Annotated in this window: 115 protein-coding genes (2 of these 115 only partly in view); 31 read left to right on the top strand and 84 right to left on the bottom strand. The window is 65.0% G+C overall.

Going from position 1 to position 111,743, the window contains the following annotated elements; all coding sequences use genetic code 11:
* Positions 1-385, bottom strand: partial view of a translation initiation factor IF-3 gene (gene infC, locus A3E1_RS39300; protein WP_020520025.1) — the 5' portion only. It extends 197 nt beyond the left edge of the window; only the first 385 of its 582 coding nucleotides appear in the window; its start codon is at positions 383-385; the stop codon falls past the left edge of the window.
* 315 nt (positions 386-700) lie between these two features.
* On the opposite strand from infC, the gene A3E1_RS0106905 reads away from it, so the two are divergent.
* Complete coding sequence (locus tag A3E1_RS0106905; protein WP_026208169.1) at positions 701-1,045, top strand: cupin domain-containing protein; 345 nt, start codon at positions 701-703, stop codon at positions 1,043-1,045.
* Here A3E1_RS0106905 and A3E1_RS0106900 read toward each other — a convergent pair.
* The 26 genes from A3E1_RS0106900 to pyrR all read right to left on the bottom strand — a co-directional run bounded on the left by A3E1_RS0106900 (position 1,003) and on the right by pyrR (position 26,659).
* Positions 1,003-1,464 (bottom strand): PH domain-containing protein, encoded by a 462-nt coding sequence (locus A3E1_RS0106900; protein ID WP_020520023.1) that lies wholly within the window; start codon positions 1,462-1,464, stop codon positions 1,003-1,005. The genes A3E1_RS0106905 and A3E1_RS0106900 overlap by 43 nt on opposite strands.
* Positions 1,464-2,294, bottom strand: a complete 831-nt coding sequence (hisG, locus tag A3E1_RS0106895) for an ATP phosphoribosyltransferase (RefSeq protein ID WP_020520022.1) — start codon at positions 2,292-2,294, stop codon at positions 1,464-1,466. The genes A3E1_RS0106900 and hisG overlap by 1 nt, the downstream gene beginning before the upstream one ends.
* Positions 2,295-2,304: 10 nt before the next feature.
* Positions 2,305-2,568 carry a phosphoribosyl-ATP diphosphatase gene (locus A3E1_RS0106890; protein WP_020520021.1) on the bottom strand — a complete coding sequence of 88 codons (264 nt, stop codon included), beginning with the start codon at positions 2,566-2,568 and terminating at the stop codon, positions 2,305-2,307.
* Between the two features lie 24 nt (positions 2,569-2,592).
* Positions 2,593-3,111 (bottom strand): 6,7-dimethyl-8-ribityllumazine synthase, encoded by a 519-nt coding sequence (gene ribH / locus A3E1_RS0106885; protein ID WP_020520020.1) that lies wholly within the window; start codon positions 3,109-3,111, stop codon positions 2,593-2,595.
* Positions 3,111-4,346, bottom strand: a complete 1,236-nt coding sequence (locus A3E1_RS39295) for a bifunctional 3,4-dihydroxy-2-butanone-4-phosphate synthase/GTP cyclohydrolase II (RefSeq protein WP_020520019.1) — start codon at positions 4,344-4,346, stop codon at positions 3,111-3,113. The genes ribH and A3E1_RS39295 overlap by 1 nt, the downstream gene beginning before the upstream one ends.
* A complete protein-coding gene (locus tag A3E1_RS0106875) occupies positions 4,343-4,921 on the bottom strand; it encodes a riboflavin synthase (protein ID WP_020520018.1) in 579 nt (192 codons plus the stop codon). The genes A3E1_RS39295 and A3E1_RS0106875 overlap by 4 nt, the downstream gene beginning before the upstream one ends.
* Before the next feature lie 11 nt (positions 4,922-4,932).
* On the bottom strand, positions 4,933-6,024 hold the full coding sequence (gene ribD, locus A3E1_RS0106870) for a bifunctional diaminohydroxyphosphoribosylaminopyrimidine deaminase/5-amino-6-(5-phosphoribosylamino)uracil reductase RibD (protein ID WP_020520017.1): 1,092 nt from the start codon (positions 6,022-6,024) through the stop codon (positions 4,933-4,935).
* A gap of 13 nt (positions 6,025-6,037) precedes the next feature.
* Positions 6,038-7,042, bottom strand: a complete 1,005-nt coding sequence (locus A3E1_RS0106865) for a GGDEF domain-containing response regulator (RefSeq protein WP_020520016.1) — start codon at positions 7,040-7,042, stop codon at positions 6,038-6,040.
* A gap of 8 nt (positions 7,043-7,050) precedes the next feature.
* The gene (rpe, locus tag A3E1_RS0106860; protein WP_020520015.1) at positions 7,051-7,728 is read right to left on the bottom strand and encodes a ribulose-phosphate 3-epimerase; all 678 of its coding nucleotides are present in this window, start codon (positions 7,726-7,728) and stop codon (positions 7,051-7,053) included.
* Complete coding sequence (locus A3E1_RS0106855) at positions 7,725-9,155, bottom strand: RsmB/NOP family class I SAM-dependent RNA methyltransferase (RefSeq protein ID WP_245571093.1); 1,431 nt, start codon at positions 9,153-9,155, stop codon at positions 7,725-7,727. The genes rpe and A3E1_RS0106855 overlap by 4 nt, the downstream gene beginning before the upstream one ends.
* On the bottom strand, positions 9,152-10,078 hold the full coding sequence (fmt, locus tag A3E1_RS0106850; RefSeq protein WP_020520013.1) for a methionyl-tRNA formyltransferase: 927 nt from the start codon (positions 10,076-10,078) through the stop codon (positions 9,152-9,154). The genes A3E1_RS0106855 and fmt overlap by 4 nt, the downstream gene beginning before the upstream one ends.
* Position 10,079: 1 nt before the next feature.
* Positions 10,080-10,634: a peptide deformylase gene (def, locus tag A3E1_RS0106845; protein WP_020520012.1), complete on the bottom strand. Its 555-nt coding sequence runs from the start codon at positions 10,632-10,634 to the stop codon at positions 10,080-10,082.
* Positions 10,635-10,697: 63 nt separating this feature from the next.
* Positions 10,698-12,617, bottom strand: a complete 1,920-nt coding sequence (locus tag A3E1_RS0106840) for a primosomal protein N' (protein WP_169454381.1) — start codon at positions 12,615-12,617, stop codon at positions 10,698-10,700.
* A 70-nt stretch (positions 12,618-12,687) separates the two neighbouring features.
* The gene (gene metK / locus A3E1_RS0106835) at positions 12,688-13,878 is read right to left on the bottom strand and encodes a methionine adenosyltransferase (RefSeq protein ID WP_020520010.1); all 1,191 of its coding nucleotides are present in this window, start codon (positions 13,876-13,878) and stop codon (positions 12,688-12,690) included.
* Positions 13,879-13,916: 38 nt separating this feature from the next.
* Positions 13,917-15,125, bottom strand: coding sequence for a bifunctional phosphopantothenoylcysteine decarboxylase/phosphopantothenate--cysteine ligase CoaBC (coaBC, locus tag A3E1_RS0106830; RefSeq protein WP_020520009.1), 1,209 nt, complete (start codon positions 15,123-15,125; stop codon positions 13,917-13,919).
* A gap of 7 nt (positions 15,126-15,132) precedes the next feature.
* Complete coding sequence (gene rpoZ / locus A3E1_RS0106825; RefSeq protein WP_020520008.1) at positions 15,133-15,396, bottom strand: DNA-directed RNA polymerase subunit omega; 264 nt, start codon at positions 15,394-15,396, stop codon at positions 15,133-15,135.
* Between the two features lie 12 nt (positions 15,397-15,408).
* Entirely contained in the window at positions 15,409-15,990 is a 582-nt protein-coding gene (gene gmk, locus A3E1_RS0106820; RefSeq protein WP_020520007.1) for a guanylate kinase, read from the bottom strand.
* Positions 15,991-16,107: 117 nt separating this feature from the next.
* Positions 16,108-16,422 carry an integration host factor, actinobacterial type gene (gene mihF / locus A3E1_RS0106815; RefSeq protein WP_020520006.1) on the bottom strand — a complete coding sequence of 105 codons (315 nt, stop codon included), beginning with the start codon at positions 16,420-16,422 and terminating at the stop codon, positions 16,108-16,110.
* 124 nt (positions 16,423-16,546) lie between these two features.
* A complete protein-coding gene (gene pyrF, locus A3E1_RS0106810; protein WP_020520005.1) occupies positions 16,547-17,386 on the bottom strand; it encodes an orotidine-5'-phosphate decarboxylase in 840 nt (279 codons plus the stop codon).
* Positions 17,383-18,636, bottom strand: a complete 1,254-nt coding sequence (locus A3E1_RS0106805; RefSeq protein WP_020520004.1) for an adenosylmethionine--8-amino-7-oxononanoate transaminase — start codon at positions 18,634-18,636, stop codon at positions 17,383-17,385. The genes pyrF and A3E1_RS0106805 overlap by 4 nt, the downstream gene beginning before the upstream one ends.
* Positions 18,623-19,588 carry a quinone-dependent dihydroorotate dehydrogenase gene (locus tag A3E1_RS0106800; RefSeq protein WP_020520003.1) on the bottom strand — a complete coding sequence of 322 codons (966 nt, stop codon included), beginning with the start codon at positions 19,586-19,588 and terminating at the stop codon, positions 18,623-18,625. The genes A3E1_RS0106805 and A3E1_RS0106800 overlap by 14 nt, the downstream gene beginning before the upstream one ends.
* Positions 19,585-22,926 carry a carbamoyl-phosphate synthase large subunit gene (gene carB / locus A3E1_RS0106795; protein WP_020520002.1) on the bottom strand — a complete coding sequence of 1,114 codons (3,342 nt, stop codon included), beginning with the start codon at positions 22,924-22,926 and terminating at the stop codon, positions 19,585-19,587. The genes A3E1_RS0106800 and carB overlap by 4 nt, the downstream gene beginning before the upstream one ends.
* Positions 22,919-24,016: a glutamine-hydrolyzing carbamoyl-phosphate synthase small subunit gene (carA, locus tag A3E1_RS0106790; protein ID WP_020520001.1), complete on the bottom strand. Its 1,098-nt coding sequence runs from the start codon at positions 24,014-24,016 to the stop codon at positions 22,919-22,921. Before carA ends, carB begins: the two co-directional genes overlap by 8 nt.
* Positions 24,013-25,227, bottom strand: coding sequence for a dihydroorotase (locus A3E1_RS0106785; protein WP_020520000.1), 1,215 nt, complete (start codon positions 25,225-25,227; stop codon positions 24,013-24,015). The genes carA and A3E1_RS0106785 overlap by 4 nt, the downstream gene beginning before the upstream one ends.
* 2 nt (positions 25,228-25,229) lie before the next feature.
* Positions 25,230-26,126, bottom strand: a complete 897-nt coding sequence (locus tag A3E1_RS0106780) for an aspartate carbamoyltransferase catalytic subunit (RefSeq protein WP_020519999.1) — start codon at positions 26,124-26,126, stop codon at positions 25,230-25,232.
* Positions 26,123-26,659 carry a bifunctional pyr operon transcriptional regulator/uracil phosphoribosyltransferase PyrR gene (pyrR, locus tag A3E1_RS0106775; protein WP_020519998.1) on the bottom strand — a complete coding sequence of 179 codons (537 nt, stop codon included), beginning with the start codon at positions 26,657-26,659 and terminating at the stop codon, positions 26,123-26,125. The genes A3E1_RS0106780 and pyrR overlap by 4 nt, the downstream gene beginning before the upstream one ends.
* A 194-nt stretch (positions 26,660-26,853) precedes the next feature.
* Here pyrR and bldD point away from each other — a divergent pair, with 194 nt between their 5' ends.
* Positions 26,854-27,342: a transcriptional regulator BldD gene (bldD, locus tag A3E1_RS0106770; protein WP_020519997.1), complete on the top strand. Its 489-nt coding sequence runs from the start codon at positions 26,854-26,856 to the stop codon at positions 27,340-27,342.
* Between the two features lie 38 nt (positions 27,343-27,380).
* On the opposite strand, the gene A3E1_RS44515 is transcribed toward bldD, so the two are convergent.
* The 7 genes from A3E1_RS44515 to aroC form a co-directional block, all read right to left on the bottom strand.
* Positions 27,381-28,157, bottom strand: a complete 777-nt coding sequence (locus A3E1_RS44515; RefSeq protein WP_020519996.1) for an LppU/SCO3897 family protein — start codon at positions 28,155-28,157, stop codon at positions 27,381-27,383.
* Positions 28,158-28,216: 59 nt separating this feature from the next.
* Positions 28,217-28,630: a transcription antitermination factor NusB gene (gene nusB / locus A3E1_RS0106760; protein WP_020519995.1), complete on the bottom strand. Its 414-nt coding sequence runs from the start codon at positions 28,628-28,630 to the stop codon at positions 28,217-28,219.
* A gap of 84 nt (positions 28,631-28,714) precedes the next feature.
* Positions 28,715-29,272, bottom strand: a complete 558-nt coding sequence (gene efp / locus A3E1_RS0106755) for an elongation factor P (RefSeq protein ID WP_020519994.1) — start codon at positions 29,270-29,272, stop codon at positions 28,715-28,717.
* Between the two features lie 46 nt (positions 29,273-29,318).
* Entirely contained in the window at positions 29,319-29,744 is a 426-nt protein-coding gene (aroQ, locus tag A3E1_RS0106750) for a type II 3-dehydroquinate dehydratase (protein ID WP_026208164.1), read from the bottom strand.
* Positions 29,725-31,122 (bottom strand): 3-dehydroquinate synthase, encoded by a 1,398-nt coding sequence (aroB, locus tag A3E1_RS0106745; protein WP_020519992.1) that lies wholly within the window; start codon positions 31,120-31,122, stop codon positions 29,725-29,727. The genes aroQ and aroB overlap by 20 nt, the downstream gene beginning before the upstream one ends.
* Entirely contained in the window at positions 31,119-31,619 is a 501-nt protein-coding gene (locus tag A3E1_RS0106740; RefSeq protein ID WP_020519991.1) for a shikimate kinase, read from the bottom strand. Before A3E1_RS0106740 ends, aroB begins: the two co-directional genes overlap by 4 nt.
* The gene (aroC, locus tag A3E1_RS0106735) at positions 31,616-32,794 is read right to left on the bottom strand and encodes a chorismate synthase (RefSeq protein WP_026208162.1); all 1,179 of its coding nucleotides are present in this window, start codon (positions 32,792-32,794) and stop codon (positions 31,616-31,618) included. Before aroC ends, A3E1_RS0106740 begins: the two co-directional genes overlap by 4 nt.
* Before the next feature lie 80 nt (positions 32,795-32,874).
* Here aroC and A3E1_RS39285 point away from each other — a divergent pair, with 80 nt between their 5' ends.
* Positions 32,875-33,717 (top strand): polysaccharide deacetylase family protein, encoded by an 843-nt coding sequence (locus tag A3E1_RS39285; RefSeq protein ID WP_245571092.1) that lies wholly within the window; start codon positions 32,875-32,877, stop codon positions 33,715-33,717.
* On the opposite strand, the gene A3E1_RS0106725 is transcribed toward A3E1_RS39285, so the two are convergent.
* Genes A3E1_RS0106725 through A3E1_RS39275 form a run of 8 tightly spaced genes read right to left on the bottom strand, consistent with a single transcriptional unit; the run spans position 33,714 to position 42,709 of the window.
* Positions 33,714-34,532 carry a shikimate dehydrogenase gene (locus A3E1_RS0106725; RefSeq protein ID WP_020519988.1) on the bottom strand — a complete coding sequence of 273 codons (819 nt, stop codon included), beginning with the start codon at positions 34,530-34,532 and terminating at the stop codon, positions 33,714-33,716. The two genes, A3E1_RS39285 and A3E1_RS0106725, sit on opposite strands and share 4 nt — an antisense overlap.
* Complete coding sequence (gene mltG, locus A3E1_RS0106720; RefSeq protein WP_245571091.1) at positions 34,532-35,758, bottom strand: endolytic transglycosylase MltG; 1,227 nt, start codon at positions 35,756-35,758, stop codon at positions 34,532-34,534. Before mltG ends, A3E1_RS0106725 begins: the two co-directional genes overlap by 1 nt.
* Positions 35,755-36,198: a Holliday junction resolvase RuvX gene (ruvX, locus tag A3E1_RS0106715; protein ID WP_020519986.1), complete on the bottom strand. Its 444-nt coding sequence runs from the start codon at positions 36,196-36,198 to the stop codon at positions 35,755-35,757. Before ruvX ends, mltG begins: the two co-directional genes overlap by 4 nt.
* Positions 36,198-38,870 (bottom strand): alanine--tRNA ligase, encoded by a 2,673-nt coding sequence (gene alaS, locus A3E1_RS0106710; RefSeq protein ID WP_020519985.1) that lies wholly within the window; start codon positions 38,868-38,870, stop codon positions 36,198-36,200. Before alaS ends, ruvX begins: the two co-directional genes overlap by 1 nt.
* A gap of 6 nt (positions 38,871-38,876) precedes the next feature.
* The gene (locus A3E1_RS39280) at positions 38,877-39,176 is read right to left on the bottom strand and encodes a hypothetical protein (protein WP_020519984.1); all 300 of its coding nucleotides are present in this window, start codon (positions 39,174-39,176) and stop codon (positions 38,877-38,879) included.
* Between the two features lie 3 nt (positions 39,177-39,179).
* The gene (locus A3E1_RS0106700) at positions 39,180-39,632 is read right to left on the bottom strand and encodes a DUF948 domain-containing protein (RefSeq protein WP_026208161.1); all 453 of its coding nucleotides are present in this window, start codon (positions 39,630-39,632) and stop codon (positions 39,180-39,182) included.
* Positions 39,633-39,668: 36 nt separating this feature from the next.
* Positions 39,669-41,345, bottom strand: a complete 1,677-nt coding sequence (locus A3E1_RS48320) for a hypothetical protein (RefSeq protein ID WP_051104805.1) — start codon at positions 41,343-41,345, stop codon at positions 39,669-39,671.
* Positions 41,342-42,709: a replication-associated recombination protein A gene (locus A3E1_RS39275; protein WP_083929398.1), complete on the bottom strand. Its 1,368-nt coding sequence runs from the start codon at positions 42,707-42,709 to the stop codon at positions 41,342-41,344. Before A3E1_RS39275 ends, A3E1_RS48320 begins: the two co-directional genes overlap by 4 nt.
* 23 nt (positions 42,710-42,732) lie before the next feature.
* Here A3E1_RS39275 and A3E1_RS39270 point away from each other — a divergent pair, with 23 nt between their 5' ends.
* Positions 42,733-43,449, top strand: coding sequence for a GNAT family N-acetyltransferase (locus A3E1_RS39270; protein WP_157631340.1), 717 nt, complete (start codon positions 42,733-42,735; stop codon positions 43,447-43,449).
* 6 nt (positions 43,450-43,455) lie between these two features.
* Here A3E1_RS39270 and A3E1_RS0106680 read toward each other — a convergent pair whose 3' ends face one another.
* Positions 43,456-44,664: a low temperature requirement protein A gene (locus A3E1_RS0106680; protein ID WP_026208159.1), complete on the bottom strand. Its 1,209-nt coding sequence runs from the start codon at positions 44,662-44,664 to the stop codon at positions 43,456-43,458.
* A 133-nt stretch (positions 44,665-44,797) separates the two neighbouring features.
* Positions 44,798-45,103, bottom strand: a complete 306-nt coding sequence (locus tag A3E1_RS44505; protein WP_020519979.1) for a hypothetical protein — start codon at positions 45,101-45,103, stop codon at positions 44,798-44,800.
* 272 nt (positions 45,104-45,375) lie between these two features.
* Between A3E1_RS44505 and A3E1_RS44500 the strand changes: the two genes are divergently transcribed.
* Positions 45,376-46,383, top strand: coding sequence for a hypothetical protein (locus A3E1_RS44500; protein WP_020519978.1), 1,008 nt, complete (start codon positions 45,376-45,378; stop codon positions 46,381-46,383).
* Here A3E1_RS44500 and aspS read toward each other — a convergent pair.
* Positions 46,350-48,143 carry an aspartate--tRNA ligase gene (gene aspS, locus A3E1_RS0106665; RefSeq protein WP_020519977.1) on the bottom strand — a complete coding sequence of 598 codons (1,794 nt, stop codon included), beginning with the start codon at positions 48,141-48,143 and terminating at the stop codon, positions 46,350-46,352. The genes A3E1_RS44500 and aspS overlap by 34 nt on opposite strands.
* A gap of 99 nt (positions 48,144-48,242) precedes the next feature.
* On the opposite strand from aspS, the gene A3E1_RS48800 reads away from it, so the two are divergent.
* Positions 48,243-49,238, top strand: coding sequence for a lytic polysaccharide monooxygenase auxiliary activity family 9 protein (locus A3E1_RS48800; protein WP_157631339.1), 996 nt, complete (start codon positions 48,243-48,245; stop codon positions 49,236-49,238).
* On the opposite strand, the gene A3E1_RS44490 is transcribed toward A3E1_RS48800, so the two are convergent.
* Positions 49,231-49,740, bottom strand: coding sequence for a hypothetical protein (locus tag A3E1_RS44490; RefSeq protein WP_157631338.1), 510 nt, complete (start codon positions 49,738-49,740; stop codon positions 49,231-49,233). The genes A3E1_RS48800 and A3E1_RS44490 overlap by 8 nt on opposite strands.
* 35 nt (positions 49,741-49,775) lie before the next feature.
* Between A3E1_RS44490 and A3E1_RS0106650 the strand changes: the two genes are divergently transcribed.
* Together A3E1_RS0106650 and A3E1_RS39245 are read left to right on the top strand one after the other, a co-directional pair.
* Positions 49,776-50,462, top strand: a complete 687-nt coding sequence (locus A3E1_RS0106650; protein ID WP_020519974.1) for a response regulator transcription factor — start codon at positions 49,776-49,778, stop codon at positions 50,460-50,462.
* Positions 50,463-50,473: 11 nt separating this feature from the next.
* Positions 50,474-51,346, top strand: coding sequence for a sensor histidine kinase (locus tag A3E1_RS39245; protein WP_020519973.1), 873 nt, complete (start codon positions 50,474-50,476; stop codon positions 51,344-51,346).
* Here A3E1_RS39245 and A3E1_RS0106640 read toward each other — a convergent pair.
* The 3 genes from A3E1_RS0106640 to A3E1_RS0106630 all read right to left on the bottom strand — a co-directional run bounded on the left by A3E1_RS0106640 (position 51,343) and on the right by A3E1_RS0106630 (position 54,950).
* On the bottom strand, positions 51,343-52,836 hold the full coding sequence (locus tag A3E1_RS0106640; RefSeq protein ID WP_020519972.1) for a glycoside hydrolase family 3 protein: 1,494 nt from the start codon (positions 52,834-52,836) through the stop codon (positions 51,343-51,345). The two genes, A3E1_RS39245 and A3E1_RS0106640, sit on opposite strands and share 4 nt — an antisense overlap.
* A 71-nt stretch (positions 52,837-52,907) precedes the next feature.
* Complete coding sequence (hisS, locus tag A3E1_RS0106635) at positions 52,908-54,227, bottom strand: histidine--tRNA ligase (protein WP_020519971.1); 1,320 nt, start codon at positions 54,225-54,227, stop codon at positions 52,908-52,910.
* A gap of 30 nt (positions 54,228-54,257) precedes the next feature.
* Positions 54,258-54,950 (bottom strand): MBL fold metallo-hydrolase, encoded by a 693-nt coding sequence (locus tag A3E1_RS0106630; protein ID WP_020519970.1) that lies wholly within the window; start codon positions 54,948-54,950, stop codon positions 54,258-54,260.
* A 210-nt stretch (positions 54,951-55,160) separates the two neighbouring features.
* Between A3E1_RS0106630 and A3E1_RS0106625 the strand changes: the two genes are divergently transcribed.
* Both A3E1_RS0106625 and A3E1_RS0106620 read left to right on the top strand, forming a co-directional pair.
* Complete coding sequence (locus A3E1_RS0106625) at positions 55,161-56,042, top strand: peptidylprolyl isomerase (RefSeq protein WP_026208158.1); 882 nt, start codon at positions 55,161-55,163, stop codon at positions 56,040-56,042.
* A 27-nt stretch (positions 56,043-56,069) separates the two neighbouring features.
* Positions 56,070-56,873 (top strand): peptidylprolyl isomerase, encoded by an 804-nt coding sequence (locus A3E1_RS0106620; RefSeq protein ID WP_020519968.1) that lies wholly within the window; start codon positions 56,070-56,072, stop codon positions 56,871-56,873.
* 46 nt (positions 56,874-56,919) lie between these two features.
* Here the strand turns inward: A3E1_RS0106620 and A3E1_RS0106615 are convergent, their stop codons facing one another.
* The 10 genes from A3E1_RS0106615 to A3E1_RS0106570 all read right to left on the bottom strand — a co-directional run bounded on the left by A3E1_RS0106615 (position 56,920) and on the right by A3E1_RS0106570 (position 67,942).
* Positions 56,920-59,328: a RelA/SpoT family protein gene (locus tag A3E1_RS0106615; RefSeq protein ID WP_020519967.1), complete on the bottom strand. Its 2,409-nt coding sequence runs from the start codon at positions 59,326-59,328 to the stop codon at positions 56,920-56,922.
* 75 nt (positions 59,329-59,403) lie between these two features.
* On the bottom strand, positions 59,404-59,931 hold the full coding sequence (locus A3E1_RS0106610; RefSeq protein ID WP_020519966.1) for an adenine phosphoribosyltransferase: 528 nt from the start codon (positions 59,929-59,931) through the stop codon (positions 59,404-59,406).
* A gap of 60 nt (positions 59,932-59,991) precedes the next feature.
* Positions 59,992-61,146, bottom strand: coding sequence for a protein translocase subunit SecF (gene secF / locus A3E1_RS0106605; protein WP_020519965.1), 1,155 nt, complete (start codon positions 61,144-61,146; stop codon positions 59,992-59,994).
* Positions 61,146-62,942 (bottom strand): protein translocase subunit SecD, encoded by a 1,797-nt coding sequence (gene secD, locus A3E1_RS0106600; protein ID WP_020519964.1) that lies wholly within the window; start codon positions 62,940-62,942, stop codon positions 61,146-61,148. The genes secF and secD overlap by 1 nt, the downstream gene beginning before the upstream one ends.
* Positions 62,943-63,036: 94 nt before the next feature.
* Entirely contained in the window at positions 63,037-63,408 is a 372-nt protein-coding gene (gene yajC / locus A3E1_RS0106595) for a preprotein translocase subunit YajC (RefSeq protein WP_026208156.1), read from the bottom strand.
* Between the two features lie 134 nt (positions 63,409-63,542).
* A complete protein-coding gene (ruvB, locus tag A3E1_RS0106590; protein WP_020519962.1) occupies positions 63,543-64,586 on the bottom strand; it encodes a Holliday junction branch migration DNA helicase RuvB in 1,044 nt (347 codons plus the stop codon).
* Positions 64,583-65,179, bottom strand: a complete 597-nt coding sequence (gene ruvA, locus A3E1_RS0106585; RefSeq protein WP_020519961.1) for a Holliday junction branch migration protein RuvA — start codon at positions 65,177-65,179, stop codon at positions 64,583-64,585. The genes ruvB and ruvA overlap by 4 nt, the downstream gene beginning before the upstream one ends.
* Complete coding sequence (gene ruvC / locus A3E1_RS0106580) at positions 65,176-65,691, bottom strand: crossover junction endodeoxyribonuclease RuvC (RefSeq protein ID WP_026208155.1); 516 nt, start codon at positions 65,689-65,691, stop codon at positions 65,176-65,178. Before ruvC ends, ruvA begins: the two co-directional genes overlap by 4 nt.
* A gap of 89 nt (positions 65,692-65,780) precedes the next feature.
* Positions 65,781-66,383, bottom strand: coding sequence for a TetR/AcrR family transcriptional regulator (locus tag A3E1_RS0106575; protein ID WP_020519959.1), 603 nt, complete (start codon positions 66,381-66,383; stop codon positions 65,781-65,783).
* Positions 66,380-67,942, bottom strand: a complete 1,563-nt coding sequence (locus tag A3E1_RS0106570) for an MFS transporter (RefSeq protein WP_026208154.1) — start codon at positions 67,940-67,942, stop codon at positions 66,380-66,382. The genes A3E1_RS0106575 and A3E1_RS0106570 overlap by 4 nt, the downstream gene beginning before the upstream one ends.
* 52 nt (positions 67,943-67,994) lie before the next feature.
* Between A3E1_RS0106570 and A3E1_RS39240 the strand changes: the two genes are divergently transcribed.
* The gene (locus tag A3E1_RS39240; protein ID WP_020519957.1) at positions 67,995-68,513 is read left to right on the top strand and encodes a VOC family protein; all 519 of its coding nucleotides are present in this window, start codon (positions 67,995-67,997) and stop codon (positions 68,511-68,513) included.
* Between the two features lie 17 nt (positions 68,514-68,530).
* Positions 68,531-68,734, top strand: coding sequence for a VOC family protein (locus A3E1_RS46620; RefSeq protein ID WP_157631337.1), 204 nt, complete (start codon positions 68,531-68,533; stop codon positions 68,732-68,734).
* 53 nt (positions 68,735-68,787) lie between these two features.
* On the opposite strand, the gene A3E1_RS39235 is transcribed toward A3E1_RS46620, so the two are convergent.
* Both A3E1_RS39235 and A3E1_RS0106555 read right to left on the bottom strand, forming a co-directional pair.
* On the bottom strand, positions 68,788-70,200 hold the full coding sequence (locus A3E1_RS39235) for a trypsin-like serine protease (RefSeq protein WP_322786251.1): 1,413 nt from the start codon (positions 70,198-70,200) through the stop codon (positions 68,788-68,790).
* Positions 70,201-70,298: 98 nt separating this feature from the next.
* Entirely contained in the window at positions 70,299-71,045 is a 747-nt protein-coding gene (locus A3E1_RS0106555) for a maleylpyruvate isomerase family mycothiol-dependent enzyme (protein ID WP_020519954.1), read from the bottom strand.
* A 12-nt stretch (positions 71,046-71,057) separates the two neighbouring features.
* Between A3E1_RS0106555 and A3E1_RS0106550 the strand changes: the two genes are divergently transcribed.
* Both A3E1_RS0106550 and A3E1_RS0106545 read left to right on the top strand, forming a co-directional pair.
* Positions 71,058-71,681 (top strand): pyridoxamine 5'-phosphate oxidase family protein, encoded by a 624-nt coding sequence (locus A3E1_RS0106550; RefSeq protein ID WP_026208153.1) that lies wholly within the window; start codon positions 71,058-71,060, stop codon positions 71,679-71,681.
* Positions 71,682-71,688: 7 nt separating this feature from the next.
* On the top strand, positions 71,689-72,126 hold the full coding sequence (locus A3E1_RS0106545; protein WP_020519952.1) for a hypothetical protein: 438 nt from the start codon (positions 71,689-71,691) through the stop codon (positions 72,124-72,126).
* Here the strand turns inward: A3E1_RS0106545 and A3E1_RS0106540 are convergent.
* Positions 72,104-72,976, bottom strand: coding sequence for a DUF72 domain-containing protein (locus A3E1_RS0106540; RefSeq protein WP_020519951.1), 873 nt, complete (start codon positions 72,974-72,976; stop codon positions 72,104-72,106). The two genes, A3E1_RS0106545 and A3E1_RS0106540, sit on opposite strands and share 23 nt — an antisense overlap.
* A 29-nt stretch (positions 72,977-73,005) precedes the next feature.
* Here A3E1_RS0106540 and polX point away from each other — a divergent pair, with 29 nt between their 5' ends.
* Genes polX through A3E1_RS0106525 form a run of 3 tightly spaced genes read left to right on the top strand, consistent with a single transcriptional unit; the run spans position 73,006 to position 76,537 of the window.
* A complete protein-coding gene (gene polX / locus A3E1_RS0106535) occupies positions 73,006-74,715 on the top strand; it encodes a DNA polymerase/3'-5' exonuclease PolX (RefSeq protein WP_020519950.1) in 1,710 nt (569 codons plus the stop codon).
* A gap of 4 nt (positions 74,716-74,719) precedes the next feature.
* Positions 74,720-75,349 carry a DUF2461 domain-containing protein gene (locus A3E1_RS0106530; RefSeq protein ID WP_020519949.1) on the top strand — a complete coding sequence of 210 codons (630 nt, stop codon included), beginning with the start codon at positions 74,720-74,722 and terminating at the stop codon, positions 75,347-75,349.
* A 42-nt stretch (positions 75,350-75,391) separates the two neighbouring features.
* Complete coding sequence (locus A3E1_RS0106525) at positions 75,392-76,537, top strand: hypothetical protein (protein WP_157631336.1); 1,146 nt, start codon at positions 75,392-75,394, stop codon at positions 76,535-76,537.
* Here the strand turns inward: A3E1_RS0106525 and A3E1_RS44485 are convergent.
* Complete coding sequence (locus A3E1_RS44485; protein ID WP_157631335.1) at positions 76,530-78,119, bottom strand: RyR domain-containing protein; 1,590 nt, start codon at positions 78,117-78,119, stop codon at positions 76,530-76,532. The two genes, A3E1_RS0106525 and A3E1_RS44485, sit on opposite strands and share 8 nt — an antisense overlap.
* A 101-nt stretch (positions 78,120-78,220) precedes the next feature.
* Here A3E1_RS44485 and A3E1_RS0106515 point away from each other — a divergent pair, with 101 nt between their 5' ends.
* A complete protein-coding gene (locus A3E1_RS0106515; protein WP_020519946.1) occupies positions 78,221-78,745 on the top strand; it encodes a septum formation family protein in 525 nt (174 codons plus the stop codon).
* Here the strand turns inward: A3E1_RS0106515 and A3E1_RS0106510 are convergent, their stop codons facing one another.
* The 7 genes from A3E1_RS0106510 to pgsA form a co-directional block, all read right to left on the bottom strand.
* A complete protein-coding gene (locus A3E1_RS0106510; RefSeq protein ID WP_020519945.1) occupies positions 78,746-79,495 on the bottom strand; it encodes a YebC/PmpR family DNA-binding transcriptional regulator in 750 nt (249 codons plus the stop codon). It abuts the gene before it with no gap.
* A 14-nt stretch (positions 79,496-79,509) separates the two neighbouring features.
* Complete coding sequence (gene pdxT, locus A3E1_RS0106505; RefSeq protein ID WP_026208151.1) at positions 79,510-80,097, bottom strand: pyridoxal 5'-phosphate synthase glutaminase subunit PdxT; 588 nt, start codon at positions 80,095-80,097, stop codon at positions 79,510-79,512.
* Positions 80,098-80,159: 62 nt separating this feature from the next.
* Positions 80,160-81,044 carry a pyridoxal 5'-phosphate synthase lyase subunit PdxS gene (gene pdxS, locus A3E1_RS0106500; protein ID WP_211215861.1) on the bottom strand — a complete coding sequence of 295 codons (885 nt, stop codon included), beginning with the start codon at positions 81,042-81,044 and terminating at the stop codon, positions 80,160-80,162.
* Between the two features lie 106 nt (positions 81,045-81,150).
* Positions 81,151-81,633, bottom strand: coding sequence for a hypothetical protein (locus A3E1_RS0106495; RefSeq protein ID WP_020519942.1), 483 nt, complete (start codon positions 81,631-81,633; stop codon positions 81,151-81,153).
* A gap of 17 nt (positions 81,634-81,650) precedes the next feature.
* Entirely contained in the window at positions 81,651-82,772 is a 1,122-nt protein-coding gene (locus A3E1_RS0106490) for a glycosyltransferase family 4 protein (protein ID WP_020519941.1), read from the bottom strand.
* Between the two features lies 1 nt (position 82,773).
* On the bottom strand, positions 82,774-83,661 hold the full coding sequence (locus A3E1_RS0106485) for a phosphatidylinositol mannoside acyltransferase (protein ID WP_020519940.1): 888 nt from the start codon (positions 83,659-83,661) through the stop codon (positions 82,774-82,776).
* Positions 83,658-84,263: a phosphatidylinositol phosphate synthase gene (pgsA, locus tag A3E1_RS0106480; protein WP_020519939.1), complete on the bottom strand. Its 606-nt coding sequence runs from the start codon at positions 84,261-84,263 to the stop codon at positions 83,658-83,660. The genes A3E1_RS0106485 and pgsA overlap by 4 nt, the downstream gene beginning before the upstream one ends.
* Before the next feature lie 142 nt (positions 84,264-84,405).
* Here pgsA and A3E1_RS0106475 point away from each other — a divergent pair, with 142 nt between their 5' ends.
* On the top strand, positions 84,406-86,568 hold the full coding sequence (locus A3E1_RS0106475) for an elongation factor G-like protein EF-G2 (RefSeq protein WP_026208149.1): 2,163 nt from the start codon (positions 84,406-84,408) through the stop codon (positions 86,566-86,568).
* Between the two features lie 52 nt (positions 86,569-86,620).
* On the opposite strand, the gene A3E1_RS0106470 is transcribed toward A3E1_RS0106475, so the two are convergent.
* From A3E1_RS0106470 to thrS, 5 genes are read right to left on the bottom strand one after another with little or no spacing between them, the layout of a single operon-like run.
* Positions 86,621-86,980: a thiol-disulfide oxidoreductase DCC family protein gene (locus tag A3E1_RS0106470; protein WP_020519937.1), complete on the bottom strand. Its 360-nt coding sequence runs from the start codon at positions 86,978-86,980 to the stop codon at positions 86,621-86,623.
* A 45-nt stretch (positions 86,981-87,025) separates the two neighbouring features.
* Positions 87,026-87,748, bottom strand: a complete 723-nt coding sequence (locus tag A3E1_RS0106465; protein ID WP_020519936.1) for a VOC family protein — start codon at positions 87,746-87,748, stop codon at positions 87,026-87,028.
* A gap of 30 nt (positions 87,749-87,778) precedes the next feature.
* Entirely contained in the window at positions 87,779-88,213 is a 435-nt protein-coding gene (locus A3E1_RS0106460) for an HIT family protein (RefSeq protein ID WP_020519935.1), read from the bottom strand.
* A gap of 31 nt (positions 88,214-88,244) precedes the next feature.
* Positions 88,245-88,676 (bottom strand): GNAT family N-acetyltransferase, encoded by a 432-nt coding sequence (locus tag A3E1_RS0106455; RefSeq protein WP_020519934.1) that lies wholly within the window; start codon positions 88,674-88,676, stop codon positions 88,245-88,247.
* Complete coding sequence (gene thrS, locus A3E1_RS0106450; RefSeq protein ID WP_020519933.1) at positions 88,657-90,651, bottom strand: threonine--tRNA ligase; 1,995 nt, start codon at positions 90,649-90,651, stop codon at positions 88,657-88,659. Before thrS ends, A3E1_RS0106455 begins: the two co-directional genes overlap by 20 nt.
* A 97-nt stretch (positions 90,652-90,748) precedes the next feature.
* Between thrS and A3E1_RS0106445 the strand changes: the two genes are divergently transcribed.
* Positions 90,749-91,846, top strand: coding sequence for a magnesium and cobalt transport protein CorA (locus A3E1_RS0106445; protein ID WP_020519932.1), 1,098 nt, complete (start codon positions 90,749-90,751; stop codon positions 91,844-91,846).
* Here the strand turns inward: A3E1_RS0106445 and A3E1_RS0106440 are convergent.
* Together A3E1_RS0106440 and A3E1_RS0106435 are read right to left on the bottom strand one after the other, a co-directional pair.
* Positions 91,843-92,850 carry a helix-turn-helix transcriptional regulator gene (locus A3E1_RS0106440; protein ID WP_020519931.1) on the bottom strand — a complete coding sequence of 336 codons (1,008 nt, stop codon included), beginning with the start codon at positions 92,848-92,850 and terminating at the stop codon, positions 91,843-91,845. The genes A3E1_RS0106445 and A3E1_RS0106440 overlap by 4 nt on opposite strands.
* The gene (locus A3E1_RS0106435) at positions 92,832-94,499 is read right to left on the bottom strand and encodes a S8 family serine peptidase (protein WP_020519930.1); all 1,668 of its coding nucleotides are present in this window, start codon (positions 94,497-94,499) and stop codon (positions 92,832-92,834) included. The genes A3E1_RS0106440 and A3E1_RS0106435 overlap by 19 nt, the downstream gene beginning before the upstream one ends.
* Positions 94,500-94,642: 143 nt before the next feature.
* Between A3E1_RS0106435 and A3E1_RS0106430 the strand changes: the two genes are divergently transcribed.
* Complete coding sequence (locus A3E1_RS0106430; protein ID WP_020519929.1) at positions 94,643-95,752, top strand: class I SAM-dependent methyltransferase; 1,110 nt, start codon at positions 94,643-94,645, stop codon at positions 95,750-95,752.
* Here A3E1_RS0106430 and A3E1_RS45570 read toward each other — a convergent pair.
* Positions 95,749-96,798: a SigE family RNA polymerase sigma factor gene (locus tag A3E1_RS45570; RefSeq protein WP_020519928.1), complete on the bottom strand. Its 1,050-nt coding sequence runs from the start codon at positions 96,796-96,798 to the stop codon at positions 95,749-95,751. The two genes, A3E1_RS0106430 and A3E1_RS45570, sit on opposite strands and share 4 nt — an antisense overlap.
* A 22-nt stretch (positions 96,799-96,820) precedes the next feature.
* Positions 96,821-97,687, bottom strand: coding sequence for a bile acid:sodium symporter family protein (locus A3E1_RS0106420; protein ID WP_020519927.1), 867 nt, complete (start codon positions 97,685-97,687; stop codon positions 96,821-96,823).
* A 95-nt stretch (positions 97,688-97,782) separates the two neighbouring features.
* Here A3E1_RS0106420 and A3E1_RS39220 point away from each other — a divergent pair, with 95 nt between their 5' ends.
* Positions 97,783-98,124, top strand: coding sequence for a type II toxin-antitoxin system PemK/MazF family toxin (locus tag A3E1_RS39220; RefSeq protein ID WP_020519926.1), 342 nt, complete (start codon positions 97,783-97,785; stop codon positions 98,122-98,124).
* Here A3E1_RS39220 and A3E1_RS0106410 read toward each other — a convergent pair.
* Genes A3E1_RS0106410 through A3E1_RS0106395 form a run of 4 tightly spaced genes read right to left on the bottom strand, consistent with a single transcriptional unit; the run spans position 98,110 to position 101,099 of the window.
* Positions 98,110-99,126: an adenosine deaminase gene (locus A3E1_RS0106410; RefSeq protein WP_020519925.1), complete on the bottom strand. Its 1,017-nt coding sequence runs from the start codon at positions 99,124-99,126 to the stop codon at positions 98,110-98,112. The two genes, A3E1_RS39220 and A3E1_RS0106410, sit on opposite strands and share 15 nt — an antisense overlap.
* 12 nt (positions 99,127-99,138) lie before the next feature.
* Positions 99,139-99,339, bottom strand: coding sequence for a hypothetical protein (locus tag A3E1_RS0106405; RefSeq protein ID WP_020519924.1), 201 nt, complete (start codon positions 99,337-99,339; stop codon positions 99,139-99,141).
* Positions 99,332-100,309: a hypothetical protein gene (locus A3E1_RS0106400; protein ID WP_020519923.1), complete on the bottom strand. Its 978-nt coding sequence runs from the start codon at positions 100,307-100,309 to the stop codon at positions 99,332-99,334. Before A3E1_RS0106400 ends, A3E1_RS0106405 begins: the two co-directional genes overlap by 8 nt.
* Before the next feature lie 22 nt (positions 100,310-100,331).
* Positions 100,332-101,099, bottom strand: a complete 768-nt coding sequence (locus A3E1_RS0106395) for a methyltransferase domain-containing protein (RefSeq protein WP_020519922.1) — start codon at positions 101,097-101,099, stop codon at positions 100,332-100,334.
* Between the two features lie 174 nt (positions 101,100-101,273).
* On the opposite strand from A3E1_RS0106395, the gene A3E1_RS0106390 reads away from it, so the two are divergent.
* The 7 genes from A3E1_RS0106390 to A3E1_RS0106360 all read left to right on the top strand — a co-directional run bounded on the left by A3E1_RS0106390 (position 101,274) and on the right by A3E1_RS0106360 (position 108,918).
* Positions 101,274-102,626: an ABC transporter substrate-binding protein gene (locus A3E1_RS0106390; RefSeq protein WP_026208143.1), complete on the top strand. Its 1,353-nt coding sequence runs from the start codon at positions 101,274-101,276 to the stop codon at positions 102,624-102,626.
* A 9-nt stretch (positions 102,627-102,635) separates the two neighbouring features.
* Entirely contained in the window at positions 102,636-103,616 is a 981-nt protein-coding gene (locus A3E1_RS0106385; protein ID WP_020519920.1) for a carbohydrate ABC transporter permease, read from the top strand.
* Positions 103,613-104,479, top strand: a complete 867-nt coding sequence (locus tag A3E1_RS0106380) for a carbohydrate ABC transporter permease (protein WP_020519919.1) — start codon at positions 103,613-103,615, stop codon at positions 104,477-104,479. Before A3E1_RS0106385 ends, A3E1_RS0106380 begins: the two co-directional genes overlap by 4 nt.
* A gap of 24 nt (positions 104,480-104,503) precedes the next feature.
* Positions 104,504-105,832 carry a TrkH family potassium uptake protein gene (locus A3E1_RS0106375; protein WP_020519918.1) on the top strand — a complete coding sequence of 443 codons (1,329 nt, stop codon included), beginning with the start codon at positions 104,504-104,506 and terminating at the stop codon, positions 105,830-105,832.
* The gene (locus A3E1_RS0106370; protein ID WP_020519917.1) at positions 105,825-106,493 is read left to right on the top strand and encodes a potassium channel family protein; all 669 of its coding nucleotides are present in this window, start codon (positions 105,825-105,827) and stop codon (positions 106,491-106,493) included. Before A3E1_RS0106375 ends, A3E1_RS0106370 begins: the two co-directional genes overlap by 8 nt.
* Positions 106,494-106,504: 11 nt before the next feature.
* Positions 106,505-107,068 (top strand): GNAT family N-acetyltransferase, encoded by a 564-nt coding sequence (locus A3E1_RS0106365; RefSeq protein ID WP_020519916.1) that lies wholly within the window; start codon positions 106,505-106,507, stop codon positions 107,066-107,068.
* A gap of 515 nt (positions 107,069-107,583) precedes the next feature.
* Entirely contained in the window at positions 107,584-108,918 is a 1,335-nt protein-coding gene (locus tag A3E1_RS0106360; RefSeq protein WP_020519915.1) for a GH1 family beta-glucosidase, read from the top strand.
* A gap of 58 nt (positions 108,919-108,976) precedes the next feature.
* On the opposite strand, the gene A3E1_RS39215 is transcribed toward A3E1_RS0106360, so the two are convergent.
* A complete protein-coding gene (locus A3E1_RS39215) occupies positions 108,977-110,281 on the bottom strand; it encodes a serine/threonine-protein kinase (protein ID WP_020519914.1) in 1,305 nt (434 codons plus the stop codon).
* A 119-nt stretch (positions 110,282-110,400) separates the two neighbouring features.
* On the opposite strand from A3E1_RS39215, the gene A3E1_RS0106350 reads away from it, so the two are divergent.
* Together A3E1_RS0106350 and A3E1_RS0106345 are read left to right on the top strand one after the other, a co-directional pair.
* Positions 110,401-110,943 (top strand): C2 domain-containing protein, encoded by a 543-nt coding sequence (locus A3E1_RS0106350; protein ID WP_020519913.1) that lies wholly within the window; start codon positions 110,401-110,403, stop codon positions 110,941-110,943.
* A gap of 109 nt (positions 110,944-111,052) precedes the next feature.
* Positions 111,053-111,743, top strand: partial view of a lytic polysaccharide monooxygenase gene (locus tag A3E1_RS0106345; RefSeq protein WP_020519912.1) — the 5' portion only. The gene runs 407 nt beyond the window's last position; only the first 691 of its 1,098 coding nucleotides appear in the window; its start codon is at positions 111,053-111,055; the stop codon falls past the right edge of the window.

Below are 111,743 nucleotides of genomic sequence, written 5' to 3'. Positions count from 1 at the left end.
GGAAACCCAGCTCAGGGCGGTGCTGTTCGCGGCCGCGGAACATGATCGTGACCTTGACCTTGTCTCCTGCCTTGAGGAACCGCATGACGTGACCCTTCTTGGTCTCGTAGTCATGCGAGTCGATCTTTGGCCGGAGTTTCATCTCCTTGATGACCGTCTGCTGCTGGTTTCGCCGGGCTTCCCTTGCCTTTAGCGCGCTCTCGTACTTGAACTTTCCGTAGTCCATGAGCTTGCAGACGGGCGGGCGTGCCATAGGCGCAACCTCGACCAGATCCAGATCGACATCTGCGGCCAGCTGAAGGGCTCGGTCAAGTGGGACAACGCCCACCTGCTCACCCTCAGGACCGATCAGAAGGACCTCTCGTGCCCGGATCTGTTCGTTCACGCGTGGCTCGACGCTGATGTGGCCTCCTCGATAGTGCTTCCTGACATACGACCGTGGTCAAAGCCGGCGACTCGCGTCGCTAACCCTGACAAGCAGAAGGCCCAGGCATATAGCCCAGGCCCGCTCGACCGGTCGTGGCACACGTCAGTGCACCCAGCCAGGCACAATGTCCTGGTGACCGGACCTCATCCGGCTGAACCGGATGGGTGGGAGCAGGCGCTCCGCTTGAATGACAGCACAGAGTGCCGTCAGGTCGACTCGGCAAGACTAACACATGCCCTATTTGCCCACCAAAAAGAGCCGTACCGTGAGGTCATGAGCCCTCAGGACCCTGCCGTGACCGACCCGGATCACTACAAAGTCATCTTCGAAAACGACCGGGTACGCGTGCTTGAGTACCGTGACCAGCCCGGCGACAAGACCCACGCGCATCAGCATCCGGACAGCGTGATGGTGACGCTCAGCGCCTTCAAGCGGCGCATCTCCTCAGGTGGCAAGCAGGCCGACGTCGAACTGGCCGAACATCAGGTCCGCTGGCTCGGGGCGCAGGAGCACACCGGCGAGAACACCGGTGACACTCCCACGCACTCGATCTTCGTTGAGCTGAAAGAACCGGGTCAGTCAACCGGCGAAAGCGTGCTGGGGCCTTCGGCGGGCTGACGTGCCTGAGCGTGCAGGGAGCGCAGCGTCTGCACCGCCTGCACGGCATGTTCCTTGTCCACGGCCTGCACGGCCAGCACCGACACCACGTCGTCGTTTTCCAGCTCCAGGTAGAGCCACGGCTGGCCCCGGTCGAAGCTCACCTTGGTGATCACGTTCCACGGCAGCGCGTACCCACCGATGATGTTGCGGACCTTGATCCCCTCGGCGTCGGCGGCGACGCGCGGCCTGGCGATGAGCATGATTCCCCCGGCGAACAGCGCCCCGAGCAGAACCATCGCGTATTGATCGCCCGGCTTGAAGACGCCTTCGCCGACCGTGGTCAGTGCGGTGCCGATGATCGTGAACAGGACGAAAATGGCCGCGGCCGCCGCTATGCAGACGACGCGAACGCGTTTGGGCCGGTACTGGAAAGTCATCACAACCTGCAAGCGTGGATATCGGTGACCAGGATGGCGCGGGCGCCAATGTCGTAAAGCTCGTCCATGATCCGGTGCACCGAAGAGCGCAAAACCATTGCCTGCACGGCGACCCAGCCTTCACGGTGCAAGGGCGAGATCGTTGGGCCCTCAATGCCCGGCGTCACCGCACACGCGGCGTCCAGCTGATCGGCACGCACGTCATAGGCCAGCATGACGTAACGGCGAGCGACAAGGACGCCCTGCAGGCGGCGAACGAGCTGGCTTACCCCGTTGTGATCGGGTGAATCGCGCGAGATGAGCACCGCCTGCGACTCCAGGATCGGGTCACCCATGGGGGTCAGGCCGGCCTGGCGCAATGTGGCTCCGGTCGCGACAACGTCGGCGATCACGTCAGCGACTCCAAGGCGGATCGCGTTCTCGACGGCACCGTCCAGCTTGACCACCTCGGCCTTCACACCGTTGTCGCTGAGGTGGCGTTCGACCAGGTGCGGGTAGGCGGTCGCGATGCGCTTGCCGTCCAGGCTGACGCTCGGATCGGGCGCGGCGAAACGGAAGGTCGCCCCGCCGAAGCCCAGCTCTAGCAACTGCTGAACCGGCGAGCGCTGGTCGAGCAGCAGATCCTGCCCGGTGATGCCCAGATCGAGGTCGCCCGAGCCAACATAAGTGGCGATGTCACGCGGGCGCAGATAGAAGAACTCGACTTCGTTGTCAGTGTCTAAACAGGTCAGATCACGCTCATCCGTACGCTGGCGGTAGCCCGCCTCGCGGAGCATGTCTGAAGCGGGCCGCGAAAGCGTGCCCTTGTTGGGAATGGCGATGCGAAGCACAGCGGGGCTCCTACAGGTGGCGGTAGACGTCTTCGAGTTCGATACCGGCGGCAAGCATCAGCACCTGCGCCCGGTAGAGCAGCTGAGAAATCTCCTCAGCCGCGCGCTCATGGCCCTCATGCTCGGCGGCCATCCACGACTCGGCCGCCTCTTCGACGACCTTCTTCCCCGCCGCATGGACTCCGTCGCGCACCGCGACCACCGTGCCTGAACTCGGATCGCCCGCGGCGACTTTGGCGCGCAGCTCCTCGAACAGGCCCTCGAATGTCTTCACGCCGCCTAGCTTAAGCCTTGGGGCTTACGCCTTGGCGGGTCCGCGGTGTTGGCGGCCCGCCGGCGGAGGCCCTTGGCTTAGATCCCTTAGCGTGAGCGCCGTCCCGAGCGCGGCGATAACCGCCTCCCAGCCTTTGTCCTCGTTGGAGTCGGGAAGGCCGGCCCGGTCACGGGCCTGCTGCTCGGTGTCGACGGTCAGCACGCCATGTGCCACCGGAGTCGATTCATCAAGCGCCACACGGGTTAAGCCGTCTGTCACCGACTGGCTGACGTACTCGAAATGGGCCGTCTCGCCCCGGATCACGACACCCAAAGCGACGACCGCGTCATGGCTGCGCGCCAATGCCTGAGCGACAACAGGCAGCTCTACGGAGCCAGAAACACGCGCGATCGTGATATCGGTCACGCCACACGCTTCGGCGGCGGCCTGTGCCCGGTCGAGCATCTGCCCGACCAGCAGCCCGTGCCACGTCGTGGCCACGATGCCGAGCCGGAGTCCTTTAGCCGCAACGGGTTCCGCGGTCGGTGCGCCGTGCCCGGCCATCAGCTCAGCCCTTCCAGTTCCAGATCGGCGGGCAGGTCGAGCTCATGACCCATCCGGTCGCGCTTGGTGCGCAGGTAGTGCAAGTTCTCCTTGTGCGCGCGGGTGCCCATCGCGACCCGGCCCACGACCTTCAGCCCGTACCCATTGAGCCCGGCCCGCTTCGCCGGGTTGTTCGTGAGCAGAAGCATGGTGCGGACACCGAGGTCGTAGAGAATCTGCGCGCCCGTACCGTAATCACGGGCATCGGCCGGCAATCCGAGATCGAGATTGGCGTCAACCGTGTCGCGCCCGGCGTCCTGCAGCTGATAGGCCTGAAGTTTGTGCATCAGGCCAATGCCGCGGCCCTCGTGACCCCGGACGTAGAGCACCACACCGCGGCCTTCCTGGGCGACCCGGTTCAGCGCGTCATGCAGCTGCGGACCGCAGTCGCAGCGCAGTGAGCCGAACACATCACCCGTTAGGCACTCGCTGTGCACGCGCACTAGCACATCTTGACCATCGCCGATGTCGCCGTAGACGAGCGCGACATGCTCCACGTTGTCGTGCGTCGCGCGGTAGCCGATCGCGGTGAACTCCCCGAACTCCGTGGGAAGGCGCGTCTCGGCGACCCGTTGCACGAGCTGTTCGGTCCTGCGGCGGTAAGCGATGAGGTCCGCGATAGAGACCAGCACCAATTCGTGCTCCTGCGCGAACCGCTTGAGGTCGGGCAGCCGCATCATGGTGCCGTCATCGTTGACCAGCTCACAGAGCACGCCGGCCGGGCGCAGCCCGGCGAGCATCGCCAAGTCAATGGCGGCTTCCGTGTGACCTGGGCGGCGCAGCACGCCACCGCTCTTGGCGCGCAACGGAACCACGTGCCCCGGGCGGGCCAGCTCGGCGGCGCGAGTCGCCTCATCGGCCAGCAAACGGATCGTGCGCGCGCGGTCAGCCGCGGAAATGCCCGTCGAAATGCCCTCGCGAGCGTCGACGGTCACCGCATAAGCCGTGCCGCGCTTGTCCTGGTTGGTGTAGTACATCGGCGGCAGTTCCAGCCGGTCCGCGTCCTCCTCGGTGATCGCCGCGCAGATGTAGCCCGAGGTGTAGCGCACGGTAAACGCCAGCAGCTCCTGGCTGGCCTTCTCCGCGGCGAAAATCAGATCGCCCTCGTTCTCACGGTCTTCGTCGTCGACAACGACCACGGGACGGCCGGCTTTGATGGCCGCGATCGCGTCCTCAATCGAATTGAGAGTACTCACGCTTTGCTCACCAGCTTCTCCACGTATTTGGCGATCACGTCGACCTCCAGGTTCACCAGGGACCCCACTCCCTTGTGCCCCAGCGTCGTCAATTCCAGGGTGGTCGGGATCAGGCTGACCGTGAAACCCTCCCGGTCAACGGCCACCACGGTCAGCGAAATGCCGTCCACAGTGATCGAACCCTTCTCCACGATGTACCTGTCTAGACCCTCAGGCAACGTGATCCGCACATCTTCCCAGCCGCCACCCGGCTGCTTGGCCGTGATCACGCCGACGCCGTCGACGTGTCCCTGAACGATGTGGCCACCGAGCCTCGTGGATGCGGTGACGGCCCGTTCGAGGTTGACCTTCTCCCCTGTAACGATGGAGCCGAGAGAGCTGCGGTCATACGTCTCTTTCATCACCTCAACGGTGAAAATCGCGTCATGAACCTCTGTCACCGTAAGACATACCCCGTTGACGGCGATGGAGTCGCCATGATTCGCGTCGGTGGTGACGAGCGGCCCGCGGATCTTGAGCAGCTCTCCTTCGCGCTCAACTACCTCGCCGAGCTCCTCAACGATGCCGGTGAACATTGCGCTCCTCTTCAGGTTGCGGGGCTCCGCAGTTTGGCGGTCAGCCTCAAGTCTGGCCCGATCCGGTCAACGTCGAGCACTTCCAGATCGATGGCCCCAGTGATCGTTGTCACTCCAGCCCCAACAAGCGCAGCGGGACCATCACCGAGCAGCTTCGGGGCAAGGTAATAGACCACGCGGTCCACCAGACTGGCCGCCAGGAAGGCGCCCGCGAGCTGCGGACCGCCTTCGAGCAGCACACTGCGGATGCCGCGATGGTGCAGCTCGCCCAGGACCTTCTGCAGGTCGACCTTGCCATCGGGGCCTTTGCCGAAGCTCGCGACCGTAGCGATCAACGTGGGAGCGGCCCCATCGCGTACGCGGGCGTCAGGTGGCGTACGGCCCTCGGAGTCGATCACGACACGCAACGGCTGACGGATCGCCAGGCTGCCAGTGCGCAGGTCACGGGTGGTCAGGCGCGGATCATCGGACAGGATAGTGCCGACGCCGACCATGATGGCGTCAACCGTCCCCCGCAGCCGGTGAACGTCCATTCGCGACGCTTCCGACGTGATCCACATGCTGGTGCCGTCTGACGCGGCGGCGCGTCCGTCCAATGTGGACGCCGACTTCCAGATGACGAACGGGCGGCCCCGGCGCACCGAGGTGAGCCAGGCGATGTTGCCGTCTTCGGCTTCGGCCTCGCGTACCCCTGTGATGACCTCAATGCCGGCGTCACGCAACCGGTCTGCACCACCGGTCGCCACCGGATTCGGGTCGGACACCGCGATCACGACGCGGGTCACCCCGGCGCGGATCAGCGCTTCGCTACAGGGGCCGGTGCGGCCAGTGTGATTACACGGCTCCAAGGTGACGACCGCGGTGCCGCCTTTGGCCCGCTCGCCAGCCTGAGCCAAGGCGACGATTTCCGCGTGTGGCCCACCCGCATAAGCGTGAAAGCCTTCGCCCGCAACAACTCCGGCCGAGTCCAGCAGCACACAGCCGACGACCGGGTTCGGGCTCGTCGTTCCCAATCCACGCGCGGCAAGCTCAATGGCACGTGCCATCGCGGCACTCTCAGCCCTGCTTGTTTCCGCGTGATTCACGAACGGTTCCTGACCCATGGGTGGCAGTCTGTCACGGGCCTAGTTCCTGCGGCGACGCAGTCTCCTGCCCTGCGGTGCGCTGGGCGGGAAGTCCCAGGTGCTTGCTGCGCTGGTCGACGGAGACCCAGTTGCCCGGATGCTTCTTAGCCACCGCTTTCATCTCCGACGCGACCTCGGACACCTCGCTGGGGTGCTGGTAGCCGCGCGAACTCGACAGCGCGACACCGATCGACAGCGTGACGATGTTCACCTGGTGCAGGCGTCCCTGCCGGTCATAGAGCTCCAGGTAGCCGCGCCCGGCGTCGATCGGGTCATAGAGTTCGTCCGCCGCGATCTCGAAGTCGCCGACCGCCTTCTCCGTGACCGGGCGAAGCTGGTCGGGACTGCACACCACGACGAAGTCATCGCCGCCGATGTGGCCGAGGAAGGCGGGCGGCAGCCCGGCGGCGATAGTGGCCCGGCGCAGCGAACGGGCCAGGGCACCAATGAACTGATCGCCACGGGCGAACCCGTACGCGTCGTTGACGCTCTTGAAGCGGTCTATGTCGACGTAACACACCGCGAACTCGCTGCGGGCGCGCAGCCGGTCGGCGATCTCACGCTGAATTCTCGTGTTGCCGGGCAGGCCCGTCAGCGGCGAGACCTCTCGGGCTTCCTGGTTGCGCCGCAACGTCGCGCGCACCCGTGCCAGCAGCTCAGAGGTATCGAAAGGTTTGACGATGTAATCGTCTGCCCCGGCCGCCAGCCCGGCCACCTTGTCTGACACCAATGCTTTCGCGGTCAGCATGATGATCGGCAGCGCTGTCACCATCGGATCGGCGCGCAGCCGGCGCGTCAGCTCCAGGCCATCCATCCCGGGCATCATCAAGTCGACCAGGGCTAGATGCGGGCGCTGGACCTCCAGCATCGCCAGCGCCTCACCACCACTTTTGGCCAGCAGCACCTGATAGCCATGCAGGCGCAGGTTCACCTCCACCACACGCAGGATGTCGGGATCGTCGTCGACGACCAGGATCACTTCCGGCTCTTGCGGCATCGGGCTGGTCAAACTGATGACCCTCCAGTGGAGACGGCGGATTCAGCCAGGGCCCGCAGTTTACGGCAGGCGGCCACCGGGTCGGCAGCGGAATAAACGGCAGTCCCAGCGACGAAAGCGTCGGCCCCCGCCTCAGCCGCTGCGGCGATGGTGTCGGCCGAAATGCCACCGTCCACTTCGATCCGCAGGTCAAGGTGGCCCGTCTTGGCGTGCGCCCGTGCGGCGCGCACCTTGTCGAGCAGCTCTGGCATGAACTGCTGCCCGCCAAAGCCGGCCTTGATCGTCATGATCAGGAGGGTATCGAAGTGAGGCAACAGATCGAGATAGGGCTCAACGAGGGTGTCACGGTCAATCGCAAGCCCCGCAAGGGATCCAGCCCGCCGCAAATCCTTGGCCAATGCGATGGGATCTTCGCTGGCCTCGGCGTGGAAGGTCACGTTGTAGGCACCGGCCTCGGCGTAACCCGGGGCCCACCGTTGCGGATTCTCAATCATCAGATGGCAGTCGAAAGGCAGGCTGGTCGCCTGGCGCAGGCTCGTCACCACCGGCAAGCCGATCGTCAGGTTGGGCACGAAGTGGTTGTCCATCACATCGACGTGCAGCCAGTCGGCTCCCGCCTCGACCGCCCGTGCTTCTTCTCCCAGCTTGGAGAAGTCGGCGGCGAGGATGCTCGGGGCGATAATCACGAAACTCTCCTCAGCAGCGCAAGAAACATCGCATCGGTGCCGTGCTTGTGCGGCCACAACTGCACCGTTGGGCCTTCGCCCAGATTGGGCATGCCCGCAGGCAGGGCCTGCCGGGCGTCGATGAGCTCGACCTTGCCGGCGCCTCGCTTGACGATGTCGTCGACGACCAGGCGCGTTTCGACCTGGTGCGGCGAACAGGTCACGTAGGCGACAACGCCACCGGGGCGGACCGCCCGCAGGGCCGCGGTCAGCAGCTCCCGCTGAAGTTTCGTCAGCGGGGGCAGGTCGGAAGGCTGTTTGCGCCAACGCGATTCGGGCCGCCGCCTTAGCGATCCAAGCCCCGTGCACGGAGCGTCGACTAGTACACGGTCGAAGCCTTCGGCCGGAAGGTCCCGGCTCTCCCCCGCTTCGCGGCCGTCGGCGCAGATAACGCTGGCAGGCAAGCCTTTCACCGCGTTGGCGACCATGTTGGCGCGCTGTTCGGTGATCTCGACGGCCGTCAGATACGCATCGCGTTCTTTGGCTATCGCGGCCAGTAGCCCCGCTTTTCCGCCCGGCCCCGCGCACAGGTCAAGCCACTGCCGGTCTTCGCCTTCCAGCGGGGCGTTCGCGAGCGCGAGCGCGACCAGCTGGGAGCCTTCGTCTTGAACGTGTGCCTGACCGCGCTTGATCTCAGGCAGATCGCCTGGCGAACCTGAGCCCAGGTAGACCGCGTAGGGCGAGAACGCGCCGGGCGATCCGTGCACGGCATCGGCCAAGTCATGTGGATCGATCAGCCCAGGGCGGGCGCACAGGTGCACCTCTGGACGGTCGTTGTCAGCCGACAGCAGCCGTGCCGTCTCAGCCGCGTCGCTGCCGAGCGCGTCGCGAAACGCCCGCACTATCCACTCTGGATGGCTGTAGGTCACCGCGAGATGGCCGACCGGATCGTCCTTTTCGGACGGTGCGACGAGCTCGATCCACGTGTCGAGGTCCTTCTCACCGATGCGGCGCATGACAGCGTTGGCGAAGCCAGCCGCGCCCGGAGCGACCGAGTGCACCAGATCCACCGTTGACGCGACAGCCGCGTGCGCGGGAACGCGGGTGTGCAGAAGCTGATAAGCGCCCATGCGCAAAGCGTCGCGGGCCGGCGGGTCAATCCGCGCGACTTCACGGTCAGCGGCCTTGGCGATGATGGCATCGAGCGTGCCTCGCTGGCGCAGCGTCCCGTAGGTCAGTTCGGTGGCGAAGGCGGCGTCACGCCCGCTCAGCCCGGCCTCGTTGATCAGGCTGGGCAGGATGAGGTTGGCGTAGGCGTCATCGCGGTGCACGGCCAGCAACGCTTGATAGGCCGTCATCCGGGCGTGATCGCTTATCGGCCGCCCGGCCTTGGGCGCCCGCCCGCTGCGGCCTACTGGTGCTCCGCCGGGCCTGGTTCCCCGTTTCACGAAAACGTCTCCTCACTGGTGACCCGGGTTCCCCGGGCCCAATCCGCGGCCGCCATTGGCTTTTTGCCTGCGGCTCGCACCTCACCGAGCGCGACCGGATCGGTCGCCGTGCCTACGAGCACCCGCTTCTTTTCCACGAGCAGGTCACCCGGCCTAAGCTTCGGCCCGTCGGGGACTATCGTCACCGGGCCGAGTTTTACCCGCTCTAGACGGAACTCACTCCACGCGCCCGGAGCCGGGGTGGTCGCGCGAATCCGGCGGTCGACAGCGAAGGCTGGCTCATCCCAGCGCACGTGCGCGTCATCGACCGTTATCTTTGGGGCGAGGCTGACTCCCTCGGCTGGCTGAGCCAGCGCCCGTGCCTGCCCCGAGCCGATCGCGTCCAAAACCGACACCAGCAAGCCAGCGCCGTGCTGTGCCAAGCGTTCCAGCAGATCGCCCGAGGTGTCGCTGGGCTTGATGGTCTCGGTGAAGGTGCCGAAAACGGGACCGGTGTCGAGGCCCTCTTCCAGCTGGAACACCGACGCACCGGTGACCTCGTCGCCATGCCAGATCGCGTGCTGCACGGGTGCGGCTCCACGCCAGGCCGGCAGGAGCGAGAAGTGCAGGTTGACCCAGCCGTGCTTGGGAATGTCCAAAGCGGACCGTGGCACTAGGGCACCATAGGCGACTACGGGAGCGCAGTCGGGGGCCAGCTCACGCAACCGTTCCTGGAACACAGGGTCACGCGGGCGATCCGGCGTCAGCACCTCGATGCCGCGCTCATCGGCCCAGGCGCCCACCTCGGAGCGCACCAGCTGACGGCCACGCCCCGCCGGAGCGTCAGGGCGGGTCACCACCGCGAGAAGTTCGTGTTCTGACGCGGCGATGGCCTCTAGCGCGGGAAGCGCGACGGCCGGGGTTCCGGCGAAGACGAGGCGCATGTCACCTGCCAATGCCGAAGGGGCTGGCCGCGTGCGGCGAGACCTTCACCACGGTGCGCTCCGGGTCATACCACTCCGCTTTGCGGATCTCGCGGATCGCCTGCTTGCGCAGGTTCTTTTCCAGGCGGTCAATGAAGATCACGCCATCGAGGTGATCCGTCTCATGCTGAATGCAGCGCGACATAAGCCCCGTGCCCACGATCTGGATGGGATCGCCAGACTCGTTGAAGCCCTTGGCGATCACGTTCATGCGGCGCTTGGTGTCGTAGTAGACGCCAGGCAGAGACAGACAGCCCTCGTCGCCATCCTGCTCTTCCTCATCGGGGAAGTGCAGCTCCGGATTGATCAGGTGACCGACCACATCGTCCACATCGAACGAGAAAACGCGCAGACCCACACCGATCTGCGGCGCCGCCAGACCGACCCCACCAGCCTTCTGCATGGTGTCGGTCAGGTCCTTCACCAGACCTCGCAGCTCCTTGTCAAAGGTGGTGACTAGATCTGCGGGGCTCCGCAAAACTGGATCCCCGTAGTAGCGAATGGGCTGGACGGTCACAGGTGCTTCTCCTCAGCGGTGGCAATCTCCTCCACGAGTCTACGGACCCCCACGGCGGTGATCTCACAGCTCCTGTGGATCGAGCTGAATCCGCACCGGATCGGCCGCCTTGCGGGCACTGCGCACCCCGGCCGCCGCGTGCAGAGCTTCCGCTAGCGCGGGCCCGGCCGACCGGCGCACCCGCACGAGCATGCGCTCTTGGTCCTCGCCGACGGGTAACGGGCCAAGCACCTCGGCCCCTGGCGGCAGAGCTGTGGCGTCGAGCAGCTCGCTGACCGCCGCCTGCACCCCGGTCAGGGACGCGAGCTGTGCCGCGGGCGGGAATCTGAGCGCCCGCCGCTCGGCTAGCTCCCGGTCGGCCAGCCAGCCCGGATCCCACCGGATCAGCGCCTGCACCTGCGCCAGGGAGCCATCGGCGACCACGACGACCTTTCCGCCTGCCGACGCTGGTTTGGCCAGCGCCGCCGCCTGAAACCACCGCCGGGCCGCCTCTTCGCCAGCTCGCAGGTCAGAGCGGGTGAGCAGAGCCCACGAGTCGAGCAACAGCACGGCGCCATAGCCACGTTCGGCCACGGGTTCGGCTCCGGGCGTGGACAAAACGAGGGCGGGCTCATCGCGTACCCCCGAAAGGATGTTTTCCCCACCTGAGGTCATGACGGGAACGTCGGGGAAGGCGCGGCCCATTTCTTCGGCGGTACGCCGAACGCCCGTGATAGCCGCACGCAACCGCCTGCCCCCACACGCCGGGCAGATGAACCCCGCCGCGGGCCGGGCGCACCAACGGCAACTCGGCGGAGCGCCCGAAGATCCCAGCGTCAGCGGCCCAGCGCAATGCGGGCAGCGGGCGCGTTCTCGGCAGTCCTGGCACGACACCGCGGGCACATAGCCCCGACGCGGAACCTGAACCAGCACAGGCGCTTTGGCTTGCAGCGCGCTGCGGGCAGCGTTCCACGCGACGCTGGGCAGCCGGGCCGAAGCCGCGGCCGGGTCGCGCGCGAGGGCGTTGTCATCAGCGGGCTGAACCTCGGGCGCGGCAACGCGGATCGTCTCGCGGGAAGCGGCCACCTCCCGCGCCCAGCCGGTCGAAAGCAGTTGCTGCGCCTCAGCCGTGCGCGCGAAACCACCCACGAGCACGGCCGCGTTTGCCTGCACTGAACGGGAAAGCAGCACCTGACGGGCATGCGGGTAGGGCGCTCGCGGCTCGGCGTGCACGTCATCGCCGTCATCCCAAATCGCGACCAGCCCGAGCCGCTCCACCGGGGCGAATGCCGTGGCGCGGGTGCCGATGACGGCCCGCACGTCGCCCCGGCTCGCCTTGAGGAAGCGCCGATAGCGTTCAGCCGGGCCAAGAGCGGCGCTCAGGGCGACATGGTGACCCGCGCCGATCAATGTGGTGAGAGCGGCGTCCAGTCTGGACAGATCGCGGGCGTCGGCGACGACCGCCACCGCCCCGCGTCCACTGTGGAGCGTCGCCGCGATCGCTTCAGCCACCCGCGACGGCCAGTCCTCACCGGGCAGCGCGCTCCACACCGCCCGTGGGCTTTCGCCTTCGGCGAGCTTAGCCAGAAAGGCGGCGCCCGCTGGATAGCGCGACCAGCCCGCGTTGTCAGGCAGGTCAAGCTGTTCGGGCTTGAGCGTGGCGGGAGTCTCCTTTTCCACCGCGGCCTGGCGCGGCGGGATGGCCAGCCGCAGCACGTCGGCAAGGCTGCCCGCGTAGCGATGGGCGATCTCGCGCGCCAGCGCCACGACCTCTGGCCGCAGCACGGGCTCGGCCGAGACGACCTTTTCCAGCCACGCGAGTTTGGGATGCTCCGAAGACGCCGCCCGGTCAATCAGCCAGCCGTCGGCGAGCTTGCCACTGAACCGCACTTTCACGCGCGTGCCCGGCTGGGCCGCACCGTCGAGTTCGGACGGAACCTGATAGTCGAACAGACGGTCCAGATGCGGCAACGCGACGTCGACACAAACGCGGGCGACCGGCAGCCCTTCCGCAGGCTGCCGGTCGCCCGGCTTAGCTTTTGTCACCCGTCAATCATGACGTGTGGCACCGACATCAGGCCGCAGCGGCTTTGAGGTCGGCGACGCGGTCTGTGCGCTCCCAGGTCAGATCGGGCAGCTCACGGCCGAAGTGGCCGTAGGCGGCGGTCTGCTGGTAGATCGGGCGCAGCAGGTCGAGGTCGCGGATGATGGCCGCTGGGCGCAGGTCGAAGACCTGGCCGATGGCCTTCTCGATGCGGTCCACGGGCACAACCTCCGTGCCGAAGGTCTCGACGAACAGTGACACCGGGCTCGCCTTGCCGATGGCGTAAGCCACCTGCACCTCGCAGCGCTCGGCCAGTCCAGCGGCGACGACGTTCTTGGCGACCCAGCGCATGGCGTAGGCGGCCGAACGGTCCACCTTGGACGGGTCCTTGCCGGAGAAGGCACCGCCACCGTGACGGGCGTAGCCGCCGTACGTGTCGACGATGATCTTGCGGCCGGTGAGGCCGGCGTCACCCATCGGGCCGCCGATCTCGAAGCGTCCCGTCGGGTTCACGAGCAGGCGGTAACCGTCGGTTTCGAGGCCAAGGCTCTCGAGCTCCGGCGCGATGACGTGCTCACGGATGTCTGGGGTCAGCAGCGACTCCAGCGAAATGTCCGGGGCGTGCTGCGAGGACACGACGACGGTGTGCAGGCGAACCGGCTTGAGGCCGTCGTATTCGATGGTGACCTGGGTCTTGCCATCTGGGCGCAGGTAAGGGATCACGCCATCTTTGCGGGCCGCGGTGAGCCGGCGCGCGAGGCGGTGCGCCAGGGCGATCGGCAGCGGCATGAGTTCCGGCGTTTCCTGGCAAGCGAAGCCGAACATCATGCCCTGGTCGCCGGCGCCCTGCGAGTCAATCAGGTCTCCGGACCCCTCCGAGCGCAGCTCAAGGGCGGTGTTGACGCCCTGGGCAATATCGGGTGACTGCGAGCCGATGGACACGCTCACGCCACACGAAGCGCCATCAAAACCCTTCTTGGAAGAGTCGTACCCGATGCCCAGGATGGTCTCGCGAACGATGGTGGCGATGTCTGCGTATGCCTGCGTCGTCACCTCACCCGCCACGTGTACCTGGCCGGTCGTGATGAGGGTCTCCACCGCGACACGGCTGCGCGGGTCCTGCGCAAGCAGGGCGTCCAAGACGCCGTCGCTGATCTGGTCAGCGATCTTGTCGGGGTGACCCTCGGTCACCGACTCCGAGGTGAACAGGCGACGTGCCACACGAGTCTCCTAAGCTGGAAATAGTTATGAAAATGAGTTTAGCTAGGGCTGCCAGAGATCAACGCGACCACCCTGTCCCAGACAGCGTCGGCGACCTCATCTTTGCGCAAGCGAGGCAAGGCAACGATGGTCCCGTCTGCCCCTATGACGGTGGCCTCATTGCCATCAGAGCCGAACACTCGCCCGGTTCCCACGTCATTGACAACGATTAAGTCGGCTTTCTTACGCAGGAGCTTTTCTTGCGCGTTGGCCAACGCATCCTGCGTTTCCGCCGCAAAGGCGACCAGAATCTGGCCTGGCTCTTTGTTTTTCCCAAGCTCAGCGGCGATGTCGGGATTAACCGTGAGTTCAATCACGGGTGCCGTGCCATCGTCCCGCTTCTTGATCTTGTGGTCAGCGTAGCTCACCGGGCGAAAGTCAGCGGGCGCGGCGGCCATCACGATGACATCACTGCCTTTGGCGGCACTAAGAACCGCTTCGCGAAGCTCGGCCGTTGTCTCCACTTTGGTCAATTCCGCGCCGGCCGGGGTGGGAAGGTCCACATTGGCCGATATCAACGTGACCTTGGCGCCGCGCGCGACAGCGGTGCGGGCGAAGGCGTAACCCTGCTTGCCCGACGACCGGTTGCCCAGAAACCTAACGGGGTCAAGGGGTTCACGGGTGCCGCCAGCCGTGATGACGACCCGTTTGCCGGCCAGATCCTGTGTGAACGCCGTCCCGCGCGACAGCACGTGCTGCGCGACTTCGAAGATCTGAGCGGGCTCGGGAAGGCGGCCTTTGCCAGAGTCTTTTCCTGTCAGGCGGCCACTCGCGGGCTCGGTGACGACGTTGCCCCGCTCGCGTAGCAACGCCACATTGCTGACTGTCGCCGGGTGCTCCCACATCTGGGTGTGCATCTCCGGCACGAAGATGACCGGGCACGTGGCGGTCAGAAGCGTATTGGTGAGCAGATCGTCGGCTTGGCCGTGCGCGGCCCGGGCGAGCAAGTCGGCTGTCGCGGGAGCGATCAGCACCAGATCCGCGGCTTTACCCAGCCGGACATGTTCAACGGCGGGGACGTTTTCCCAAACAGAGGTGGAGACGGGCTGTCCCGACAGGGCTTCCCAGGTGGCGGCGCCGACGAACTTCAGCGCCGCCTCGGTCGGGATGACGCGCACTTGATGGCCGGCCTCGGTCAGCAAACGCAACAGGTAAACCACCTTGTAGGCGGCTATCCCCCCGCTGACGCCGAGGACTATCGAGGCCACCGCCGCCCTAGCCCTCGGTGGGCTCGGAGGTCAGCAGACCCGCGTTGATCTCGCGCATGGCGATCGAAAGCGCTTTCTCCTGCGGTGTGGTCTCGACCAGCGGTCCCACGTATTCGAGCAGGCCTTCACCGAGCTGCGAGTAGTAAGCGTTGACCTGGCGTGCGCGCTTGGCCGCGAAGATCACCAGCGCGTACTTCGACGAGGTCTTCTCGAGCAGCTCGTCGATGGGCGGATTGGTGATGCCTTCGGGGTTGGCGACAGTTCCAGCCACTGGATCAAATCCTTAATTCCGTGAAGCCAAGATGGGCGAACCGAGCAATCCTACCAACTCGTCAGCAGCGCGCTCGAGGTAGTCGTTGATGATCGTGACGTCGAATTCCTTCTCGGCCGCCAGTTCCTCATCGGCGTGCTCGAGACGGCGGCGGATCGTGTCCGGATCCTCGGTCCCCCGGCCGGTGAGGCGGCGGCGCAACTCTTCGCGCGACGGCGGGGCGAGGAAGACGAGCTGAGCTTCAGGCATCGCCTTACGCACCTGGCGCGCGCCCTGAAGGTCGATCTTCAGCAAGGTGGGGATTCCTTCGCGCAGGCGGACTTCCACCGGCCCACGCGGCGTTCCGTAGAGGTTCCCAGCGAATTCAGCCCACTCCAGGAGGGAATCTTCCTGGATGTAGCGCTCAAACTCGGTGCGGGTGGCGAAGTGGTAGTGCTTGCCATCGACTTCGTAGTCGCGTTTGCGCCGCGTCGTCACTGACACGGACAGCCAAATCCACGGGGCTTGTTTGCGGACAACTTCGATCACCGCGTCCTTTCCCACTCCGGATGGGCCGGAGAGGACGGTCAGCCGGTTCGGCGAGAAGTGATCCATGCTCAATTTCTACCCGATCCTTGCAGCGAGCTCGCGAGGGGTCATGCATTTGTAACGAGAAATCGCCGCAAACGCTCTGCGTTCACGGCGATTCTCGGTTTCTAAGGTTTTTCTGGCCTAGCCAGAGAACTCGGCCAGCAGAGCCTTGCGCTGCTGGTCGCCCAGGCCGCGCAAACGGCGGGAGTCAGCGATCTTCAGCTTCTCCATGATCTGCGTGGCGCGGATCTTGCCGATGCCCGGAAGGGCCTGCAACACGGCCGAGACCTTGAGCTTGCCGACGACGTCATCCGACTCGGCACGGTCCAGAACCTTGGCCAGGGTGGTCTTCCCCTGCTTGAGCTGCTCCTTGAGCTCAGCGCGAGCCTTGCGGACCTCCGCGGCCTTCTCAAGCGCGGCGGCGCGCTGCTCAGGGGTCAGTGTCGGGAGCGGCACCAGTTCTCCTCGTCCTTCGGTTTCACCAGCGGGTATTCGCTGGCAAGCCGGAAACCTAGCGGTCAATGCCGGTTTCGGCAACGTCACGCAATGGTCACGACAACAGTGAGCAAGGTGTTCTAAGTCACTTAGGCGAACCTAGGACGATCTTCAACTCATCAATAATCTTCGATACTTTCGCTTGCAGGGCCGACGCCGAAGGTCCCGCCCCGAGGACCTCCCGGGAGTACGACGGGAGGACCGCCGAGAGGTTCTCACCGAAGATCCGGCGAAGATCATCGGGCCGCCCGCCCTGTGCTCCCAGGCCCGGAACGAGAAACGGTCCGCCCATGCGAGACAGGTCGTGTCCGGTATCGCCAATCGTCGCCCCGACCACGGCACCGAAGCTTCCCAACGGCTGCATACCCTCATTTAGCAGGGAAATCTCGTCCAAGACGTGCTGGCCGACGGTTCGGCCGTCTTCGACCCGCGCGTGCTGGATCGACGGACCCTCCTTATTGGACGTTAAGGCGAGCACGAAAACTCCGCCGCCGTACCTGAGCGCCGAGTCAAACATCGGGCTGAGTGAGCCGACGCCGAGATACGGGCTCGCCGTGATCGCGTCGACATAGATGGGACTGGATGGGTTCAAATACGCGTCGGCGTAAGCCGCGACAGTCGAGCCGATGTCACCGCGTTTGGCGTCGAGAAGAACCAGAGCTCCGGCCTCCCTCAACTGTCGGATAGTTGACTCGAGAATCTGGACTCCCAAAGCCCCGAAACGCTCGAAAAACGCGGACTGCGGTTTGAACACGGCCACCCTGTCGGCCAGTGCATCCACGACAATTTGGCAAAAATCAGCCACACCTTGGGGGCTGTCCGGCAAGCCCCAGGCACCGAGCAGCTCAGCGTGCGGGTCCACTCCGACGCACAACTGCCCCCGATCGGCCATCGCCTCAACGAGACGGGCTCCAAAAGGTGTCATTGGACACTCCTCACCATGGCTGTAGTAATCAAGTCCACTTCGTCATCAGTGCAAACGTAGGGCGGCATCGCGTAAACCAGATCGCGGAACGGTCTAACCCAGACACCGTGCTTGGCCGCGGTCGCCGTAACCGCGGGGACGTCAACGGGGCTGTCGAGCTGGATGACACCGATCGCCCCGAGCACCCGCACGTCTTTGACCCCCGGCAGATCCGCCGCGGGAGCGAGTCCGGTTAGGAGTCTCGCCTCGATCCGTTTCACGTCATCTCGCCAGGGTTTGCTCAGCAGCAGTTCGACCGACGCCTGAGCGACCGCGCACGCGAGCGGATTGCCCATGTAAGTCGGCCCGTGCGCCAGCACCGGCACCTGTCCCCGCGAGATGCCATCGGCGATCTCACTCGTGCACAGCGCCGCCGCGAGCGTCAGGTAACCGCCCGTCAGCGCCTTGCCCAGGCACATGATGTCGGGGGTAACCCCCGCCAGGTCCGCGGCGAAGAGCTCACCGGTGCGCCCAAAACCGGTCGCGATCTCATCGAATATCAGTGGTACTCCGTGAGCGGTGCACAATTCCCGGAGTACCCGCAGATATCCCGGGTCGTGGAACCGCATCCCGCCAGCTCCCTGCACGACCGGTTCGACGATGACCGCCGCGAGTTCGTCAGCGTTTAGGGCGATGGCCCGCTCGAGTTCGTCCACGTAGGACTGTTCGAACACGGCCGGTGGCGGCCCGGCGAAAAGCTGACGGGGCAGCACGTCTCCCCACAGCGAGTGCATGCCGCCTTCGGGGTCGCAAACGCTCATCGGGTGGAACGTGTCGCCGTGGTATCCGCCACGCCACGTCGCGAGACGCCGCTTTTCCGGCCGTCCCTTGGACGCCCAGTACTGCAGCGCCATCTTGATGGCGACCTCGACGCTGACCGAGCCCGAGTCGGCGAGGAAGACGTGTTGCAGGCCGGCGGGCGTGATGTCCACGAGAGTCTTGGCGAGCTTGACGGCCGGCTCGTGGGTGAGCCCGCCGAACATGACGTGTGCCATCTTGCCCAGCTGGTTTTGGACCGCCTGGTCGAGTTCGGGCACACGGTAGCCGTGGATCGCCGCCCACCAGCTGGACATGCCGTCGACCAGTTCGCGTCCGTCCTGCAGTTTCAGCCGCACACCTGAGGCGGACTCGACCACGTAGGGCGTCAGCGTTCCGGGCATCGGGCCATAGGGGTGCCACACGTGCGCGCGGTCGAGTTCAGCGATATCCACGCACGCACTCCTTCACCAGCGCGGGACCGTGATAGATGAACCCGGTGTAGAGCTGGATCAGCGAAGCACCGGCGTCGAACATCCGCGACGCGTCGTCAGCCGTCATGATCCCGCCGACGCCGATCACGGGCAGCCCCGACTCCTTGTGCACGAACGAAACGACCTCCCGTGCGCGTTGCGTCAGCGGCTTGCCCGACAGTCCTCCTTGTGGACCGTCATGGGCGATCGTCGTGTTGGTGGCGATGATTCCCTTGACGCCGTTGGCTATTGACACCTCAAGCGCTTCGGCGATCGCGGCTTCGGTCAGATCAGGAGCGATCTTCACCAGCAGCGGCACGTCGCCCTTCAACTCGCGCAGGATCGCCTCCAGGTGCGACTTGTCCTGCAGCTGGCGAAGGCCCGGTGTGTTGGGCGAGCTGACGTTGATGGCGATGTAGTCCGCGTAAGGCGCCAGCAGGTCATAGGACGCGCGGTAGTCGGCCACCGCCTCGTCCAGTGGCGTGATCTTCGACTTGCCGAGGGAGATTCCTAACGGGACGGTCCGCTGAAATTCCATCAGCTTGCTCGCGAGGGCGGCGGCACCGGCGTTGTTGAAGCCCATCCGGTTGATGACGGCCTGCTTGCCGATGTCGCGGAAAACCCGCGGTTTCTCGTTGCCCGGCTGAGCGTGTGCGGTGACCGTGCCCACTTCCACGAAGCCGAACCCGAGCGCGGGCCAGGCGCTGAGCGCGATGCCGTTCTTGTCCATGCCGGCGGCCAGGCCGACCGGGTTCGGGAAGTCCACCCCGAAGACCCGGACCGGTCTGTCCACTTTGTACAGGCTGGCCAGCGCCTTGCGCACGGGTGCGCCGAGCCGGGCCAGCCGGTGCAGCGTCCACTCATGTGCCGTCTCCGCGTCGCCTTTGCCGATGCGGAACAGCCAGGGCCGCACGGCCTTCTCAAACACCGTCACTTGCTGAGCTCCGGGCGCAGGGCGGCGTGCAGTTGCTGCAGCGGGCGGACCGTCATGTCGCCCCGGATCAGCGCCTCGATGCCCATGACGGCCGCCGCCGCGCCGGGAACCGTGGTGCAGCAAGGGATGTCGGCCGCGACCGCGGCGGAACGGATCTCGTAGCCATCCGAGCGTGCCGCCGCACCCGAACCCTGCGGCGTGTTGATGACCATCTGCACCGCACCGGAATGGATGAGCGACACCGCGTCGCTGGAGCCGTGCTCGTAGTGCTTGCCCACGATCTCGCACGGAATCCCGTGCCGCCGCAACACTTCGCCGGTGCCAGCGGTCGCGATGATCTCGAAGCCCAGGTCGGCCAGCCGCTTGATCGGGAAGATCATGCCCCGCTTGTCGCGGTTCGCGACGGAGACGAAGATCTTCCCGCTGACGGGCAGCCCACCGTAGGCGGCGGTCTGCGACTTGGCGAACGAGTAGCCAAACGACATGTCGATGCCCATGACTTCACCGGTCGACTTCATCTCCGGTGACAGTAGCGTGTCCACGCCGTGGCCGGCCTTGGTGCGGAACCGCTTGAACGGCAGCACCGCCTCCTTGACCGCGACCGGAGCGCCCTCGGGCATAACGCCGCCGTCTGAGGTCGCCAGCAGCATGCCTTCGGCACGCAGCTCGGCGATCGTCGCGCCCAAAGCGATGCGGGCCGCCGCCTTCGCCAGCGGGACAGCCGTCGCCTTCGACACGAACGGGACGGTCCGGGAAGCGCGCGGGTTGGCCTCCAGCACGTAAAGCGCGTCGTCCTTCAGCGCGTACTGCACGTTCAGCAAACCGCGCACGCCAACGCCACGGGCGATCGCCTCGGTGTATTCGCGCACCTTCGACAGGTGAGCGTTGCCCAGGGTGATCGGCGGCAACGCGCACGCCGAGTCTCCACTGTGGATGCCCGCTTCCTCGATGTGCTCCATGACCCCGCCGAGGTAGACCTCGCCGGTCGCGTCGCACAGCGCGTCGACGTCGATTTCGATGGCGTCGTCAAGGAACCGGTCCACGAGCACCGGGTGCTCCGGGGAGATGTCGGTCGCGCGTTCGATGTAGGAGCGCAGGGTCGGGTCGTCGTAGACGATCTCCATGCCGCGTCCACCCAAGACGTAGGACGGGCGCACCAGGACGGGGTACCCGACCTCGTCGGCGATCTTCTTGGCGTCGTCATAGGACGTCGCCGTCCCGTGCGCGGGCGCCCGAAGGCCCGCCGCGGCGAGAACCCGGCCGAACGCGCCCCGCTCCTCGGCGAGGTGGATGGATTCCGGTGACGTGCCAACGATCGGGACACCGGCGTTCTTGAGCCGCTGCGCCAGGCCGAGTGGCGTTTGCCCACCGAGCTGAACGATGCAGCCGACCACACCGGGACCGCCAGCGGCCACACCCGAGGTGTGCTCCGCGTGGTAGACCTCGAATACGTCCTCGAACGTGAGCGGCTCGAAGTAGAGCCGGTCAGCCGTGTCGTAGTCGGTCGAGACAGTCTCGGGGTTGCAGTTGACCATCACGGTCTCGTAACCGGCCGCCCGCAACGCCATGACCGCGTGCACACAGGAGTAGTCGAACTCGATGCCCTGGCCGATGCGGTTAGGCCCGGAACCAAGGATGATCACCTTCGGCTTGTCTGACGGCCGGACCTCGGTCTCCTCGTCGTAAGACGAGTAGTAGTAAGGCGTTTCGGCCGAGAACTCGGCGGCACAGGTGTCGACGGTCTTGTAGACGGGCCGCACCCCGAGCCGGTGCCGCAACGTGCGCACACCGTCTTCCCCGGCGAATTCCGGCCGCAGCGCGGCGAGCTGACGGTCGGACAGGCCGGCCCGCTTCGCCTTGCGCAGCAAGGCTTCGTCGAGCACGCGAGCGTCCATAATGGACTCGCGCAGCTCGGTCAGCCCGGCGATCTGGTCCACGAACCACGGGTCCATCCCAGACGCCTCGCACACCTCGGCGACCGAACGCCCCGCCCGCAGCGCGCGCTCCACGGTGTAAAGCCGCGCGTCGTGCGGAACCTTCAGCGCCTCAAGCAACGACGTGCCGTCATCGCCGGCCGCGACCGGGTGCGCAAGTGCCGCGTCCGCAACGGTCCAGAAGCCGGCCGCCTTCGTCTCCATGGAGCGCATGGCTTTGTTCAGCGCCTCGGAGAAGTTACGCCCGAGGCTCATGGCTTCGCCGACCGACTTCATCGTGGTGGTGAGTTCGGCGTCAGCGCCCGGGAACTTCTCGAACGCGAACCGCGGGATTTTCACCACCACGTAGTCCAGCGAGGGCTCAAAAGCCGCCGGGGTCTTGAGCGTGATGTCATTCGGGATCTCGTCGAGGGTGTAGCCGATGGCGAGCTTGGCGGCGATCTTCGCGATCGGGAAGCCCGTCGCCTTGGAGGCCAGCGCACTGGACCGCGACACGCGAGGGTTCATCTCGATGACCACGATCCGGCCGGTCGCCGGGTGGATCGCGAACTGGATGTTGCAGCCGCCCGTGTCCACACCGACTTCGCGCAGCACCGCGATGCCCAGATCCCGCATCGCCTGGTACTCAACGTCCGTCAGCGTCATCGCCGGGGCGACCGTGACCGAGTCTCCCGTGTGGACACCCATCGGGTCGATGTTTTCGATGGAGCAGATGACAACGACGTTGTCGTGCTTGTCGCGCATCAACTCCAGCTCGTATTCCTTCCACCCGAGCACGCTCTCCTCGATGAGCACCTCGGTGGTCGGTGACGCGGACAGCCCGGCGTTGGCGATGAGTTCCAGCTGTTCCATCGTGTGCGCCATACCGGAACCCAAGCCGCCCATGGTGAACGACGGCCGGATGACGACCGGCAGACCGAGGTCTTCGACCGCGGCAAGGACTTCGTCGTAGCTGTGGCACACCCGCGACCTCGGAGTGTCTCCCCCGGCCTTGGCGACGATGTCCTTGAACAGCTGACGGTCCTCACCGCGCCGGATGGCGTCGATGTTGGCCCCGATCAGTTCGACGTTGTACTTGTCCAGCACGCCGGACTCGTACAACGCGACCGCTGTGTTCAGGGCGGTCTGCCCGCCGAGCGTGGGCAGCAAGGCATCCGGGCGTTCGGCCGCGATGACCTTCTCCACGAACTCCGGCGTGATCGGTTCCACGTAGGTGGCGTCCGCGAACTCCGGGTCGGTCATGATGGTCGCCGGGTTGGAGTTCACGAGGCTGACGCGAATGCCTTCAGAGCGAAGGACGCGGCACGCTTGCGTACCCGAATAATCGAATTCGCAGGCTTGGCCGATGACGATCGGGCCGGAGCCGATGACGAGGATGTGCTTGAGATCTGAGCGCTTAGGCATTTTCCACCAACTCAACGAACCGGTCGAACAGATAGTCGGCATCGTGCGGGCCGGCCGCCGCTTCGGGGTGGTACTGCACGGTGAACGCGGGAGTGTCCAAACACCGCAGACCCTCGACAACGTTGTCGTTCAGGCAAACGTGACTGACCTCGACCCGGCCGAACTCGCCTTCGGACTTCTCCGGCGCGTCCACCGCGAAGCCGTGGTTGTGTGAGGTGATTTCGACTTTGCCGGTGACGCGGTCCATCACAGGCTGGTTGATGCCCCGGTGACCGTAGCCGAGCTTGTACGTCCCGAACCCCAGGGCACGCCCCAGGATCTGGCTGCCGAAGCAGATGCCGAACAGCGGAATCCGTTGCCGCATCACGGCTTGCGCGAGCACCACGGGGTGATCGGCTGTTGCGGGGTCACCCGGTCCGGGCGAGAAGAAGATGGCGTCCGGGTTGACGCTCTTAAGGTCCTCGAGGCTTGAGGTCGCCGGCATGATGTGCGTGGTGACACCGCGCTTGGCAAGCCGCCTGGCCACATTGCGCTTGATGCCAAGGTCCAGGGCCGCGACCGTGTAGCGGTGCTCGCCTTCGGCTTGCACCACATAGGTTTGCGGCGTCGTGACTTCGGCGCTGAGATCGGCGCCAACCATCAGCGGCTGCTCCAGAATGCGCGCCAGCAACGCTTGCGGATCAGCGTCCACACTGGACACTCCCACCCGCATCGCGCCCCGCTCACGCAAGTGGCGCGTCAAGGCGCGGGTATCAATACCCGAGATGCCAACGACACCTTCTTCTTCGAGCCGCTCTTGCAGGCCGCGTTTCGAGCGCCAATTCGAGGGGGTACGCGACGGATCGCGCACGACATAGCCAGCGACCCAGATGCGGCCCGACTCATCGTCCTCATCGTTGACGCCGGTGTTGCCAATGTGCGGGGCCGTCTGCACGACAACCTGGCGGTGATACGACGGGTCGGTCAGTGTCTCCTGGTAACCGGTCATCCCGGTGGTGAACACGGCCTCGCCGAACGTTTCGCCGGCAGCGCCGTATGCCTCCCCCCGGAACGTCCGCCCGTCCTCAAGGACAAGGATTGCCTCAGTCACTTCGTCACCTTCCCGTTTTCGACCGTCTGCACACCACGCAAGTAGGTGTGGACGACCCGCCCTGGCAGGGTCATCCCCGCGTAAGGCGTGTTGTGGCTTAGGCTCGCCAGCCCGTGCGGGTCGACGGCCCACTTCGCTGTGGGGTCGATGAGCGTGAAATTGGCCGGGTTTCCCGGCGTGAGCGGGTGCCCGTGCCCGGACAGTTGCGCGATGCGCGCCGGGGCATAGGACATGCGCTCCGAGATCAGGTCCCACTGCTCACCGAAAACGTGGATCGCGATGGGCAGCGCGGTTTCCAAGCCGAGCATCCCAGGGCGGGCGTAGGCCCACTCGCATTCCTTGTCCTCGCTCGTGTGTGGAGCGTGGTCGGTGGCGATGATGTCGATCGTCCCGTCGAGCACACCCTGGCGCAGCGCCTCGACGTCACTGGCCGTGCGCAGCGGCGGATTCACCTTGTACACCGGGTCATAGGAGGTCGCCAGCTCGTGTGTCAGGAGCAAGTGGTGCGGGGTCACCTCAGCGGTGACCTGAACGCCGCGCGCCTTCGCCTGCCGGATCACCTCAACGCTGCCCGCAGTGGACACGTGGCAGACATGCAACCGCGATCCGACATGTTCAGCGAGCAGAACGTCGCGGGCGATGATGCTTTCCTCAGCGACAGCGGGCCAGCCAGTTAGACCGAGCCGTTGCGAGACATCGCCCTCGTGCATCTGTGCGCCCTCGGTCAGGCGCGGCTCCTCGGCGTGCTGGGCGATGACACCGTTGAAAGCCTTGACATATTCCAGGGCGCGGCGCATGAGCCGCGGATCGTGAACGCAGAAGCCATCGTCGGAGAAAACGCGTACCCGCGCGGCACTTTCGGCCATCGCCCCCAACTCGGCCAGGCGCTCACCGGCCAGCCCGACGGTCACGGCCCCGATCGGTTGCACGTCAACCAGTCCAGCCTCTTGACCCAGGCGGTACACCTGCTCGACCACGCCCGCGGTGTCGGCCACGGGTGAGGTGTTGGCCATGGCGCACACGGCGGTGTAACCACCGAGGGCGGCCGCGCGCGATCCCGTCAAGACGGTCTCGGCGTCTTCGCGGCCCGGCTCCCGCAAGTGGGTGTGCAGGTCGACGAGGCCCGGCAGCGCGACGAGGCCGTCGGTGTCGACCACCTGCGCTCCCGCTGCCTTGTCGACGATCAGGCCATCCCGGATATAGATCTTCATGCTTATTTTCCTCCGAGCAGCAAGTACAGGCATGCCATCCGCACGCTAACGCCATTGGTGACCTGCTCAACGATGGTGGACCGGGGCGAGTCGGCCACCTCTGGCGTGATCTCCATGCCCCGGTTCATCGGCCCGGGGTGCATGACGATCGCGTGTTCCGGCAAGCGCCTCAGGCGCGCGCCATCGAGCCCGTAACGGCGCGAGTATTCGCGTGCGCTCGGGAGGTAGGAGCTGTGCATCCGTTCCTTCTGGACCCGCAGCATCATGACGACGTCGGAGTCCGGCAGGAGGGCATCGAGGTCGTAGCTAACGTCGCCCAGTTCCTGCGGGACGAGCGTCGGCGGGCCGACCAGGGTTACTTTGGCGCCAAGGGTTTTCAGCAGCAAAGCGTTGGATCGCGCGACCCGGCTGTGCAGCACGTCGCCGACAATGGCCACCCGCAGCCCATCGATGCGTCCCATCCGTGAGCGGATCGTGTACGCGTCGAGCAGTGCCTGTGTCGGGTGCTCATGCGTTCCGTCGCCAGCGTTGAGCACACTGCCGTTGACCCAGTTCGCCAGGCGGTAGGGAGCGCCACTGGCCGGGTGTCTAATCACGACCGCGTCGGCGCCCATGGCCTGCAACGTCCAGGCCGTGTCCTTCAGGCTCTCGCCCTTCTCCACACTGGAGCCCTTGGCCGAGAAGTTGATGACATCGGCGGACAGTCTCTTCGCGGCCGCTTCGAAGGAAATCCGGGTCCGCGTGGAGTCCTCATAAAACAGGTTCACCACAGTCCGGCCGCGCAGGGTCGGCAGCTTCTTGATTTCGCGTCCTTGCACCGCAGCCATTTCCGCCGCGATGTCGAGGATTTCGGTCGCGGCCGCCGCCGTCAGGTCGCCGGCTGAAAGTAGATGCTTCACGCTGCCTCCAGCTGGACCTCGTCGGTGCCGTCGATTTCGGCGAGCTTCACGCGGACCTTCTCGGTCAGCGCGGTGGGGATGTTCTTTCCGACGTAGTCGGCACGAATCGGCAGCTGGCGGTGTCCCCGGTCGACGAGGACCGCTAGCTGCACCACACCCGGCCTGCCTAGATCACTGAGCGCATCCAGGGCGGCCCGGATCGTCCGGCCGGAGAACAAAACGTCGTCGACGAGGATCACGCGGCGCCCGTCAACGCCACCCGGCGGCTCTTCGGTATGCCCGACTTTGCGGACCGCCTGCTGGCGCAGGTCGTCGCGGTAGAGAGTGATGTCGAGCGCACCGACTGGAAGGGAAAGCCCTTCGAACGCGCTAATGCGCTCGGCCAGGCGCCGGGCCAGGGGAACGCCCCGGCTCACGATGCCCATCAGGACGACGTCTTGGGCGCCCTGGGTTTTTTCGAGAATCTGGTGAGCAATCCGGTCAACCACCCGCTGAACGTCAGCGTCGGTTAGTACGGTTTTTGCGTATGGCAAAGCAGACTCCTTCCCCGCCTCACGGGACGGGTCCTTAAAAGATGTCGAGGTCAAAGCTACACCTACCCGATCAGCCAGTGTGCCTCGGCACGATCGGTCTACTTGCCCCTTGACCGTGAGGGTGCATCGCCGTTACGGTCGTCACGCTGCGTAGTGACCACAGCTGCACTGAGCCGACCCCCGGAGTGAAGAAAATGCCTTCTGATTACGCGAAGTCGCTAGGCGCCCGGTTGCGCTCCATTCGCCAGCAGCAGAACCTCTCGCTGCAAGGTGTTGAAGAAAAGTCTGGTGGGCGCTGGAAAGCCGTCGTTGTCGGGTCTTACGAGCGCGGCGACCGTGCCGTGACCGTGTCCCGGCTCGCCGAGCTCGCTGACTTCTACCGCGTACCGGTTGGCGAACTTCTGCCCGATGGCCCTGCCCCCCGCCACGAGCCAACAAGCAAGATCGTCCTGGATCTGGAGAAGCTTTACGATGGCGCCGCCGAAGACCTCGCTTCGGTCGCCCGCTTCGCCCGTGCGATCCAGCAGCAACGCGGCGACTACAACGGCCGCGTCCTGTCCATCCGCGCTGTCGACCTGCAAGCGCTGGCGGTCTTCTACGATTGCACCCCAACAGAGCTGATCGAGCGTCTCGCCGACCACAACGTCCTTGTGGCCGACCCCCGTGCGTTCTTCGCTAGCTGACTAAAGAAAAGTGGCCCCCGCTTGGGGGCCACTTTTCTTTACTGCTTCTTCAGGCAGAGCACATAGCGATAGATCCCGCTGCCCGAGCGGTACCAATACGTCGCGTCGTAGGGCTCCTTCGCCGCGAACGGCCCGGTCTTGCACGACCCAGGGTCCGTGGTGTTGGGCACCCGGGCCACGATCTTGTACGTTCCTGGGCCGCAGGTGGCCGGCACCAGGTTCGGGTCGGCGTCAGTGCCGGTGTTCTTCACACAATCCTTGACCTTCGGATCCCATTCCGGCGACTTCGTCAGGCTGGGCTTAGGCGTCGGGCTGGTGCGCTTCGGAGACGGAGTCGCCGTTGTCGCCTTCGCCACCGGCTCTTCGTCCTTCGGGTTTAGGTAAGTCGTGACCCCCCAGGCCACGCAGCCAAGCAGGCACAGAACCGCGACACCGCCGGCGATCACGGCGATTTTCAGCCCTGTTTTCTTGGCCGGCGCCGCTGGCGCGACGGCTGGCTGCCCATACTGTGGCTGCCCGTATTGCGGCTGGCCATAGGGCGGCTGCTGTGGATACTGCCCCTGCACTGGATATTGCGCCGTTGGCGGGAGCTGCTGCCCCTGCCCCGCATAAGGATCCTGCGGCGGGTAACCCGGTGGCTGCGCGGGCGAAGCCGGTGCCGCATATGGATCCTGCGGTGGGTATCCAGGCTGAACCGGTGCCGCATAAGGATCCTGCGGCGGATACTGCCCTTGCGGCGGGTACGGACCCTGTTGCGCGAACGGATCCTGCGGCTGCCCCTGACCGGGCGGCTGTGACTGATCCCCGTAACTCAATTCGTTCCTCCCCCACGGCGCGGTGGACCGTCCACCGCGCACAGGGAGGCACCCTACCGTCAGTCGCGAGGCGCGTAGTCGGCGATCCTTCCGAGCAGTCCATTGAGGAATCGGGGCGAGTCGTCAGTGGACAGTTCCTTCGCCAGCTCAACGGCTTCCGTGATGGCCACGGGATCGTCGATCTCGGCCACGAAGAACAGCTCATAGACCGCTATGCGGGCGAGGTTGCGGTCCACGATCGGCATCCGGTCGATGGTCCAGCCCTCGGCATAGGTGGAGATGGCTTCGTCGATCCGGTCGAGCTTGTCGTCGACACCCTTCACGAGCGAAATGGTGTACGGCAAGTGCTCCGGCCGTGGCTGTTCCAGGCGCTCGACATAGGCGTCGAGCACCTGGCTCACCGGCAGATCGCGAAGATCGGCTTCATAGAGCACATCTAGTGCCCGCTTACGCGCCCTGCGGCGCGCCGGCATGTTTGTCTTAGGTCCTTCAGGCATGTCGCAAGCTCCATGCCTTCGGCCCAAGATCAGGTCGCAGTAATTCGAAGACCTTTGGCATTACGAGCGGCCGAGGTAACGGCCGTCACGGGTGTCGACCTTGATCTTCTCGCCGGTGCTGATGAACAGCGGCACCTGGACAGTCGCGCCGGTCTCGATCGTGGCCGGCTTGGTGCCACCGGTCGAGCGGTCGCCCTGAAGGCCCGGCTCGGTGTAGGTGACCTCGACCATGACGCTGGTCGGAAGCTCAACGTAGAGGACGACGCCCTCGTGAGTGGCGACAATCACCTCAGCCTCGGGCAGCAGGTAATTCTCGTTGTCGCCCATGACACCGGCACCGACGTGGATCTGGTCGTAGGTGTCGAGGTCCATGAAGACGAAGTCTTCGCCGTCCTTGTAGAGGTATTGCATCGTGCGCTTGTCGACGTTGGCGGTCTCCACCTTGGTGCCCGCGTTGAACGTCTTGTCGACCACCTTGCCCGAAGGGATCTGCTTCAGCGTGGTGCGCACGAAGGCTGGGCCCTTGCCCGGCTTCACGTGCTGGAACTCGACCACCGACCACAACTGGTTATCGAGGTTGAGCACCATGCCGTTCTTGAGGTCGTTAGTGGAGGCCACTGCCAAATCTCCTGGTTAGGTATTCAATGAACAAACGGGCACCAGTCTAGCGTTGTGCGAGGTGCAACAGCGCGAGACGGTAGCCATCCACGCCAAGACCACAAATCACCCCGGACGCCACGGCTGAAACCACCGAATGATGCCGGAACTCCTCACGGGCGTGGATGTTGGACAGGTGCACCTCGATCAGCGGAGCGTTGAGCATGGCGCACGCGTCGCGGACCGCGATCGAATAGTGCGACCACGCTGCGGGATTTAGCACGACCGGCGCGCGTTCGTCGGCCGCCTGGTGCAGCCAGCCCACGAGTTCGGCTTCACTGTCCGTTTGGCGCACCTCGACGTCCAGCCCGAGCTCCTTGCCCGCGCCGGCGCACATCTCCGCGAGCGCCTCGTAGGTCGTGACGCCGTAGATATCGGTTTGCCTGGTGCCCAGCCGGCCCAGGTTCACCCCGTTAAGAACGTAGACCTTCATATGCCCTCTGTAGCAAAGATTCGTCTTGGACCGGCACGGTGACCGGCTTTGCCAGGTCGTCCAGGAGCACGAAACGCAGTGCGTTGCCCCGCGCCTTCTTGTCGATGGACATCGCGGCACGCAACGCGGCCCAGTCTCCGTCATAGCTCACGGGCAGTCCCAGCGCGGACAGGTGCTCACGGGTCTGGTCCACGAAGTCGGGGCGGCCCGTCAGTTTGCCGAGGATCGCCGCGTAAACAAGCCCGACGCTGATCGCCTGACCGTGCGACCACGTGTAGTTCTCCACGTTTTCGATCGCGTGCCCGAGCGTGTGGCCGTAGTTCAGAATCTCGCGGCGGCCACTTTCCTTGAGATCCTCCGCGACCACTTCGGCTTTGACGCGCACGGAACGCTCGATGAGTTCCGGCAGACTGTCCGGTTTGGACATCAGCTCGAGGATGACCGGGTCGGCGATGAAGCCACACTTGACGACCTCGGCCAGCCCGGCATTGCGTTGCGCGATAGGCAATGTCTTGAGCGCGGTCAGCTCGCACAGGACGCCCACGGGCGGATAGAACGCGCCCACAAGGTTTTTGCCCGCCGCGATGTTGATGCCGGTCTTGCCGCCTACCGCTGCGTCAACCATCCCGTTAACACTTGTCGCCACCGGCACCCAGCGCACGCCACGCAGCCATGTGGACGCCACGAATCCGGCGAGGTCGGTCAGTGCTCCCCCGCCCACGCCAATGACCACATCGGAGCGGGTGAACCCGTTGGCCGCCAACGTATCCCAGCACCGGGCGGCGACCTCGACCGACTTTCCGGCTTCGGCGTCCGGGATCGTGATCGGGGTGACTTCAATCCCCGCACCGATCAGCTCATGCACCGCGTGCGAGGCGTCGTGGTTGACCGAAGCGGTAAACAGCACCGCCGCCCGCGTCGCCCCCTGGACAAGCGACGGCAAGTGGTGGCTGATGTGCTCGCCGATGATGACGTCATAGGCCTGCGCCCCGCCCACGCGAACCACCGTGTGATGGTGGTGCGCTTCGTGAGCGTGCGCCTCGTGCAGCCCGTGACTATGCCCCACCGCGCCCTCGCTGGGCTCGCCTTCGTGGCCGTGTGCCGCGTGATGGTGCGCGCCAGGTGCTTGGCCCGCCGGCGTTGCTAAAGCGGCCGGGGATGTCGCGGCGATGAAGGCGCGCTCGTGGGCCGCGAGGTCGCCGGCGCCTTCGGAGGCGGCGGCAAGCTCACTCGCCGCGGGCTCCGAAGCGGCGGGTTCGCTTGGGGCAGCCACGGAAACGGAAGGCTCCGAAGCGGCTTGCTCAGTCGCGGTGGGAAGACCCGGGGTCGCCGAATGAGCGTGGTGCACGGGTTCTTCAGGCGATAGCGGTGTCGTCATGCGAGGGCCTTGGTGATGTCGGCGACGACGTCTTCGGGAGCGCGGCCTGAGGTGTCGACCGTATAGGTGGAGACCTCCTCGTAGAGCGGACGGCGCTGCTCCATCAAGTAGCGCAATGTCGCGCGGGGGTTGACCATCAGCAGCGGGCGGCCGTGGTCGAGCCCGACCCGGCTGACAGCCTCACTGAGGTCGACCTTGAGGAAGACGACCGTGTGCCCGCCCAGGAGTTGGCGGGTCTCTGGGGCGAGGATCGCGCCGCCGCCAAGGGCGAGCACACCGTCGTGAGTGGACAGTGCGTTGCGGACCGCGGCTCGTTCGAGCGCGCGGAAGTGCTCTTCACCTTCGTCGACGAAGATCTCCGGAATCGGCTTGCCCACGCCTTGCTCGATATCGGCGTCGGTGTCGCGAAAGGACACTCCCCTGGACTCGGCGAGCAGGGTGCCGACGGTGGTCTTGCCAGCCCCTGGCGGGCCAACGAGCACGGCGATGGGCTTCATGAGATCACCAGGTTCTCTAGGTACCCCTGAAGGTTTCGCTTGATCTCGGCGACGGAGTCCCCGCCGAACTTCTCTGTCGCGGCTTCGGCGAGCACCAGTGCCAGCATGGCTTCGGCGACGATCGCGGCGGCCGGAACGGCACAGACATCGGAACGCTGGTTGATCGCGGTCGCCGCCTCGCCGGTCGTGATGTCCACAGTGGACAGTGCGCGGTTCAGCGACGAGATGGGCTTCATAGCGGCACGCACGCGCAGTGGCTCGCCGCTCGTGATCCCGCCTTCCAGGCCCCCCGCGCGGTCCGTCACGCGCTTGACGCCCGTTGCCGTAGGCACGATCTCGTCGTGGGCGACCGAGCCGCGGGAGCGCGCTTGGGTGAACGCGTCGCCGATTTCGACACCTTTGATGGCCTGAATGGACATGAGCGCGGTGGCGATGCGGGCGTCGAGCTTGCGGTCCCACTGGGTGTGGCTGCCTAGGCCCGGCGGCACGCCGTAGGCGAGCACCTCCACGATGCCGCCTAGGGTGTCGGCGTCCTTCTTGGCGGCGTCGACCTCGGCGACCATGCGGGCGCTCGCTTCCGGGTCGAGACAGCGCAAGGGATCGGCGTCGATACGCTCTTCGTCTTCGGGGCGGGCGACCAAACCGGGCTTGGCCGCGACCGAGCCGAGCTCGACCACGTGTGACACGATCTCGATGCCCAGGGCCTGCTTTAGCAACGCTTTCGCCACGGTGCCAACCGCGACACGGGCCGCTGTCTCCCGCGCGCTAGCGCGCTCGAGGATCGGCCTGGCGTCGGTGTGGCCATACTTCTGCATGCCGGCGAGGTCGGCGTGGCCCGGGCGGGGACGCGTCAGTGGAGCGTTGCGGGCCTGCTTCGCCAGCAGCTCGGGGTCGACCGGGTCAGCCGCCATGACGGTTTCCCACTTCGGCCACTCCGAGTTGCCCACCTCGATGGCGACCGGGCTGCCGAGCGTGACCCCATGGCGTACGCCGCCGATGATCGTCACGACGTCCTGCTCAAACGCCATCCGCGCACCCCGGCCATAGCCGAGCCGCCGCCGCGCGAGCTCCCGGCCGATCTGGGCTGAAGTCACTTCCACGCCAGCCGGGATCCCATCGAGGACCGCCACCAATGCCGGCCCGTGGGATTCCCCTGCTGTCAACCAACGCAACACCCGACCAGTCTTTCATGCCCACGACGTGAGACTCCCCCGCCGGCCCCCACGCCACAGCGACGCTCTGCCAAGATGTGCCGGTGCGTCTACGGGGGATCATCTCGCTATGCCTTGGTGCCGTTTTCCTGACTGGCTGCAACACCATGCCGCCCGAGCCGGCACCGTCGTTAACGCCGGTCGCCGCCGAGCGATCGCCGAAAGCCAAACCGTCGCCTTCTGAGGCGGCGGTTTCCGTTGCGGGGGCGACAACGGTCGGCCACAACCCGCCGGTCGTCAGCCACGGCTCACGGGAGCGTCAAGTCGTGGCGCTCACGTTTGACGCTGACATGACCGAGGTGATGCTGAAGAACACCAGCGCCTCGTTCGTCAACGTGAAGATCCTGGACATGTTGCAGGAGCGGCAGATCCCGGCCACGTTCTTCATCACCGGCCTATGGGCCAAGCGGTATCCCGAGCACACGCGCCGCATTGCCGCCGAGAACCGATTCGAGATCGCCAATCACACCTACAAGCACTCGGCCTATACGCCGAACTGCTACTCGCTGCCGCAGTTGCCGCGCACGGAACTGACTAGTGACGCGGCGAAGACGTTTGAGGTGCTCAGTGAATTTGGCGGTAACCAGACCCGCTACTTCCGCTTTCCCGGGCTGTGCCACGACACGGCCGCGTTAACCGCGCTCGCCCCGCTGGGCGTGACTGTCGTGGATGGCGATGTCATCTCGGGCGACCCGTTCGCGACCGCTTCCCGGCCGATCGTCGACGCGGTCCTGAGTCAGGTGAAGGCCGGCTCGATCATCATTTTGCACGTTACCGAGGCCAACGCTCAGTACACCGATGAAGCCCTGGGCCCGATCCTTGAGGGTCTAGCCAAGAAGGGCCTGACTCCCGTCAAACTGTCTGATCTGCTCAGCCGGCGCGGTTAGCGAGTGGCGACAGCGGCATCTAGCGCGGCGCGCATCTCGGCCGCGGGGGCTTTGACGCCCGTGAAAAGCTCGAACTGGCCGAGGGCCTGTGCGTGCAGGAGGTCCAATCCGGACACGATGCGGCAGCCGGCGTCCTGTGCCCCAGCGGCGAACGGCGTGGGCCACGGGTCGTAGACGACGTCAAAGACCACAGTGGACGGTCGCCACGGCAGCGGCGCGGTGTCGAGAACACCCTTGGGCACGGTCGAAATGACCACGTCATGCATCGTGCACCGCGCCAGGCCGGGCCAGGTTTGCAGCGACAGGCTCAGGCCAAGTGCTTCGGCGACCGGGTTCAGCTCGGCGGCCGCCTCGGGCCTTCGGGCGAACAGGACGACTTTGCGAGTACCCAATAAAGATGCGGCACCAAGGGCGGCCCTAGCGGTGCCCCCTCCCCCGAGCACGGCGATGGAGGAAGGTTTTTCCACGCCCCCGTGGGTGCGCAAGGCCTCGACCATGCCTGGCACGTCGGTGTTGTCAGCGAACCAGCCACCGTCACGACGGGCCAAAGTGTTGGCCGCGCCGACGGCGGTGGCGATGTCGCTGACGGAGGTCGCCACGGTCAGCGCGACTTCCTTGAGCGGCATGGTGAGCGAGAGCCCGGCCCACTCAGGGCCGAGCCCTTCGACGAAACCTGCCAGCGCCGGCTCATCGACCTCGATCGCCTCATAGGGCGCCCAGTCGAACAGCCCAGCCGCGGCGTAGCCAGCGTTATGCAGCACGGGCGACAGCGAGTGCCCGACAGGTTTGCCGAGCACCGCCGCCCGTTTGAGCATTAGCACCGAGCACTGCTCGCGAGGAAGCCGTTCTTGATGCCGATGTTGATGTTGGCGCAGTGCTGCGAGTCGGTCTCCGCGAACAGCGTGGTGCCCTGCTGGTCGACTGCCACCCAGTAGATGAACTTGCCCACGGCCGGATCGATGGCCGCCTTGAGCGCGTTCTCTCCCGGGTTGCCGATCGGCGTCGGCGTCAGGCCCTTATTGCGGTACGTGTTGTACGGGTTGCTGGCGTTGTTGAGCTCGCTGCGCAGCAACTCGTTGGAGTGCTTGGGGTCCTTGCCGTCCAGCTTGAACTTGTAGTTGAACGCCGCGTCGACTTCCATGCCGCGCTGCCACAAGTCGTTGTTGTAGACCCGGTTGTAGATGGCCCGCGAGGTCTTGGGCATGTCGTCGGCCTTGTTGACCTCGGCTTCGACAATCGACGCGGTGATCAGCGCCTCCAACGGCGAGATCTTGCGCTCGTTCTGCGCGCGGTCAGCGAACTTCAGCTGGCCGACGACAGTGTTGAACTTGTTGACCATCTTCTTGAGCGCGCTTTCGGCGGTTTCCTTCGGCGCGAACTCATATGTCGCGGGGAAAAGGAAACCCTCGATGGACTTGGTGACGGGCTTGCCGTCCTTGCGCGTGAACCACCACTCGGGGACACCGAGTTTCACCGGGTCCTCGGCTGCCTTCTTAAAGTCTTCGACCGGGATGTTCAGCTCTTTGGAGAGCAACGCGAAGATCTCGAGCGTGATCAGGCCCTCTTGAATGGTGACCCCGTTGACCACACGGTTCTTCGGGTCGAGCAGGGCGGTAACCGCCGCGTCGCCGCTCATCTGCTTGCGGAGCTTGTAGAACCCCGGCTGGATCTTCAGCGCGTCTTCGTTGCGCAGGCCCGCCTCAACAAAAGCCTTGGGGCTCTTGATGATGTCTGCCTTGTGCAAGGCGTTGGCGATATCGGCCTGCGTCGCGCCGGTCTTGATCTCTACCTGAGCCGTTTCTTCCAGACCCTGGCCCGCATAGTCAGGTGTCGTGAACCGCTCGGTGAACTCCTTGTAGCCGATGTATCCGCCGAGCCCGAGCCCTCCTAGGAGCAGGAAGGTGAGCAAAAGGGCGAACACGGAACGGCCCTTTTTCTTTTTCTTCTTTTTCTTGCTGCTTCGCTGTGGCGCACGGCCTCGCCTGTGCCGCCCCCGGTCATCGTGCTCATCAAACGCGAAGTCCAGGTCATCGATCATCATCCTTGCCTCCGCTGCGCGTCGAGCCAACTCTGCAGGATCTCCACAGCGGCCGCCTGGTCGACGACCGCACGCTGGCGTCTCCCTTTCACGCCCCGATCCGAGAGCCTACGGGTCGCCGCGACAGTTGACATCCTCTCGTCAGTCAGCACGACCGGCACTGGCGCGATGACTTGGGCGAGCTTGTCCGCATATGCCCGAACGTGGATCGCCGCCGGTCCAACACGACCTGCCAGGTCAATCGGCAATCCAAGCACGACTTCCACACTTTCATGCTCATCAACCAACTGGGCCAGCTCGACCATATCGGCTGGGACCGCCAGGGTGTCCGAATTGTCGCGTTTTATGGTTTTTATCGGAGTAGCCAGAATCCCATCGGGATCGCTTTTCGCGACCCCGATCCGGACCTGGCCAACGTCGACGCCCAGTCTGACACCCCGCATTAGAGGTCGCCGAGCGCCCGCTCCACCGATGCCAGTAGCTTCGGTGCTTCCTCGGCTGGCAAACCGCCGCCCTGCGCCAGATCGGCGTTGCCGCCGCCCCGGCCCGACAAGGCGCCCTTGACCAGGTCAGCCGCGGAAATTCCCTTACTCTTCGCCGCCGGGTTGATGGCGACGATCAGGCTTGACTTCCCGTTCGCACGCGACGCCACAGCGACGACCGCAGGACCGTTGATCTTGCCCCGGATCTCCTGAGCCAGCGTGCGCACATCGTTGACGGCAGCGCCCTCGGGAGCTTCCGTGCCCACGTAAGCCACGCCCCGGATGTCCTTGGCTTCGGCTGCCAGCGCGGCCGCGCCACCGAGGACGAGCTGCGCGCGCAACTTCTCCAGCTCACGTTCGGCGTCGCGCAGCTGTGCCACGGTCTGCTCCACCCGGTCGGCGACCTGGTCGTTAGGCACGCGGTAAAGCTCAGCCAGCCGCGACACCAGCAGGTGCTCCTTGGCCAGGTGCCGGAAGGCGTCCATGCCCACGAGCGCTTCGACCCGTCGTACGCCAGAACCGATCGACGCCTCGGACAGAATCTTCACCAGGCCCAGGTGACCGCTTCTGGCGGTGTGCGTTCCGCCGCACAGCTCACGGGCGTAGTCGCCGACCTCGACGACGCGCACCTGATCGCCATACTTCTCGCCGAACAACGCCATCGCACCCATCGCCCGCGCTTCAGCCTGCGACGTGACGAACGCGCGCACCTCGAGGTCCTGCATGAGCACCTCGTTGATCTGCTGCTCGACATCGTGCAGCACAGCAGCCGGGACGGCCTGCGGGGTGTTGAAGTCAAACCGCAGCCGGCCAGGCGCGTTCAGCGATCCGGCCTGGGTCGCTGACTCGCCGAGGAAGTTACGCATCGTCTGGTGCACGAGGTGGGTCGCCGTGTGCGCCCGGGAGATGGCCTTACGCCGGTCCACGTCGATCTCAGCGAAACCTGTCTCGCCCGCGCGCACTTCACCGCTGAGGATCTGTACTTTGTGGACGATCAGTCCTGGCACCGGCTGTTGCACGTCGAGCACCTGGGCGCGGCCGCCGCCGACCGTGATGATGCCCAGGTCGGGCTGCTGGCCGCCGCCTTCGGCGTAGAACGGTGTCGCGTCAAGCACCAGCTCGACGATCTGTCCCTCGCCAGCGGCTTCGATCGCCCCGGTCGTGCCGATGAGCGAACGCACCCGCGACTCACGCGTGATCTCGGTGTAGCCAGTGAACTCGACCGCTCCCCCGAGCTCCAGAGAGCCGCGGTAGGCCGACAGGTCGGCGTGACCGCTCTTGCGGGCCGCGGCGTCCTTCTTGGCACGGGTCCGCTGCTCGGCCATCAGGCGCCGGAAGCCTTCGGTGTCCACGTTTAGGCCCTGCTCCGCGGCGATCTCCAGGGTGAGGTCGATCGGGAAGCCATAGGTGTCGTGCAGCTGGAACGCCTGGTCGCCTTTTAATGTTGCCGCGCCGGCTTTCTTGGTGTCGGCGATAGCCGTGTCCAAAATGGTGGTTCCCGCGCGCAGCGTGGCGCGGAACGCCTCCTCCTCGGCATAGGCGTAAGAGCTGATGCGGTCGAACTCCTCAGCGAGCTCCGGATACGACGGTGCCATGCTGTCGCGCGCCACCGGGAGCAGCTGCGGCAGCGCCGGGTCCTCGTAACCGAGCAGGCGCATCGCACGGATAGCCCGGCGCATGATGCGGCGCAGCACATAACCGCGGCCCTCGTTGGACGGCGTGACCCCATCCCCGATGAGCATCAGTGACGTGCGCACGTGGTCAGCGACAACACGCAACCGCACATCGTCGGGGTGCGACTCACTGGCCACTTTGGACACAGCCTGGCCGTAACGCTTGCCGGTCAGTTCACAGGCACGGTCGATCAGGGGGCGGATCTCGTCGATCTCATACATGTTGTCGACGCCCTGCAGGATCGACGCCATGCGTTCCAGACCCATGCCGGTGTCGATGTTCTTGGCGGGCAGCTCACCGACGACGTCGAACTCTTCTTTCGACCGCACGTTGGTGATCTCGTACTGCATGAAGACGTTGTTCCAGAATTCGAGGTAACGATCCTCGTCGACTTCTGGCCCGCCCTCCTTGCCGTATTCGGCGCCGCGGTCGTAGTAGATCTCCGAGCACGGGCCGGCCGGGCCAGGGATGCCCATCGACCAGTAGTTGTCCTTCTTGCCGCGGCGCACGATGCGCTCAGCGGGCATGCCGGTCTTCTTCCAGATCTCAATCGACTCGTCGTCGTCGAGGTAGACCGTCGCCCAGATTCGTTCCGGGTCGAGGCCATAGCCACCTTCGCTGACCGGCTTGACCGACAGCTCCCAGGCCAGCGGGATCGCCAGCTCCTTGAAGTAGTCGCCGAAGGAGAAGTTGCCGTTCATCTGGAAGAAGGTGCCGTGACGGCTCGTCTTGCCGACCTCGTCGATATCCGGGGTACGGATGCACTTCTGCACGCTGGCGGCCCGCTTGAACGGCGGCGCCTGCTGGCCCAGGAAGTAGGGCACGAACTGCACCATGCCAGCGTTGATGAACAGCAAGTTCGGGTCATCGATAGCGGGCAAGGGGGCGCTCGGCACGACCGTGTGGCCGTTAGCTTCGAAGTGCGCCAGGAACCGCCGCTTTACTTCCGCTGTCCTCATCGCTTGCTATTCACCCTCTAATTGCTGCTTGAACTTCCCAAATCTCTCGCCGACCCCATGTGCCCACGGCAAATCCGGGGTATCCAGGGCCAGCCCCTCGGCGAACGCGCTTCGGATCTCGTATTCGCGGTCGGCCGTGGCCTCAGCGATGTCGTCGAACAATCCGCGCACCGAACCAGCCGCCGCGCCAATCGTCTCACCAGCGGTCGTGGCCAGGCCCGTGGGACTGAGCTTCTTGGACACGAAGCGCACCACCATCACACCGATGCCGATTCCCGCTCCGAGCCACAGCAAACGCCGGATCATGACTTAGCCCCTTCGCGTGCGCTTGCGTGCGCGCAGCTCGTCGCGGACGGCCTGGTCCTCGTCGGCTGCCTTGCGCTTGTTCGTCGCTTTGCGCACGCCATAGGTGAACGCGGCCGCTTTCACCAGCGGGTTGGCGGCCGCACTGGTCGCCACATTGACAAGGTTGGCCACATTGGCGGTGGCCGCGCTGACGTGCTGGGTCATCACATCGACCCGGGCCAGCTGCACGTTGACACCATCGAGCGAGGTCTGGAACTGGCCGAGCGCCGTGTTCACGTTGTCGACGGTCAGGTTCACGTTGTCGAGCATCGGACCCGTACGCTCATTGACCTGTTTCAGCGCCTCAGTCGCCTGGTCAACCGTGTGCCTCAGCCGCAAGATGGGCACGGCGAGCACAACGACAAGCATCAGGAACGCGCCGGCCGCGATCAGCCCCGCGATTTCGCCTCCAGACAAGGACATGGGAAAACCCTACCGCCTGGGGTATCTGCGTCACGGTGTCGGGGTTGGGCTCGTCGTCTGCAAGTCTTCGTCGTTGAGGTTCGGGTCGACCGTTGGCGCCGGCTGGTCACGCAGGCGCTCGTCCACGATCGCGTTGAAAACCTTAATGCTGACAACGGATCCGGAGCAGTCGCTGGGCGGCGGCCCGGCGCTCGCCGAAGCCGGCACTCCGGCCGACGGTTCGGCTGACGGATCAGACGAGGCCGTTGGCGCGATGGTCGGCCGCCCGTGCAGCTTGTCCTCACAGTCAGGCGGGCTGACCGTCAAGTCCAATGTGAACTCATCGCGGCGCCAGCACGTGTGGGCGTAACCGTCGACGACCTCGCACGTGGGCACATCGGTCATCTGCGTCCAGCCAGCGGCGACGAGCGCGTCCTTGTACGCCTTCTCGGTCTCCTCGATCGACTGCGCCGATTTCGTCTTGCGTTCCCGCAGACGGCAGTCCATGAGGCACCAGCGGCTGCCGGTGATGATGTCCTCTTTGGACACCGCCGCCCACGATGGCACGGGCAAGGCGTCCAGTGACGTGATCACCGGGTCACGGGTGGCCGCCTGGAGCACGAAGTAGAACGGCAGCGCCCCAACGATCGCGACGACCAGGGTGATCAGCGTCCACATGCGCAGCCGCTGCTGCTCACGCAGCTGCCGGCGCACTTCGGAACGCGCGCCGCGGATCGCTTCGACACCGGCGGCAAGGCCACCACGGGCACGCGGGCCTGTGCCGTCGTCTGGCATCGGCGGACGCGGGGCAATGGGCGGCGGCGTGACCGGTGGGGCCAGGATCGGCTCAACCGGCGCCCGGCGAACGGGTGGCACAGCTGGGCTTACCGGCGGTGGTGCGGCGGGTGAGAACGGCGCGCTTGGCACCCGCGACGGCGGAGCTGGCGACACGGGGGTCTCGGTGCCACCACCGGCGAACATCGACCGCGCCCGGCGCCCCTCGGGACTAAACGGGCTCGTGCTCGCGGCGGGTGGCAGGCCACCGGCCGGAGGCTCGCTCTCGCGGCGGCGCAACGGGGCGCCAGGGACGGGATCGGTGCGCGGTGGCTCGAAGGGTTCGGGACGGGCACGGCGGCCGCTGCCGGTGTCACGGCGGTCATCGCCGCTCCGGCGCGGGAAGGTCGTGTCCTCGCGCGGGAACGTGGGCTCTTCCTCGGGTGCGGCCCGGCGGCCACGGGTGGGCCGTTCGGTGTCCTCGCCGCGGCGGCGCCTGCCCTCGGGTTCCCGTGCCGGAGGCTCGGTGAACGTGCGGTCCCGATCGCGGTCCCTTTCGGCCGCTCGCCGCCCAATCAAACTGCTCGGGCTGCGGCTCGTGTCCTCGTCATCGCGGGCACGCCGGCCGATCATGCTGTTGGCGATCTCAGCCGCCCGGCGGCGGCCAGGGCCATCCTCGCCGCGGCGGGGCTCGTCGCGACGGGGTTCATCACGGCGGCTGTCTTCGCGCCGGGGCTCTTCGCGTCGCGGCTCACGTGGGCCGGGGTCACGCGGTGGGGGTGGCGGGTCGTCGTCGCCGCTTAGCGCGCTGAGCTTGGACCAGCGATCGGTGCCGCCGCCCTTGGCGCGTCCCGGCACCCTGTCTTCGGACTTCTTGGCGCTGCGTAGATCGTCGAGCCAGCCGGTCTCTTCCCTCGGCAGGTCGTCATCGTCACGGTCACGGCCGCGGCTCATGCCTTGTTAGTCCCTTCGTTTGCCCGGAGGACCTGCCGAAGTTTAGGGAGCCGCTCGGCGATCAGCCGCTCGGCCCCATGCATCGAGGGGGAGTAATACTCGACTCCGGTCAGTTCCGCGGGCGCGTACTGCTGTGTCACCACACCGCGCGGGTCGTCATGCGGATAGCGGTATCCCGCGCCATGTCCCAGGTTTGCCGCACCCTTGTAGTGCGCGTCGCGCAGGTGCGACGGAACGGCACCGGCTTTGCCGGCCCGCACGTCTTCGAGAGCTTTGGATATCGCTGTGGTGGCCGCGTTGGACTTAGGCGCGGTAGCCAGGTGAATGACGGCGTGCGAGAGGTTCAGCTGCGCCTCGGGCAGGCCAATCAATTGCACCGCTTGGGCCGCGTTAATGGCCGTCGTCAGTGCGGTGCTGTCAGCCAGGCCGATGTCTTCGCTAGCGAAGATGACCAAACGGCGGGCGATGAAACGGGGATCCTCGCCGGCGACCAGCATGCGGGCGAGGTAATGCAGCGCGGCGTCCACATCGGACCCGCGCATGCTCTTGATGAAAGCGCTGATGACGTCGTAGTGCTCGTCGCCGTCACGGTCGTAGCGAACGGCCGCCGTGTCCACGGCGCGTTCGGCGGTGCCGAGCTCGATTTCCTTCTGCCCCGCGGCGATCGCCGCGCCCGCGGCCGCCTCCAGCGCGGTCAGCGCTTTGCGGACGTCTCCGGAAGCCAGGCGAACCAGGTGATCCTCGGCTTCGGACGCTAGCGTGATCTCGCCGCCGAGCCCGCGTTCCTCAGCGACCGCGCGCCGGATCAGCATGCGCACGTCGTCGTCGTCGAGCGGCCGCAGCGTCAGCAGCAAACAGCGCGACAGCAACGGCGAAATAACCGAGAAGTAAGGATTTTCCGTCGTGGCGGCCAGCAACGTGACCGTGCCGTCTTCGACGGCGGCCAGCAGCGAATCCTGCTGGGTCTTGGTGAAGCGGTGCACCTCGTCGATAAACAGGACGGTGTGCGTGCCGGTGCCCCGGCGCCGCCTGCGCGCCGTATCAATCACCTCGCGCACATCCTTCACCCCGGCGGTCAAGGCGGACATAGCGACAAAATGCCGCTCACCTGAGGCGGCAACGAGATGCGCGATGGTGGTTTTGCCCGACCCTGGCGGACCCCAAAGGATGACCGACATCGGTGCCCCGCCGGCGACGATGCGGCGCAAGGGCGCACCCTGCGCGAGCAGGTGGTCCTGCCCAACGAGTTCTTCGAGGAACCGCGGCCGCATCCGGACGGCCAGCGGCGCGTCCGTGGCAGGTGCGCCAAAACCCGATGCCCCGCCAGCTGAGGGCGTCAGATCGAAAAGGCCATCGGGTTGCATCAGGCAGACGATACCTTGCCCTTGTGCCATTGCCATCTTCTCTGTCCGGACGGGAAGCGGTGCTCAAAGCCGCGCAAAACCACCCGTTCGCGCGCCTCCGGGCCACCAAACACCTTTGGGGGTACGCCGAAGAGCACGCCGTGGTCTGGAAGACCGACCGCCGCGTCTGCGGAATTGGCGACCCTGCGGCGGTGATCGCCCTGTGCAAACGGTTAGCCGAGGCCGGAGAGATCGGGCCGGGCACCCTGATCGAGGTGCCACGGGTGGATATCGCGGCTTTTAGCTCGTTCGACATCGCACGGCACGAGTATTGGTCGGTGCTGTGGACCCGCCAGGCGCTCCCCCACACGGAAACCGACGATCGTGTCGTGCTTCTGCCGCCTAGCGAGCACGCCGCCATTGACGCTCTCTTAGACGTGGCCTTCCCCGCGACCCGCAACCGTCCAGGCAACGACGACATCAAACGCTGGTTCGGCATCTACGAAGACGGCGAGCTGGTCGCGGTGGGCGCCGACCGCAGTGCCAACGGCGTGGGTTACCTGGTCGCGATAGCGGTCATGCCGAACCGGCAAAGCCGTGGCTATGGTGCCGCCCTGACCCGCCGCATGTCCCGTGAGCTGCTCGCCGACTCTGACATCTGTGCCCTCGGCGTTACCGCCGCCAACACCCGGGCCCGGGCGCTCTATCAGCGCACCGGCTTCACCGAGGGCATCGATCTAACCTCTATCCGCCTCGTCTAGCCCGTTTTAGTAGGCGAGCGCGGCACCAGGGTCGCCGTGACGGATGCGGTGCCGGATGGTGGCGTGCCTGCGGAACTCGACGATCACGAGAGCGACCAGCACCGCGACGAGGATGCACAGGTCGACTAGCGCGGGCAGGCGCATCGCGAGCACGGCCGGAATGAGCGCCAGCATGATGAGCGCGGCACCCAACCGGAACGGCTTGAGCAAATGGACGGTCCGCCAGGAGAACGCCACGTGCGCGAGAAGGTAAAGCGCCACCCCGCCGAACAGGGCCACGATGCCGACCGTCGTGAGTGGATCGCTCAGGTGCTCAAAGACCTTCTTCAATCCCAGTGACATCAAGATGATGCCCACGATCATCGGCATGTGGCAGTAGGTGTAGGCGTCACGTGCCAGTCGTGCGCGGGCGTTGTCGTCGGCGTGATGCAGCGCGTGCTCGGCCATGATCGCCGTGACGTCAAAGTAGACCCACCACAGCGCTGCCGTGACCGCGATGCCGAGCACCGAAGCGGCGATGATCGCCCACGACACCGGGATCTGGCTGACCCCAACACCAATGGACACAATGGATTCACCGAGCGCGATGATAATCATCAGCGCGTGCCGTTCCGAGAAATGCGAAGCGGCGCTGAGCTGCCAGCCCTCGGGACGGATCAGGAAGATGCCACCGGTCGTGACGGCCAGCGCGGCTGCCCACAGCCACGTTTGCGGCCAGTCATGCTGCGTGCCCGCCCACAGGAGCAACGCGGTCGTCAGCAGGTGCGGGATGAGCAGCAGCAAGGTGTTGCGCTGTGCCGCTGGCGAGCCCGTGGCCGCCACGAAGAGCGAACCGTTGTGGATCAGCTGAACAATCAGATAACAGACCGCGAAAACGAACGGTCCGTAGAGTCCACCGGGATTGTCGTGAAACGCCTCCGGGATCGTCACGTCGATGATGAACAGCAGTGCCATGACGGCGAACAAGATGAGCCGCACCGGCCCCTCATCGGCCTGCACCACGTTGCCGAGCCACGCGAATCCGGTCCACAGCCACCACAGCAACCCGAGCAGACACAACGAGCGCACAATCACCGGCCACGTCGGATCGTGCGCCATGAGCGCGGTCACCTGGGTGAAGCCGTAAACGAAGACGAGATCGAACAACAGCTCGACCGGGGTTACCTTGGCCCCCTCGGTCACAGCGGTCAGTCGCGGGCGCGGCGCAGCAGTCACGTGGATCATTCTGCCAGCGGGGCCGTCCGCTTTAGACGACCCCGAAGGAATTTCGCTTAACGCACAGCCCCACACGCCGCACACGGCTCCGGCGGCATGACCGCCAACCGCTCGCCCCTCCTAACTTAGTCTACTAGGCCCAGAGGGGGGAACGATGAGCGCCCATACGGATGAGGGCGTGGCGGGTGGCGTCGGTGACGAGTGGGGCGACCCACGGGCCAGGGTCCCACTGGTCCTTACCGGCGAGGTCGATGATTTTGGCGCGCTGCTTGCCTGCCCGCACGGCTGGCAGCGCGCAGAAGGCGGCGAACATTCGTTGTGCCGCTTCGCGTTCGGCGACGCCGATGGCTTCGGCTGGGTCTTCCGGGTGGTGCCGTTCGTCGCGTGCCGGATCGCCTTCGCGCACCCACGTGAGCACGACCAGAAACCTTGGCCGCATTGATTTTTCTCCTTTCGGCTTCGGTGGACACGCGACGGGACAGGGGGTTTCGCGGGCCCACCAGGTGCCGCCGCCGCGCGTCCGCTCCCGTCACCGCCGCCCCGATGGCTACCGATGACACGAGCACGCCGAGCAGCATAGCGGAGAAAACCTTGTCTGACCAGCAAGTCACCCCGAAATCGTGAGGCAAATGTCGGGATAGGACGGACACACAATTTCGTGATCCTGGTCACAAACGACGGTCAGCAAACGCTTGGCGGTAAGGTGTCCTCATGACGGTGAGCGTCTGGAGTGGGCTGGAAGCCGACGTCTTACGGGAAGCGATGCAGTGCGGTGAGGCCGAATTCGCCAAACTGGCAGGGGTTTCCGAGCGCACTGTGGGCATATGGAAACTGCGCGGCGGGGTTGTCCGGCTGCGCTGGGACATTCAGCAACGGCTCGACCGCCTGTTGAGCACGGCCAAACCCCTTATCCAGCAAAGGTTCGAGATAATCCGGCAGCAGTCGCCGGGCCGGGTGATGCTGACGCCCCGGGCGCCGAGGGTCCGGATCGGACTGTTCCGGTGCTGGAAAGCCGTTGGTTACCTTCATATCGCCTATCAGGCGGGACGTTCACGGGACGCGATGGCGATGGTGCCGCACGTCTTGGGGCACACCGAAGTCAGCCCTGCGCTCGCCTCGAGCGCCCATCATGTGGCGAGCGCGCTGTGCCTGCAGCTTGGTGACCTTCCGGCCGCAACCGTTGCGGCTCAACGGTGTCATGAGCTGGCGCAAGCCAGTGGCGTCGCGGTGCACATCGCCGCGAGCGCGCGGTCAGCCGTGCGGGTTCTGATGCGCGAAGGCAAGAACGCCAAGGCGATGCGGCTGGCGATCCGGGCAGCGGACTTTAGCGCAGGAAAGCCGAAGGAACGGTCCGTTCGCGGTTCGCTGTTGTTGCTCGGGGCGATCGCGGCGGCCCGTTGCGGCAACCGTGCTCAAGCACACGCGCTGTTGCAGGACGCCGCCGCAGAAGCCCAATACTTAGGCAGAGACGCCAACTTCGGCTGGACGTCGTTCGGTCCGTCCAATGTGCGGCTGCACCAAGCTGATGTGCTCACGACGCTCGGCGAGCCGTCCGAGGCCCTCAAAACCACTGTCACGCTGGAGAACCTGACCGCTGAACGGCAGGCTCGCTACTTCATGGAACGAGCCCGGGCGTGGGCCGCGCTTGGCGACCCCACCCGGGCTCTCAACGCTCGCAAGCAGGCTCAGTGGGTCGCGCCCGGGCTGCTGAACGGCTGAATCGAGGTGACCGGTGCCTTTGGCCTGGCGTCCACGCCGGCTTCCTTGCGCTGATCGGCCGTGATCGGCGTCGGGGCACCGGTCAGCGGGTCGAAACCGCCGCCCGACTTCGGGAAGGCGATGACATCACGGATGGAGTCCGTTCCAGCGAGCAGCATGCACACGCGGTCCCAGCCAAACGCGATGCCACCGTGCGGCGGCGGCCCGTACTGGAAGGCGTCAAGCAGGAAGCCAAACTTGTCCTTGGCTTCCGTCTCGCTGATGCCCAGCAAGCTGAACACTCGCTTTTGGACGTCGCCGCGGTGGATACGGATCGAGCCACCGCCGATTTCGTTGCCGTTGCACACGATGTCGTAGGCGTAGGCCAGGGCCTCATCGGGAGCCGACTCGAACCGGTCCACCCACTCCTCGTTCGGTGACGTGAACGGGTGGTGCACGGCGGTCCAGCCGATCTGCTTGCCCTTGTCGTCGGTGGCCGGCTCGAACATCGGCGCGTCCACGACCCACAGGAACGACCACTGACTCTCGTCGATCAGGTTGGAGCGCTTGGCGATCTCGATGCGCGCGGCACCGAGCAGTTCCTGTGACGAGCGCTTCGACCCGGCGGCGAAGAAGACCGCGTCGCCCGGCTGTGCTCCGGCCGCGTCGGCCAGTCCCTTGAGGTGTGCCTCAGACAGGTTCTTGGCGACGGGACCGCGGGCTTCGCCGGTCTCGGCGTCCAGCACCACGTAAGCCAAACCGCGGGCGCCACGGGCCTTGGCCCAGTCCTGCCAGCCGTCGAGTTCCTTGCGTGACTGGCCTGCCCCGCCCTGCATGACAACCGCGCCAACGTATTCGGCCTGGAACACGCGGAACTCAGTACCAGCGAAGAAAGAAGTCAGGTCGCGCAGCTCGATGTCGTAGCGCAGGTCTGGCTTGTCGGAACCGTAGCGGTCCATCGCCTCGTGATACGTCATGCGCGGGAAGGGAGCCGAGATGTCAAACGATGCCAGCTCGCCCCACAGCGCCTTGACGATCGCCTCACCGAGCTCGATGATGTCGTCTTGCGTCACAAAGGACATCTCGATGTCGAGCTGAGTGAACTCTGGCTGACGGTCGGCGCGGAAGTCCTCATCGCGGTAGCAGCGCGCGATCTGGTAGTAGCGCTCCATCCCGGCGACCATGAGCAGCTGCTTGAACAACTGCGGGGACTGAGGCAGCGCGTACCACGAGCCGGGCTGAAGCCGAACGGGCACAAGGAAGTCACGCGCACCCTCCGGAGTGGACCGGGTAAGGGTCGGCGTCTCGATCTCCAAAAAGTCCCGTGCGCCAAGGACTTCGCGGGCGATTGCGCTGGCGCGCGAGCGCAGCCGGATCGCCTTGGCCTGTCCGTCGCGGCGCAGGTCGAGGTAGCGGTGGCGCAGCCGCGCCTCTTCGCCGACGGTCACGTGCTCGTCGATCGGGAACGGCAGCGGCGCGGACTCACTCAGCACCTCAAGCTCGTTGACCGTCACCTCGATCTCGCCGGTCGGCAGCTCGGGGTTCTCGTTGCCCTCGGGCCGCTTGCCGACGGTGCCGGTGACCTTGACGCAGAACTCATTACGCAAGGCGTGCGCTTCGTCGGTGCTTCGGAACACGATCTGCACCACACCGGAGCCGTCGCGCAGATCGATGAAGGTCACCCCTCCGTGATCGCGGCGGCGGGCCACCCAGCCCGCGAGGGTTACGGTCTGCCCGGCGTGCTCGGCACGAAGCTGCCCGGCCTGGTGTGTACGGATCATGGTCGCTATTCTCGCATTTCCTCAAAAGTGCCTTAAGCCGCCCCGAAGAGCACCTAAGACCGCGTCGATCATCGATGGGTAGCGGTGACGCTGACGTGCGTGAAAAGACTAGCGCTCGCTCTGGTGGTTCTCGTGGTAGGTATCCCGTCTCCCGCGCTCGCGCACGGGACGATGGTCAACCCGGTTAGCCGTGCGTACACGTGTTACAAGGACAACCCGGAGCGCCCTTCGCTGCCGGTGTGCCGTGACGTGGTCGGCATCGGTGGCACGCAGCCACTCTACGACTGGAACGAAGTCAACATCGCCAATGCGGCGGGCAACCATCGCTCGCTGATCCCGGATGGCCGGCTGTGCAGCGCTGGCCGCGACAAGTACCGCGGCCTCGACCTCGCCCGCGCCGACTGGCCCGCCCAAGCCGTGTCGCCCGGGCCGTTCACGTTCCGGTTCATCGGCACCGCGCCGCATCGCGGCAGCTTCGAGCTCTACCTCACGCGTGACGGGTACAACCCCTTAAAGCCCTTGGCCTGGTCGGATCTCGAGGCCGCACCCTTTCTGCGGGCCACCGATCCACCCATAACCAATGGGGTGTACTCGATGAGCGGCGCCCTGCCCAGCAAGAGCGGCCGTCACTTGCTCTATGTCATATGGCAGCGATCCGATAGCCCGGAAGCGTTCTACAGCTGTTCGGACCTGACCTTCGGCGGCAACGGCACCCCGGGACAGCCCGTGCCACCCGCCTCGCCATCGCCATCGCCTTCTCCCACCGGTTCCCCTGCATCGCCTGGCAATCCCGACGCTTGCCTGCGCGCGGGCACCGGTCACATCGGCCACGGCACTTCCAACGTTGGCACAGAACCCGGCGGCAATGGACCCGGCTCTGGCGGGTCGAGCGGCTCTGGCGTGGGGTGTCCAGGGGACGGCGGCGGTGTGCCTCCGGCTGCGGGGGCGCCTGCTGACGATTTGCCGGGGGCACTGCCGCAGACGGGCGGGATTCCTTGGCGCTGGGGCGTTTACGGCGCTCTGCTGCTCGTCGCCGGGCTGTTCCTAGCTTGGTTCGCCCGCGAGAAGTGGACCGGACGGCACCGGGCTAGCTGACGGTGGTCACCTCGGCGTAGGGGCGGTTCTCCCACCACATCGCGTCGATGATGACTGACTGTCCAACCCGGTCGAAGCGCAGCACCACCCGTTCGGGGTGGGGTTGCTGGGAACTCATCTGGTAGCCGGCGTTCGGCGTTGCGGAAACCACCTCAACCCGGCCGCCGGCGATCCGGATCAGCGCCTGACCACCAGCAGTATCAAAGGTTCTCGTGAAAGCGGTGCCGTCGTAGGCCCAGCCGTCGAAGTAAGACGGGGTCGGCTTCGGGCTGTCAGTCCGGACCGGCGTCGTCACGGGAGCTTTGCTCGGTGTGGCCACGGGCGACGGTGCCACCGAAGGCGACACAGGCGGCGATGCCGACGGTGTCGTGGCCGGTGGCGCTGCCACGGGAGACAGCAGCGGCGCGAGCAACGGCCGCAGGCCCCACCACACGGCGCCAGCGGCCAGGACGGTTAGCACCGCCCAGCCCACCGCGTAAGTGAAGACCCTAGAAGACCGCACTCGCATATCTAACCTGAACAGCCTAAGGTCCGACCATGCCCTTGGTTCTCATCGTTGAGGACGACCCGATCATCCGGGAAGCACTTAGCGACGCCCTCAGCCACGCCGGCCATGCCGTGCGTGCGGTTGACACGGCGCTAGCCGGGCTGCGCGAACTGCGGCATGAAGAGCCTGACCTGGTCATTCTCGACCTCGGCTTGCCCGACCTCGACGGGTCGGATGCGCTTCGCATGCTCCGCGCGGTCTCTGATGTGCCCGTCATCGTGGCCACGGCACGGCGCGGTGAACTTGAGGCGATCAAACTGCTGAACGCGGGCGCCGATGACTACCTCACCAAGCCCTTTTCCGCCGCGCACGTGCTGGCCAGGGTCTCAGCCGTGCTACGCCGCACGCGTTCGCGTGGTGAGCAGGCGGGCGCGATCGTCGAGATCGGGCCGCTGCGCCTCGATGAGGGCGCCCGCAGCGCCACGCTTGACGGGCTGCCGCTAACTCTCACCCGCAAGGAGTACGACGTTTTGGCATACCTGGCCGCGCGCCCCGGCCGGGTCGTTACCCGTAAGGAACTTTTCACTGAGGTCTGGCAGCAGCCCTTCGTCGGGGCGGATCAGACGCTCGACGTCCACTTGTCCTGGCTGCGGCGCAAGCTCGGCGAGACCGCCGCGCGCCCGCGTCTGCTCAGAACGGTGCGTGGCGTTGGCGTCATGCTGGTGCCACCGTCCTAAAGAGAGCCGTCATGAGGGGAACACTTATCCGCGGGACGCTCGCGGTCACCACGTCGATCGCGATCGCATTCGGGGTGCCCACAGCCCTTGCGGTCAAACGCATCGCCGAGGACCGCGCGATGATCGACGCGCGGATGCGCTCGGTGGATGTGTCCACGGTGGACGTCAGCGCCGACGTCACGCGGGCATGGCTAACGATGGCCGGAATAGCTGTCATCCTCATCGCGGGCTCGGTCGTGATGGCCGACCGTTTCGGGATCCGGGCGATCCGCGCGATGGACGCCGAACGGGAAGTCGCGGCCGACCTTTCGCACCGGCTGCGCACTCCGCTAACGGCTCTGCGGCTAGACGCTGACGCGCTTCCGCCCGGGCCGGTGGCCGACCGGATGCGCCAAGCCGTGGAAGCACTTGACGCCGAGATCGACGCCATCATCCTTGGCGCGCGCAGTTCGAGCGCGGCACGGGCCGTGGAGAAGACTGATCTCGTTGATGTTCTGGCGGACCGTCTAGCGTTCTGGGCGGTCCTGGCCGAAGACCACGGGCGTCAGTTCTCCGTACGTGGAGCGGAACACCAAGTGCTGCTTCAGGTGCCGCGAGCAGACGTCATAGCTGCCGTGGACGCCTTACTCGGCAACGTCTTCGAGCACACCCCGCAGGGCACCCCGTTCCGCGTCACCGTTTCGCGCCATGGACTGTCCGTTGAGGACGGTGGTCCCGGCATCGCTGACGCACGGGCCGCCATGCAACGCGGCACCGGCGCTGACGGTCTGGGCCTGGACATCGTGTCCCGCATCGCCCGCCAGGCCGGCGGTCAGGTCAGCATCAGCCGCAGCGACATGGGTGGCGCTTGCGTGACGATGACGCTCGCTGGGAAAGCCGGCTAGCCGGCGAGGTACTCGGCGGCGGCGAGGCCGCAAACCGTTGCCGCGCCATGGGTCGCGATGTGACCCGCGCCGATCGGCTCGCTTGCGGGCACGCCCATCTCGACGATGATGCTGTCGGGGCGGGCTTCCACGATTTTGTGCAGGAGCACCTGCAGCCACGGATAGCGGTGCGGGTCCCGGCAAACGAGCACGGGAGTCTTGCCGTTGAGGCGCCCCAGCACATCGTCGGCCGTGACACCTTCGGTGAACCGCGTGACCGTCGTTTCTGGACGCAGCTGGGTCAGCGGGGCGCCTATCCCCCACGGCGTACGCGGCTCGATCGCCATGTTGGTGGAAACGCTGAACTCGGCCACGTGTGCCGGACCGCTGAGGCGGGCGTTGCCAGACACCCGCAGCGCGCGCCGGGCGGCGGTCAGCCCGACGGGTTCGCCTGAGCGCCCACGCCACGCCATCGCCGCGGTAGACCGCGCGACTTTGGCCGCGAAACTGTCAGCGGCGAAAGCGGCCACCTTCGCGGCCGCTTCCACGAGACGTTCCTCCGGCAGCTCGCCTGATGTCACCGCGTCCACGATGGCGTCGCGCAACATCACGGCCACGTTCTCGCCGTAGTTTTCGCCACCGACGCAAATGGCGTCGGCCCCTGCGGCGACAGCGCGCACCGCGGCACCGGCAAGGCCGTAACGCTTGGCCACCGAAGCCATCTCGATCGCGTCGGTGACGATCAGCCCGGTGAAGCCGAGCCGTTCGCGCAACAGGTTGGCCAGCACGACGGTGCTCATGGTCGCGGGGCTGTCGTTGTCGAGCGCGGGAACGAGCAGATGCGCGGTCATGATGGCACGCACGCCCGCGTCGATCGCCGCCGCGAACGGTGGCAGCTCGACACGCTCCAATCGCGACAGTTCCACTTCGACGACGGGAAGGCCGTGGTGCGAGTCGACGCCGGTGTCACCGTGCCCGGGGAAATGCTTGGCGCAGGCGGCGACGCCGGTGGACTGCAGACCTCGTACCCACGCTGCGGTGTGGCGGGCGACCAGCCACGGATCGGCGCCGAAGGAACGGACCCCGATCACCGGGTTGGCGGGGTTGTTGTTGACGTCAGCCGCTGGGGCGTAGTTCATCGTGATGCCGGCGTCGGCGAGTTGCCGTCCAATGTCGGCGGCGACAGCCTCGGTGAGGGCCGGATCGTCCACCGTGCCCAGGGCGAAGTTGCCGGGACGGCGGCTGCCGCCATCGACATCAAGCCGGGTCACGTCACCGGATTCCTCATCGACGGCGATGACGACGTTGGGGTTCTCAGCTGTTAAGGCGGCGGTGAGGCGGGTCAATTGTTCGGCATCGACGATGTTGCGAGCGAACAGGACGACTCCGCCTAGCCCCTCAGACAGTCGCCGCCGGATCCAATCCGGCGGCGTCGTCCCCTCAAAAGCTGGCTGTAGCAGCGCATCGGCCAGTCGCAACAGACGGTGGTCACGCAAAACCCCCGTCGACATGGTCGGTGTCATTGCGCTGTGGCCCCCCAAGTTGGCTGACAAGAGTGGCCACAGACTATTACTAAACTTTACTAACCAAAAGACCCGCCGATGACCGGAACCAGGTCGCCCTCGGCGGGCAGCCAAGTTTCCGCTGCTGCTGGCACTTGCTCACCGGAACGAATGTCCTTGACTGTGTCTGATCCGTCAGCTCCGGCGAACCAGACGAACGGGATCCCCCGGCGTTCCGCGTACTTGATTTGCTTGCCGAACTTCGCCGCGCTCGGCGCCACCTCGGTCGCGATCCCGCGCGCGCGGAGCTTGGCCGCGGTCAGGTTCGCCGCCGGACGGTCCTGTTCGGCGGCAAGGGCGATCACGACACAGGTTGGCACATCGCGGCTGACCGTCAGCGCGTTCTGCCCGAACAGCAAACCGAGCATGCGGCTGATGCCGATCGAGATGCCAACCCCCGGGAACCGGTCCTTGCCCGAGCTCGCCAGGTTGTCGTAACGCCCGCCAGAGCAGATCGATCCAGCCTTCTCGTAACCGAGCATCTGTGTCTCGTAGACCGTGCCCGTGTAGTAGTCGAGCCCACGGGCGATCTTCAGCTCGGCGTAGCAGAGGCCTGGCGCGTGTGCCCGGGCGGTCTCGACCACATTGGACAGTTCCGCGAGGCCCTCGTCGAGCAGATCGTCCTTCACGCCGAGCTTCTGCACGAGGTCCACAAAGGACCCGTCTGGCGTGGAGATCTCAGCGAGCCGCAGCGCGAGTTCGGCCTGCTTCTCCGAGACACCGATGGACGCCAGTTCTTTGGTGACGCCGTCTGGGCCAATCTTGTCGAGCTTGTCCACCGCGCGGACCGCCGCTTCAGTGTCCTCAACGCCCAGGCCACGGTAGAACCCGGCGAGCACCTTGCGGTTGTTGACCTGAATGCGGATCGGCGGCACCGGCAGTCCACTCAGGACATCCGCGATGATCAGCGGCAGCTCCGCCTCGTAGTGCGACGGCAGCGTGTCCCGGTCGACGATGTCGATGTCAGCCTGAAGGAACTCGCGGTAACGCCCCTCCTGCGGACGCTCACCCCGCCAGCACTTCTGGATCTGGTACCGCCGGAACGGGAACTGCAGCTTGCCCGCGTGCTCCAGCACGTACCGGGCGAACGGCACCGTCAGGTCGAAATGCAGCCCGAGCGTCGAGTCGGACACGTCGTCGCTGTCAGCTTGCAAGCGCCGCAGGAGATAGACCTCTTTGGAGGTCTCCCCTTTCTTCAGGAGCGTGTCCAGCGGCTCGACCGAGCGCGTCTCCAGCGGCGAGAAGCCGTAGAGCTCGAAGACGCGGCGAGCCCGGTCGATCACGGCCTGCTCGATCATGCGTTGCGGCGGCAGCCACTCTGGAAAACCAGAAAGAGCCATTATTGAGTACCCCTTGAAAAGTCTTCGAATTTATAGACCGCGTTGCGGAGCGGCCTTTCCTGCCTTGCGCAGATACGGGTTGTGGACCCGTTCGCGCCCAATGGTCGTCTCAGAGCCATGGCCGGGCAGCACAACCGTCTCGTCAGGCAACGGGAGCACCTTGTCCCGCAGGCTTGCCCACATCTCAGTCATGTCGCCGCCCGGTAGGTCGGTGCGCCCAATGCTGTCCCTGAAGAGCACGTCTCCCGTGAACACGAGAGGTTCCTCTTCGCCGGTGCCGGGAAGCCGGAACATCACCGACCCGCCGGTATGGCCCGGGGCATGATCGACCGTGATCTGCAGCCCGGCGATGTCCATGACCATGCCGTCGGTCATTTCCGCGATGTCATCGGGCTCGGCATAAGTGAACTGACCGCCAAACAAAGACGTCAGATCCATCGACAGAGCCTTGGCCGGATCGGCGAGCAACTCGCGGTCGCGCGGGTGGATATAAGCGGTCAGGCCGCGCGCCTGGCACACCGGGGTCACGGAGAAGGTGTGGTCCAGGTGCCCGTGCGTCAGCAGCACCGCGACCGGATGCAGCCGGTATTCGGCGAGCACCGCCTCAAGCTGGTTCAGCACCCCGATGCCGGGATCGATGACGACACATTGCTCGCCCGCGGCTGGCGCCACCACGAAGCAATTGGTGCCGAAAGCCTGCGCCGGGAAACCCGCGACCAGCACTGTAAGTACCTTCCCTCGAAGTGTCGTGCCGAGCTTAATGTTCAATACTCGGTCACAGTTGGTAGGCGGGCATAACCATTTCCCAGCGTTTGCCCGTACACTCGCTCCGGCGTGTGGCTTGACCCTGTGTCTGAAGTCACTGCCGCTTTGTGTGAAATGGGCGACACGTCCGGTTGGGACGCGGTCGATGGTGATCATGGGAGGCCCCTGGTGGCTAGCAGCAGTACCCGTCAGCGCAAGCTGGCGCGCGCCAAGTTTGACCGACAGCTTGCTCGCCGCGCGGATAAGCTGCGCAAGCAGCGCCAGGTACGCGCCGCCGTGGCTGGACTGGTCGCCGTCACGCTCGTGATCCTCGGCGGATTCTGGCTTGGCGGAGCATTCGACTCCAAGCCCGAGCCGGTCACCCCCGCCGCGGACTGCACCTGGAACGGCCAGAACATCGCCGCCAACGACAAGTTCACCGACGAAGGCACCCCGCCGACCGACGTCACCAACTTCGGCACCGCGACCATGACGCTGGCCCTGGGCACCGGCAACATCACCGGCAGCCTCAACCGCACACTCGCCCAGTGCGGCATCGCGAGCATCGAATACCTCGCGAGCAAGGGTTACTTCAACGGCACCAAGTGCTTCGAGCTGACCACCACCGACGGGCACTACGCCCTGCGCTGCGGTGACAAATCCGAGACCGGCGTCGGCGGCGCGAGCTACACCTACCCGCTGGAGAACGCCCCACACGCGAGCGACCCGAACGCCTCACCGTCCCCAGCGCCGTCGGCCTCGCCATCGACCTTCGTCCGGTACAAGCGCGGTGACATCGTCGTCGACTCCAGCAAGAGCGGCAGCCAGTTCCTGATCTTCACGAAAGACTCGACCACGCCGGCGAACTACAGCATCATTGGTTCCGTCACGAGCGGGCTCGATATCCTCGACAAGATCGTGGAAGCCGGCGTGACGATGAGCGCGGCCAACGTGGAGACGAAGCCAAAGCAGGACGTGGTCATCCAGACGCTGACGGTGACCCCGGACGCAACGCCAGCGTCACCGGCACCCTCCGCGACCCCGTCACCGTCCGCTAGCACCGCCAACTGACCCGTATAGGTACGACAGGAGAGCACCGTGAGTTCCACGATCCAGCGCGAACGGGCCGCCGCCCGGGCCCGGCTCGAACGCCAGATGGCAGAGAAGCTTGAAAAGGCCCGTCAGCGCCGGCAACGCGGCGTCATCGCTGGTGCGGCTGCCGCCGTTGTCCTAGTGGCCGGTGGGATCATCTGGGCCGTCGCGGCTGGCGGCGATGAGAAGCCTGCCGACACCGCCACCGGCGACTCCGGCTGTGTCTGGACGCCCGAAGACCTCACCGCCAACCCGGATCTCAAGGACACCGGCACCCCGCCGGCTGGCGTGCCGCCCAAGAAGGGCACCCAGACGATGACCATCGACATGAACATCGGTGTCGTCGAGGTCGAGGTCGCCACCGCCGCAGCGCCCTGCACGGCGCGCAGCATGTCCTATCTGGCCAGCAAGAACTACTTCGACAACACCAAGTGCCACCGGCTCGTGACCGAAGGCATCAAGGTGCTGCAGTGTGGTGACCCGGCGGGCAAGGGAACCGGTGGCCCGTCTTACAAGATGGCCGAAGAGAACCTGCCGAACTACACCGAGTACGAGAAGAACTACCCCGAGGGCACCATCGCGATGGCGAAGACCCAGCAGCCCAACAGCACGGGTAGCCAGTTCTTCATCGTCTGGGGCGCGACTCCGCTGCCCGGTGACTACACCATCCTCGGAAAGATCACCAAGGGCCTCGACCTCATCAAGGCCGTTGGTGCCGCGGGCGCCAAGCCCGCTGACGAAAGCGGAACTACCGCGCCGAACACCGAGGTCCTCATCAAGACCATCCGCGTGACCGAGCCGCAGGCATAACGTTTCAGCGAAAAGAGCCCGGGCGAAGCGATTCGCCCGGGCCTTCTTATGCCCCTGAAGTGACCCGGTAGCAGTCCATGACGCCCTCGACCTGACGCACCGCGTTGAGCAGATGCCCAAGGTGCTTCGGGTCAGCCATCTCAAAGCTGAAGCGGCTCACCGCGATCCGGTCGCGCGTCGTCGTGACGGTCGCGGAGAGGATGTTGACCCGTTCTTCGCTGAGCGCCCGCGTGATGTCGGCGAGAAGTTTGTGGCGGTCGAGCGCCTCGACTTGGATCGCGACGAGAAACATGGAGCCGGCGGTCGGCTTCCACGTCACCTCCACCACGCGATCAGCCTGGGCACGCAGCTCTTCAGAGTTCGTGCAGTCGCTGCGGTGGACGCTAATGCCACCGGAGCGGGTCATGAACCCGAAGATGGTGTCACCGGGCACCGGCGTGCAGCAGCGGGCCAGTTTGATCCAGACGTTGGACACGCCTTTGACCTCGACACCGGGGTCGTGGCCAGGCGCCCGGGTGCGGCTTGGCCGCGTCGGGACGGTCGTTTCCGAGATGTCCTCAAGCGCGCCCTCTTCGCCACCGTAACCAGCCACGAGCTTCTGCACGACAGCCTGTGCGGAGACGTGTCCTTCCCCGACAGCCGCGTAAAGCGACGTGATGTCGCCGAGGTGCAGCTCACGGGCGATCGCAAGCAAGCCGCCCGCAGTCAGCAAACGCTGCAGTGGCAAGCCCTGACGGCGCATCGCCCGCGCGAGCATGTCCTTGCCCGCGTCGATGGCCTCGTCGCGCCGCTCTTTGTTGAAGTATTGGCGGATCTTGGTTTTCGCCCGCGACGACTTGACGAAGCCGAGCCAGTCCTGCGTCGGGCCAGCGGTCTCCGATTTGGACGTGAAGATTTCGACAACGTCGCCATTGGACAGCGTCGACTCCAGCGGCACGAGCTTGCTGTTGACCCGTGCGCCGATACACCGGTGACCGACCTCGGTGTGCACGGCGTAAGCGAAGTCGACCGGGGTCGAACCATTAGGCAGCGCGAGGACTTCGCCCTTGGGCGTGAAGACGAAGACTTCCTGGCTGGACAGATCGTGGCGCAGGGCGTCGAGGAACTCGCCCGGGTCACTGGTCTCCCGCTGCCAGTCGAGCAGCTGCCGCAGCCACGTCATGCCATCGATGTGGCTCGACGGGCCGGTAACGGTGGCCGCCTTGCCTTCCTTGTATTTCCAGTGCGCGGCGATACCGTACTCGGCTGTGCCGTGCATGGCGTGCGTGCGAATCTGCATCTCCACCGGCTTACCGGTTGGCCCGATCACGGTGGTGTGCAGCGACTGGTAGAAGTTCATCTTCGGCATGGCGATGTAGTCCTTGAACCGGCCAGGAACCGGTTGCCATGCGGCATGAATGACGCCAAGAGCGGCGTAGCAGTCGCGGACGGTGTCCACGAGAATGCGGACGCCGACGAGGTCATAGATCTCGTTGAAGTCGCGGCCACGCACGATCATCTTCTGATAGATCGAGTAAAGGTGCTTGGGGCGCCCGGAAACCTTGGCGTTGATCTTCGCGCTGCGCAGGTCATTGCCGACGCGATCGGTCACCTGGCGCAGCAGGTTGTCCCGCTGCGGCGTGTGCTCGCCGACGAGCCGCTGAATCTCCTTGAACCGCTTGGGGAACAGGTGGGCGAAGGACAGATCCTCCAGCTCCCACTTGACGGTATTCATACCGAGGCGGTGCGCCAGCGGCGCCAGGATCTCCAGCGTTTCCCGCGCCTTCTGCTCACGCTTGGGCGGGGGCAGGAAGTTCAGGGTGCGCATGTTGTGCAGGCGGTCGGCCAGCTTCACGACCAGCACACGGGGATCTTTGGCCGTCGAGACAACCATCTTGCGGATCGTTTCCGCCTTCGCCGAATCACCAAGCTTGACCTTGTCCAGCTTGGTGACGCCGTCGACGAGCAGCGCTACTTCTTCGCCGAAATCGGCGCGTACCTGTTCCAGGGTGTACTCAGTGTCCTCAATGGTGTCGTGCAGCAGGGCGGCCACCAGTGTGGTGGTGTCCATGCCGAGGTCGGCCAAGATGCTCGCGACCGCCAGCGGGTGAGTGATGTACTCATCCCCCGACTTGCGGAACTGGCCATCGTGCCACTGCCGGGCCGTCTCATAGGCCTTCTGCAGCACTTTGATGTCGGCCTTAGGGTGAGCCGCACGGTGTGCCCCGATGAGCGGCTCCAGCTCCTCGCTGATGCTCGCCGATTGCCATGGCGCGTTGAAGCGCGAGAGCCTGGCCCGCACGCGGCGGCCCGAAGGCACCGCGCCGATGATGCTCATCCCGAGCCGGTCAGTGCCGGGCGCAGCTCGCACCTCAGGCGTCTGCTCGGCCGGCCCAGTCTGCCCGTTGGCCGCGTCAGGCGGGACGGCAGCCTGCGTCTCGGCAACGGTCGCAGCGGGACTGACTTCCTGAGACACCGGCCGCTCCTTAGGCTTCTCGGATGACCCATGCTACCTGGACAAGCTCGTTGCAGCGCAGTTGCGCGCTTGGGGTCACACGGTGAGCAGGGAGTAGACCTCCCGCCCCGCCAGCCGCTCCCGGCCGTTGAGGAAACCGAGTTCCATCAGCACGACTAGCCCCGCCGCCTCGCCGCCGGCGCGTTCGACCAGCTCAAGGGATGCTTCTGCCGTGCCACCCGTGGCCAGGACATCGTCAACCACCAGCACACGCTGGCCCGGCTTGAACGCGCCTTCGCTGATTTCCAGGGTCGCTTCGCCGTATTCCAGCGCGTAAGAAACGGAATGTGCGACACGCGGGAGCTTGCCCGCTTTACGGATCGGGATGACCCCCGTCCCGGCGGCATAGGCAACTGCGGCGGCGAGCACGAACCCACGGGCTTCAATGCCGGCGACGGTGTCGAAACTTCCCTGATAGCGCTCAATGATGTCGTCGATGACCGCACGGAAGGCGGCTCCATCGGCGAACAGCGGGGTCAGATCCTTGAATACGATCCCCGGCTTGGGAAAGTCAGGAACGTCAACGACGTGGCTGGCAATCACCGCGGTGGCGTCTTGGGTCACGCCTAACAGTAGCGCCCGGCATCCTGAGCTGGATACCGGGCGCTCCTGACAGTGCATTGATTAGCGGCGTTTACCCGTGCCTTGGCGGCCGGTGTTGCCTTGCCGCGCCGGGCGAACCGGCTTGGCGCCAGCCTTCGGCGCGACGGGAGCGGCCGGCGCAGCCGCTGCGGCGACGACCTTCTTCTCGCTGACTGGGCCTTCGGCGGCCGCCTTGGCGAGCTGGGTGCGGCGGGCCAGAACGCGCTTGGTGTGGTTCTGGATGACCGGGTCCATCTCCTTGAGCCACACCAGAACCGGCGAGGCGAAGAACAGCGACGAGAACACGGCCATACCCATACCGATGAACAGCACCAGACCGAGGTCCTTCAGCGTTCCGGCACCGAGCAGACCGGCACCGATGAACAGCAGACCACCGACGGGCAGGAGGGCGACCAGCGAGGTGTTGATCGACCGCATGAACGTCTGGTTCAGCGCGAGGTTGGTCGCCTCGGCATAGGTCTGCGTGCTGCTTCCGGTGATGCCGCGCGTATTTTCCTGCACCTTGTCGAACACCACGACGACGTCGTAGAGCGCGAAACCAAGGATCGTCAGGAAGCCGATGACCGTGTTCGGCGTGACCTCGAAGCCAACGACCGAGTAGATGCCAGCGGTGACAAGCAGGTTGAACAGCAGCGACACAACAGCCGCCACGGCCATCCGCCACTCGAACCGGACCGACAGGTAGGCGGTCACGGCGGCGAGGAAGATGACAAGTGCCCAAAGTGCTTGCTGGGTAACGGATTCACCCCAGCGCGCACTGATCTGGCTGTCGCTGATGTCGCCCTGGGCGTCGATGTTGTACTTCGCGGCGATCGCCTGCTTGACCGCGTTGGACTCGTCGGCGGTCAGCGCTGGCGTCTGGATCGAATAGACCGCTTCCGCGCCGTCACCGATCTGCTGGCCCGGGTTGATCCGCGCATCAGGCTGGAACTTGTGCACCTCTGCGGCGACAGCTTCCTGAACCTCGGTGATGCTCGGGGAAACGCTGGCCGGAATGGTGAACTCGTTGCCACCCGTGAACTCGATGCCGCCCTTGAAACCGAACACGAACAGCGCGATGATCGCGACCAGCGTGATACCGCCGGCGACCGCGAACCACTTCTGGCGCTTGCCAACGATGTTGAGGTTGGCCTCGCCCCGGTAGAGGCGGGAAGCGAAACCGGTGATGTCGGCCATTAGTTGGCCTCCTTTGCTTCACGCAGGACGCGGCCGAGACCACTGACCCGGGGCGAGAGGAACGCCTGGGTCCGGGCGAACATCGCCATGATCGGATAACGGAAGAGGAACACCACGAGCAGGTCGAGCGCGGTCGCGATGCCGAGCGCGAAGGCGAAGCCAGCAACCGGGCCAGACGAGACGAGGTAGAGAATCACCGCCGCCATGAGCGAAATCGCGTTGGCGGTAAGGATCGTGCGCTTCGCCCGAACCCAGGCCCGCTGCACCGCGTTGCGCGGGCTGCGGCCTTCACGGATCTCGTCTTTGAGACGTTCGAAGTAAATGACGAACGAGTCCGCCGCGACACCCAGCGAGACGATGAAACCGGCGATGCCAGCCAGGGTCAGCGTGAAGCCCATTGTCCGTCCAAGGACGACCAGCGCCCCGAACGTCAGCAGACCCGACAGGATCAGCGACAGGAAGATCACGGAACCGAGCAGGCGGTAGTAGAAGAACGAGTAGATAACCACGAGCAGCATGCCGATGCCGGCGGCGAGCAGACCCGCGCGCAGGTACTCAGCGCCGAGCGTCGCGGTGACCGTCTTCGACTCCGGAACCTCGAAGTTGATAGCGAGGGCACCGAAGTTCAGGTTGTCGGCCAGCTTCTTCGCGGTCCCAGCCGTGAACGAGCCGCTGATCGTGGACGTTCCGGTGAGGACACCCTGAATCTCTGGCGCGGACACGATCGAGTTGTCCAGCACCGCGGCCACCCGGCACCGCTGCTGCTCGCCGAGAGCCACGGTCTCGCACTTGGTGGTTCCGTTGTTGTTGTAAGCCTCACGGGTCAGGTCAGTCCAGCGGGTCTGCCCGTCACCGGTGAAGTCAAGGTTGACGACCCAGCTGCCGCTGACCTTCGACTGGTCGATCAGTGCCGACGCGTTGGAAACATCGGTTCCGGCGACCTTCGCGACGTCAAGCAAGTACTTGCCGTCGCCCTCACAGGCCACAACCTGCTGGTCGCGCACATCGAGCGAACCCGGCACACGCTTGTTCAGCAGTTCACAGGTCACCTGCGGGATGTTGTATTGCATCGCCGGGGTCAGCGAAGCGATCTCCCACTTGGCCTGAAGCTTGCCAAATGGCGCGAGCTTCTTGATGACCTCGGCGTCGGTCGCGGGCGCGGTGAGCGACGTCGCCGCCGCCCAAGCCTCATCGCCGACGAGCTTCTTCAGCTCATCCTGCGTCAGCGTGCGGCCATCCGACTCGGCCGTGGCCGAAGATGTCGCGGTCGGAGTTGGCGTCGGTGTCGGCTCCATGGCCGAGCCACCGCCCGTGCCGCCCGAAGGAGTCGCCGATGGCGTCGAGGACGCGGTCGGTGTAGAGGTGGGCGTCGTGGAGGCGCTGGGGGCTGGCGCTGGGTTAGCAGCCGCACCCGAACCATCCGTTATGTTGAGCACCTTGCGGAAGTACAGTTTGGACGCCTGGCCGACGTCACGTAACACGTCGCTCTTCTGCGCCGCGACGGAGATGACGATGAACCGGTCGCCTTCCGTCACCACCTCGGCTTCGCTAACGCCCTGGGCGTTGACCCGCTCCTCGATAATCTCGCGTGCCTTCTCGAGGTCATCACGGTTAGGCGGGTTGCCGTCTTTCGTCGCGGCTTCGAGCGTGACCCGGGTGCCTCCGACGAGGTCCAGGCCGAGCTTGGGCTGGAAGCGTTCGGCCACGGTGGCGCCCTTAGGTGCGCCAAACCAGACCAGCGCCCCGAGCACGACGAAGATGGCTGCCAGCGCGGCTAGGTACCGCGACGGGCGCATCTGTTTCTGAGGTGGTGCCACGGCTTTCGTGTCTCCCCTGGGATGCCCCGCTCAGCATCCGGCCGAGCGGGGTTGACGGATGGGTGGTGAGAAGTCAGATCTTCTTCTTGGATTCCTGAATCGGACTCACTGGCTCATCGGCCGGGTGGTCGACTTCAGCGGCCTCAGGCGCGGTCTGGGTAAGGACCCGCGCGACGGCCTGGCGTGCGTAACGGGCGTTGACCCCGGGCGAGATCTCCAGCGTCACGCTCTCGTCGTCAGCCGAGACCACCGTGCCGTAGAGCCCGCCGATGGTGATGATCTCGTCGCCGGCGCCGAGCTGCTTCTGCATTTGCTCGGCTTCTTTACGGCGCTTGGACTGCGGCCGGATGAACAGGAAGTACATAGCGCCAAATAGCAGGGCAAACATGCCTACTGTGGTCAGGAGGTTGCCGCCACCCTGCGATGCGTTTTCTGCTAATAGCACTTCGCGTGCCCCTTCAAATGGCCTCCGCGGCGCACCAGGGCACACCGATGGAGGCGGCTATCGACCGTTCGGATCGCCGGAAGTCTAGTCGCTGCGCAGCCGTTCGCACACATGCGGTAGAGATCACGTTCGGATCACGACCCAGAAAAAAGGTCGGGCGCCGCGTCGACGCCGCCCCCGAAAGTACCATTCGGCGGCGTTTGCCCTAGATGACGCCACGCTGCGGCTGTTGCTACCCGGCCTCGCGGCGTCCTCGCGAGCAATCCCGCGCGTACCAAAAATGGCTCAACGACCTCTTCGACGGTGTCCGGCTGCTCGCCCACCGCCACGGCGAGCGTCGACAACCCCACCGGTCCCCCGCCGAAGGACTCCACGAGGGCCCGCAACACCGCCTTATCCAGCCGGTCCAGCCCGATATCGTCCACGTCATAGACCTTGAGGGCGGCCCTGGCGGCGGCCGTGGTGACGACCCCATCACCGCGTAATTCCGCATAGTCGCGCACTCGCCGCAACAGGCGGTTGGCGATCCGGGGCGTACCCCGTGAGCGTCCCGCGATCTCAGCGATGCCTTCATTCGTGGCGGCGACACCCATGATGCGGGCGGAACGCTTCAGCAGCAGGGCCAACTCGGCACCCTGGTAGAACTCCAGATGCCCCACGAACCCAAACCGGTCGCGCATCGGCCCGGTCAGCAAACCGGATCGCGTGGTGGCCCCGACGAGGGTGAACGGCTCGACATCCAGCGGAATGGCGGTCGCGCCCGGGCCCTTGCCCACGATGACGTCGACCCGGAAGTCCTCCATCGCGCTGTAGAGCAACTCCTCGGCCGGTTTCGCTATCCGGTGAATTTCATCGATGAAAAGAACATCGCCTTCCTGAAGCCCAGTCAAGATGGCCGCGAGGTCGCCTGAGCGTTCGATTGCCGGGCCTGACGTCATCCGCAGTCCCGCGCCCAGCTCAGCCGCGACGATCATCGCCAGCGTGGTCTTGCCCAGCCCAGGCGATCCGGAGAACAGGATGTGATCGGGCGGCGAGCCGCGCTTGATCGCGCTGTGCAGCAACACTTCCAGCTGTTCGCGCACTCGTTCCTGCGCGACGAATTCGTCGAGGCGCTTCGGGCGCACGGAGGCTTCGGCGTCGCGCTCGGCCGGATCGGCAGCCGCGCTCACGAGACTCATTTGTTCTTACCTAGCAAGCGAATGGCCTGTTTGAGCAGGACCGGAACCGGTGGCGTAGTGCCGTCGATGGTCTCGGCCACCGCGGCGACCGCCTGGTCGGCCTGCGCCATGCTCCAGCCGAGGCCGACAAGTCCCTGGCGCACCTGTTCGGTCCAGGCCATCGACCGTCCACCTTGGACCGGAAGCGCCGAGACCGGGCCGACCTTGTCGCGCAACTCCAGCACGATGCGCTCGGCGCCCTTCTTGCCGATGCCGGGCACTTGCGTCAGCGTGGACAGGTCACCCTGGCTGATCGCGGCTCGCAGGGCTTCTGGGGTGTGCACACTTAACGCGGCGACCGCGATTTTCGGCCCGACCCCACTGGCCGTCAGTAACAGCTCGAATAGCTGCTTCTCGTCCTCTGAGGCGAAGCCGAAGAGGGTCAGAGAGTCCTCGCGCACGATGAGTGCCGCCGCTAGGCGGGTTTCCCGCCCGACGCGCAGTGACGCCAGCGTCGGCGGCGCACAGTGCAGGGCCAGCCCGATGCCGCCTACCTCGACGACGGCCACTTCGGCGCCCACCGAAGCGACGACACCACTCACACTCGCGATCATCTAACGGCTCTCTTTACGGCTTCTTCAATGCGCGAACGGGTTCCGCCACGCCACACATGGCAAATGGCCAAGGCCAGGGCGTCGGCAGCATCGGCCGGGCGAGGTGGAGTGTCCAAACGCAACAGCTTTGTCACCATGGTCGTCATCTGCTTCTTGTCGGCCTGTCCCGAACCGGTGACCGCCGCCTTGACCTCGCTCGGAGTGTAAGTCGAGACGGGCAGCCCAGCGCGCGCGGCCGCCAGGATCGCCACCGCGGAGGCCTGCGCGGTGAAGATGACGCTGCCGACGTTGTGCTGGCTGAACACCCGTTCCACGGCAACGCTTTGCGGCTGATGCTTTTCCAGCAAGATGGCCAGCTCACGGTCGAGGTGAAGGAGCCGCTCGGCCAGATCGGTGCCGGGATCGGTCCCGATAACGGCAACGTCCACAAGCGAACAGGCACGGCCGGGGACGCCATCGACCACGCCCACCCCGCAACGGGTCAGGCCAGGGTCCACACCGAGCACACGCACCGAACGCACGTACGACACCCTACTGCCCGCCGGCCGGCCCGCAAAGCATGGGCCCGCCGAACAGACCTGTTGGCGGCGCATGAAAGCGCCTACGAGCTGGCGCGTATCCCCGCCAGCACCATGTCGACGATTTGAGTGGGAAGCAAATCGTTGTCCAGCTTGGGGTTCCAGCGCATGAGACGGTTCATCAGCACCGGCGTGGTGATCGCGGTGATGACCACTTCGACGTCGATATCGGAGCGAAGCTCGCCATCGGCGATGCCTTGAAGCAGCACCTGCCGGGTGACGTCACGGCGGGGCTCAATCATTTTCTGCCACACGTCGTAAGCCTCGGGGCTGCGGATCAGCTCCGGCATGACGCACGGGAACATCTTGGCGCCATCGTCAACGGCCACTTTGGACAGCAGCGAGATGAGGCGCTCCCGCACGTTGGCACCCTCGGGCTGTGGTGGCGGGCCTTTGAGCTCAAGCAGGGCATCGGTGAGCATGGCCTGTTTGTTGGGCCAGCGCCGGTAGATGGTCGCCTTGCCCACGCCGGCTCGCGTGGCCACGGCTTCGATCGACAGCGCGTCGAAGGTCACGCCCTCGCTAAGCAGCGAGACGATCGCATCGATGATCGCTTGGTGAGCATGGCTGCTCCTGGGACGGCCCGCACGGGTCGCTTCCCCTGGAGCAGCCAAGCCAATCGTCATGACGCAGACCCTACAAGTTCCCGCTCGGGAGCCGGAACCGGCGCGGCGGATTCCTTACGGGGCAGCCACGTTACCGCGACGATAGCGCCGAGGACAGCGACGGCGACCGATCCCAGAGCGGCCCAGTGCATCGCGCTGATGAAGGCGGTGTTGGCGGCCTCCAGCAGAGGCTGTCCCGCCGGGCCGAGCTTCGGCGCGACACCGTAGGCACCCGTGATCGACTCGCTCGCCAGATCGCGGGCCGATTCTGGCAGCGCGGCCGCCGCCGGAGCGATCTGATCGCGGTAGACGCCCGCGACGATCGAGCCGAGGACCGCGAGCCCGAGAGCGGCCGAGACCTGACGGACCGTGTTGGACACCGCCGAGCCCACGCCAGCCTTTTCGCGCGGCAGGCTCGACATGATCACGTTCATCGCCGGGGGCATGACCGAGGCCATACCAACGCCCATGAGGAAGAAGACGACAAGGATCGTCCAAACCGGAGTTGTGCTGTCCCAGAACGCGATCGACAGGAACGTGCCAGCCGACAGCAGGATGCCGAAGGCGGACAGGGCACGCACGCCGACCCGCTTGACGAAGTTCGTGCTCAGCGGCGCGAAAATCATCTGTCCCACGGCGAACGGCACCAGCAGCGCACCGCTTTGCATCGGCGAGTAGTCCCGCACCACCTGCAGGTACATGCTCACGAAGAAGAACGAGCCCATCGAGGCGAAGAACAGCAGCCCGATCCCCGCGATCGAAGCGGAGAACCTGCTGTTGCGGAACAGCTTCACATCCAGCGAGGGATGGGTGCTGCGTGCCTCGAGGAAGATGAACAACGCCAGCACCACAGCGCCACCGATGATCCACGCCCAGACCGAAAGCCGTCCGAATCCGTGCTCACCGCCGTCAACGATGCCGTAGGTCAGGGCCATGAGACCCACGATCGACAGCAGGACACCGGCAAAGTCGATCCTGCCAGGGCTCGGGTCACGCGATTCGGGCACCAGGATCACGACCGCGATCAGGCCCAGGATGATGATCGGCACGTTGATGAGGAAGACCGAGCCCCACCAGAAGTGCTCCAGGAGGAACCCGCCGAGCAGGGGGCCGATGGCGATGGCCAGACCGACGGAGCCGGTCCAGATGCCGATCGCCTTGCCCCGCTCACGGGGGTCGAAGACGTTGGAAATGATCGAGAGAGTGACCGGCATGATGGCCGCGCCGCCCAGGCCCATGAACGCGCGCGCGGCGATCAGCTGGCTTGGCGTTTCGGCATAGCCGGAAAGGAATGAGGCCAGTCCGAACAGGACCAGGCCGGTGATGAGCATGCGCTTGCGGCCCCAGCGGTCTCCGAGGACGCCAAAGCTAAAGAGCAGACCCGCGAAGACCAGAGTGTACGAGTTGACGGACCACTCGAGTTGACTCTGCGTGGCCCCCAGTCCGTGGACAGGGTCAGCCAGCGTCCGCATCGCCACGTTGAGCACGGTGTTGTCGAGAACGACCACAAGCAGGCTGACCACAAGTACCCCGAGGATCGCCCAGCGCCTCGGGTGGCCAGTGTTTCCTTCTAACGTCACGCGCCGGACGTTACTCCGCGTAGATTCGATACGGAACGGTTCCGTATTCAATGTGACGGTGATCTCAAGCGACCCTGGTGCAAGGGACTTCTATACGAACCTGTTCGGCTGGCCGGCACATGTGTCGCCAGAGCCGGAAGCCATGGGCTACACGCTGTTTCACAAGGATGGCAAGGCCGCTGCCGCAGCCGGCCCGCTCATGAACCAGGCAATGCCGGTGGCTTGGATGACGCAGGTCAGCGTGACCGACGTGGACGAGGCCGCGGCGAAGATCGCCAAGGCAGGCGGGCAGGTCATCGTCGCGCCTATGGACGTGTTCACGCAGGGGCGCTTCGCTGTGGTCACCGACCAGACGGGCGCACCGTTTGGGCTCTGGCAACCGCGGGACATGTCCGGCGCGGACATCTTCAACGTGGACGGCGCATACACCTGGTCCGAGCTGACGACACGGGATCCCCTGGGCGCCAAGGAGTTCTACCGTGAGGTGTTCGGCTGGGAGGCCCACGACCGCGAGAACGGACCGGTTACGTACACGACGTTCAAAGTGGATGGCGCCCCGCGGCCGGCATGATGCCGATGGAAGGCGACATGTGGCCAGCCGGCTTCCCGAACCACTGGATGGTCTATTTCGCCGTTGATGACCCCGACGCCAAAGCGAAACTCGCCGAGGACCTGGGTGGTGCGGCATCCGTGCCGCCACAGGACATCGCCGCGGGCCGATTCGCGGTGGTGAACGACCCGCAGGGCGCCTACTTTTCCATCATTAAGATGCGTCCGGACCTCCGGGCATAACGCAGCGGTTGGGGCCCAGAAAGCACTGGGCCCCAACGGTTTTCAGCAGAAAGTTACAGCGTCAGCGTCCAGCTGTTGATGTAACCGGTGTCGATCGAGGCCGCGTCGCGAACACGCAGGCGCCACAGACCGTTGCGCACCTCAGACGAGAGGTTGCGCGTGTAGGTCGCGACGATGTTGTCCGCGCTGCCGCCAGTGCGGTTGTGCAGGTTGTAGACCGAGCCGTCGGGCGCGATGAGGTCAACCACGAGGTCACCCTGGTACGTGTGCACGATGTTCACCGCGATCGTCGAGGTCGCCGAGGCGTTACCAGAGCAGCCCGAGATCGTGATGTTGCTGTAGACGGTGGTGTTGTCGGGGATGGACACGTCGGTGCCGTTGGTAACCGCACCACATCCACCGGTCGTGCCCACAGTCCAGGTGAAGGAAGCTGAACCGCTACCGCCACCCGTCGCCGTGATGGTGGTGTTGTACGTGCCCGCCGTGGTCGGCGTGCCGCTCACGGTGCCGGTGGAGGAGCTGATCGACAGTCCTGGCGGCAAGCCAGTAGCCGACCAGGTGTACGGCGGCGTTCCGCCGGACGCGCTGTTGTTCAGCGTGACCGCGGTGCCGACCGTGCTGTTCTGGTTGCCGGGGTTGGAAACCGTTGGGCCGCCTGGGGTTCCCTGGCAGCCGCCGATGGTCGCGGCGGCGCTGCAGATGGCCGAGGCGAAGTAGCGAACCTCGGTGTAGACGCCGGGGTTCTGTGGCCGCGCGCAGCCGATGCCCCAGCTGACAATGCCGATCTGGATCCATTCGTTGGCCGCGTTGCGCTTGGTCATCGGGCCGCCGGAGTCACCTTGGCAGGTGTCGACGCCACCGGACGACCAGTTACCCGCGCAGATCTCCTCATCGAAGATCAGGCTCGAGTACGAGCTTCCAGCTGACGCGCACTGGGTGTCGGTGATGAACGGGACCTGGGCCTTGAGCAGGTAGCGCTGCTGAGCGCCGCCTTCGCTAGCCGCACCCCATCCCATGACCTGGAAGTTGCCGTTGTGCAGTGACGTGTCCGTCGCCAGTTTCAGCAGGGGCACACCGTTGATCGGCTGGGAAATCCGGATCAGCGCCCAGTCCTTGCCGTTGCCGTTGTAGCCGGGTGCCCGCAGCACGTAGTTCGACTGACGCGTGACCCGGTTGGGGTCCTGCAGGTCGACCGCACCCTGCGTGACGGTGATCGACGTGTTGTTACCCGTCGCGCCGACACAGTGAGCGGCGGTGAGGATAAGCGTTGGCGTGTAAAGCGAGCCGCCACAGCCCATGGACAGCCGCACGACCCAGGGGAACTCACCCTGGGCGGCCGGAGTTCCGCCGACGACCTGTGGTGTGACCGGATCAGCGCTCGCTGGGGCAGTGGTGGCGACGGCACTCATCGTGACGCCGAGAATCACCACCAGTCCCGCGCGCACCGCGCTCCGTAGTGTTCTCACATTCCCTCCCTCAGGTTTGCCCGGGGTTACCGGGCTTTCGAGGAAGGTATGCGACCGCAGCGATATTTAGCAATATTGAACGGTATGATTTAATGACGCTATCTGAACGTCACGCGAGCGTGGTCCCGCCAGTGCGACAGTCCCTCCACCGACCCCTGAGTTTCCAGCCCGGCAAGGGATCGCCGGTTCCACAACAGCAGGTAGAGATCGAATGCCGGACCGTAGACCCGGCCGTCTGAAGCCGTTCCCGGCCCGTCCACAGTGGACGCACCAGTTTCGTCGATGTTAACGGTCCATGCGTTTGTCGTGTCAGTGCTGACAAGCGTGAATGAAACCAGCTCCGGAGAAGTCAGCTTGCTGGGCCGCCGGGCGAAGAAGCCATGCAGGATCTCGTCGATGCCGTCAACAGCGAAGTCACTCGTGGCTGGACTGGCCCCGGCACCGCTGGCTAACTGCGCGTCCACGCGATGGATAGCCGTCTCGTGCGCTTGCCGCCGTGCCCAGAAGCGCGTTCCGCTCAGGCCACTGGGCAGAAACGTAAAGCACTCCAGCTCTGGGTCCGCCGTTTCGAGCGTCGCCAGCAATAGAGCGTGCCCTTCACGGAACCACTCCAGCAGATCCGCGTCGGCTTCAGGCCACGTCGCCTCAGACTGCGCGACCGACGTCAGCTGCTCGTCCACGTGGCGCCGGGCCCAGCGGTGCACTCGTCCGGCATGCCGGACCAGGTCACGCACTGTCCACTCCGGACACGTAGGGACGGTGGTGTCGAACCCGGCCGCCTCAGCGGCATCGGCCAAGAGCATGCCTTCAGTGCGCAGAAACGCGATGTGCTCCGTGTGGTCCATGCCGATAGGGTAATCACCATGAAGATCACCACGGAAGCGGAACTTCGTGAGCTGCTAGGTGAGAAGCATCCACGGGCCGCGGTCAAGGACCGCCACCGGCTGCACGAGCGTGACCGCGAGTGGCTGGCCGCCTCACCGTTCGTGCTCATCGGCACATCAGATGCTCAGGGCCGCGGCGATGTCTCCCCCAAGGGCGATCCGCCCGGATTCACGCACGTCATCGACGACGTCACGATCGCCATTCCGGAACGGCCGGGCAACCGCCGCGCGGACGGGTTCCACAACATCCTGCAAAACCCCCAGGTCGGGCTGCTCTTCCTGGTTCCGGGCCGCACCGACACGCTCAGGATCAACGGCAAGGCTCATCTGGTACGCGATGAGCCGTTCTTCGACGAGATGGTCGTCAAGGGACACCGCCCCGAGCTGGCTCTCGTGGTCGAGGTCGAGCAGATCTTCTTCCACTGCCCCAAGGCCTTCATGCGGTCAAAGCTCTGGGAGCACGAGTCATGGGGCGGGCACGACCTGATGCCACACGCCAAGATGGTGAAATCCCTCGACTATGTCACCGAGTCGCTGGAAGAGCTGGAGGCCTACTACGGCCCCTCCTACGCCGATCGTCTCTACCGCGCCACATAATCACCGGATGCGAAAGCTCCTCTGGATCGCGCTCGCGGGGGCGGCGTGCAGTCTCGTGGCGATAGCCGACACGCTGCTCCCTGGCCCGCTCCGACTCCCCCACCCCGGTTACCTGCTCGTCTTCTTCGGCACGCTCCCGGTCGCGGGCGTCTTTGTCTTCCATGCGGTCAAACTGGGCCGTCATTGGCCCCGGCAACTCCTGCAAACGCTGCCAGCGTCAGTGAAAACGGGCGTTGCGGTGCTCGGTGGCCTGGCCATCTTCCACTTCGCCGTGATGCTGCCGGAGGCGAGTGCGAAACCGGCTGGGCCGGCCCTGGTCTCGGCTGAGGTCTATGAGAATGACGCGAAGTTCTGGCGCCGCTTCACCTCGGGAAACGTGCTCATCCTTTACACGGTCGCCGCCGCGGGACTGTTCGCGATAGTCAGGCGCCGAGAAGGTCAATGAGCTGTTTGGCGTTGCGCTGGGCGTAGTCGGAGTAGCAGTTGTTCATCAGCACGTGAGTTTCCTTGGCTGCGCTGGAAAGCTTGCGCAGCTTCGGCGCCCAGTCCTTGAGTTCGCGCTCTGAGTAGAGATAGCCGAACTTCTTGTGAATGTCGTTGCTCGTCCACTCTTCGCTGCGCCCGTGAAAGCGCACCAGCGCGAGATCGGCGGTCGCTTCGGCCACCGGCGGGATCGATGACTTGTGCCCCTGCGGCATGTCGACGCACACGAACGGCAGGTGGTGCTTGCGCAGCAGCTCCAGCGTTTCTTCCTTGTTGTCGCCATCAAACCACGACGCATGCCGGAACTCGACCGCGATTTTCAGTGGGCTGCACCGTTTCTTGACCTCGACCAGGTAGTCCTTATTGGACCGGCGGATGGTGAACCACGGCGGAAACTGAAACAGCAGCACGCCTAGCTTCTTCGCGGCGACCAGCGGGTCCAATGACGACAGAAACCGGGTCCAGATCTCCTCATAGGTCTGCGGTTGCAGGTCTTTGGGATAGATGTTGGCCTTCGCGTGTTCCGGGCGGATGTCCTTGTAGATCGTCGACGTCTTCACCGGATGCCCCGTGAGCAGACCGTAGGCCTTGATGTTGAACACGAAATCGGCCGGGGTGCGGGCCGCCCAGAGGGCGGTGGTTTGTTCCGCGGGCGGGGCGTAATAGGTCGCGTCCACTTCCACGATGGGGAATTGCGAAGCGTAGAACTCCAGCCGCTTCTCAGGGTTCTTGGCCGCTTCAGCGGGATACCACCCGGACTCCAGCAGGGTCTTGTCCGTCCACGAGGCGGTCCCGATCCGGATCTTTCCCATGCTGTTCATCCTTTCACTAAGCTAACGGTATGGCCCGGCCTAACGAGGTAGTTGGTGCGCTTTTACTGGAATTTGCCGACCTGCTCTCGATGACGGGTGGGCAAGCGTTCAAGGCACGGGCCTACGAGAAGGCGGCCAAAGCGGTCAGCGGTCACCATGCTGATATCTCTACCCTCGATCTCAAGCAGTTAGAGCAGATCCCCAACGTCGGTAAGTCCACGGCGGCGAAAATTCTCGAATACCTGAGCACCGGCAAGATCGAGACGCTCGAGAAGATGCGCCTGAAGATGCCGGCCGGCCTGCGGGCATTGATGAACATTCCTGGGCTCGGGCCGCAAAAGGCCGTCGCACTACACAGCGAGTTAGGGATTGGCTCCGTAGAGGAGCTGACCGCCGCGATCGAGGCGGGCAAACTCGAAGGCCTGCGCGGCTTCGGCCCTAAGACGGTGGAAAACATCCTGCACGGCATCGAGGTCATGCAGGCGGGCAACACCGGCCGGGTGCTCATCTCGACAGCGATGGCCGTCGCGGAGGAAATCATCGCTGACCTCAAGCAGGTCAAGGGAACCGAGAAGATTACCTACGCCGGATCGTTGCGCCGCATGAAGGAAACGATTGGCGACGTCGACATTCTGGCCGCCGCCAACGACTCTGGGCCGCTCATGGAACGGTTCGCCAAGACCCCGCTCAGTGAAGTCATCGTCAAGGGACCGGCGAAAACGTCGATCCGGACGGCTCGTGGGCTGCAGGTCGACCTCAGGGTAGTACCAGCGAAATCTTGGGGTGCCGCTCTTATGTATTTCACCGGGTCCAAAGAACACAGCGTGAGCCTGCGCACGCGGCTGGTGCGGCAGGGTTTGAAGCTGTCGGAATACGGGCTGTTTCGCGCTGAGGACAACGAATTGCTCGCGGCGGAAACCGAGGAAGATGTCTATGCGCGCCTTGGCCTGCCATGGATTCCGCCGGCCTTACGCGAAGACCGTGGCGAGCTCGATGGTGACTTGCCGATGCTGGTACAGGAGTCAGATCTCAAGGGCGACTTGCACACCCACACCAACTTGACCGATGGCGTCGCTCCCCTGGCCCGGATGGTGGAGGCCGCGGCCAAGCGGGGCTACAGCTACTACGCGATCACCGATCACGCGAAGAACTTGCCGATGCAGCGCATGACCGACGAGAAGATGTTGCGGCAGCGCGAAGAAGTGCGTGCCCTCGACGCGGGACCGATGACACTGCTGCACGGCACCGAGCTGAACATCGATCCCGATGGTGAAGTGGACTGGGACCATGACTTCCTGTCCAAATTCGACATCACCGTCGCGTCCGTGCACTCGCACTTCTCGCAGCCGTCGAAGGTGATGACCCAGCGCATCATCAGGGCCTGCGAGAACCCTTACGTGAACATCATTGGTCACCTGACCACCCGCAAAGTCCTCAAGCGCCCGCCGGTGGACGCCGATTTCGACGCCGTGTTCGAAGCCGCTGCCGCCACCGGGACGGCGATCGAGATCAACGCCCACCCGGATCGCCTCGACATCAACGATGACCTCATCCTGCGGGCGAAACGGCACGGCGTGAAATTCTCCATCGACTCCGACGCCCACTCCACCGGCCACCTCAACCTGATGCGCTACGGCATTGGGATGGCCCAGCGCGGCTGGCTGACCAAGGCTGAAGTCATCAACACGTGGCCATTGGCGAAACTGCGGGCTTTCGTCAAGTCGAAACGTAAGATTTAGAGCCGTGGCAATCTTTCCGGATGAGGCGTTCACCTTCTACGAAGGTCTTGAGGCCGACAACTCAAAGACCTACTGGGCCGAGCACAAGCACATCTATGACCGCGCCGTAAAGGAGCCGCTGACAGCGACGCTCGAGCAGCTCGCTCCGGCGTTTGGCGGCGATGTCTTCGTGTTTCGCCCCTATCGCGACACCCGCTTCGCCAAGGACAAGTCGCCGTACAAGACCGCGCAGGGCGGCCTGGTCGAAACCGAACCAGGGATCGTCTATTACCTGCAAGTCTCGGCCGAGGGCGTGCTCCTCGGCGGTGGCTTCCACGCCCGCGACCGCGACCAGACCGCTCGCTACCGCGCCGCCGTTGACGAAGATCTCAGCGGTAAAGCGCTGGAGAAGATAACGTCCACATTGGAGAAAGCCGGCTTCACTATTGGTGGCCCACAGGTCCGCACCCGTCCCCGTGGTGTGCCGGCCGACCACCCACGCCTAGACCTGATGCGCCGCGAATACGTCAACGCCAGCAAGCGCGTTGACCCCGATACCATCACGATCGCGGCCATCCGCAAACAGTGGGTCAAGCTCAACCCCCTGCTCGAATGGGCACGGCAATACGCGCCGCCCGCGCTTGATGTCGCCTAACGGACAGGTGTGGGCACGGCTGTCCTCAGTGACAATGAGCGCGTGTCGATACGGGTCATCGAAGACGTCCCCGCCGGACGGCTGCCCCTGCAGATGGTGGTCAGGTTCCTCAGTGTCCTCCTTGGAATAGGCTTCCTCCTCACCGGTCTCCTGCTAGCTATCTGGCCGGTCATGGCACTGGTAATAGCCGTCGACAATCTGGTGCGCCCTGGCGAGTCCAGCGAGATGAGCGACAGCGAGCTGGTCTGGACTGCCGTGGTCACCCTTGGCGCGGTGATCTCGACCTGGTTTGGAGTCCTGCTCCTGCGCGGCCGCCGACAACTTGGCCTCTACCTGCGTAAGTTCGGCTTCGCCGACACCACCCAGACGGTCAGTCACGCGTTGCGCTCCGCCGTAGGGCGATCCGTGCGGCTAGTCACTTTGGACGATGCCATGGCAGCACCGGTTGGTGTTGGGGCGGGCAAGTGGATCGTGGGACTCATGCAGCTGGTAGGTCTCGCCTTCGCCGGCGTGATGCTCTACAGCTTGCTGCGGTTAGACGAAGAAAGCATCATCCGGGACACGATGGAGCAGGCCACCTCATCCGCCGACGACAACGTCGTCGACCAGTTTGGCGCCGCGCTCGGGGGTGCCCTGGTGGGAGGCATGGTGGCTGGATTTGCGCTGATCTTTCTCCTGACCCTGACGATTATCGGTGGCTTGGTTGGCCTGTTCGCCTACCGTGCCTACAAGAGTGCGAAGCAGGCTCAAGAAGAGGCGAGGCAAGCGCTGGTGCAAAGGCAGCAGGTTGGCCCTGTCGCCAAGAAGCTACAGGCGGTCGCGCGCAAGGTGTTCGCGCCGCGGCTCATCGTCGTGGCGGTGCCTGGATCGTTTTGGCAGCAAGCGGTTAGCGGTTTCGCCTCGGTGTCGCGAGTGGCCATAATGGACGTATCGCACCCGACCGATCCCCTGCTCTGGGAGATCCAGACCCTCAAACCACTGTTCGGCGAACGTCTCATTTACGTCGGCTCACGTGAACACGTCCTGGCGCTGACGCGTCCCGCGCACGAAATCGCAGGCACGCCAACAGGTTTGCTCGCTCAGCTGCTGGACGGCTCGGAGATCATCGCCTACGGCCAGACATGGCCGCAGCGGCGGCGGTTCGCCAAAGCGTTGCGCCGCCGGATCGCCAACAGCAAAGCTATCTAGCCAGCCGCACCGGCTGCAGACCGACCTCGGCCAGCAGTTCCGGGACGTTACGCACGGCGTCGCGGTCCTTCTCACGCTCCACTTCGGACAGCTTGTCCCACGGGACCATGCTGTTGTGGTGCTTCAGGGCGTCATTGCGCTCCGCCGCGTAAACCCAGCCGGCCGCGATCTTGTCCTGCATCCACCGGTCGTGCTCCAGGATGGCCAGCTGTTCCAGCTCATCGTCGCGATAGGAGAAAGCGGGCAGCGACGGATCGCGTACGACAATGGTGCAGCCGATGCGGTCGAGCTTCTCGCGGATGCCTGCGGCTTGCGCCCTGTTCGCGTCGCGCATGTCCTCCGACAGCTCTTCCCAGACCGTCATGGCCGGCTTGGAGCCCATGCCGACCTGGTGTGCCAGCTGCTGGGTCAGATAACGCTCATGGATCGCCCGGGCGATCTGCTCATCACTGTCGCCGTGATCGCCAACCATCGCCGATGAGGCCAGATCAACGACGCTGATAATCCTCAGTCGCCCCTTCATGTCGTCGAGCAAACGGCCCGTCCCGTTGAAGGCCCGGCTGATGCCGGCGAGCCGGTCCAGCCGCACGACCAGGCCACCGGTCTCGGATGGCCAGAGTCCGCTGGCCGTCAGCGCGGCGTTGAGCGCCTTCGCCTCGTCTTGGTAGCAAACGTAAACGCGCGAGAAGGTGTTGCCCGCGGGGAGGTGCGTGCCGTCGACCGTCGTGATCGCACAGGTTTCGCCGATCACCTCATGCGTCGCAGTCAGCCGCTCCAATCGCGCCGACGCGTGCTCGTCGACGACCGTCACGTTGAGCGGCTCGCGGGGCTGGCGCTTGCGCCACGAACGCGCGAGCTCGACCAGCAGTGCGCCACCGAACTCCTGCAGGCCCAGGATCGCGATGTCCTGATGGTGTCCTTCGTTTCCGGCCAGGGCCGCTGCGGCTAGTTCCTCGACGTTAAAGAACCGCACGCTCACCTTGGTCGCTTGTGTCATGCCCAGACTCCGGGCCGTGAACGCGAGCGCGGCGTCACTCACCTGAGCCCGGACCTTCAGTGGGCGCCCGTTCCGCTCGATCTCGGCCGCTTCCAGCGCGATGGCGAGGTTGACCCACGGGTCCTGAATGTGGTCAGCGCAGGCGATCAGCTCGTCAGCACGGCTGATGCCGGCATCGCGCAGGGAGACAGCGTCGACCGGCCCAGCGACCTGAATGACGTTGACGCCCTGCTTCGCCAGGAACGACACGACCGCGTTGGCCAGCGTCGTCTCGCCCGCGACCACCGTGTGTCCGTAAGTCACTCGCCGCTTGAGCCATCGAGCCTGCTCGGTCGCGATGATGCGGCCGGTCTCGAAGATGGCGTAAGCCGTGACGGCTGGCAGGGCGAAGCGCGCCGCGTTCAAAAACCACGGGATGACGCGCGGTTCGTCGAACAGCGGGTTGCCCAGCACGAACAGCTGAAGGATGCCATAGATGACATCGATCGCGCCCTTTTCCGGCTGCAACCGGCTAAGGCCAAGGTAGCCACCGATCACGGCGGCGACGGTGATGAGGGAAAACAGAATCCGAGTCCCGGTTAACAAGCGCGGCACGGTAGCAGACGCTTCCACAGCGGCACCGTTCCCCGCAAGGTCCGTCTTCTTTGGACAACATCACCTCCCCCGATCGCGTATTGTCTCCCGCCGTGACCCACCCTTCATCCGACGAAATCCCCGTCAAACAGCCTGGCCGGAAGGGACACCTGCTCGCCATGGCCGGAATCGCGCTCGGCGTCGCGGGACTGATTGGCGTCGGCATCGCGTTCTCCGCTGAGCGGGCCGACCGCGCCGATAGCGGTGTCGTCATCGACGACGGCGATATGAGCGTCTTCTCCCTGCGTCTCGGCGACTGCGTCGACTTTCCCGCCGAGAACACGGCCTCGCTAACCGAAATCGCCGCCGTCCCGTGCGCACAGCCTCACGACGGTGAAGTCTTCGCCGAGCTTGACCTCGCCGACGGCGCCTACCCCGGAAATGACGCCGTCCAGGCGGCCGCCGACAAGGAATGCGGCGACCGGCTCGCCGCCTATGTCTCCGCCAGCTACGAGGCAGACGAATCGATCTACATCACGTTCCTCTACCCGCATGAGGAGTCGTGGAAGAAAGACCGGGGAGTCACCTGCATCGCCGGCAGCGACCAGGGCAAGCTCACCGGCTCCATCAAGGGCTAGCTAGACGTCGAGCTTTTCCATGATGTCGTCGGAGACGTCGAAGTTGGCGAAGACGTTTTGCACGTCGTCGCTGTCGTCGAGGGCGTCGATGAGCTTGAAGACCTTACGGGCGCCGTCTTCGTCGAGTGGGACCTGCATCGTCGGCACGAAGGTGGACTCGGCCGACTCGTAGTCGATGCCCGCGGCCTGAAGGGCCTGGCGCACAGGGATCAGGTCGGCAGGCTCGCTGATGACCTCGAACGTCTCGCCGAGGTCATTGCACTCCTCCGCGCCCGCGTCGAGCACGGCCATCAGGACGTCGTCTTCGGACAGTGTGCCCTTGGGGACGATGACCTGGCCCTTGCGGTTGAACAAGTACGACACCGAGCCCGGGTCAGCGAGGCTGCCACCGTTGCGGGTCAGAGCCGTGCGCACTTCGGCGGCCGCGCGGTTGCGATTGTCCGTCAGACACTCGATGAGGATGGCTACGCCGTTGGGGCCGTAGCCTTCGTACATGATCGTCTGCCAGTCAGCGCCACCGGCTTCCTGACCCGAGCCGCGCTTGACCGCACGGTCGATGTTGTCGTTGGGGACGGAGTTCTTCTTCGCCTTCTGGATGGCGTCGTAGAGGGTCGGATTACCCGCTGGGTCAGCACCGTTGCGCGCCGAGACTTCAATGTTCTTGATGAGTCCCGCGAAAAGCTTGCCCCGCTTGGCATCCAGGGCAGCCTTCTTGTGCTTGGTTGTCGCCCACTTTGAGTGGCCTGACATCGATGACCCTCCGTTTAACCGACGTGCTCAGCGACCATTTCCACAAAGAGTCGGTGCACCCGGAGATCGCCGGTCAGCTCTGGATGGAACGAGGTCGCGAGCAGGTGACCCTGCCGAACGGCGACAATCCTACCTTCTGCCTTTCCCGACGCGATGGTGCCTAGCACGTCCACGTTTTCGCCGACGGATTCCACCCATGGCGCCCGGATGAACACCGCTGGAAACGATTCGCCGTTGAAGTCGACCGGCTCTTCGAACGAGTCGACCTGCCGCCCGAAAGCGTTGCGCCGCACCGTCATGTTGATGCCACCGAAGCTGCGCTGATCTTCGCGTCCGTCCAGGACCGTGTCGGCCAGCATGATCATGCCGGCGCACGAGCCGTAGGCCGGCATTCCCTCGGCGATCCGCTTGTGGATGGGGTCGAAGACCTCAAACGTCTGAGCCAGCTTGCTCATCGTCGTCGACTCCCCGCCCGGGATCACCAGCGCGTTGATGTCATCGATCTCGCTGGGCCGCCGGACCGGGCGGGCGATCACGTCGCACTCGGCCAGCGCCGCGAGGTGTTCCCGCACATCACCCTGGAGTGCGAGAACACCAACCACGGTGTCGGCGCCTTTCCCGCGCGAGTGGCCCCGCGGCCTGGCGGAGGACCGTTCGTCGAGACTCACCAGCCACGCTCGGCAAGGCGGTGCGGCTGCGGGATCTCTTCGACGTTGATGCCGACCATGGCTTCACCGAGTCCCCGGGAAACCTTGGCCAGGACATCCGGGTCATCGAAGAACGTGGTGGCCTTGACGATGGCCTCAGCCCGCTGCGCCGGGTTGCCGGACTTGAAGATGCCGGAGCCGACGAACACGCCTTCGGCGCCGAGCTGCATCATCATCGCCGCGTCGGCTGGGGTCGCGATGCCACCAGCGGTGAACATGACGACGGGCAGCTTGCCGGTTTCCGCGACCTCCTTGACGAGGTCATACGGCGCCTGAAGCTCCTTGGCCGCGACGTAAAGCTCGTCAGCGGACAGTGAACTCAGCCGGCGGATCTCGCCACCGATCTTGCGCATGTGGGTCGTGGCGTTCGAGACGTCGCCCGTGCCGGCCTCGCCCTTGGAGCGGATCATCGCGGCACCTTCGGTGATGCGGCGCAGTGCCTCGCCAAGGTTGGTCGCACCACACACGAAGGGAACCGTGAACGCCCACTTGTCGATGTGGTTGGTGTAGTCGGCCGGGGTCAGCACCTCGGACTCGTCGATGTAGTCAACGCCCAGTGCCTGCAGCACCTGCGCCTCGACGAAGTGGCCGATGCGGGCCTTGGCCATGACGGGAATGGAGACGGCTTTGATGATGCCGTCGATCATGTCGGGGTCGCTCATGCGCGAGACGCCACCCTGTGCCCTGATGTCGGCCGGAACGCGCTCCAGCGCCATAACGGCGACCGCGCCAGCGTCCTCGGCGATCTTCGCCTGCTCGGGCGTGACCACGTCCATGATGACGCCGCCCTTGAGCATCTCGGCCATACCGCGCTTGACGCGCGAAGTACCAGTTTCAGACATGGTGCAACCCATCCTTTTTGCGCACGTTTGATCGACAACTAAATGTTACGGCGCACGCCCTGGCGGGCCCGACAGCCAATCAAATCCAGGTGGCCCGGCTTGTGCCCTAGCTCACAGCCGCCAGGGTGGTGTCATCAATATCAAAATACGCCGGTACTGAGTGCTTGCGCCCCATCCGGAAGGCTCTGACCAGCGGCCTTGACCGGACAGCCAGCGCGTCACGGACAAAATCCGTGTGCACTTGCCGGGCAAGAGCCACGCGCCGGCTCGCCGTGATTATCGCCGCTTCCGTGGCATCGGCCGAGCTGAACTCCAGCTTGCGCAGCATCCGCGTGAGATCGTTTTCGGCAGCTTCCCGCTCGTCGAGCCGGGCGTCAAGGGCGGCCCGTGCGGCGGCATAGAGATCGGGGTTGCCCCCGCCTTCTTCGGCCAGAACTGCGGCTGTGGCGGCACGTCGCAGGAGCTGGGCGTCCAGGGCACGGCCCGCTGAGGCCGCGCGGGCGTGCAATCGGTCGACCCGTTTAGCGGTCCAGGTTACGTAGGACGCAACCATGACAACTATGGCTACGACGCCCACTACCCAGGTCATGCGGGCATCATAATGGCCTAATCCACCACTACCGGTTCCACGTAGGCGTCAATCGCGGTCGCGTACACCTCTAGGACCTGGTCAGCCACGGCTGGCCAGTCAAACGCCGCTACCGCCTTGACCGCCTTGGCCGACAGGTCACGGCGGGCTTGCGGGTCATCGAGCAGGCTGGCCAGCACCGACGCCAGGGAAACGCTGTCGCCATTGGGAAACAGCGCTCCGGCCTTGCCGCCATCGAGCACGTGCTTGAACGCTTCGAGATCGCTCGCGACGATCGGCGTACCGGCGGCCATCGCCTCGGTGAGGATCATGCCGAAGGACTCGCCGCCGGTGTTCGGGGCGACGTAAACGTCAACGCTGCGGAGCATCCGGGCTTTGTCCTCTTCGGACACCTTGCCTAAGAAGTCGGTGCGCTCTTTGAGCAAAGGGGACAGTTCCGCCTCGTCGACGTCGCCTGGCCCGGCGAGGAGCAGCCGCAGCCCGGGGCGCTCCGGCATGATCTTCTCCAGTGCCGCGGCGAGGATCGGGAAACCCTTGCGGGGCTCGGTAAACCGGCCGAGGAACCCCACGGTGCCACCCTCACGCGGATAGCCCGGCAACGGTTCGGCGTCGCAGAACTGGGCCACGGCGACCCCGTTAGGGATCTCGACCGCCCCGCCGTCGAGGTGTTCGACCTGCACCTTGCGCGCTGAGGCACTGACCGCGATCCGCGCCGTGATGCGTTCCAGCACGAGCTGCGCCACCGCCCGTCCCGCCGACATCATGCGCGAGCGCGTCATCGCGGTGTGAAACGTCGCGACCACGGGACCGTCGGAGGCCATCACTGCCAGCAGGGACAAGCTCGGCGTCATCGGCTCGTGCACGTGCAGCACGTCGAACTCGCCTTGATGCAGCCATCGCCGCACGCGCGCCGCCGAGATCGGGCCAAAGTTCAGCCGGGCCACGGAACCGTTGTAGGGCACCGGAACGGCCCGTCCTGCCGCAACCACATAAGACGGAAGATCTTGCTCATCATCGGCTGGTGCCAGGACCGAAACCGTGTGCCCCTTGGCGATCAGCGACTCCGCGAGATCGCGCACGTGGAACTGTACGCCACCCGGGACGTCCAGCGAGTAGGGGCAAACAATCCCGATCCGCATGTCAGGCCGCCTTGATCGATGGTTCGGTCAGCCAGAGCTTCTGGAGCATATGCCAGTCAGCCGGGTTAGCCGCGATTCCACGTGCCAGTTCGTCAGCCACCGCTTGCGTCAGCTTCTTCACCCTGACGTCGAGCGGACCGTCCTGCGGCACATCAAGTGGCCCGATCACCTGCCCACAGGGCAGCTCCGGCTCGTACCACATATTCACGACGAACAACGGCGCCCCGGTGCGGATGGCCAGCAACGCTGGGCCGGCCGGCATTCTGGTGCGCCCGCCAAAGAAGTTGACCTCGACGCCGCGTGCTGACAGATCCCGGTCGGCGAGCAGCGGCACGATGTGCGCGCCTTCGGTGAGGGCCTTGGCCAAGGCGTCCAACGGCGGCTGTCCCCCGGTCAGGGGAACGACGTTCATGCCGAGGCTCTGCCGGAACGCCAGGAACCGCAAATAGAGGCTCTCTGGCCGAAGCCGTTCCGCGACGGTTGTCAGCGGCAGGCCTTGCGCGGTCACCATCGCTCCAGCGGCATCCCAGTTGCCGGCGTGGGGCAGCGCCACGATGGCACCCGTGCCGGCCTCGTGCGCCTTGTGCAGCAGCTCGACGTCGTGCAGCCGGAAACCCTCGCGCAGCTGGGCCTTGCTCTGGTTGGGCAGCCGGAACGCCTCCAGCCAGTAGCGGGCGTAAGAGCGCATCGCCTGGCGCACCAGCTCGTCTGAGGCTGGCTCGCCGAGCACACAGCTCAGGTTGCGCGCCAGACGCTGGACACCCGGGCCACGCTTGGCCGCGGCACGATCGGCTCCCTTGCGGAACAAGGCGGAAGCCGCCGATTGAGGCAGCATCCGGATCAGGCGCCAGCCGGCGGCGTACCCCCATGTTTGTAATTGGTCTTTCATGCGGCCTGCCTGGAAACGTGGATCATGCGCTGGAAAACGGTGAAGACCGAGCCCGCGGCGACAAGCCATAGAGCGGCCGGCAGGCCCCAGTCTGGGCCGAATCCCGTGATGAGCGCACCCACACCGACCGTGATGAGGCGCTCGGCGCGCTCCACTAGGCCGACCTGGCAAGTGAAACCGAGTCCCTCGGCCCGTGCCTTGACATAGGAGACTGCCTGCCCAGCGACCAGGCAGATCAATGCCGCGAACACGGTTGGCCAGTCGCCCTGGGTCGCGAACCACCAGATCAGGGCCGAGAAGATGGCCCCGTCGGCGATGCGGTCCATTGTGGAGTCAAGCAGGGCACCAAACTTGCTGACCGTGCCCCGGGCCCGGGCCATCGACCCGTCCATCACATCGGTCAGCCCGCACAGGGTGATCACCAAAACTGCCATCGGAAACTGCCCACGCGCCGCGAAGAAGTAGGACCCCGCGAGCACCCCGGCGGTGCCAAGTAAGGTCACCGCATTTGGGGAAACGCCAGCGCGCAACAGCGCCCGTCCGAGAGGATCTAACAGCCGGGCAGTGGCTGCCTTCGCCGTAACACCGAGGATCTTCGCCATGATGCGGGTAACTGTACTGGTACGCCTACTGGGCTCAGCGCTTAGCAGAAGCCTCGCGCAAAATGCGGGGCCGTGTCGGGGTTGTGCCGGAAGGCTGGCGGGTGTCCCATGAGGAAACACCGATGAAACTTTGGAGGCGGGCATGGCGCGTGGCAGTCAGGAGAAACTCCCTACTACGCCGGCCCCGACAGCGGAGGATCCTGCCGGGGTTAGAAATATCGTGCTTGTTGGACACGCGGGCAGCGGCAAGACGACCCTTGTCGAGGCGGTGCTAGCGGCGACGGGCACGATTGGCAGAGCTGGTTCGGTCACCGAAGGCACGACCGTCTGTGATCATGATCCGGCGGCGATCAAGCAACAACGGTCAGTTTCGCTGGCCTGCGCCCCCATCACGTACAACGGGATAAAGATCAACCTCCTGGATACGCCCGGATATGCGGACTTCACCGGGGAACTCAGGGCGGGCCTGCGCGCGGCGGATGCCGCGCTTTTTGTTGTTTCGGCCGCCGACGGCATGGACGCCGCGACCGTCGCGCTCTGGCAGGAGTGCGCTGACGCTGGAACGCCTCGCGCCGTAGCGATCGCCCGGCTTGATCACCCACGGGCCGACTTCGACGAAGCCGTGGCGTTGTGCCAGCGCGTGTTCGGCGATGGTGTGCAGCCGCTCTACCTTCCGATGCACGGTGACGATGGCGAATCCATCGCGGGCTTGATCGGCCTGATCACACAACGCGTTTACGACTACAGCAACGGCTATCCGCCCACGGTCAAAGACCCGGACGCTGAACACCTCCCGATTATCGAAGAGTCCCGCAACGAACTGATCGAGGCGATCATCGCCGAGAGCGAAGACGAAACGTTGATGGACCGCTATCTCGCCGGCGAGAACATCGAGCAAGCGGTGCTCATCGAGGATCTGGAAAAAGCGGTCGCCCGCGGTCACTTCTACCCCGTCGTGCCGGTGTGCGCGGGGACGGGTGTGGGGCTCGACGCCTTGCTGGAGCTCATGGTTGGGGCCTTCCCTACGCCGCTGGAGCACCCGCTTCCGCCGGTGTCCACAGTGGACGGAAAGCCCATCGAACCGCTGACATGCGACCCGTCCGGTCCCCTGGTCGCCGAAGTGGTCAAGACGACGATCGACCCCTACGTTGGCCGGGTCAGCCTGGTACGGGTGTTCTCCGGGACTCTGCGGCCAGACACTCCAGTGCACATCAGTGGACACGGCTTGGAGGAACGCGGTCATCCCGACCACGATGCCGACGAGCGCGTCAGTCACATCTACTCTCCCCTTGGCGCGACTTTGCGTGAAGTCAATGTGTGCATCGCCGGAGACATCTGCGCGATCACCAAGTCGACCGCCGCCGAAACCGGGGACACGATCTCCAGCAAGGACAAGCCGCTGCTCATGGCGCCGTGGAAGATGCCTGAGCCACTGCTGCCCGTCGCCGTCGTGCCCAAGACACGCTCCGATGAGGACGCTCTGGCTAAGAACCTCGCCAAACTCGTCGCGGGTGACCCGACGCTGCGGCTGGAACGCAATCCCGAAACGCATCAGCTCGTGCTGTGGTGCATGGGTGAAGCACACGCCGACGTCGTGCTGGACCGGCTGCGCGCGGGCGGGGTCGAGCTGACCACCGAGCCGGCGAAAGTCCCGTTCCGCGAAGCTTTCACGACGGGCGGCAAGGGCCACGGGCGCCATGTCAAACAGTCCGGCGGCCACGGCCAGTACGCCGTATGCGACATCGAGGTCGAGCCACTGCCCCGCGGCTCGGGTTTCGAGTTCCTCGACAAGGTCGTTGGCGGTGCCGTGCCGCACAACTACATCCCCAGCGTGGAAAAGGGTGTCCGCGCACAGATGGAACGTGGCCTGATCTCCGGCAACAAGGTGGTCGACCTGCGGGTAACGCTCGTGGACGGCAAGGCGCACAGCGTCGACTCGTCAGACGCCGCGTTCCAGACGGCCGGGCAACTCGCGCTCAAGGACGCCGCGGAAAAGGCCCAGATCGCTTTGCTGGAGCCGATTGACGAGATCGTCATTACCGTTCCGGATGGCTCGGTGGGTGCCGTGATGAGCGACCTGTCCGGACGGCGTGGCCGGGTGCTCGGCACGGAAGCCGATCCCGCGGGCGGGGAAAAGACACAGGTGCGGGCGGAAGTGCCGGCCGCTGAGCTGTTGCGCTATCTGGTCGACCTGCGTTCGATGACCGCTGGCGCTGGCACGTTCACGCGGGCGTTCGCCCGGTACGAGCCGATGCCCCAGCATCTGGCCGATCAAATCCGCAAGGAAATGGCCGCTAGCCACTGAGATTGACTCTTATCGGGCTATGGATCACCGCTGTGGTCCATAGCCCGCACGTTTATCTGATGGCGCAGGCGGGTGTGCCGCCGGGGAGCCGGTGCCGGTTGCGGGAGACCCAGCGGTAGAACGGCCACGCGAGACGCTCCACAAGCGGCAGGCGAAGCAGCCAGCCCAGCGGGCGCCACACCCACACCCCGGACCGCAACGCCGCTCCCGCGGCTGCTGGGCCGGACAGCACGACGCCGTCGGACACCCACTGAATCGCCTCAGCGCACTGCTCCCGCGTTAGCCCCAACGCAAGCAGGTCCGCCCGCTGCCACGGCACGATCGTGGCAGCTGGACGGACCCATTGCTCAGTGAAACGGGCAGTCATGGAACAGAACGCGCAATCGCCGTCGAAGACAAAAACCGCGCTCACGATTTCATTCTGCTCCGCGAAACGCGGAACTGGGCGTGCGTTTGCTCACTGCCCCCAGCACAGGCAGAACGGGTGCCCGGCCGGATCGGCGAAGACCCGGAAGCCGCTGATGTTGCCACCACCGCCCGGCAACTGCGTCGCGCCCAAGCTCAGCGCCAGTTTCTCGGCCGAGTCGATGTCGTCGACATGGAAGTCGAGGTGCGCTTGCTGCGGGTGGGCCGGATCGGGCCATTTCGGGGCGTTGTAGTCCTGCACGTTCTGGAACATGATGGGCAGCCCGTCACCTGAAAGGTAGGCACCTTCAGGACCTTCGTAGGTCAGCTCATAGCCGGTCAGCGGCGCGTAGAAGGTCGCGAGCAGTTTCGCGTCTGGACAGTCGATCGCGACATCGGCCAATGCGGTCGAGGTCGCTTCATCGCTGGCGCACAAGCAAAACGGGTGCCCGGACGGATCGGCGAGCACCGTCCACGTCTCGCCGCCCCCCTCAAGCCGTTTGGCTCCAAGCGAGATAGCCCTTTCCACCTCGCCTGCCATGTCAGGCGTAGCGAAGTCGAGGTGGAACTGCTGCGGCCGCATTTGCGAAGGCCACTGGGGCGGCAGGTGATCGGGAGCGTTCTGGAAGGCGATTTTGGCGCCTTCCGGCGTGACCAGCGTGATCCAGTCACCGTCGTCATATTCGTCTTTGAACCCAGCCAGCTGGGTATAGAACTCCGCCAGACGGGAGATATCCGCCGAGTCGAAGACGACGGTTTGAAGTTTCACAGTCATGCCCACGATCCTTGCCCGCGGGTATGACATTTAGTCCCAGGCACCGCGCAGCAAGTCACGTGTGTCATGGAGCAGCTGCGGCAACGCTTTCGTGCCGCCGACCACGGGCAGGAAGTTGGAATCCCCGCCCCAGCGCGGCACCACGTGCTGATGCAGGTGCCCGGCGATCCCCGCTCCGGCGACATCGCCCTGGTTCATGCCGATGTTGAAGCCGTGCGCACTGGACACCTTGCGGATGACCTCCATGGCACGCTGCGTGAACAACCCCAGCTCCAGCACTTCCTCGCCGGTCAGATCGGTGTAGTCAGGCACGTGCCGGTAAGGGCAGATCAGCAGGTGACCCGGGTTGTACGGAAACTTGTTGAGCACCGCGAACACGAGCGTGCCCGAGGCGACGAGCAGATCTTCCGACGGCTCGCAGAACGGGCAGCCGGGCGGCTTGGCTGGCCCGGTCACATAGGCCATCCGCCACGGGGTCCACAGTCGTTCCAGCCCGTCAGTCACGATCCGCCATCAGCTCCATCCACTTACCAGGTTCAGCGTGGGGCCCAAAGCCCAGTTTCTCGTACACACCGTGTGCGTCGGCGGTCGCTAGCAGGATCCGGTAGACGCCCATCGCGAGCAGATCGTCCCGGATCGCGGCCAGTGCCCACTGGGCCAGCCCACGCCCACGGTACGCCTGGTCGACAAACACATCGCACAACCACGCGAACGTCGTTTTATCAGTCACGACACGGAAAAAGCCGACTTGGCCGGAAGGACCGTAGAGCCCCCACACGAGAGAGTTATCAATCGAGCGCTGAATGCGTTCCGCAGAACGTCCTCGTGCCCAATAGCTCTCGACAGCGAGCCATTGCGAGATCCGGCCCAGATCGAGCCGAGCCGGATCATCGTCTAGCTCAAAGGAATCATGCCGCCGAAGGGCCACTGTTCGCCCGTGACTTCACGAACTCCACGACGTGCTCGACAGCCTCATCGAGGGACACCCCGTTGCGCTGTGATCCGTCGCGGTAGCGGAAGGAAACCGTGCCGTTGGAGACGTCCTCGTCACCGGCCAGCACCATGAAAGGAATCTTCTGCTGCTGCGCGGTGCGGATCTTCTTCTGCATGCGGTCGTCGGACTCGTCGACCTCGGCCCGGATGCCCTGGCCGCGCAGTCTGTCCACAAAGGACTGAAGGAACGGAGCGTGGTCGGTGCGAATGGGGATGCCGACCACCTGAATCGGCGACAGCCACGCGGGGAAAGCACCCGCGTAGTGCTCGGTCAGCACACCGAAGAACCTCTCGATCGAGCCGAACAGGGCGCGGTGGATGAGTGCTGGGCGCTTACGCGTGCCGTCGGCGGCCTGGTATTCCAAGCCGAACCGCTCCGGCATGTTGAAGTCGACCTGGATCGTCGACATCTGCCACGACCGGCCGATCGCGTCGCGTGCCTGCACCGAGATCTTCGGGCCGTAGAAGGCCGCGCCACCCGGATCGGGCACTAGCTCCAGGCCGGATTCGGTGGCGGCCCGCTCCAGCGCCGCAGTCGCCTCGGCCCAGTTTTCTTCGCTGCCAACGAACTTCGGCGAATCGTCGCGAGTGGACAGTTCGAGGTAGAAGTCCGACAGGCCATAGTCGGCGAGCAGGTCCAGGACGAACTTGAGCAGGAACTTGATCTCGTCGCCCATCTGCTCCTGAGTGGTGTAGATGTGCGAGTCGTCCATCGTCAGACCGCGAACACGGGTCAGTCCATGCACGACACCGGACTTCTCGTACCGGTAGACGGTCCCGAATTCGAACAGCCGCAACGGCAGCTCACGGTAGGACCGTCCGCGCGCGCGGTAGATGAGGTGATGCATCGGGCAGTTCATCGGCTTGAGGTAGTACTCAGCGCCCTCGATCTGCATCGGCGGGAACATCGTGTCCTTGTAGTAGGGCAGGTGGCCCGACGTCAGGAACAGCTGCTCCTTGGTGATGTGCGGCGAGTTGACGAACTGGTAGCCCTCTTCCTCGTGCCGCTTGCGGGAGTAGTTCTCCAGCTCCCGGCGGATGATGCCGCCCTTGGGGTGGAAGACCGCGAGACCGGAGCCGATTTCGTCGGGGAACGAGAAGAGGTCGAGGTCCGAGCCGATCTTGCGGTGATCCCGCTTGGCCGCTTCTTCCAAGAATTGGAGGTACGCCTTGAGCGCGTCCCGCGACGGCCATGCCGTGCCGTAGATCCGCTGCAGCTGGGGGTTCTTCTCCGACCCGCGCCAGTAGGCGGCGGCAGAGCGCATGATCTTGAAGGCGGGAATGAACCGCGTCGATGGCAGGTGCGGCCCGCGGCACAGGTCGCCCCAGCAGCGCTTGCCGTCCTTGTCGAAGTTGTCGTAGATGGTCAGCTCGCCGCCGCCGACCTCCATGACATCGGCGTCCACGTCACCCTTGATGTCGACGAGCTCCAGCTTGAACGGCTCGTCCTTCAGCTCCGCCTTGGCAGCCTCAAGATCTTCGAACCGGCGGCGCTTGAACGTCTGCCCCGACTTGACGATCTCCTGCATCCGCTTTTCGATCTTCTCCAGATCGTCGGGCTGGAAGGGCTTGGAGACGCTGAAGTCGTAGTAGAAGCCGTTCTCCACAGGCGGGCCGATGCCCAGCTTGGCCTCGGGGAACAGGTCTTGCACGGCCTGGGCCAGCACGTGGGCGGCCGAGTGCCGAAGCACGTTGAGACCGTCGGGGGAATCGATGGCGATGGGCTCGACGGACTCATCGGACGACGGTGCCCAGTCGAGGTCACGCAACTGGCCCGAAGCGTCGCGCACCACGACGATGGCCTTGGGCCCGGAGGTGGGAAGACCTGCCTGCGCGATGGCCTCGGCGCACGTCGTCCCAGCCGTGACGACAACGGGGTCGACGACAGGCTGTTTACTCGGTGCACTCATGGCAGGGTCCTCTCAAACACGATGTTGGCTTTGCCCGATGTTATCGGTTGCCCGATATCGCCCGACACGGAGAGGGCTTGGGGGCAAACTTGGGACTATGCGGCACACGGAAGCCCCCGAACTGTCGATGGACCCACGGACGGACGAGGAACCGCCCGCCGTCCTGTCGTTGCAGGGCACTGTGGTGGACGCCGCGGTTTACCGCGATGGCCGGCGCGTGTCTGGACCGAGCACGCTCGCGCAGGTCTACAACCAGCTGCCGGGCCCGCCCGGCACGATGGTGTGGATTGGCCTGCTCCGCCCCACAGATGACCAGTTGCAGACCGCTGCGCGCCAGTTTGGCCTGCATGAGCTAGCCCTCGAAGACGCGATCGTGGCCCACCAGCGCCCCAAGCTGGACCGCTACGGCGACACTCAGTTCGTCGCCCTGCGCTCGGCCCGCTATATCGACGAGACCGAAACCGTGGAGTTTGGCGAGATCCACGTGTTCACCGGCCCGCAGTTCGTGCTGACGGTCCGGCATAGTGACGCTCCGGATCTCGGGGAGGTGCGGCAACGACTCGAATCCGATCCCAAGCTGCTTGGCCTGGGGCCGGAAGCCGTGCTCTACGCGGTGCTGGACGCTGTCGTCGACGGCTACGCCCCCGTGATCGCCGGCCTGCAAAACGACATCGATGAGATTGAAGACCAGGTCTTCGATGGCGACCCGATGGCCTCCAAGCGCATCTATGAGCTGTCGCGCGAGGTGATCGAGTTTCAGCGCGCGGCTCGCCCGCTGCTTGGCATCCTGAGAGGGCTTGAGGCGGGGTTCGATAAGTACGGCACGGATGAGGAGCTGCGGCGCAACCTGCGCGACGTGGCCGACCACGCTCTGGTCGTGGCCGAGCGCGTGGACAGCTTCCGGCAGATGCTGGAGAACATCCTCAACGTGAACCTGACCCTTGTCGGCCAGAGCCAGATCGCCAGCCTCACCGCGCTGACCGAAGCGTCCAATGACGAAAACGTTGAGGTAAAGAAGATCTCGGCCTGGGCCGCGATCCTTTTCGCCCCAACGCTTGTGGGCACGATCTACGGCATGAACTTCGACAACATGCCCGAGACGCACTGGGCGTGGGGTTATCCCTTCGCGTTAGGACTGATGGCGCTGGTGTGCTTCGTGCTCTACCGCGTGTTCAAGAAGCGCCATTGGCTCTAAAGAAGACCTCGCCGGCCCGCTTGTAACCCGGCTTGAAAGCGCGTGCCGGCGTCCAGTTGCGACATGAGTTCCTGCACGCGCCGGCCGACGGTGCGTTCGGTGACGCCGAGTGCCCGCGCGATGGCCCGGTCCTTCATGCCGCTGGCGAGCATGGCCAGCAGCTTGCGGTCGGGCTCGGCCAGACCGTCCGACAACGACCCGGCTGGAGTGGCGCGCTGCCACAGCGATTCGAAGCACGCCACTAACGCGTCCAGCAAAGGTGAGGGCTGAACGAGCAGTCTGGTCCCAGTTTCGGCGGCTGAGAAGCTGACCGGCACGAGCGCGATCCGGCGGTCCGCGATGATCATTTTCATCCGCACCGAGGGCAGCGTCCTGGCTTGCTCCCCCGCCGCCACACACTCCAGCATCGAGTCCAGATGGCCTTCTTCCTGCAGTCCGGGCGCGTGATAGATGCAGCGGTAACTCACGCCGCGCGCTAGTGCTTTGAGTTCCTCTTCGTTGTGGACGGGACGGCCGTAGAGGTACGGCGGGCAGTCCACGATGAGCACCTCTTCCCGGGCGCCGAGCTGCATGCGGGCGAGGTGGTGCCCGACCGCCTCGGAGCCCTCGACGAGCTGGATCAGCTCTGAGGCCTCCCCCGGCTGCACTTGATTGCGGATGACGACGGCCAGTTCGTGGGCGTGCACACGCAGCTGCTCAAGCTGCTGGCTGCGCCTCGCTACGAGCGCGTCGACGGCGACTTCGGGCGGTGCCGCCACGTAGTGGTGCCGTGCTCCGGCCAGGCGGCTCACGAGCCCCGCGTCCAAGAGGTACTGCAGCGTTTTGCGCACGCGCCCGGCGGGCAGCTCAAGGCGCGCCGCCATCGCCGGAATCGTGCTGCGCGGGAAGGCGAGCAGGTCGAGGTAGAGGTCGCTATGGATCTGTCCTAACCCGACGGGCTCCAGGAGGGGCGCCCCGTCCAGCTGGACGGGGCGCATGGAACGTTTCAGAATGTCAGGCTCCATCGATCGAGATAACCATTGCTGGCGTTAAAGTTGAAGGCCCGCACCCTTATTTGCCACGTGCCGGAAGCTGGCGACGCGGTCGCGTTGACCGTGTACACCGCGTCCAGGTTGGGTGCCGTGTCACCGAAGTTGACCTGCTTGAGCTGATAGAAGAACCCGTTGGGCCCGATGAGCTCAATGCTGAGGTCGCCCCGCTTGGGGCACACGATCTTCACCTTGACCACCAAAGCGGAAGGCGCGCTGCCCGGCCGCCCGCTCACGTTGATGGACCCGACCGCTGGGCTGTTGAACCCACCAATGGAAACGTTGGTGTCATTGGCGTATTCACTGCCCGGCGGCACCGTCGGCGACGGCGTTGGGGAGCCCGTCGGTGACGGTGACGGCGTTGGCGACGAGGTCGGGGAAGCCGTCGGTGTTGGCGTGGGGCCACCAGACCCGACGAACAACAGCACGTTGGGAGAGCCGCTTCCCGGGTTGGTCACCTTGCCCGGCGTCCCGCCGTTCACGAGCGCGTCACGCACCTGTTGCGGTGTCGCGTTTGGATTGGCGGCGAGGTAAAGCGCCGCCGCCCCGGCCACGTGCGGCGACGCCATCGACGTTCCGCTCATCGTCGCGGTGCCGGTGTCACTGTTGTGCCCGGCTGACGTGATGTTTGAGCCCGGGCCGAACAGGTCCAGACAGGTGCCGTAGTTGGAATAGGAAGCACGCGCGTCATTGGATTCCGTCGCGCCAACGGTGATGGCGAGCGGTTCCCGTGCGGGCGTGAAGTTGCAGGCGCTCTGGTTGTTGTTGCCGCCCGCGAGCGCATAGGTGATGCCGGCGGCGATCGAGCCCCGCACGGCGGTTTCCATGCCCGCGTGGCTGCCTTGGGCGCCGAGGCTCATGTTGGCCACGGCTGGCTTTTGCGCGTTCTGGGTCACCCAGTCGATGGCTTCGGCGATTTTGTTGTCGTCGCCGCTGCCGCCACAGTCAAGGACGCGGACGGCATGGATACGCACGCCTTTGGCCACGCCATAGGTTGAGCCGCCGACCGTTCCGGCGACATGGGTGCCATGTCCGTGGCAGTCAACGCCATTGCGCCCATCGCCAACGTTGTCAAAGACGATGTCCGCGCGCCCGCCAAAATTCTGGTGGGTACGCCGGATGCCCGTGTCCAAAACGTATACGTGGACCGAGGAAGCGGTCGCCGGATACGTGTAGGACTGGTCGAGCGGCAGGTTGCGCTGATCGATGCGGTCGAGCCCCCACGAGGGCGGGTTGGGCTGGGTCTCCACAACGGACACCCGGCCGTTCTGCTGGACGAACTGGACGGTTGGGTCTGCCGCGAGGGCACGGGCCTGCTGCTCGGTTCCGGTGAACGCGAATCCGCGCAGGGCGGCCGAGAAGATGGCACCGGTCTTGCCACCGTGCTTGGTAGTGAGCGAGTTCGCCTCGCTCGTCACGGCGGATTTGGACTGAATGCCAACGGCTGGCCGTCCTTTGAGGACGACTAGGTAGCTATCCGGGATGGCGTCGGCGACGGCCAGATACCCGCTGGGGTCAGCGGCGGCCGGCTCGGCCTCAAGCGGGGCCGGGCCTGCCAGAGCCTGGGCTGATAACGCCCCGGCAGCTGTCAGGACCGCGGCCAGCGCCGCGATGATTAACCGCATAGATCGCTCCTTATGCGTGTCTGAAAACGGTGCGCTTACGCTAAGGCCGCGCCGGAGGTTTAGCGCCTTCCGGTTCCGGACATCAACTGGCATCAGACACAGAAGACTCCCGCTGTTCACCACTCTTCGTTAGATTGATGCTTATGGCACTGGCCGACACTATTTCCAAGCGCTATAGCAGCTATTTCGCCACCCGGAAGCCGGTTTCTTTCGCGGTGGAAGACGTTAACGGCACGATGGTCACGCTTGGGCCCGATAGCCCGCTTTTCACCGTCCGTGCCACGGATCCGCGCGGCGCTCAGGCGCTCGCCGGGCTCGACCAGTTCGCCATCGGTGTCGCCTACCTGCGCGGCTGGCTCGACATCGAGGGCGATCTGATGACAGCGCTGAAGATGCGGGGCATGTTCCATGACCGGCATCCGATCGCGTGGATCACGCGGTTCATCAAGGCCGACCGCCCGGCCATCTCGTCGCATTACGACAATGACTCTGACTTCTTCCTGACGTTTATGGACAAGCGCCACCGCTGTTACACCCAGGGTGTCTTCGAGCGCGACGACGAACCGCTGGAAGACGCGATGACCCGCAAAATGGACCTGGCTCTGGAAGCCATCGGGGCCAAGCCCGGCGATCACGTGCTGGAGGTTGGCGGCGGCTGGGGTGCGTTCATGGAGCACGCCGGCAAACGGGGCGTTAAGGTCACGGCGCTGACCCTGGCCGAGGAGTCCGAGCGCTACCTCAACGACCTCATCAAGCGTGAGGACTTGCCGGCCGAGGTGATTCGCCAGCACGCCTTGGAGTTCAAGGCGCGGCACCGCTATGACGCCGTGGTCAACATGGGCGTCACCGAGCACATCCCGGACTACAAGACGACACTGCGGCAGTACGCGTCTTGGCTCAAGCCCGGCGGACGGGTCTACCTAGACGCTCTGGCCATGCGCAGCAAGCACCGGGTGTCCACGTTCATGGCGCGCTACATCTATCCGGGCAAGTCCTCTCCCCTTGTGCTGCACCAATATCTGCGGCACGTGGCACGGTCGCCGTTCGAGCTGATCAGCGTCGACGACGACCGCCACAACTATCACCTCACGTGCGCGGAATGGGCACGGCGTCTCGACGCGGCCCGTGACGATGTCGTCAAGCGCTGGGGCGACCCGTTCTACCGTCGCTTCCGCCTTTTCCTGTGGGGTTCAGCGGCAAGCTTCGACACCGGTCTCGTCCAGGCCTACCGCTGGGTTCTCAAACTGCCTTAAGAAGACGATGCCGGCTGCGGTTGCTCCCATGGCGCAGCCGGCCCTATCGCGACCACCCAATGGGCATGAGCGCGTTCGGGTTCCACCGTCACGGTCACGTCGCTGCCAACCAGACCTGGCTCGGCTTCAAAGACTTCCTTCTTCAGCGGCGCGGTGTAGTCCCAGAAGATGACCGTTCTTACCGGTACGCCGTTTAGCTTCACGGTGTACCGGCCCGGTGTCTGTGAGCGCACCGTTATCTTCATGCGGGCGTGCCAGCGCACCGTCACCGGCGGCCCAAAGATCGCGACCGCCCCATCGAACATCCCATAGGTGTCAAGCACAATCGGCGCTAACACGCTTGGCGGCGACGGAAACTGATAAGAGTCAAAGGAATCCGCTGTGGAGGGAACCACGCTGGGCGGCGTGATCGGAGGCGACTGGTCCACTTGCGGTCTGAAAACCAGAAGTGCCGCGACAGTCGCCAGTGCGAGCACCAAAGCCACGGCGACGTTGCGTCGGCGGGCAGCGGCGACGCGATGCCGCACACCCGAAAGACGTTGCGTGCCTTCGGGAACCGTCAGCGGGGCCGGCAGCTGGCTCAACAGCGCGGGATCGGCCCGCAGCGAGGCGATGCCCTTGGCGGCATAGCTGCGCACAGCACCGGCCGAAACTGACATCAGTTCAGCGATCTGCGTCTCGCTCAGGTCCTCGAAATACCGCAGTACCAAGACAGCCCGTTGCCGCTTGGGCAGCCGGCCGAGCGCCCGCAAGACGAGATCACGATCGTCCACATCGGACTGTGCTGGGCCATAGCCGCGTTCCGGGATCAAGCCCGTGGGAACTTCGCCGTTCCAGCGCCGGCGCCACCAGGAGCGAAACGTGTTCACTAGCACGCGGCGCACGTACGGCTCGGGATCGCCCTCGATGCGATCCCAAGCCGCCCAGCTGCGGGCTAACGCGGTCTGGAGCAGATCCTCGGCCAGCGCGTGGTCTCGGGTCAGCAGGTAGGCCGTGTGCAGCAGCCGGTGTGACCGGGTGGCCACGAAGTCGTCGAAGTTCTCCACGTAAAGGAGGACTACCTAGCCCTCACGAAACGCTTCGCCGTTCCCGCACGACATATCCGAACGCCGCCGCCGTGAAGAACATGATGAGGCTGTAGACGGCAGCCGGGACGGCCATCTCGCTGTTGTTGAGCAACGCGGGCGAAATCGCGATGGCGATCGCGAGGGTTCCATTGTGGATGCCGATTTCCATCGCGGCGGCAACCGACTCGGGCTTGCCGACCTTGGCCAGCCGTGGCGCGAAATAGCCCACCGCGAGGCTAACCAGGTTGAAGGCCAAGGCGACAGCGCCGGCCGCGGCGAAGTATTCGCCGAACTTGTCGAGGTCCTTGATGATCGCGCCAGCGATGACGACGACGAGGACGAGGACGGAAAGGATGCGCACCGGCTTGTGCATGCGATCGGCGAAAGCGACCGAACGCGACCGGATGAACATGCCGAGGGCGACGGGAAGCAGCACGATCGCGAAGACCTGCAGCACCTTGTCGAACTGGAGCCCAATTTGGCCGGTGCCCGACATGAAGTGGGCGACCGCGAAGTTGACGACGATGGGCAACGTGAACACGGCCAGGACGGAGTTGACGGCCGTGAGCGTCACGTTCAGCGCCACGTTGCCGCCGAAGAGGTGGCTGTAGAGGTTGGCCGTCGTCCCGCCCGGTGAGGCGGCGAGCAGCATCATGCCGACGGCCAGAACGGGTGGCAGGTCAAAAGCGATGACCAGCCCGAAGCACGCCGCGGGAAGCAAGATGACCTGGCAGACCAGGGCGATCAGCACGGCTTTGGGAAACACGACAATGCGTTTGAAGTCGGCAATCGTCAGGCCAAGACCGAGACCGAGCATCACGATGCCGAGCGCGATCGGCAGGAAGACCGCGGTGAATACCGAATTCATAGCCGAGGATTCTTCATGCCTTTAGGTCCCCCCGGATATCAGCCGAATAGCCGGCCCTCGGCTGCTCCGCCGAGCGCGCCGTTAGGATCTGGCGCATGTTGTCGTGGCTTTGGCGAATCCTGTTCAACCGCAAGGCGCGGCCGGGTGAGATCTGGTGGGCCGACGTTCCGTTCGAAGACGGCCCCGGCTCCAAGGTGCGCCCGTGCCTCATCGTGCGCGTGACCTTCACGGGCTATGACGTCCTGAAGATCACGAGCCAGGACCAGAGCCGCCGCCGCGATCACATCCAGATCGAGACGCGCGCCTGGGACCGCAACGCGGACAAGAACAGCTACCTCGACCTCACCGACCCGATCCGCATTCGCACGGTCGACAACAAGGCTGGCGCCCTCGACCGTCCAACGTGGACGAAGGTGCGCAAGCTACATAGCGTGTGACGCGACGTAGCTGTCGATCTCACCGAGGATGGCCCGCTTCGTGTCCAGTGGGGCGAAGGACTGTTCCACCGCGTTGCGGGCCAGCTGGGCCACACCGCGCTCATCTAGCTCCAGCAGGCGCGCGGCCACGGTGTACTCATTCTCCAGGGTCGTGCCGAACATCGGCGGATCGTCGGAGTTGATGCTGAACTTGACGCCGGCCTGGGAAAGCAATGCCAGCGGGTGCTCTTCGATAGCGGGCACGGCGCGCGTGCACACATTGGACGTTGGGCAGACCTCGATCGGCAGCTGGTGCTCGGCGAGATAGGCCATGAGTTCCGGGTCCTGCGCCGCCGAGATGCCGTGGCCGATGCGGTCCGGGGTCAGCTCGTTGATGGCGTCCCAGATGGTTTGCGGCCCAGTCGTCTCACCCGCGTGCGGCACGCTATAGAGCCCATTGGCTTTCGCCATCGCGAAGTAGGGCTTGAACTGTGGCCGCGGCACGCCAATCTCCGGCCCGCCCAGGCCGAAACTGATGAGGCCTTCCGGCTTTTCTTCCAGAGCTGTCTTCAGCGTGACCTCCGCGGCCGGCAGCCCTGCCTCACCGGGGATGTCGAAGCACCACCGCAACTGGATGCCCAGTTCCCGCTCAGCCGATAGCCGCGCGTCTTCGATCGCCTCGCAAAACGCGGTCGCGGGCACGCCGCGCTTGATGTGCGAGTAGGGCGTGACCGTCAGCTCGGCGTAGCGGACGTTCTGCCGGGCCAGTTCCCGCGCGATTTCGAAGGTCAGGATGCGCACATCCTCGGCATCACGGATGAGATCGACGACACTCAAATAGACCGTCACGAAATGACCGAAGTCAGTGAACGTGAAGTAATCCTTCAAAAGCTCAGGATCAGCCGGTACTGGAGAAGCACCTTCATGACGTGCCGCGAGTTCGGCGACGATCCGTGGGAGGGCTGAACCGACGTGGTGGACGTGAAGTTCGGCTTTGGGCAACCCGGCGATGAAGTCCTGCATGCTCTACAGAACTTACTGTGCCTCAATTGTCCCGCTGTCGCGGACCCTAACCTCAACTCCTTGGACGGTGGCGGGAAGGCTGACGGCCTGGGTCACCCAAACATCGATCGTAGGTGACCCGTCATCGGCACGCCCCTGCCCCACCATGACTACTCCGGGCACGGTTCCAACCCACTCCTGCGCCTTGGCCAGGGCAGCGGCTACTTCAGCCATCCGCGATCTTGACTCCTAAGAGGCGTTGCACGGCTTCGATCGTATTGACGACGGTTGCCAGCGTAGACCCTGCGAAGAGCAGACCGACAGCGGAACCGTCCAAGTCGGCAACCAGGCTCCCGGAGTCGCCGGGTTCCGACATAGGTGTGGTGATGAGCTGCCCGATGAACCGGGCGACCTTGCCCGAGCCGTAGTTCACGTCGACGGTGGCGTTGATGTTGACGATGCGTCCCGTCGTGAAGCCGGTGGTGCGGCCGGTCTTGGATAGCAGCAGCCCGACCTCTGGCGTGAGGATGCTCTTGCGCATGTTGCCGACCCAGTGGATGCGTCTGTCTAGATCGGACAGTTCCACCTCGGCGATGGCCGCGTCGACCTCGTTCTGCTGACCCTGGCCGAACTTGATTTCCACGAACCGGCTCAGCTTGCCGATCTGGTCGGCCTGTGTGCCGCCGTCATACGGTCCCGGTTGCAGGATCGCGTCGCCCACCGCGGCGTCGTTGGAGTTGGCGAGCACATGGTTGTTGCTCAGCAGGTAGAACTTCGACGGCATGCCCGGAAACGGTTGCGCGTCATAGCATCCGGTCGCGATCGTGCCGGCCGTGATGGCATGGTGCCCCACGCTGATGCCACCGAACGCGGGCCGGAACTTGCGGGTCAGGCTGACGGAAGCGGCCGCGAGCGGGCGGGGATCGGCGCGCAGGATGCCGACCTCCTGCACATCGGTGGGGATGCCACCGATGGCGGGAGGCACAACCTCTGTCGCGGGAAGCGTCTGCGCGGCGACCTTGTTTTCGACCAGGACCACGATGGCCCGGTCCGGTGTCGGGATCCCCGCGACGACTTTGTGCCCCAGCGCCACACCGACGATGCTGGGCACCGCTAACAGTTCGTCCTGAACGGACATCTGCGCGCGGGCGAGGTCTTCGTATTCGACCGGGACCGAAGGAGGAATGGGCATCGGCTCAGACATGGCTCAGTCTAAGCCGTCCCGCTCACGAACTTCGATAGCCGACCGCGAAGACACGCAGGAACGGGAAGTCAACCACCCCATCGTGCGCGGGATAGGCCTCTGCCAGACGCGGCTGCAGTTCGGCGCAATAAGCGAGAAAGTCGTCATCGGACAGTGCCGCCCGGACGGGCCGCAGCGCCGTTCCGCTAAGCCACGTGAGCACGGGATGGTGCGCTCCCGTGACCGGGAGCTGATGCACATACAAGGTCTCCCACGTGTCGACGTGGTCGCAGCCCGCCGTGCGCAGCAGGCGGGCGTAGTGCACCGCGTCGCCCACGGAACGCTTGTCGGCCATGAACCCGAGCTTGGCGGACCATTTCGCTGTTCCGCAGAGTTCACGCAACAGCACGTGCGCGGGGGCGTCGTGGTTGGCGGGCATCTGCGCGGCGATCCACCGGCCGGGCTTGACCCAGCTGGCGAGGATCTCATCGGCACCTTCGACCCACTGAAGCATGGCGTTAGTCACGATGACGTCCACTTCGGCACCGGGCACGTGCGCGCGAACGTCACCCACCGCGTAGGTCGCGAGGGCCGATGGCGTCTGCGCCGCGGCGATCATTTCCGGCGAGGAGTCCACTCCCCGGATCTGAGCGTCCGGCCAGCGGACGGCAAGGGTCTCGGTGAGGTTGCCGGGACCGCAACCTAGGTCCTCGACAACTCGGGGCGTTTCGGCCTTCACCCGCCCGACAAGATCGTGAAACGGGCGGCCCCGTTCATCGGCAAAGCGCAGGTAAATCTCGGGATTCCACATGGCTACCTCCAACAAACCGTACGTACGTCTTGTTTATATCACGATCTCCTACCGTTGTTTCCGGCAGGTAGCCAAACCGTTACAGACCCTGCAAGGATGAGGTCTGGACACGCTCCCGAAACTTCTTGCATGATTTTCAGTGTCTTGCATCGGCAACTGAGGAGGAACGTGCTGATGGCCTCTCACCTACAGCGCAAGCTATTCGCCCTGGTGGGCGTAGCAGCGCTGGCGCTAACCGCCACCGCCTGCAAGGGCGGTAACACGGATACTGGCGCGAAGGACAAACTAGACACTCCCGAGTGTGCTGCCTTTACCGATTACAAGGGCATCGCTGGCAAAACCGTGACGGTCTACTCCCCCATCCGCGACGCCGACGGCAAGCTGATGGAAGACGCCTGGAAGGCGTGGGCAGACTGCACCGGCGTCACTGTCAAATACGAAGGCAGTGCTGAGTTCGAGGCGCAGATCAAAGTTCGCGTCGATGGCAACCGTGCCCCCGACGTCACCCTCATCCCGCAGCCGGGTCTGCTGGAGTCATTCGCCAAGGCCGGCAAGCTCAAGCCGGTTGGCGACAAGACCAAGGCCATGGCGGAGAAGAACTTCACCAAGGACTGGCTGAAATACGGCACGGTCGACGGCAAGCTCTACGGCGCCCCGCTGGGCTCCAACGTCAAGAGCTTCGTCTGGTACTCGCCGAAGATGTTCAAGGACAACGGCTGGACCGTCCCGACCACATGGGCCGAGCTGATCACCCTCAGCGACAAGATCGCCGGTGAAGGCAAGCTCAAGCCTTGGTGCGCGGGCATCGGTTCCGGTGACGCCACGGGCTGGCCGGCCACCGACTGGATCGAAGACATCGTGCTTCGCGACCAGGGCCCGGACGTGTACGACAAGTGGGTCGCGCACAGCATTCCGTTCAACGGACCGGAAATCACCTCCGCCACTGACCGCGCCGGCAGCATTCTCAAGAACGCGGCCTACGTCAACGGTGGCTACGGCGACGTGAAGTCCATCGCGACGACCACGTTCCAGGACGGCGGCTTGCCGATCGTTCAGGGCAAGTGCGCATTGCACCGTCAGGCGTCCTTCTACGCCAACCAATGGCCTAAGGGCACCAAGGTCGCCGAGGACGGCGACGTGTTCGCCTTCTACTTCCCGGCGATCGACCCGGCCAAGGGCAAGCCAGTGCTCGGCGGTGGCGAGTTCACCGCCGCGTTCACCGACCGGCCCGAGGTCCAGGCGTTCCAGACCTACCTGGCCAGTGAGCACTACGCGAACACCCGCGCCAAGACCGGCAACTGGGTGAGCGCCAACAAGGGCCTCGAACTGGCCAATGTGTCCAACCCGATCGACAAGAAGTCGGTTCAGATCCTGCAGGACCCGGCGACCGTGTTCCGGTTCGACGGTTCCGACCTGATGCCAGCGACCGTTGGCGCGGGCACGTTCTGGAAGGGCATGACCGACTGGATCACCGGAAAGTCCACAAAGGAAACTTTGGACTTCATCGAAAACTCCTGGCCCAAGTAAGCAACGACGATGAGCTTCGATTTCGCGATCGAAGGCGAGAAGCTGATGATGCTTGTTTACGGCATCATCGGCTTCGCCGCTGTTATGGGGTTGCTTCTACTCGCGCTGGGCAAAGTGGATAGCCCTAAGGACCGCTGGGTCGCCATCGGCTTCCTCGCCCCGGCCGGGATCTTGCTGAGCATCGGCTTGATCTACCCGGCGATCCGCACGCTGACACTGTCCTTTTTCGACTCCTCGTCGACCTCCTTCGTGGGGCTGGACAACTACGTGTGGATGTTCACCCACGCCGAAACCCGGGAAACCTTACGCAACACCGCTTTGTGGGTGCTGCTGGTGCCGACCCTGTCGACGGCTGTTGGGCTCCTCTACGCGGTGCTCGTGGACCGCACGAGGTTCGAGTCGTTCGCGAAATCGCTCATCTTCATGCCGATGGCCATCTCGTTCGTTGGCGCCGGCATCATCTGGAGTTTCGTTTACGCCTACCGCCCCACCGAGTCAGACCAGATCGGGCTGGCCAACCAGCTCGTGGTCTGGCTCGGCGGGGAACCGCAACAGTGGCTGCTGGAAGACCCGTGGAACACGATGTTCCTCATCGCCGTGCTGGTTTGGATCCAGGCCGGCTTCGCGATGGTGGTGCTCTCGGCGGCGATCAAGGCGATCCCCAGCGAAATCACCGAAGCCGCCAGGCTCGACGGGGTCACTTCAAGCCAGATGTTCTGGCGGGTAACGGTTCCGAGCATCAGGCCAGCTTTGATCGTGGTCCTGGTGACCATCTCCGTGGGTACGCTGAAAGTCTTCGACGTCGTGCGGACGATGACCGGCGGCCAGTTCCGCACCAGTGTCATCGCGAATGAGATGTACAACTACGCGTTTCGTTACGACGAGGATGGCAAGGGCGCCGCGCTCGCCGTCTTCCTCTTCCTCCTGGTCACCCCGATCGTCTTCTACCAGGTCCGGCTAGTCCGCCAGCGCCGCAAGGAGGCCCGATGAGCTCGGAAGGCAGAGTTCGCAAGCGGTTGACGAGCCGGACGGCTAGCCTGGTCGCGATCGTCATCGCTGTCCTTTGGACCACACCGACCTTCGGCTTGCTCATCTCCAGCTTCCGCCCCGAGCTGGAGATCAAGACCAACGGCTGGTGGAACTTCTTCGGTGACCCGCAAGTGACGATGGCTAACTACGAGGAGGTCCTGCTAAACCAGGGCCTGCTGAGTTATTTCATCAACTCGCTCGTCATCACCATTCCGTCGGTGCTGTTCCCGGTGGCGTTTAGCGCCATGGCCGCATATGCCTTGGCGTGGACCAGATTCCGCGGCCGTGACTGGATTTTCATCGGCATCTTCGCCTTGCAGATCGTGCCGTTGCAGATGGCGCTAATCCCGATGCTGCAGATGCTCAGCCCGGTGCAGGAGGCGCTCATCTGGCCCTACCCGACCGCGACGGTCTGGCTGGCGCACACGTGCTTCGCTTTGCCTTTGGGCATCTTCCTCTTGCACAACTTCATCTCGGAGTTGCCCGGCGACGTCATCGAGGCGGCCCGGGTCGATGGGGCGAGCCATGCCCGCATCTTCCGTCAGGTCGTGCTGCCGCTGATCGTGCCGGCGCTGGCTAGCTTTGGCATCTTCCAGTTCTTGTGGGTGTGGAATGACCTTCTCGTCGGCCTCGTGTTCGCCGGCGGCGGGCCTGACAACGCGCCCCTAACGGTCCGCCTGGCCGAAATGGCAGGCAGCCGTGGGCAAGAATGGCAACGGCTTACCGCCGGTGCGTTCGTGTCCATCGTGGTGCCGCTGATCGTGTTCCTGAGCCTTCAGCGCTACTTCGTTCGCGGTCTGCTGGCCGGCAGCGTTAAGGGCTAGATCGCGCATGGTAAGAACAACTCCATGCGTCGGTGGCTGCAGCACCCTGCCCGGTTAGTCCCGGTCGCCTTTCTGTGCCTGATCGCCGTCGGCACGGTGCTGCTCAGCCTGCCCATCGCGCGGCGGGGTCCCGGAGGCGCGCCCTTTCTGACCGCTCTGTTCACCTCGGTCTCAACGGGTTGCGTCACCGGGCTGTCCGTTGTGGACGTAGCGACCTACTGGACCCTGTTTGGCCACGTCGTGCTGCTGGTGCTGATGCAGATCGGCGGCTTCGGCATCATGGCGCTAGCGACCCTGCTTAGCTTCATCACAGCGCGCCGGCTTGGGCTGTCCGGGCGGCTCGTGGCCCAGGCGGAGACACACGCGGTCGGGATTGGCGACCTTCGGGGTCTACTTCTGCGGGTCGCCGCCTTCATGGTGATCGTCGAAGGCGCTGTCACCGTGATCCTGGCCCTGCGGCTATGGCTTGGCTATGACTACCCGTTCGGTGAAGCGGTGTGGCAGGGCTTTTTCAGCGCGGTGTCGTCGCTGAATAACACCGGCTATACCTTGATGCCCGATAACACCGTGACCTTCGTGGCCGACTGGTGGATCTGTCTTCCGATGATCTTCGCGATCATCGCGGGCAGCATCGGTTTCCCTGTCATCTATGAACTCAGTGGCCGGCGACGGCCCAGGCAATGGTCGGTGCACACACGCATAACCGTTTGGGGAACGGCCTTCCTGCTTTTCATTGGTTTCGCGGCCATGCTCACGTTCGAGTGGAACAACCCGAAAACCTTTGGCCCACTTGACCTGCCCGCCAAGATCTTGGCTGCCCTGTTCCAGGGGACCTCTCCGCGAACGGCGGGCTTCAACAGCGTGGACTTCGGGCAGATGAACTCCGAAACACTCCTCGTGACCGACTGGCTGATGTTCATTGGCGGTGGCAGCGCTGGCACCAGTGGCGGCGTCAAGGTCACCACCTTCTTCTTGCTGCTGTTCGTCATCCTGGCTGAAGTGCGCCGTGAACGCGACGTCGTGATCGGCAAACGCCGGATCGCCGAGTCAACGCAACGGCAAGCCATTACCGTGGCGCTGCTGAGCATCGCCGTAGTGGCCGCGGGGACCATCGCCTTGCTCGCCATGACGGATTTCTCGCTTGAGCGCGTGTTCTTCGAAGCGATGTCCGCCTTCGCGACCGTGGGCCTGACGACAGGCATCACCTCCAGCCTCGGGCCGGCCGCGCAAGTGGTATTGATACTTCTGATGTTTGTTGGCCGCGTTGGCATTGTCACCGTGGCATCGGCGCTGGCGCTCAGTGAGCGGCCCGCGCGTTACCGCTATCCAGAGGAGCGTCCGATCGTTGGCTAGCCAGCAGGCAAGTGAAGAAGCTGTTGTCGTCATTGGACTCGGCCGTTTCGGCGGCACGATCGCCGAGTCCCTGGCGAAGCTGGGGCACGAGGTCCTCGGCATCGACCACAGCATGAAAGCGGTGCAGGAATACGCCGACCGCCTCACCCACGTGGTGCAGGCCGACAGCACCGACGACGACGCCTTGCGCCAGCTTGGCGTATCGGAGTTCAGCCGGGCCGTGGTCGGGATCGGCACCAGCGTGGAGGCCAGCATCCTGACCGTGGTCACGCTGGCCGACCTGGGCGTGCCCCAGATCTGGGCGAAGGCCATTTCGGCCAAGCACGCCAAAATCCTGTCCGCGGTGGGGGCGCATCATGTCGTGCAGCCCGAAGCGAGCATGGGTGACCGGGTCGCGCACCTCATCACGAGCAAGATGATCGATTTCATCGAGTTCGACGATGGCTTCGCGATCGCCAAGACCCGTGCGCCACAGGAAGCGATCGGCAAGACGCTGCGTGATTGTGCCCTGCGCACGAATCATGGCGTCACGGTCGTGGGCGTGAAGCGGCGCGGCGAGGACTTCACCTATGCCCAGCCGGAAACGCTGGTCCCACCGGAAGCGCTGCTCATCGTGGCCGGCTCAGTCGACAAGGTGCAGCGGTTCGCGGCGATCACCTAGCATCTGCGTTTGTGAACGATATTCGCGTTGCTTTCCTGAGTGATCTACCTCAGCTCGCGTCCACCCTCGCCGACGCGTTCGACGACGATCCGGTGTGGACGTGGATGCTGCGCGACTATCGCGCCCGGGAACGGGTCTTCACAGCACTCCTGAAGCACGCGATCCCCCGTGGCCACGTCTACACCATCGCGGGCAACACAGCGGTCACCATGTGGTCTCCACCCGGGCAGTGGAAGCTGCCCACGGGCGCGATGCTCAAGTCGGCCGCGCCCATGGTTCGGGCCGCCGGGACGCGCCTGCCCCGTCTTCTAGGGCGCCTGACAGCGATCGAGAAACTTCACGAAAATGTCCCACCGGCCCACTGGTACCTCGAATTCATTGCCACAGCGAGGAAAGCGCAAGGGCAGGGCCTCGGAGCCGAGTTACTCAAAGCCGCACCCAACAACGGGCTTGCGATCTATCTAGAGTCGTCGAACCCCCGGAACCTGGCGTTCTATCAGCGGCATGGCTTCAGCATCACCGGAAAACCGCCGATGAAGTCAGGTCCTCCACAGTGGACGCTCTGGAGAGATTAGTTTCAGCAATGTTGCGCACCGATTCACAACTCGCTATCGTCTGAACAACACCGTGGGAACGCTTCCACGGAAGGTCATCGATATTGCACCGGCCTGAGTGAGCCCGGAATGCTTCAGGCCGATTGCATCTGAGAGAACGGGCCGGCCGCCAATGGTGGCATGCAACGGGCCACGTCGGGCTGCCTTGACTGCAGCCCGCAGGTGACTCAATGCGGCCCCTGCGTTCACCGGACGCAAGTCCGGATGGCGCAAGCCACGGCGGCCGGCTCGACCTCCCGGGTGCCCGGAAAGGAGGTAGCCGCCGCCTGCAAGCGGCGGTAGCGACAAACGTCGCGTGCCAACGGCTCCCGCACACATCTGTCCTGTGTGGACACTTGTGTTTGCACCCGTGGGGGCAGGGACTGCCCTTCCCTGTCCCCACACCTTATCGCCTATCCCCCGCAATCTCATCCCCCGAAGTCAACTATGCTTATGGGTGGGAGCGTTCCCACCAAGATTCGCCCGAGGAGCACCGTATGCAACCTGGACTGGGACTGCGCTTCCCGGAGAGCTTCATCTGGGGAGCCGCCACATCGGCGTACCAGATTGAAGGTGCCTCCAATGTGGACGGCCGAGGGCCGTCGGTCTGGGACACGTTCAGTAAAACCCCAGGGAAAGTGCGCAATGGTCATCACGGCGACGAGGCCGCGAACCACTACCACCTCTGGGCTTCGGACCTGGACCTGATCAAAGAGCTGGGGATGAAGTCATACCGCTTCTCCATCTCGTGGTCCCGGGTGCTCCCCACCGGCAGCGGCCCGGTCAACCACAAGGGACTCGACTTCTACAAACGTCTCATTGATGGGCTCCATCAGCGGGGCATCTCGCCGATGGTCACGCTCTATCACTGGGACACCCCTCAAGCCCTGCACGACCTGGGCGGCTGGGAAAACCGTGATACCGCACTGAAGTTCGCCGACTACGCCGCACTGGTCGCCCGTTCGCTGGGTGACACCGTGCCCACTTGGCTCACGCTCAACGAGCCGAAGACCGTCGTCCAAAATGGATATTTGCACGGCTCACACGCGCCGGGCCACCGAGACCAGGCAGCCGCTTACGTGGTGGCACACCACCAGTTGCTCGCGCACGGCCTTGCCGTGCAGGCGATGCGGCCCCACCTGCCCGCCGAGGCTGGCATTGGTGCTTCCCTGAACCTGCACCCTTGCTATCCCGCTGACGGCAGCGCCGAAGCCGCGGCACAGACCTACCTTTACGACGGTTACGAAAACCGGCTCTACCTTGACCCGATCTTCAAAGCCGAGTATCCGGCCGACGTCCTTGCCGACATCGCCCGCTTCTCTCCTATGGAGACCTATATTCGCCCCGGCGACCTGAAGACCATCGGCGAGCCCGTTGATCTGCTCGCCGTGCAGTACTACACCCCTATCTATGTGACAGGAACGGGCACCACCGAGGTGCGCCACCCCATCAGTGAAGCCTTCTGGCAGCAAATCTTCCCTCAGGGCCTCTTCGACATCTTGCTCCGCGTCAAGCAGGACTACGGCGATATCCCGCTCACGATTACCGAGAATGGGCTGCCTACGCCCGACTCCCTCGGCACAGACGGGACGGTCAGCGACCCGGGCCGGGTCGAGTTCCTGCGTGATCACTTCGCCGCCGCGCATAAAGCGATAGAAGCCGGGGTAAACCTGAAGAGTTACCACGTCTGGTCACTCATGGACAACTTTGAGTGGCAAGAGGGTTACGAAGAGCGATGGGGGCTGATTTACGTGGACTATCCCACGCAGCGGCGCATCCCTAAGCAAAGCGCCCGCTGGTTCAGCGATGTGATCCGCTCCGGCGCGATCTAGCTAAAAGCTCCCCGGGCGGTCCGTGACAGCTGACTCCGTGGCCGCTCGGGAATAACCCCTACGCCTGCATCGCTCTCGCGACACTGTCCAAGGCGGACCGCAGTTGGGACGCCAGGGACTCTGGGACGGACCGCTCTCGTTCGCGGTCGTTGATTTTCTCCCGCACACTGTCCAAATGCGACAGCTGCGTCGCGTTGCGCACCATCTGTTCCAGGTCGAGGCCCACATCTGAGCGGATCGTCCCGGCCGCCACCCCATCGTTTACGAGCGTGTAGAACGCTGACCGCGCTTGCTGTTCCGTCATCGGCGGCGGGGTCACGCTCGGTGTCAGTGACGGCGGGATCGGGATGTAGGGCGCGCCGGTCTGTGACACGGAAGGGCTTGGCGTGGTGGCGGCCGACGGCACGGCTGACGATGGCGCGGGCTGAGTCGGCAGATTCACCGGTGTTTGCGGTGCGTTCCAGGGACGCCAGAGGGCGATGAGGGCGGTCAGCACCGCGACCACTGAAACGACAGCGGCCACACTGCGCCGGCGTGACGGGGCGAGCATGCCCTCCAATCGCGACCGGATCTCCGCCGCCCTGGGGCGCTCGTGCGGATCCCGGCTAAGCATCCGCCTTATCAGTATTTCCAAGGCGGCCGGTGCTCCGGGAGTACGCAATGGGATTGGTCTTGGATGTTCTGCCGCGACGTCATCCCAGCCGCGGACCTTGAAGGGCACCCTCCCGGACAGCATCTCGTAGAGGATGACGCCGAGGGCGTAGACGTCGGTGGCAGCGTGGGCTGGGGTGCCGTCAAGGCGCTCCGGCGCGACGTAGGCCGGGGTGCCGAAGCTGGCTCCGGTGCTGTCGTCATCGGGCTCGCCAATCTTCGCGGCGATGCCGAAATCCAGGACAGTCACCTGTTCGCCGTGGATCACCACATTGTCCGGCGTGATGTCGCGATGCACGACGCCGCGATGGTGCGCGTGGTCGAGCACGGCGGCGACGCGGGCACCGATGCGCACGGCGGCGGTCCACTCCAGCGGGCCGGCCGCGATGAGGTCAGCGAGCGGCTCGCCTTCCACGAGCTGCATCACCAGCATGCCGAAGGCTCCCAGATGGACGAAGTCGTGCACGCTCGCCACATCGGGATGGTTCAGCCGGGCGCCCGCCCACGCTTCCCGGCGGACCAGATCACGCAGGCGCACATCGCTGGACAGGGAAAGGTCCAGCACTTTGACCGCGACGAGACGGTCGAGCGTCTCATCGTGCGCACGCCAGATGACCGCCATGCCGCCCAGCCCGATCCGGTCAATGAGCCGGTACCGCCCCGCGAGCAGAACCCCTGGTGACAGACCGTCGTCGCGCAACACACCGGTCATGCTCGCATCTGTTCTGGCTACTCACAATCGTTGCCCAAGCCTTAGACACGTGATGCAATAACCGGTGGGAGTCCTGGGCCGCGACGGATCCACTGGTGACCGTCGAGAAGAGATCCCCCATGTCTTCCATCAAATCTTTCCTGCGGCGCCACCGCTGGTGGCTGCTTCCCGAGTTCCTGGCGGTGGTGGCCGTCGCCGCCGGGCTCGTCTACCTGCGCGGCGACGGCCTGGCCGAGCAACTCGCCGCTAAGGCGCGCGTGACCCTCGAGGAGTTACAGCCCGCCCGGCTTGAGCTCTATGACCTGCAGGGCCACAGCCACGGTGGCGGCAACGTGGGCAAAGTCATTTGCACGGCCGAAACCTTTGGCATGGAGCCCGCCGAAGCGCAACGAGTGGAGGACGTGAAGGTCATCTACGCCCGGTACCTGTGCGCGCTCGTCCAAAGAGGAACACCGTGGGACTACGCGAGCCGCAGTTCGGGTCCCGTCGTCATCAAGCTGACCGATCCGCCCTATGTCCAGATCCCGCCGTCGGGCGACGGCTACCCCGACCGCGTGCGCGCGCTGTTCCCCGACACCCTTGAGCCACAAGCGTTCGCGGGCTTCAGGGACAAGGGCAAAACCGTCGATCTACTCAAGCGGTATCACGAGACGGTGTCCTAAGCGGAATTGTCATGGGAGCGTTCTCATGAGAGACTTCTCCAGAGCCCGCATGGCACGCGCGTCTAGCAATCCCTGATGCCTAAATCCCAGACACCGAAAGGGAAACAGGGTGAAACGCAGACGCCAGCTCTTAGCCAGCCTGGCCGCCGCTATCGTCACCGCGAGCGTCGCAGCGGTAATGATTCAGACCGGCCCGGCCCAAGCCCACGGGGCGACGATGTTCCCCGGCAGCCGCACTTGGCTGTGTTATCAAGATGGGCTCCGTCCCAACGGAGCGATTGAGGCGTACAACCCGGCGTGTGCCGCGGCGATCGCCCAGAATGGCACGACCCCGCTTTACAACTGGTTCGCGGTGCTCCGCTCGGACGCCGCTGGCCGCACGGTCGGGTTCATCCCGGATGGACAGTTGTGCAGTGCTGGAACGGGTGGGCCGTATAACTTCAGCGCCTACAACGCGGCCCGCACCGACTGGCCGCTAACGCACCTGACCACGGGTGCGAACATTCAGTTCCGGCATAGCAACTGGGCACACCACCCCGGAACGTTCTACCTGGCTATCACCCGCCAGGGCTGGAGCCCCACGTCCCCCTTGGCGTGGAGCGACTTGCAGGAGTTCGCGAGCGTCACCAACCCCCCAGCCAACGGCGGGCCGGGCGCGCTGAACTACTACTACTGGAACGCGCAGCTGCCCACCGGGCGCAGCGGCCGGGCCATCATCTACATCCGCTGGGTGCGCTCGGACAGCAATGAGAACTTCTTCAGCTGCTCCGACGTCATCTTCGACGGCGGAAATGGCGAGG

It is taken from the genome of Catelliglobosispora koreensis DSM 44566, assembly GCF_000379685.1.
GTDB lineage: Bacteria > Actinomycetota > Actinomycetes > Mycobacteriales > Micromonosporaceae > Catelliglobosispora > Catelliglobosispora koreensis.
The sequence above is the reverse complement of the archived record's forward strand: the minus strand, read 5'-3'. Positions and strand labels throughout refer to the sequence as shown.

What these genes read in the sequence shown, in the direction of transcription:
- A3E1_RS0106905 (WP_026208169.1), top strand. Translation starts at nt 701, where the DNA reads ATGAGCCCTCAGGACCCTGCCGTGACCGACCCGGATCACTACAAAGTC.
- A3E1_RS0106900 (WP_020520023.1), bottom strand. Translation starts at nt 1,464, where the DNA reads ATGACTTTCCAGTACCGGCCCAAACGCGTTCGCGTCGTCTGCATAGCG.
- ribH (WP_020520020.1), bottom strand. Translation starts at nt 3,111, where the DNA reads ATGGCCGGGCACGGCGCACCGACCGCGGAACCCGTTGCGGCTAAAGGA.
- A3E1_RS0106875 (WP_020520018.1), bottom strand. Translation starts at nt 4,921, where the DNA reads ATGTTCACCGGCATCGTTGAGGAGCTCGGCGAGGTAGTTGAGCGCGAA.
- ribD (WP_020520017.1), bottom strand. Translation starts at nt 6,024, where the DNA reads ATGGGTCAGGAACCGTTCGTGAATCACGCGGAAACAAGCAGGGCTGAG.
- A3E1_RS0106865 (WP_020520016.1), bottom strand. Translation starts at nt 7,042, where the DNA reads ATGCCGCAAGAGCCGGAAGTGATCCTGGTCGTCGACGACGATCCCGAC.
- fmt (WP_020520013.1), bottom strand. Translation starts at nt 10,078, where the DNA reads ATGCGCCTCGTCTTCGCCGGAACCCCGGCCGTCGCGCTTCCCGCGCTA.
- gmk (WP_020520007.1), bottom strand. Translation starts at nt 15,990, where the DNA reads ATGGATCACTTCTCGCCGAACCGGCTGACCGTCCTCTCCGGCCCATCC.
- pyrF (WP_020520005.1), bottom strand. Translation starts at nt 17,386, where the DNA reads ATGACACCTTTTGGAGCCCGTCTCGTTGAGGCGATGGCCGATCGGGGG.
- carB (WP_020520002.1), bottom strand. Translation starts at nt 22,926, where the DNA reads ATGCCTAAGCGCTCAGATCTCAAGCACATCCTCGTCATCGGCTCCGGC.
- A3E1_RS0106785 (WP_020520000.1), bottom strand. Translation starts at nt 25,227, where the DNA reads ATGAAGATCTATATCCGGGATGGCCTGATCGTCGACAAGGCAGCGGGA.
- bldD (WP_020519997.1), top strand. Translation starts at nt 26,854, where the DNA reads ATGCCTTCTGATTACGCGAAGTCGCTAGGCGCCCGGTTGCGCTCCATT.
- nusB (WP_020519995.1), bottom strand. Translation starts at nt 28,630, where the DNA reads ATGCCGGCGCGCCGCAGGGCGCGTAAGCGGGCACTAGATGTGCTCTAT.
- aroQ (WP_026208164.1), bottom strand. Translation starts at nt 29,744, where the DNA reads ATGAAGGTCTACGTTCTTAACGGGGTGAACCTGGGCCGGCTGGGCACC.
- aroB (WP_020519992.1), bottom strand. Translation starts at nt 31,122, where the DNA reads ATGACGACACCGCTATCGCCTGAAGAACCCGTGCACCACGCTCATTCG.
- A3E1_RS0106740 (WP_020519991.1), bottom strand. Translation starts at nt 31,619, where the DNA reads ATGAAGCCCATCGCCGTGCTCGTTGGCCCGCCAGGGGCTGGCAAGACC.
- A3E1_RS0106725 (WP_020519988.1), bottom strand. Translation starts at nt 34,532, where the DNA reads ATGCTCAAACGGGCGGCGGTGCTCGGCAAACCTGTCGGGCACTCGCTG.
- mltG (WP_245571091.1), bottom strand. Translation starts at nt 35,758, where the DNA reads ATGATGATCGATGACCTGGACTTCGCGTTTGATGAGCACGATGACCGG.
- ruvX (WP_020519986.1), bottom strand. Translation starts at nt 36,198, where the DNA reads ATGCGGGGTGTCAGACTGGGCGTCGACGTTGGCCAGGTCCGGATCGGG.
- alaS (WP_020519985.1), bottom strand. Translation starts at nt 38,870, where the DNA reads ATGAGGACAGCGGAAGTAAAGCGGCGGTTCCTGGCGCACTTCGAAGCT.
- A3E1_RS39280 (WP_020519984.1), bottom strand. Translation starts at nt 39,176, where the DNA reads ATGATCCGGCGTTTGCTGTGGCTCGGAGCGGGAATCGGCATCGGTGTG.
- A3E1_RS48320 (WP_051104805.1), bottom strand. Translation starts at nt 41,345, where the DNA reads ATGAGCCGCGGCCGTGACCGTGACGATGACGACCTGCCGAGGGAAGAG.
- A3E1_RS39275 (WP_083929398.1), bottom strand. Translation starts at nt 42,709, where the DNA reads ATGCAACCCGATGGCCTTTTCGATCTGACGCCCTCAGCTGGCGGGGCA.
- A3E1_RS44505 (WP_020519979.1), bottom strand. Translation starts at nt 45,103, where the DNA reads ATGCGGCCAAGGTTTCTGGTCGTGCTCACGTGGGTGCGCGAAGGCGAT.
- A3E1_RS44500 (WP_020519978.1), top strand. Translation starts at nt 45,376, where the DNA reads ATGACGGTGAGCGTCTGGAGTGGGCTGGAAGCCGACGTCTTACGGGAA.
- aspS (WP_020519977.1), bottom strand. Translation starts at nt 48,143, where the DNA reads ATGATCCGTACACACCAGGCCGGGCAGCTTCGTGCCGAGCACGCCGGG.
- A3E1_RS0106650 (WP_020519974.1), top strand. Translation starts at nt 49,776, where the DNA reads ATGCCCTTGGTTCTCATCGTTGAGGACGACCCGATCATCCGGGAAGCA.
- A3E1_RS39245 (WP_020519973.1), top strand. Translation starts at nt 50,474, where the DNA reads ATGAGGGGAACACTTATCCGCGGGACGCTCGCGGTCACCACGTCGATC.
- A3E1_RS0106640 (WP_020519972.1), bottom strand. Translation starts at nt 52,836, where the DNA reads ATGTCGACGGGGGTTTTGCGTGACCACCGTCTGTTGCGACTGGCCGAT.
- hisS (WP_020519971.1), bottom strand. Translation starts at nt 54,227, where the DNA reads ATGGCTCTTTCTGGTTTTCCAGAGTGGCTGCCGCCGCAACGCATGATC.
- secF (WP_020519965.1), bottom strand. Translation starts at nt 61,146, where the DNA reads ATGGCCGACATCACCGGTTTCGCTTCCCGCCTCTACCGGGGCGAGGCC.
- secD (WP_020519964.1), bottom strand. Translation starts at nt 62,942, where the DNA reads ATGCGCCCGTCGCGGTACCTAGCCGCGCTGGCAGCCATCTTCGTCGTG.
- ruvB (WP_020519962.1), bottom strand. Translation starts at nt 64,586, where the DNA reads ATGAGTCTCGTGAGCGCGGCTGCCGATCCGGCCGAGCGCGACGCCGAA.
- ruvA (WP_020519961.1), bottom strand. Translation starts at nt 65,179, where the DNA reads ATGATCGCGAGTGTGAGTGGTGTCGTCGCTTCGGTGGGCGCCGAAGTG.
- A3E1_RS0106575 (WP_020519959.1), bottom strand. Translation starts at nt 66,383, where the DNA reads ATGACGATTGGCTTGGCTGCTCCAGGGGAAGCGACCCGTGCGGGCCGT.
- A3E1_RS46620 (WP_157631337.1), top strand. Translation starts at nt 68,531, where the DNA reads ATGTGGCCAGCCGGCTTCCCGAACCACTGGATGGTCTATTTCGCCGTT.
- A3E1_RS0106555 (WP_020519954.1), bottom strand. Translation starts at nt 71,045, where the DNA reads ATGGACCACACGGAGCACATCGCGTTTCTGCGCACTGAAGGCATGCTC.
- A3E1_RS0106545 (WP_020519952.1), top strand. Translation starts at nt 71,689, where the DNA reads ATGCGAAAGCTCCTCTGGATCGCGCTCGCGGGGGCGGCGTGCAGTCTC.
- A3E1_RS0106540 (WP_020519951.1), bottom strand. Translation starts at nt 72,976, where the DNA reads ATGGGAAAGATCCGGATCGGGACCGCCTCGTGGACGGACAAGACCCTG.
- polX (WP_020519950.1), top strand. Translation starts at nt 73,006, where the DNA reads ATGGCCCGGCCTAACGAGGTAGTTGGTGCGCTTTTACTGGAATTTGCC.
- A3E1_RS0106510 (WP_020519945.1), bottom strand. Translation starts at nt 79,495, where the DNA reads ATGTCAGGCCACTCAAAGTGGGCGACAACCAAGCACAAGAAGGCTGCC.
- pdxS (WP_211215861.1), bottom strand. Translation starts at nt 81,044, where the DNA reads ATGTCTGAAACTGGTACTTCGCGCGTCAAGCGCGGTATGGCCGAGATG.
- A3E1_RS0106495 (WP_020519942.1), bottom strand. Translation starts at nt 81,633, where the DNA reads ATGACCTGGGTAGTGGGCGTCGTAGCCATAGTTGTCATGGTTGCGTCC.
- A3E1_RS0106490 (WP_020519941.1), bottom strand. Translation starts at nt 82,772, where the DNA reads ATGCGGATCGGGATTGTTTGCCCCTACTCGCTGGACGTCCCGGGTGGC.
- A3E1_RS0106485 (WP_020519940.1), bottom strand. Translation starts at nt 83,661, where the DNA reads ATGAAAGACCAATTACAAACATGGGGGTACGCCGCCGGCTGGCGCCTG.
- pgsA (WP_020519939.1), bottom strand. Translation starts at nt 84,263, where the DNA reads ATGGCGAAGATCCTCGGTGTTACGGCGAAGGCAGCCACTGCCCGGCTG.
- A3E1_RS0106475 (WP_026208149.1), top strand. Translation starts at nt 84,406, where the DNA reads ATGGCGCGTGGCAGTCAGGAGAAACTCCCTACTACGCCGGCCCCGACA.
- A3E1_RS0106465 (WP_020519936.1), bottom strand. Translation starts at nt 87,748, where the DNA reads ATGACTGTGAAACTTCAAACCGTCGTCTTCGACTCGGCGGATATCTCC.
- A3E1_RS0106460 (WP_020519935.1), bottom strand. Translation starts at nt 88,213, where the DNA reads ATGGCCTATGTGACCGGGCCAGCCAAGCCGCCCGGCTGCCCGTTCTGC.
- thrS (WP_020519933.1), bottom strand. Translation starts at nt 90,651, where the DNA reads ATGAGTGCACCGAGTAAACAGCCTGTCGTCGACCCCGTTGTCGTCACG.
- A3E1_RS0106445 (WP_020519932.1), top strand. Translation starts at nt 90,749, where the DNA reads ATGCGGCACACGGAAGCCCCCGAACTGTCGATGGACCCACGGACGGAC.
- A3E1_RS0106440 (WP_020519931.1), bottom strand. Translation starts at nt 92,850, where the DNA reads ATGGAGCCTGACATTCTGAAACGTTCCATGCGCCCCGTCCAGCTGGAC.
- A3E1_RS0106435 (WP_020519930.1), bottom strand. Translation starts at nt 94,499, where the DNA reads ATGCGGTTAATCATCGCGGCGCTGGCCGCGGTCCTGACAGCTGCCGGG.
- A3E1_RS0106430 (WP_020519929.1), top strand. Translation starts at nt 94,643, where the DNA reads ATGGCACTGGCCGACACTATTTCCAAGCGCTATAGCAGCTATTTCGCC.
- A3E1_RS0106420 (WP_020519927.1), bottom strand. Translation starts at nt 97,687, where the DNA reads ATGAATTCGGTATTCACCGCGGTCTTCCTGCCGATCGCGCTCGGCATC.
- A3E1_RS39220 (WP_020519926.1), top strand. Translation starts at nt 97,783, where the DNA reads ATGTTGTCGTGGCTTTGGCGAATCCTGTTCAACCGCAAGGCGCGGCCG.
- A3E1_RS0106410 (WP_020519925.1), bottom strand. Translation starts at nt 99,126, where the DNA reads ATGCAGGACTTCATCGCCGGGTTGCCCAAAGCCGAACTTCACGTCCAC.
- A3E1_RS0106405 (WP_020519924.1), bottom strand. Translation starts at nt 99,339, where the DNA reads ATGGCTGAAGTAGCCGCTGCCCTGGCCAAGGCGCAGGAGTGGGTTGGA.
- A3E1_RS0106400 (WP_020519923.1), bottom strand. Translation starts at nt 100,309, where the DNA reads ATGTCTGAGCCGATGCCCATTCCTCCTTCGGTCCCGGTCGAATACGAA.
- A3E1_RS0106395 (WP_020519922.1), bottom strand. Translation starts at nt 101,099, where the DNA reads ATGTGGAATCCCGAGATTTACCTGCGCTTTGCCGATGAACGGGGCCGC.
- A3E1_RS0106390 (WP_026208143.1), top strand. Translation starts at nt 101,274, where the DNA reads ATGGCCTCTCACCTACAGCGCAAGCTATTCGCCCTGGTGGGCGTAGCA.
- A3E1_RS0106385 (WP_020519920.1), top strand. Translation starts at nt 102,636, where the DNA reads ATGAGCTTCGATTTCGCGATCGAAGGCGAGAAGCTGATGATGCTTGTT.
- A3E1_RS0106380 (WP_020519919.1), top strand. Translation starts at nt 103,613, where the DNA reads ATGAGCTCGGAAGGCAGAGTTCGCAAGCGGTTGACGAGCCGGACGGCT.
- A3E1_RS0106375 (WP_020519918.1), top strand. Translation starts at nt 104,504, where the DNA reads ATGCGTCGGTGGCTGCAGCACCCTGCCCGGTTAGTCCCGGTCGCCTTT.
- A3E1_RS0106360 (WP_020519915.1), top strand. Translation starts at nt 107,584, where the DNA reads ATGCAACCTGGACTGGGACTGCGCTTCCCGGAGAGCTTCATCTGGGGA.
- A3E1_RS39215 (WP_020519914.1), bottom strand. Translation starts at nt 110,281, where the DNA reads ATGACCGGTGTGTTGCGCGACGACGGTCTGTCACCAGGGGTTCTGCTC.
- A3E1_RS0106350 (WP_020519913.1), top strand. Translation starts at nt 110,401, where the DNA reads ATGTCTTCCATCAAATCTTTCCTGCGGCGCCACCGCTGGTGGCTGCTT.